The sequence below is a fragment of the Janibacter cremeus genome, assembly GCF_013409205.1.
Taxonomy (GTDB): domain Bacteria; phylum Actinomycetota; class Actinomycetes; order Actinomycetales; family Dermatophilaceae; genus Janibacter; species Janibacter cremeus.
In genome coordinates this window covers 798,945-912,297 of sequence record NZ_JACCAE010000001.1, presented here as the reverse complement: position 1 = coordinate 912,297, position 113,353 = coordinate 798,945, and the positions used below count along the sequence as shown (strand labels likewise).

Here is a 113,353-nt window from a genome sequence, read left to right as displayed (position 1 = left end):
GACTTCACCTGGTTCAGGTCTACCTTTCCGCACAGCAAGGGCACTCGACCTCACACCGACGCGATCTTCATGGGACGAGCCGAGCGTGAACAGCTCTTCACCGCCTGGACCCCGATGGGCGACATCGACCGTAGACAAGGAGGTCTGCTGATCCTCGAGGGGTCTCACCGGCACCCTGGGCTCCGGCATGGATACTCCACGACGGACGTCGACGCGCACTGTGAGAACCGGCCCGAACAACCCGATTGGTGGGCCCGCAACCGGCAAACCAACGGTGACGATGTCGCGATCGGGCCAGACATCAACACCATCCAGGAAATGGTCGGAGGCCGGTGGCTCACCACCGACTACGCAGCAGGCGACGTCCTTATCTTCAGCATCTTTACCGTCCACGGCAGCCTAGACAACCAATCGGACCATATTCGGCTCAGCTCGGACAGTCGCTACCAGCCTGCCAGCAAGCCCGCCGATGCACGGTGGGTCGGTGACAACCCTCCCGGCCACGGAGATGGTGGAAAACGAGGTCTGATCTGCTGACGGTGACCTCAGTCTGGGGAGAAGACCGCTCGCGTCACGGATAGGGGTGTGCTGATCACCCATCCGGATGGCTAGTCCAAGAGGTCCTGGCGGGAGGAGCGACGCCGACGGGAGTTGTTTCGAATTTCTCCGCGGCGAGGGGGTGGGGGCGGCGCGCTGAAACGCAGGTTGAGTGAGTTATTTGATCACGTCGAGAGCATGGGCGAACGTAGCGTGCTTGTCCATGTAGACGTGGGCTATCCGCGTGAACCGCAACCAGAATGTTGGGGGCCGACCCACCCTCACGCTGAAGTCGTTCCTATCTGTGGCAGCCGACTTCGCGCTGTCCGATAGGTCACATTATCTCTACTAGGGAGCAAGGGATGGCATCGCTTATCGCCTCAGCCTACGAAATCGTCAGCGATTGGGCCGATCTCTCGGCCGTGCCGGGCGCATCCGATAGTTTTGCCCACCATGGGCTAGCATTCACGCACTCGGGAGATTTGCTGGCATTCCACGCCGGCCAATTGGTCACGTTTGATCAGGATGGCTCTATACGCGACAGGGCGCATACTGATCTGACTGAAGGACACGGTTTGACGATTATCCAAGAGGGCGCCGATGAGCTTGTATGGGTGGCCGACCCTGGCTTCACAACCCAATGCGGTGCAGGCGCCGGCGATGGCGCGCCTCCTTCGGATTTTGGTCTGGGTCTCAACATCCAGCGAGGACCCGGCAGGGTGGTGCTGTTGACACTCGCAGGCGAGGTGGTCCGTGAGCTTGAACGGCCGCCAACCGCTGCCGTCGACCACCGAGGGCCTTTCGCCCCGTACGCTCCGACCAGCGTGGCCGTCAACGAGACTCGCTGGGGTGGGGATGGGCACATGTGGGTCGCGGATGGCTACGGGAGCAACGTCGTGCATCGATTCGACGCATCCGGACGTCATTTGTCAACCCTTGACGGCGTTGAGGGCGGTGGGCGCTTTGACTGCCCGCACGCAGTGTTCATCGACCGACGCCCAGGAAAGACCGTTGAATTGTATGTGGCAGATCGCGGAAATTCTCGTCTCGCCGTCTATGACCTCGAGGGTAGGTTCTTGCGGTTATCGGGCGAAGGCATTGTGAACTCTCCGAGCGGGTTCACGATATGGCAAGACTGCTTGGTAGTTGCCGAACTCTTCGCCCGGCTGACTGTTCTCGATGATAACGATCAATTGCTCGCTCATTTAGGTGCCGACTCCCAGGCAACGTCCCGAAAGGGGTGGCCCAATGCCTGGGATGATGACGGAGTAGCACGGCGGCCGGCGCGTATACCGCCCGGACTATTGAACTCGCCGCACGCCGTGGCAGTGAGTCCAGGCGGTGATCTTGTCGTCGCCGAGTGGATTATTGGCGGGCGATATACGAGGTTGCAGCCTTGCGGCGAGCGGAAGTGACGGCCCCCTTTTCTGGTTACCTGTTGCTCGGGCGACGACTAGGGATGCACGTTTATTGAAGATGCGAAAGAAGGCATTCATGCTGGGTAATAAGGCAGTCGCGTACAAGGGGTCGGGTGTCGTCGAGGTCATCGATATCGAGTATCCGACGTTTGAACTAAAGGAGGGGCCGGGAGTTAATCCGGCGAATGTGGGCCGGAAGGTTCCCCATGGGGTAATCCTGAAGACCGTAACGACGAACATCTGCGGGTCAGATCAACACATGGTTCGGGGGCGTACGGCGGCTCCGACGGGCCTGATCTTGGGCCATGAGATCACCGGCGAGGTCGTCGAGACTGGTCCTGACGTCGAGTTCATCAACGTGGGCGACATCGTCTCGGTCCCGTTTAACATCGCGTGTGGCCGATGCCGCAACTGCAAGGACGGCAAGACCGGCATCTGCCAGAACGTCAACCCGGATCGGCCGGGCAGCGCCTACGGCTATGTCGACATGGGCGGCTGGGTTGGAGGCCAGGCCCAATACGTTCTCGTCCCGTATGCGGACTGGAACGTTCTAAAGTTTCCCGACCGTGATCAGGCGCTCAACAAGATCTTGGACCTGACGATGCTGTCGGACATCTTCCCGACCGGGTTCCACGGCGCCCTCACTGCCGGAACGGCCGTTGGTTCTACGGTCTACGTCGCCGGCGCTGGGCCGGTCGGGCTGGCGACGGCGGTGTCCGCGCAACTGTTGGGCGCGGCAGTCGTAATTGTCGGTGACCTGAATGACGACCGCCTCGCCCAGGCGCGCAGCTTCGGCTGCGAGACGATCAACGTCGGCGAGGGGTCAGTCCCCGATCAGCTCGAGCAATTGCTCGGCGTACCCGAGGTCGACGCCGCGGTTGACGCCGTCGGCTTCGAGGCCCGCAGCCATGGCCACGGTGCGGGTGCCGGGGAGTCGCCCGCGACAGTGCTCAACTCGCTCATGGACGTGACAGGGGCCGGCGGTGCCATCGGTATACCTGGCCTCTATGTTACCGGCGATCCCGGCGCCGTCGACGACGCAGCCAAAGCCGGCACGCTGTCGCTATCCTTCGGGACGGGCTGGGCCAAGTCGCTGTCGTTCACAACCGGCCAATGCCCTGTCATGAAGTACAACCGCCAGCTAATGATGGCGATTCTTCACGACAAGGTGAATATCGCGGACGCTGTCAACGCCACCGCAATCTCTCTTGATGACGCACCTCGCGGCTACGCTGAGTTCGACGCCGGCGCAGCCACCAAGTATGTGCTGAGCCCCAACGACTACCTCGAACTGTGAAGGGCGCATCCTGGACCGGCCCGGCATGTCCGGAGACGCTGGTGTGTCCCGGGTTCTACGGCGTCGAAATTTGTGGATTCTGGTGTCTGACATCAGGAGGAACAGATGGGACGACAGGGCTACTCGGCGGAGTTCAGAGGCAAGGTCCTCGATCTGCGCGCGGAGGGTCGAAGCGTTGCCTCGGTGGCGCACGACCTCGATCTGAGTGATCAGACGATCTACAACTGGCGTCGTCAGGACCAGATCGACCGCGGACTTCAGCCGGGGCTCAGCACCACCGATCCCCAGCAAAGGAGCGATCCGCTGCATCGCAGCCCACTCCGTCTCATCCTGAGGTCGCTCCGCGACCATCCGCACCGCCCGAGCCTTCAACTCGACCGGGTACCTCTTCGTGGTGCAACCGCATCATCACTGTGGCATGAGAATCCAACAAATCTTGACTCCGTGGAAGCCGGTACACACCACTCTGATTGTGGGAGAGATGGAGTCATGCTAGGGAGCCGCGTGGGGCTGGTGCGCGCGCAGTGCCTTGCGAAGTGCCGCTGAGGGGTCGATCGCGACGACCTAAACCTGCTCGCGCCACGCTGGTGAGCGCTCGGTCAGCCAGGCGCAGTTGAGTCCCGCATAGTGGTGTAGCGCGGTGGCAGACTAGGTGCCCCTGAGGGCATAGGTGCGGCCACCGTGTGATCCTTCGAGTCAACCTTCTACCGAATCCTCGAACGGAGTCATCACGATGACCGCACCACACATTGTCGACCCTGCGGGCCTGCTGAGTGAAGCCCTGACCGAAGCAAGCCCGGATCTGATGCGTTCGCTGTTGCAGACGATGATCAACGCGCTGCTGTCCGCGGACGCCGACGCCGTCGTCGGCGCCGAGTACGGCCGCCCCACACCGGGCCGCTCGGCGCAGCGCAACGGGTACCGCCACCGCGACCTGGACACCCGCGTGGGGACCGTCGACGTCGCCATCCCGAAGCTGCGCACCGGCAGCTACTTCCCCGAGTGGCTGCTCGAGCGCCGCAAGCGGGCCGAGTCGGCGATGATCACCGTCGTCGCCGACTGCTACCTCGCCGGCGTCAGCACCCGCCGCATGGACAAGCTCGTCAAGACCCTCGGCATCAACTCCCTGTCCAAGTCGCAGGTCAGCAGGATGGCGGCCGACCTGGACCAGATCGTCGAGGACTTCCGCCACCGCCCCCTTGACGAGGCGGGACCGTTCACCTTCGTCGCCGCCGACGCGCTGACGATGAAGGTCCGCGAGGGCGGGCGCGTGGTCGCCACCTCGGTACTGCTCGCGACCGGGGTCAACGCCGACGGGCACCGCGAAGTCCTCGGACTGCGCGTGGCCACTTCCGAGACCGGGTCCGCATGGAACGAGTTCTTCGCCGACCTGACCGCCCGCGGCCTGACCGGGGTACGTCTGGTCACCTCCGACGCCCACCAAGGGTTGAAGGAAGCGATCGCGGCGAACCTGACCGGCGCCGCGTGGCAGCGATGCCGCACCCACTACTCCGCGAACCTGATGGACGTCACGCCCAAGTCGATGTGGCCGGCCGTCAAGGCGATGCTGCACAGTGTCTATGACCAGCCCGACGCACCCAGCGTGCAGGCCCAGTTCGACCGGCTCATCGAGTACGTCGACGAGAAGCTCCCACAGGTGGCCGAGCACCTCGCCGGCGCGCGGGAGGACATCCTCGCGTTCACAGCCTTCCCCAAGGACGTGTGGACCCAGATCTGGTCGAACAACCCCCAGGAGCGCCTCAACCGCGAGATCCGACGCCGGACCGACTCCGTTGGGATCTTCCCCAACCGCAACGCCATCGTGCGTCTGGTCGGAGCCGTCCTGGCCGAACAGACCGACGAATGGGCCGAAGGACGGCGCTACCTCGGCCTCGACGTCCTGGCCCGCTGCCGCGTCACTCTCATCACCACCACCGACCCCGAGATCGGAGCCGAAACCATGCCCGCCCTGACCGCCTAACCCCACCCCGAAGGATCACGCAGCGCTACACCACTACCGGGGACTTGACCCCAGGCGCCCACAGCGGTGGAGTCGCGACCGTCGACGATGCCGAGAACCTGCCCGGTGGCCAGATCGACCAGCGTGGTCATCCACGGCTCGTATCGACGCCAGGTGCCGGCTTGGTCTCGGAAGAAGCGCACCGAGCGGTAGCGGTGCTCATCCACGCCCAGCCGGGTGACGAGGACGTCGTCGACGCCGGGCAACACGAGCGTCGCCGCGCTCGTCAGGGCGGACTGGACCAGCCACCACGAGACCCGGTGGGCGCGGGCGACCTCCGCGGCGGCGCGACCGGAGTCGATCACCGCTGCCACGACCGTCTTCTTCAACCGTTGGGTCGAACGCGCGAACCGCGAACCTGCGTGGTGGCCTCGGCGAACGTGCTTCGCCCACAACGCGGCTCGAGACAGAACCAGCGCCGCTTGGCCCACACCACCTCCTCAGCGCCAGCGACCGGGATGTCCCGGACCCGCTGGCGACGACGGGAGTGGACCCTCGTCGCGATCACCCGCACTCGGGGCACCCAGCAGGGCCGGTCGAGACCACCGTCACCCGCCGACCACCCTCGGGCAGGTCGACGGCGTCGATGACGCGGTAGTCAGGCAGATTGAAGATCGTGCTCGCAGCATCACGCCGCGAGACCGTAGGCTCGCTCACAGTCTCGTGGTCCTCTGTACTTGGATGTATCGACAACACTCATCACCGCAGGGCCACGAGCTCCTACGCTGCTACGACGCGGGACTCCCTCTCACCACGAACCACGGAGAGCCGGATTTGGCGGGTGCGCGCGGCCTCGGGGCGACGGCGGTGCAGATTAGCTTTGAGGGCAGGCGAGGTGAGCCGGTGCCGATCCAATTCGTCTGTGTTCGCTTCACCTCTGCGGTCTGCGACGTTTCTGGATACGGTGTACGGTACTGTATGCACGATGTCCAGTGGGCAAGCTCTGGGCTGTTCTTCGATCCAATCCAATCACTGCCGGGGGTCACCATGGGCATACTAGACAAGATCGATGATCGCCCGATGAGCCTCAGCGATCGGGTCTACGCATCGGTGCGTAGTGCCATCGTGGCTAGTAAGTTTCCGGCTGGTCAGCGCCTGACTGAAGAGGGCCTGGCGAAGGAGCTCGGAGTCAGCAAGACTCCGGTTCGTGAGGCCATGCTGCGATTGGCCTACGTGGGCTTAGTCCAGTCTGGCGCCACTGGTGGCGGGCGAGTGATGACACCCACGCGTCAAGCTCTTTCTGATGCCTACGACGTGCGGGAGGGCCTGGAGGCTCAGGTTGCGCGTATCGCGGCGCTCAAGGGCGTACGATCCATGCTGGAGGAGACGCGTTCGTATGCGACATCGAGTAAAGAAGTTGCTGAGCGAGGCGACCGCGAGGGATTTCGACAAAATGATGAGCGTTTCCATATGTCCTTGTGCGAAGCAACCCAAAATGACGTACTCATGCGGCTTGTACGAGACTCTTACGACCTGACTAGTGCTTTGCGCGCGCGAGACGCGCCAGGGACTCCCTACTCCGTGGAATGCGCTGACCAGCACTTGGAGATCATGGACGCGGTAGATGCTGGCGATGACGTAGCTGCCGACGTTGCCATGCGAACCCACCTAAGCAAGGTGCGTCAGCGCATGATGGACGCCTATGATAGGCACGGGATCAACTAGCCGACAGACTGACCTAAAGAGTCAGTCCATCGGGGGTTGAACCGCACTGAGTTTCCCGGAGGGCTGGTTGTTTACACGGCCGCCAGGATGGGGGTCGTGGTCTTAGCCTGCCGGTGATGCGGTTCGAACTCAATTGGTGGCAGGTGGTCGATCGAGGAGTGGAGGCGCTGGGTGTCGTACCAGTGCACCCAGGAGGCGAGCTGCCACTCGACACAACGCAGCTGGACTGACCGGGACGGTCTTGTGGACATAGTACGTGGACGGCGCGATCGAGATGCCGTGCTCGGAGAGCACGGCACAGATCGGCTCGACGCCGAATCGCTCCCGGTAGGAGTCGATGTAGGCCACGATCACTTGAGTCGGCGGTCGAGCTCCGCCTGAGCGAAGAACGCCGATGCGATCTTGAGAATCTCGTTGGCCCGCCGCAGCTCAGCATTCTCCCGGCGCAACGTCTTGACCTCCTCCGACTCGCCCGCCCGGGCCGGCGCAGCAGCCCGAGAGCCTTCGGTCCGCTCGGCTGTCTTGGTCCAGTTGTGCAACGTTGCCGCGTTCACCCCCAGCAGGTCCCGACGTGCCGATGAGTGTGCCAGTCTGAAGTGGCCCCACTTGGGGGCGTAGTGATGGCTTGATTTGGCTCCACCCTCGACCCGACCAGACCCGTAGGTTCCGTACTTGTCCGCCAAGACGAGTACGAGAGGCCATGGGGTTGAAGGAGAGATCGAGAGTGGAGCAGTTCGAACGTATCCGACGAGACGCCCGCGATGAAGGCATGTCGATTCGCGCGCTCGCCGCCAAACACAAGGTCCACCGACGCACCGTGCGCGCGGCGTTAGCGGACGCGGTCCCACCCACCAGGAAGGTCCCCGAGCGGGCGGCGCCGGTACTGGGCACGCACGAGGCCACGGTCCGTCGCTGGTTGACCCAGGATCTGGATGTCGCCTGCCATGAGCATGGGACCGCTCTGAGCGGTTTTCTGCCAGGTTCATGGGACCACCCGGCGCGCCTTGCCGGTGGGTCCTCGGTCGCCTCGTTGGTTGCTCGCGTCATGTCAGTGGACGCGGAGGTCGTCAGCGGTGGGATTCAGGGAGGTCAGCGTGGTTGAGGTACGAGAGGTGCTACGGGCCTGGCTCGAGGGAGCCGGTCTGCACAAGGTCGCCGAGCGGGCAGGGGTGGACCGCAAGACCGCGCGCCGGTACGTCGCCGCGGCCGAAGCCGCCGGGCTGGCCCGCGAGGCGGGCGTCGAGGCGGTCACCGACGCGCTTGTCGGTGCGGTCGTTGATGCGGTGCGCCCGGTCCGCCCGGATGGGGGGTTGACCACGACGGACATGACCAGCATCCAACCGAGACTCGCAGCCCGACCGCACACCCCGGAATCTTCGCGGACCCATGGTGCGCCCCGAAGGCGGCGCCGAACTGCTCACCTGTGAAGAGCCGCCAATACGCTTGATGTATACAGAATACAGTGTATGTTTAGGCCCATCCATGATATGCAGGAATCTGCTGTCGAAGTAATAGGAGTGACATAGCGATGAGTGCCACCGGTGTTCCCATTATAGATTTGTCCCCGTTCGAAGGCCCAGACGCGGAGGAGAGTCGAAATGTGGAACTAGCAGTAAAGGAGGCCTGCGAGAATATTGGGTTCTTGGTTGTGACTGGACATGGGGTGCCTGACGATGTGATTTTGCGCATGCGCCAAGTCTCCACCGCCTTCTTCGACTTGCCCGAGAGGCTGAAGCGGCAGTCCGTCTCCGAGCCGGGGCAAACTATGGGGTGGGTGCCGTCGCAAAAGGAAAGTCTTGCCGCAACTCGGGAGGAAGATACTCCGCCGGACCTCAAGGAGAGTTTTGACATCCGTCGCCCCGATGCACCTGAGGATGAGTACTACAACTCGGGAATGGGGCAATACTTCTTCCGGCCAATGGTATGGCCAAAAGATCCGGACGAATTCCGCGAAACGTGGACCGAGTATTACCATGAGATGGAAAGGTTGGCGCAACGGGTGATGCGTCTTTTTGCAGGGGCCCTCAATCTTCCCCATGATTTCTTTGCCGATAAGCTCGACCGCAGCGTCGATTACCTTCGCTGCGTCAATTATCCTGCACAAGATGAAGAGCCGCTTCCCGGTCAATTGCGCGCCGGCGCACATACCGACTACGGAACTTTGACTCTCCTAATGACTGATGACGCGCCGGGCGGTCTGCAAGTACAGGCGCCCACTGGCGAGTGGGTCGACGCACCGAATGTCCCGAATGCGTATGTGATCAACATTGGCGACATGATGTCGAAGTGGACAGATGGTCGTTGGGTATCCACCGTGCACCGAGTGGTAAACCCAAACGACTCGGTGCGGGGCTCCTCGCGCCGCTTGTCGATTCCCTTCTTTCAAAACCCGAACTACGATGCTCTGATTGCGCCCATTTCACCTCATGATGGAACAAATCAGAAGCCGCAGGAAGTATTCATGGCTGGAGAATGGCTAATGGCTAAGCAGAACAAATCGCGGGTCAAATGAGTATGGAGCTAGATCCAAGGTAGAGACTTGACGCACTAACTACCTCACGAGGTGTAGCAGTGGTGGAAGCTAGGTGGAGCCGAAGTCGGGGGGGGGGGGCAATGGTCTTGCAGAACGCCTACCCACTTGCTGTCCTGGCACTGCGCGGTGAAGTCCCGTCGGACCAGATCCGGGAACTTCGGCGTCGTCCTGTCCTGGACGGTCAAACCGTTGCGACGCTTGACCGTTCGCACGACCAGGCACTGGCGGCGTATCGAATCCGCGACGGTCTTCTCGCTGACCGTCCACCCGCCATCGTTGTTGGGTCACGACCCAGATCGACTGCCATCCGGATTGCCCGCTCCCGAAGCTCCTCGGGGTACTTTCTTGGTGCTGCCATGACCCTCATCCTTCCGTGGAATGAGAGCTCCATCAGACCTGGAACGCGACAGAGAGCCCTCTCCGGCGATGCGGCCGTATTCAATGGCATGAATTCGTGACCGGGGCACAACAGCTGCACAACATAGGGCGGCGTCGTGCCTACGTCATCTGGGCGACTGCGCTCGCCGTCTACGTGCTCGCGGTCTTCCACCGCACCTCCCTTGGGGTCGCCGGGCTCCTCGCGGCCGAGCGCTTCGACATCAGCGGCAGCCAGCTGGCGACCTTCACCGTGCTCCAACTCGCGGTGTACGCGGGGATGCAGATCCCGGTCGGTGTGCTGCTCGACCGCTTCGGGTCCAAGGCGCTGATCATCAGCGGGCTCGTGGCGATGACCGCGGGACAGCTGTGGTTCGCCACGGCGGACAGCTTCGCGATGGGCCTGGGTGCTCGAGCCCTGATCGGTGCCGGCGACGCGATGGTCTTCACCTCCGTGTTGCGCCTGATCGCCTTGTGGTTCCTCGTGCGCCAAGCGCCGGTCATCACCCAGCTCACCGGGATGGTCGGGCAGATGGGTGCCGTCGCCGCGGCCATCCCGCTCAGCGCCGCCCTGCACGCCTGGGGCTGGACGATGACCTACGCGACGGCCGGCTTCCTCGGCGTCGTGGGCATCCTCGGGATCTTCCTCGTCGCCAAGGACTCGCCCTACGAGCGCGGCGCCGTCGAGAAGATCAAGATCCGCGCCCTGCGCGACAGTCTCGGTCAGGTGTGGCGTGATCCGGGAACCCGACTCGGGTTCTCCGTGCACTTCACCACGCAGTTCGCCCCGACCGTCTTCGCGCTGCTCTGGGGGTTCCCTTTCCTCGTCGCGGGGCAGGGTCTGACGCCGGGGCAGGCCTCGGCGCTGCTGACGTGGATGACCTTCGTTGCGCTCTTCGCCGGGCCGACGATCGGCCGCTGGACCGGCCGTCACCCCTACTACCGCTCGCTGATGGCCCTGGTGCTCGTCGGTGCCATCTCGCTGGTCTGGGCGATCGTGCTCGCGTTGCCGACCCAGTCGCCGCTGTGGCTGCTGATCGTCCTCGTCTCGGTCACCGCGGTCGGTGGTCCGGGGTCTTTGATCGCCTTCGACTTGGCCCGTAGCTTCCACCGCAGCGAGCGCTACGGGCGGGCGTCCGGGATGGTCAACATGGGCGGCTTCGTCGCGTCGTTGACGACGATGGCCCTCGTGGGGATCATCCTCGACCAGATCGCGCCGGGCGGACCGCAGACCTACACGCTGGACAACTTCCGGATCGCGATGAGCTCGCAGTTCCTGCTGTGGGGTTTCGGCGCGTGGATGATCTGGCGCTACCACCAACGCTCACTAGACCTCGTAGCCGAGTCCCCGGGAGCGATGGACGCGCTGCGCAGGGGATACACCCTTCTCCCGGGGATCTCCCGCGACCCCGACGAAGGCTGAGCCACGAGTCAGTTCACTGCAATGGTTGCGCCCGCAACCCCGAATATGGCTTCTGCAGACATTCCCCAAGCACTCCGGGTAGGGAGGTGTCCCACCGAGACCCTGTGCGTCAGGTGGAAGCCGTCTCCGTTTCCACGTTGTTGATGATCGTCTTTGTCCGCTAGTTTACTCGCTCCCTGTGTGATCCAGGTCATCGCCGATAGGCCGCACACCCAACGATGACGCCTACGTGGTTCGTCTCACACCACCACCCTCCAGCCAGCGTCCCCGCTCAGAAGTACTCGACCGTAGATCGAAGCGTCCATGGTTTTCTTCCGTGATCAGGGCGAAATCGAAGCGATCGATCTCGCATGCGAGATCGACGTCGTCACTGCTGACCCCTGGGCGGCACGCGGCGATGTCTTCTCGCAGCGCGTGTGCCGCGGCCGACCCACGAACTCGTTCGACGCTGTCGGTTGGCAACCCGGTTCCCTTGGTCTGTGCGTGGATGAGATCGGCGCAGGCGAGGTCTTCATCGGCTGTTCCCTGGTTGCCCGTTACTACATAGATGACGCGCTTAGAGCCGCTGGCCCGTATGGCTCGTGCCGTGGCAGATGCATTGGCAAGGCTCGCGCACAGAATGAGGGGGGCATGGCGGGCAGCGTGTACTCCGACGGTCCCGTTGCTGGTGACTTGCACGACGGGCCTCCCTTGGAGAGGGAATCTTCGGGCTTGACCAGGAGAGTTACCCATGTCGAACCCCTCAGACAACTCGCCATCGGTGATCGCCACCGCGCCGGCCCCCAACTCTGCTTTGAGGCGAAGCGCACCTATGCGTGTAGGACTCAGCGATAAGCCTGCCGGCCGTCGACTTAGCACCCACGCTGAGGTTGTGAAAGCCCGCAGCACATCGATGACAACAACCGGATCGTTGAGTAGGGGTGGCACGTCTTGCACGCCGACATAGAGTGACTTCACACCCACATCCTTACATTGGCCTTGCCTTGACCCCGTTTCTTGGTCACCGGGTTATGCGGCTTGATGCCGCGTGCTGGTTGCAGTGTTGCAGTTCGAAGCTGACGGGACTGATCTGTCGCGGCACAGCTCCGTGCCACGATCGGTTAACCGCGTGCTGGCACGAGCCAGTGCCTCGGCCGAGTCGGGGACGGAGAGCAAGGTGCGGCTGTACTTCCAGCTGCGCAACATCCCGGTCCGGGCCCAGGTCGAGATCCCCGGGGTCGGCCGCGTGGACCTGCTGGTCGGCCGGCGCTGGATCATCGAGCTCGACAGCCGGGCCCACCACACGGGTGAGTCCGGGTACGAGTACGACCGCCACCGGGACGGGGGTGCCCTCGAGCTGGGTTACTTCACGACGCGGCTGACGTACAGGATGGTCTTCGGCCAGTGGGGAGCGACCCAGACCCGGCTGGCGCAGATCACCGCGTCCCGGCAGCATCTCGTCGCCCCGGAACGCTGGATCCGCAGTCGTCGGGCGTGATCACCGTGCACGAGAGGGACTCCTAGCACACAACAGACGGAAAGTTTGGGGTGTCGGTTGCCCAGAGTCCCTCGTGAGCGCAGGATGCGTCACCCATCGTGGGTGATGCCCTCGACGCGGGTCTCCTCCTACCGTGAATGGGTCACTCATCACGGGTGACCACGAGATCTGGGGGTAGCCATGCAGGACACGGGCGACATGACGCAACCAACCCGGGACAGTCGCACGTCCGGGGATCAACCGAGTGCCTGGGCCACCGGATGGACGGTTTTCGCCGGGACGATCCTCGCCCTCACCGGGATCTTCCAGATCATCGCCGGCATCGTGGCGGTTGCCAGTGACGAGCTCTACGTCGTGACGAACGACTGGATCTTCAAGTTCGACGTGACGACATGGGGATGGATCCACCTCGTCCTGGGTGTGGTGCTGCTGCTGTCGGGCATAGGTATCTTCACCGGGAATGTCGTGGCCCGCTCCGTCGGCGTGTTCATCGCCGGCCTCAGTGCGATCGCGGCCTTCATGTGGCTGCCGTACTACCCGTTGTGGGGGATCGTCATCATCGCCCTCGACGTGGCAGTCATCTGGGCCCTGACGACTCAGGGCCGCGAGTCCGCCGGGCGGGTACGCGCCTGACCGTGGCGCGGCCGGGCACACCAAGCGGTGTGGCCCGGCCGCATCAAGGCACGTCTCCGGCCGCGTCGAGGCCCGGGCCGCGCGAGGTACCGCGTCGAGGCACGTCAGTGACCAGGACCGGTCACGACCTTCCGGCGCTCGGACGCGTGGGCGCTGCCCTTCTTGTCCAGCGTGCCGCACGCCTGGTCGATGTCACGGGCGAGCGTGTCGACGTGCTCGCGACTCATCGTCTCCTTGACGAGGGCTCGCATGATCGTCACCTCGTGTGCGTCGGGCGGCAGGGTGTAGGCCGGAACCATCCAGCCGCGCTCGGCCGACAGCTGCCAGGCGATGTCGAACTCGTCGTAGCCGGGATCCCCGGCAAGGCGGAACGCGACCAGCGGCAGCTGCTCCTCGTCCTCACCGATGATCTCGAACCGTCCCATCGCCTTCAGCTGCTCGGCCAGCGCCTGCGCATTCGTCTGCATGTTCGTCATGACGTACCGGTACCCGGCGCGGCCGTACCGCACGAGGTTGTAGTACTGGGCCAGGAGCATGGCCGACCCGGTGGAGAAGTTCAGCGTGAAGGTCTCGTCGGTCTTGCCCAGGTAGTTCTCGGTGAAGACGAGGTCCTGCGCCAGGTCGGCCCGCTCACGGAAGATCAGCCATCCGATGCCCGGATAGACCAGCCCGAACTTGTGGCCGGAGACGTTGATCGAGCGCACCTGCTCCAGTCGGAAGTCCCACGCGGAGTCCGGGTAGAGGAAGGGCCACACGAATCCGCCACTCGCGGCGTCGACGTGCAGTGGGATGTCCAGACCGCGCTCGGACTTCACCCTGACCAGCAGGTCGTTGATGCCGGTGATGTCGTCCTTGTGGCCGGTGAAGGTCGTCCCGAGCACGGCAGCGACCCCGATGGTGTTCTCGTCGAGGTGGGGCTCCACGTCCTCCGGCCCGATGGTGTACTTGCCGGGCTGAAGGGGAACGATGCGTGGTTCGACGTCGAAGTAGCGGCAGAACTTCTCCCAGACGACGTGGACATCGCCACCGAAGACGAGGTTGGGCGCCTGCGGCGAGTCGCGGTCCAGGCCCCGACGCTGCCGCCAGTTCCACTTCAGCGACATCGCCCCGAGCATGATCGCCTCGGAGGAGCCCTGCGTGCGTGCGCCGGTCGTCGGGCCCGGCGCATGGAAGAGGTCGGCGAGCATGCGGATGCAGCGCTGCTCGATCTCCGCGGTGCGGGGGTACTCGGCGTGGTCGATGAAGTTGCGGTGGAGGTTGGTGGCGATCAGCCGCTGTGCCTCGGGTTCCATCCACGTGGTGACGAAGGTGGCGAGGTTCCGGGCGGGGTCGCCCTCCAGCGCGAGGTCCTGACTGACCAGACGCATCGCGTCCAGGGCTGACATGCCGGACGCGGGGAAGGTCCGGCTGGGCACCTCCCTGGTGGCGAATCGATTGCCGAAGAGGTCCGAGTCGGCGTGCGATGACCGGGTGTGCTCGTCCATGTGCTTTCCCTGTCCGCTCGACGGCGCCGGCGTTGGCTCGCTCGACGCGCCCGGGTAGCGCTTCCGCGTGCGCGAGGGGTCCGGGGTGGTCCGAGCCTGTCACCGGCAGGAGTCGGTGGCATCACCTGATCCGGGTGAGAAGCCGGACGTCGAGCGTGGCGCGCTCCCGCCTGCGCTGGGCGAGAGTCAGGCGTCGGGCTGCAACCGCGCCAGCACCTCGTCGTGCAGCAGCCCGTTGGTGGCGACGGCATTGCCACCCCAGGGCCCGCGCTCGCCGGCCAAGGACGTGAAGCGCCCACCGGCCTCCTCGACGATCGTGACGAGGGCGGCCATGTCGTACAGCTCGAGCTCGGGCTCGGCAGCCATGTCGACCGCTCCCTCGGCGACGAGCATGTAGGACCAGAAGTCGCCGTACGCCCGCGTGCGCCACAGGTCGGAGGTGAGGTTGAGGAAGGAGCGGCCGCGGCCCCCTTCTCGCCACCCCTCGAGCGAGCTGTAGGAGAGCGAGGCGTCGCCGAGCCGCGAGACCTTGGACACCGAGATCGAGCGGGCCTGTGCGAGTGACCGCCCGGTCCAGGCGCCGGCCCCCTGCGCGGCCCACCAGCGGCGGCCGAGTGCGGGAGCGGCGACGAGCCCCATGACGCACTCGTCGCCGTCGACGAGGCCGATCAGCGTGGCCCAGACGGGGACGCCGCGGACGTAGTTCTTCGTGCCGTCGATCGGGTCGATGATCCAGCGCCGGTCGCCGGACCCGGTGGTACCGAACTCCTCACCGACGACCGCATCCCGCCCGCGCGAGCGCGCGAGCTGGGAGCGGATGGTCTCCTCGCAGGCCCGATCGGCGTCGCTGACCGGGGTCAGGTCCGGCTTGGACTCGACGACGAGATCATCGGCCCGGAACCGCGCCATCGTGATCTGCTCGACCCGGTCGGCGAGGACATGGGCCAGTTGGAGGTCGTCGGCGTAGGGGCTCGCGGGCATCTCGTCAACGTACCCGAGCGGGCCGCACCCGCGTGGACCGTGTCGCGGCGCAGCCGATCAGGAGTCCTCGCCGGAGCGCGCCCGCAGCAGCCGGCGAAGGGAGTCCAGCCGCTGCTCCCCGCCCGGTCCGGCGTGTCCTTCGGCCACCCAGGCATCGAGTGCGCAGTCGTCCTCGTCGTGGCTGCAGCCCCGCGGGCAGCCGGCATCGGCGCCCGCCCACAGCTCGGGGAAGTGCCGGATGATCGTCTCCGCCTCGACGTGCGCGAGCCCGAAGGAGCGGATGCCGGGTGTGTCGATGATCCAGCCCGCCACGTCCGGGTCCCCCTCGAGCAGCGGCTCCTGCGGATCCACGGCGAGCAGCGGCTCCTGCGGATCCACGGCGGGCAGGCGTAGGGCGAGAGCACTGGTGGAGGTGTGGCGGCCGCGGCCGGTGACGTCGTTGACGAGGCCGGTGGCCCGATGGGCAGCGGGCACGAGCGCGTTGACGAGGGTGGACTTGCCGACGCCGGAGTGCCCGACGAGCACGGAGACTCGCCCGGCGAGGCGCTCGCGCAGGTGCGCCAGACCCGTGCTCCCGGGCACCAGCACCGAGGTGACGACGTGCGGCACGTCCAGCGGCGCGTACTGCGCCAGGAAGTCATGCGCCGATGCGAGGTCGGCCTTCGTCAGCACGAGCAGCGGGTCCATGCCGGCGTCGTACGCGGCAACGAGGCACCGGTCGATGAGTCGGGGCCTCGGCTGCGGGTCGGCGAGCGCCGCGACGACGACGAGCTGGTCGGCGTTGGCGACGATGACCCGCTCGACCGGGTCGGTGTCGTCGGCGGTGCGCCGCAGCACGGTCTCGCGCTCCTGGACGCGCACGATCCGGGCGAGGGTGTCGCGTTGCCCGGAGGTGTCACCGACCATGCCGACCCGGTCGCCGACGACGATCGGGGTGCGGCCGAGCTCGCGGGCACGCATGGCGGTGACGACGCGCTCGGGGGTACCCGGCACGAGTGTCGTCCAGCGTCCCCGGTCGACGGCGGTGACGCGACCGATGATCGCGTCCTCGTGCTTGGGGCGTTCCTTGGTGCGTGGTCGCGAGCCCCGGCGGTTCGGGCGCACCCGGACGTCGGACTCGTCCCACTGGCGCGCCGAGCGACCCATCAGGGGGCCGACGTCCCGATCATGGACTCCCAGAGTCCGACGAAGTCGGGCACCGTCTTCGCCACCGTCCCCGGGTCCTCGATGACGGTGCCGGGCGCGGCGACCGACATGACGGCGCCGGCCATGACCATGCGGTGGTCGGCATAGGTGTGGAACGTCGCCGGGCGCAGCGGTTGCGGGTCGATCCGCAGCCCGTCCTCGCGCTCGGTCACCTCGACGCCCAGCGCGCCCAGTTCCCGCGACAGGGCGGCGATCCGGTCGGTCTCGTGGCCGCGGATGTGCCCGACCCCCCGGATGATCGAGGGCCCGTCGGCGCAGCCCGCGAGGGCGGCGACGACCGGCGTCAGCTCGGCGGCGTCGCTGAGGTCGATGTCGACGCCGTGCGGGCTGCCGTCACCGATCACGGTGAGCGTGTGCGCGTCCAGCCGGACCTCGGCGCCCATCTGGTCGAGCACGTCGCGGATGCGGTCCCCGGCCTGGGTGGTGTGCTGCGGCCAGTCCGGCACGACGACCGTCCCTCCCGCGACGACCGCAGCGGCGAGGAAGGGCGCCGCGTTGGACAGGTCCGGCTCGACCGTGACGTCCAGCGGCAGCAGCTCGCCCGGCTCGACGCGCCAGGTGTGCGGCTCGCAGTCGTCGACCTCGGCGCCGGCATCGCGCAGCGTCTCGACGGTCATCTCGATGTGCGGGAGTGAGGGGAGCTGCTCGCCCTCGTGCACGACGGTGATCCCCTCCTCGAAGCGGGACCCGGCCAGCAGCAGGGCGGAGACGAACTGCGAGGACGCCGACGCGTCGACCACGACTCTCCCGCCACCGACCGAGCCTCCTCCGGTCACGACGAAGGGGAGGGTGCCGGTTCCGCCGTCGTCGACGTCGACCCCGAGGTCCCGGAGCGCATCGATGGTCGCGGCCATGGGCCGCACCCGGGCGTGCTCGTCGCCGTCGAAGGTCACGGGGGAATCGGCGAGCGCCGCCACCGGCGGCAGGAAGCGCATCACGGTCCCGGCGAGGCCGCAGTCGATCGCCCGGCCACCACGCAGGGTGGCGGGGGTGACCAGCCAGTCGGGGGAGGCCAGCGCGTTCGCCGAGGAGGTGGCGTCGTCGACTCCGGCGCCGAGCTGGCGCAGCGCCTGCGCCATCAGCTCGGTGTCACGGGAGCGAAGGGGGCGGCGCAGCCGGGAGGTCCCGCTCGCCAGGGCGGCCAGGACGAGGTATCGGTTGGTCAGGGACTTGCTCCCCGGCAGCGTCACGGTCGCATCGAGCGGTCCGGACGCCGCCGGGGGATGCCAATCTGGGCTGGTCATTCGGTCAGTGCGCCGCGTTCTTCGCCTGGAGGGCCGCCATCTTCGCCTCGCGGCGGGCGGTGTTCTTGGCCTGCTTGGCGCGGTAGGTCAGACCGGGCTTGCCCTCGGTGTCGGCGGCGGCGAGGAGCAGACCGCCCAGGAGGGAGAGGTTCTTGAAGAACTGGACCTGCTCGCCCTGCTTCTTCTGCGGGTCGGTCTCGGCCCACCACTGGTGCGTCAGCGTCGTCGGGATGATCGAGCCGAGCAGGACCAGCGAGCCCAGGCGGGGGGCCTTGCCCGTCGCGACGAGCACGCCGCCGCCGACCATCGCGGCGCCGTTGACGCGCACGAGGAGCTCGGAGTCCTCGGGCAGGCCGAGGGGGGCGGCCAGCTTCTTGATCACCGGCTCCGCGGCGTCCTTGTGCGCGGTGGCGTAGCGCAGGGCGTTGATGCCACCGAAGATGAAGATGCTCGAGAGCAGGGGGCGGGCGATTCGACGAACGATCATGGTGCGGTTCTCCTTGTCGTCGCAGGGCGGCCGGTCGGTTTCCGGCGCACCGATTCTCCTCCTACCGTATGTCCTCCGGCCCGCTGATCTCCTCCTGCCGGCCCGGCATGTGGTCAGTGCATGGTCGTTGCGGCGTCGACGAGCTCCGCGGCCCGACCGCTGAGCCGGGTCGGGCCCGCCCACACTGCGCGCAGGTGCCGGCGAAGATCCAGGTCGACGGGCACCGCGAGCAGCGTCCCCGCCCGGAGCGCGTCGTCGACGGCGAGTCGGCTCAGGACGGTCTGGCCGGTGCCGGCCTGCACGGCCAGGCGCACTGCGGCGATGCTCGAGAGCACCTGGGAGGTGCGAGCAGGGGCCCCGAGGGCCTCCTCGAGGGTGACCCGGGTGCCGGACCCGGCCTCCCGCGTGATCAGGGGAAGGGAGCGCAGCTCCTGCGCGGACAACGCACCTGCGTGCTCGGCCAGGTGGTGTTCGGGGGCGACGACGAGGACGAGCTCGTCGGTGGCGACGATCTGCGAGTGCAGGCCCGGTGGGGCCTCCGGCCCCTCGATGAAACCGACGGAGGCCGACCCGCTGCGCACGTCGTCGACGACGGCTGCGGTGTTGGCAACCCGAAGATCCAGGGCGACGCCGGGTCGGCGCCGGTTGAGCTCGGCCAGCCAGCGGGGCAGGACGTGCTCGGCGATGGTCTGGCTGGCGGAGACCATGAGCACCGGTCCGCCGGAGTCCGTCAGCCCGGCCGTGCCGTCCACCAGCGCACGGGCGGAGTCCACGACGGCGCGGGCCCACTCGAGGGCCAGCATCCCCTCGACGGTCAGCTTCGACCCGGTGGTGGACCGGGTGACGAGGGTGACGCCGAGACCGCGCTCCAGGCGGGAGAGGGAACGGCTCGCGTTGGGCTGGGCCATGCCGACGGCGCGGGCTCCCGCGCCGAGGCTGCCGTGGTCCGCCACCGCGACGAAGAGCTCGATTGCGGACATCTCGGGCCACGAGGTCATATCCCGAGGATATCCCTCCATGCCGGATCGTGGGCTACCCGATGCGCTCGGGACACGACACCGTGGAGGCATGACCACTTCCACCACATCGACCGTGCGCACCACCGTGCCGTCATCGGTTCTGCCCGGACTCGCCCTCTGCCTCGCCGCAGCAGTCGTGTCCGCCCTCGTCGGACGCATCCACCCCGTGCTGTCCCCGCTGCTCGTCGCCATCCTGCTCGGAGTGGCCCTCGCGGCCGTGCGGCCGCTGCCGGCCCCCCTTCGTCCGGGTCTGGACCTGTCCGGCCGCACGCTGCTGCGTGCGGGGATCGTGCTGCTGGGACTGCAGCTGTCGCTGCGCGGGATCGCCGCCCTCGGAGTCGGGACGGTCGCGTTGGTGCTGCTCGTGGTAGCCAGTGGCATCGCCGTCACGCTCACCGTCGGTCGGCTGCTCGGGCTGACCTGGTCGCAGCGGATGCTCATCGCGTGCGGCTTCTCCATCTGCGGGGCCGCGGCCGTCGCGGCGGCGAAGGACGTGGTCGACTCCGAGGACGAGGAGGTGGCCACCGGCATCGCGCTCGTCGTGGTCTTCGGCACCGCGATGATCGGCATCATCCCCCTCGCCGTCCTCGGGCTCGGCCTCGGCGACGAGGCCGCCGGCCTGTGGGCGGGAGCATCCATCCACGAGGTCGCCCAGGTGGTCGCCGCCGGCGGCATCATCAGCGGTGCCACGCTGAGCATCGCCGTCGTGGTCAAGCTCGCCCGCGTCCTCATGCTCGCCCCGGTCATGGCCTTCATCGGCTGGCAGCAGCGGGCCCGCGCCACCGGGTCGGGCGGTACCCAGCCGCCTCTGGTGCCGCCCTTCGTCATCGGCTTCATCGTCATGGTGCTCATCGGCACCTGGGTGCCGCTGCCCGGTGGTGTGACGGACGTGGCCTCGATGGTCCAGACCGTGCTGCTCGCCGCGGCGATGTTCGCTCTCGGGTGCGGGGTGCGCTTCGCGGACCTGCGCAAGGCGGGGTCCCGACCGGTCCTCCTCGCGGCCGTGGCCACCGTCTGGGTCTCGCTCGTCGGCCTCGGCGGTGCCCTCCTGCTGGGCTGAGTCCTACGCTGGGAGGGTGTGCGGACGATATGCGGCCACGGCAGATCCGGGTGACCTCATCGAGGAGTTCGAGATCGATGCCGACTTCACGGATGAGCCCACCCGCTCGCTGCTGAAGTCCCCCCAGGACCCGCCGCCGGCCACCCCGGACCACAACATGGCGCCGACGAAGCAGGCGCCCGTCATCCTCACCCGCGCGCCGAAGGGGGAGCCGGCGGCCCCCCCTTCGAGGCTCGGGCCCGGGGGCCCTCGCACCTCAGGGCACCGCCTTCGCCAGCTGCGGTTGCTGACCTGGGGCCTCGTGCCGTCCTGGGCCAGGGAGACCAAGGTGGGGCTGCGGATGACCAATGCCCGCGCGGAGACCGTGCTGGAGAAGTCCTCCTTCGCCCGGGCGGCGGCCGTGCGGCGCTGCCTCGTCCCGGCCGCCGGCTGGTACGAGTGGCAGGTCTCCCCGGTCGCCGAGGACAGCAAGGGCAAACCGCGCAAGCAGCCCTTCTTCATCCACCGGGGTGATGGGGACCTGCTGGCCTTCGCGGGGCTTTACGAGTTCTGGCGGGACCGCGCGGTGGCCGACGACGACCCGGCGGCGTGGCTGGTCAGCTTCACGATCATCACCACCGCGGCGGACCCGGGCATGGACCGCATCCACGACCGCCAGCCGCTGGTCCTCGAGCGCGGCGACCACGAGCGCTGGCTCGACCCGGACCTGACTGATCCTGCGGGCATTGCGGACCTGCTGGACTTCCGGCAGTCGGGACGCTTTGCCGCCCACCCGATCTCGACGGCGGTCAATGCCACGCGCAACAACGGACCGGGGTTGCTCGAGCCGCTGCCGCGGGGCGAGCTGGTCGGCGTCGTCGACCCGGAGACCGGCGAGGTGATCAACGGTGATTGAGGTGCGAGGCGAGACGGATGCGGTGAGCCACGATGGTTGAGGTGCGAGGCGAGACGGATGCGGTGAGCCACGATGGTTGAGGTGCGAGGCGAGACGGATGCGGTGAGCCACGATGGTTGAGGTGCGAGGCGAGACGAATGCGGTGAGCCACGATGGTTGAGGTGCGAGCGAGACGAATGCGGTGAGCCACGATGGTTGAGGAGCGAGGGACGAGCCTCGAAACCACCACCGAGCAGGGCCCGGCCCGGGTCCACCTCCACGAGGCGAGGGGTGAGCCCAACGGTTCCCTGCTCCTGACCCACGGCGCCGGTGGCGGGGTCGGGGCGAAAGACCTCGCCGCGATCGCGACCGAGCTGCCACGGGCGGGCTGGACCGTCGCGCTGGTCGAGATGCCCTGGCGGGTGGCCGGCAAGAAGGTCGCGCCGATGCCGCCGAAGCTCGACGCCGCGTGGCGCGAGATCGTCGCCGCCGTGCGTTGCGAGCTGCCTGGGCGGCTGGTCATGGGGGGGCGCAGCGCCGGTGCGCGGGTGGCCTGCCGGCTGGCGGAGGAGCTCGGGGTGGACGGCGTGCTGTGCCTGTCCTTCCCGCTGCTCCCGGCCGGCAAGCCCCCGCAGAAGTCCCGGATCGGCGAGCTGGTCCTGCCGGTGTACGCAGGTCTGCCGGTGCACGTCGTGCAGGGGAAGCGCGATCCCTTCGGCGGGCCCGGCCACGTGCGTCGTGCGCTCGCGGGCGAGGGCGTCGAGATCGACGGCGAGCGCGTACGCGTCGACGAGGCTCCCGGGAGGCACGCCTTCACCGATGGCGCGGCGGTGGCCGCCCTCGTCTGCGGCCACGCTGGCTCACCCCCGGCTGGCTGAGGTGCGAAGGCCCTCTGGGGCCTGAGCCTCGAAGCCACGTCGTTTCGAGGCTTGTCGCAGAGCTCCGCGCACCTCAACGAGCGGGAGGGTTGGCGCGGTCTGACCGCCCCAGAGCGAGGATGATCGCGAGGACCTCGTCCGGGTCGGCCAGACGCTCGCCGAAGAGATCGCGCACCTGGTTCATCCGGTAGCGCACCGTCTGCGGGTGCACGTGCAGCGTCTCGGCGACGAGCTCGCGCCGGCCCTGCAGCAGCAGCCATGCGCGCAGCGTCTCGGCGAGCCGGTCGGCAGTCCCCTCGGCCAGGTCGTCGAAGGGGGCCAGCGCCGCCTCGCGCAGGTCGGCCAGAGCCGTGGGGTCGGCGTGCAGGACGAGCTCGGGCAGCACCTCGTCGGTGTCGAGCGGGACATCGTCGGCGGCCAGCGGCAGGGCCCGGATGGTCCGGTCGTAGGACTGTCCGGCGAGCTGCCAGGGGCGGGCGGGGCCCAGGACGGCCGGGCGCCCGCCCAGGACCTCGTGCAGGTGCGCGCGGGCGCGGCCCCCCGCGTCGGGCACGAGCAGCACGGCGTGGCCGGTGACGGGGTGCTCCTCGCGCTGGGGCAGGTCCTCGGACAGGGTGAGCGTCCTCGGGTCGAGGACCGCGGCGGTGGCGGCCAGGCGCTCGGCGGGGACGAGGACGGCGGTGAGCGTGCGCGGTGGGGTCCAGGTGGCCGCGGCCGCTGCGGCGTCGAGCTCGGCGTCCCCGGCGTCGGTGAGCAGGGCGCGAGTCAGACGGTCGAGGTGGACGATGCGGGCGCGCTCGACGCTCGTGGTCTGGCTGTTGTGCCCGGCGACGGAGGCGGCGGACAGCTCGTCGATGTAGGTGAAGACCAGCTCGGCGAAGCGTCCCAGCGTCGCCGCGTCCACCCCGGCGGCGATGGCCTCGACGGACAGCTCACGCCACGCGGCGCCGGCCCCGACGCGGTAGGCGGACAGCAGGGCCTCGACGGGGCGGCCGGCGCGCGCCTCGGCCTGGCCCAGGTCGCGGGCCGCGGCGACGCCGACGCCGACCCGCGCGCCGGAGCGGGGCGCCGACTGGGCTGCGAGCGAGACGAAGCTCTCCAGGGAGACCTGCACGGCCTTCTCGATGATGCGGCCCATCCGGCCCTGGAAGGGAACGTCATAGGCCGGTACCTCGCGCATGACCTCGGCGACGACGAGCTTGGCCACCCGCGGCAGCTGCCGGCGAAGGGCGGTGACCGTCGCCTCGTCGAGGGCGAGCGCCGCGGCACGTTGCGCGGTCCGGCGGCCGTCGCGCGGACGGGCGCTGATCCCGTCCGTGCGCCCCGGTGTCGGCTCTCGTGACGATTCGTCCGCCATCTCATCACCCCTGTTGTCTCCAGTGAACAAATACTTCGATCAAATCCTACCCACTCAGGACAGCGGGCGTGGGTAGTTGAGCCGGGAGGATGGATACATGACCACGACTCTCACCCGAGCCCGCGACACCGCGGCGCGCTTTGCGCGTGGCCTGGCCACGCCGGTCATCCCCGAGGACTACCTCGACCTCTTCGCCCCCCTTCGCTCCGGCTCCGACCTGCGGGGGCGCATCGTCGCGATCACCCCGGAGACCGCGGATGCCGCCACCATCACCATCCGCCCCGGCAGGGACTGGCAGGGCCACGCGCCCGGCCAGTACATCCGCCTGGGCGTCGACGTCGACGGTGTGCGCTGCTGGCGGGCCTACTCCCTGACCTCGGACACGAGTGCGCGCGACGGACTGATCTCGATCACCGTCAAGGCGATGCCCGACGGCGTCGTCTCGCGCCACCTGGTCCACCACACCAGTCCGGGCACGCTGATCCAGCTGGACCAGGCGACCGGTGACTTCATGCTGCCGCAGTCGGTCCCGGCCAAGGTCCTCTTCCTCACCGGCGGATCGGGCATCACCCCGGTGATGGGGATGCTGCGCAACCACGACTTCGACGGGCTGGACGTCGTCCACGCGCACTCTGCGCCGACGGTCGATGACGTGATCTTCGCCCGTGAGCTGGCCGACCCGGCTCCCGGCGTGCGCGTCCTGCTGCGCCACACCGACGAGGAGGGGATGTTCACCCCCGACCAGCTCGACGAGCACGTGCCGGACTGGCGCGAGCGCGAGACCTGGATCTGCGGACCCACCCCGATGCTCGACGCCTTCGAGGAGCACTACGCGGCACACGACCGCAGCGAGATGCTGCACGTGGAGCGCTTCCGTCCCGCGATCATCGAGGTCGGCGAAGGGGGCACCGCCTCCCTGCTCGTCGGGCCGGACACCACGTCGCTGGAGCTGGACGGTGGCACCACGATCCTCGACGCGGCGGAGGACGCCGGCGTCCTCATGCCGAGCGGGTGCCGGATGGGCATCTGCTTCGGCTGCGTCCTGCCCATGACCGACGGAGCCGTGCGCGACCTGCGCAACGGCGATCTGACCACGACCACCCCCGATGACCCGCCGGTGAAGGTGCAGACCTGCATCTCGGCGGTCGCCGGCACCTGCACCATCGAGACCCAGGAGAAGTGATGACTGCGACCCTCGAGCGCCCCACCACTGCACGCACGACCGACGCCCGGATCACCGGCGGCTCGTCGGAGATCATCCACACCGACGTCACGATGACGCCGTCCCCGATCGAGCACCTGACCCCGCAGCAGATCGAGCAGCTCGGCCGCGAGCTCGACGAGATCCGCGCCGAGACGATGGACTCGCTGGGGGAGAAGGACGCCCAGTACATCCGTCGGGTGATCGCTGCCCAGCGCTACCTCGAGATCGGTGGCCGCGCGGCCCTGTTCTTCTCGGGCAACCCGATCGCCTGGGTGGCCGGTACCGCCGCGCTGAGCGCGTCGAAGATCCTGGACAACATGGAGGTCGGGCACAACATCATCCACGGCCAGTGGGACTGGATGCGTGACCCGAAGATCCACTCCTCGACGTGGGAGTGGGACAACGTCACCCCGGCGGACCACTGGAAGAACAGCCACAACAAGGTGCACCACACCTACACCAACGTCGTCGGCCACGACAACGACCTCGGCTACGGGATCATGCGCGTCGACGACGCCCAGAAGTGGTTCCCGGGCTACCTCATCCAGCCGGTCACCCAGTTCATCAACGCGACCCTCTTCGAGTACGGCATCGCCGCCTACGACCTCGAGCTGGGCAAGCACTGGGCGACCCGCCACGACAACCCGGAGTGGATGGCCGAGGCGAAGAAGGTCGTCAACAAGATCAAGAAGCAGGCCGGCAAGGACTACCTTCTCTTCCCGCTGCTGTCCGGGCCGAACTTCCTGACCACCCTCGGCGCGAACGTCGTCGCCAACCTCGTGCGCAACTACTGGACGCACTCGGTGATCATGTGCGGTCACTTCCCGGCCGGGGTGAAGACCTTCGCCAAGAACTCGATCGAGGGGGAGACGCGCGGCGAGTGGTACCTGCGCCAGATGCTCGGCTCGGCGAACATCACCGGCTCGACGGCGATGCACATCGCGACCGGTCACCTCAGCTACCAGATCGAGCACCACCTCTTCCCCGACATGCCCAGCCGCCGTTACCCGGAGATCGCCCCGAAGATCGAGGCACTCTTCGACAAGTACGGCCTGGAGTACGTCACCGGCCCGCTGCACAAGCAGGTCGGCTCGGCGTGGAGCGAGATCATCCGCCTGTCGCTGCCCAACGACACGTCGCTGCGCCAGACCATCGGCATCCTGCGGACGAAGGGCATGAAGGGCCTGCGGGCCCGTGCGCGCCAGACGCGCCACGTCTACGCGCGCTGAGCGATACCTGCGCTGATTGAGGCGTGAGGAACGAGCCTCGAAGCCACCCCCCCACGCTGATTGAGTTGCGAGGAACGAGCCTCGAAGCCCCCCCGCGCTGGCTGAGGTGCGAGGAACGAGCCTCGAAGCCTCCCCCCACGCTGATTGAGGCGTGAGGAGCGCCAGCGACGAGCCTCGAAATCACAGCCTCGCGCTGGTTGAGGTGCGGGGAACGAGCCTCGCGCTGGTTGAGGTGCGGGGAACGAGCCTCGCGCTGGCTGAGGTGCGGGGAACGAGCCTCGAAGCCACCCCCCACGCTGGCTGAGGTGCGAGGAACGAGCCTCGAAGCCACGGGCAGACCGACCGATCGAGTGCAGGGCCGCGCAGGGGGTGGCCCTGCGCTCAATCGGCGCTGTCGTACCCTTGCGGGTTCTCCGACTGCCAGCGCCAGGTGTCGGCGCACATCTGCTCGATCGTGCGCTGGGCGCGCCAGCCGAGCTCTGCCTCGGCGCGGGAGGGGTCGGCATAGCAGACCGCCAGGTCACCCGGGCGGCGCGCAGCGATCTCGTACGGAAGGGGGCGTCCGCTCGCGGTCTCGAAGGCCGCCACCATGTCGAGCACGGACGACCCTCGGCCGGTGCCGAGGTTCCACGCTCGCACTCGGACGTCCGGGTGCGTCTTGAGGTGCTCGAGGGCTGCCACGTGGCCGGCGGCGAGGTCCTCGACGTGGATGTAGTCGCGCAGAGCGGTCCCGTCGGGGGTGTCGTAGTCGTCCCCGAAGACCTGCAGCTTCTCGCGTCGGCCGACGGCGACCTGGGCGATGAAGGGCATGAGGTTGTTGGGGATGCCCTGGGGGTCCTCGCCGATGGTGCCCGACGCGTGGGCGCCGACGGGGTTGAAGTAGCGCAGGAGCGCGACGTGCAGGTTCTCGTCGGCCCGCGCGGCGTCGGTGAGGATCTGCTCCTGCATGACCTTGGTCCACCCGTAGGGGTTGGTCGACGAGGTCGGCAGCTCCTCGTGCATCGGGACCTCGGTCGTCTCGCCGTAGACGGTCGCGGAGGAGGAGAAGACGATGGTCCTGACGCCGTGGCGCTTCATCGCCCGAAGCAGCGCGAAGGTGGTGCCCAGATTGTTGTCGTAGTACTCCACCGGGATCTCGCTCGACTCGCCAACTGCCTTCAGTCCGGCGAAGTGGATCACCGCGTCGAAGGTGCGCTCGGCGAAGAGCAGCGAGAGCTTGTCCTCGTCCCGCACGTCGAAGGAGTGCGTCTCGATGGGTGTGCCCGTGAGCGCCTCGATGCGGGGGAGAGCCTTGGGGCTGGAGTTGACGAAGCTGTCGACGATGACGACGTCGTGGCCGGCGGCGACGAGCTGGACGACGGTGTGGGAGCCGATGTAGCCGGCTCCACCGGTGACGAGTACGCGCATGGCACTACCCTAATCGGCGCATGCTGGTTGAGGTGTGAGTCCGCCCAAGTCGGCGCATGCTGGGTGAGGTGTGAGTCCGCCCGAAGTCGGCGCATGCTGGTTGAGGTGTGAGTCCGCCCAGCGGGCGAGCCTCGAAACCTGCTCCTCAGCCCTCGCTGATGCGCCGCACCTGGGTGACCTCGGCCCATGAGCCGTCGTCGCAGATGGTCGTGATGCGCTGCATGATCGTCGTGCGCAGCTGGGCCGGGGCGCTCTCCTGGGAGCAGGATCGTCGGATGATCTGCTTGATGATCTGCTCCCGCTCGTGCTCCTCGAGGCATGGGGCGCACTCGGTGAGGTGGCGGGCGACCTCGCGGGCCTCCTCGGTGGTCATCTCGCCATCGAGGTACTCGCTCATCCGGTAGAGCGCCTGCGAGCAGTCCACGTGCTCGTCCTGGCTCATGACTGGTTCTCCTTCGCGGCGGCGACCCCGCGGTCGGCGGCGTAGTCGGTGAGCTTCTCGCGCAGCTGACGACGTCCTCGGTGCAGGCGCGACATGACGGTTCCGATCGGAGTGCCCATGATCTCGGCGATCTCCTTGTAGGCGAATCCCTCGACGTCGGCCAGGTAGACCGCCATCCGGAAGTCGTCCGGCAGGTCCTGCAGTGCCTGCTTGACCTGGCTGTCCGGCATCCGGTCCAAGGCCTCGACCTCGGCGGAGCGCAGTCCCTTGGACGTGTGCTGCTCGGCCTTGTGCAGCTGGTAGTCCTCGACCTCGGGGTTGTCCGACTGCTTCGGCTCGCGCTGCTTCTTGCGGTAGGTGTTGATGTAGGTGTTGGTCAGGATCCGGTACATCCACGCCTTGAGGTTGGTCCCCGGGCGGTACTGGTGGAAGGCGGCGAAGGCCTTCGCGTAGGTCTCCTGGACCAAGTCGTCGGCGTCCGTCGGGTTGCGCGTGGTGCGCAGCGCGGCGGAGTAGAGCTGGTCGAGCAGCGGCATGGCCTCGCGCTCGAAGCGCGCACGGCGCTGCTCGGTGGTCTCGGTCTCGACGTCAGCGGCGGCATCGGCCTGGGCCTGTGCCTCCAGCTCGTCGGTCGTGGGGTCGGTCATCGCACTCCACCCTAGCGGGGTGGCGGTGCGCTCTCCGGCGTGCAGCACGAGCACGTCCTGCTCCTGTCCCTCGTGGTTGTCTCAAGATGGTCAACAGGGACCGCGCCGCCCTCATTCCCAGCGACCCACCCGCGGGTGCTGCCCGCCACCCGGTGATTGAGGTGCGAAGGCCGCTCGCGGCCGTAGCCTCGAAATCGGCTTCGGGGTTCGTCGCTGGGCTCCTCACGCCTCAGCTGGCGTGTGGTTTTGGTGATTGAGGTGTGGAGGCCGCTCGCGGCCGTAGCCCACCCGGTGATTGAGGTGCGGAGGCCGCCCGCGGCCGTAGCCTCGAAATCACCTCTCCGAGTCTGCGAACCCCTTGCCTCCTCGGCGTCGCGCCAAGCCTGGCAACGCCGCGAAGTCCCCCCGGATCAACGCTTCTCTCTTGGCGCGGGACCACCCCTGGATCCGCTTTTCCAGCGCGTAGGCCTCGGTGACGAGCTCGGTCTCGTGTGCCCAGACGAGTTCCACCGGCATGCGGGTGCTGGTGTAGCGCGAGCCGTGGCCGGACCCATGTTGATGCATCCGATGCTGGAGGTTTCGGGTGCTGCCGACGTAGTAGCTGCCATCACCGCAGCGGAGGATGTACACGTGTGCCATCCGGCCAGCACAGCAGGTTCGGCAAAAGGCGAAGGGGAGCTGTCCACAGGTCTGTGCCCAGCCTGGGCTTCGAGGTTCGTCGCAGGGGCTCCTCACACCTCAGCCAGCGTGTGGCTTCGGTGATTGAGGTGTGAAGGCCGCTCGCGGCCGCGGCCTCGAAATCGGCTTCGAGGTTCATCGCAGGGCTCCTCACGCCTCAGCCAGCGTGTGGCTTCGGTGATTGAGGTGTGAAGGCCGCTCGCGGCCGCGGCCTCGAAATCGGCTTCGAGGTTCGTCGCAGGGCTCCTCACGCCTCAGCCAGCGTGTGGTTGCTCCTGGAGAGTGCGCTGCCGGGGTGGAGTGGACAGAGGAAGGGGCGGTATCCGTCATCCGGACACCGCCCCTTCGTTGCCTGGGAAATGACCTCAGGCGTTCGGCTTCTTGCCGTGGTTCGCGTTCTTCTTCTTGCGGTCACGACGCTTGCGAGCGCGCTTGCTCAAGGTGACTCCTCCGGGTCGGGGGCCCACCGATCGGCGGGCTGTGGCCAGGTGCCCATTCTGGCACGTCGACAAAATGATCGCCTCATCTCGCCCTGCACTACCACTATTACTGGCATCATGTCCCACATGAAGACGAAGATGATGCTCGCCGCTGCTGCCCTTGCGCTTTCCCTCGGCGGCCTCATTGGTGGTGTCAGCGCCACCGGTAACGTCGACTGGGTCAAGTCCAATCTCAACGTGGACTGGGTCGCCACGACCCTCAACGTCGACTGGGTCGCGACCGACCTCAACGTCGACTGGGTCGCAGGCACGGACAACGTCGACTGGGTCTGACCCGCGGGCCGCAACCGCGTGAGGCTCGACTGAAGCCGGGTCGCCGGTCGACCGAGGCGCCTCGGTCGACCGTGATTTACGTTGTCATTGTCGCGACAGTGGCATTGGCAGCGCTTCTGTGGGCAGGCTGGTTCTTCAGCGGCCCCCAGCCGACGACGTGGGTGGTCGCTCTCCTTGTCGTGGCCTTCATCGCCTCGAAAGGGCGACCGCAAGCCATCGGCCCGATGCAGTTTTCCGTCTCGGCCATGGTGCAGCTTGCCGCCATCCCCCTCATCGGGGCTGTCGGCGCCAGCCTGGTCTCGCTCGTCCCAGCCATCACCGAAGGCACACCTGCGGTGAAGCGAGTCTTCAACGCGGCCCAGCGGGTGCTGCTCGTGCTGGCCGGTTCGCTGGCGTACTACTGGGCCGGTGGGATCGCGTTGCGGCCAGGTCTCGTGCACGTCGACCTCGTCACGCTCGCCTTCGCGATGGCCCTTGCCACCGTGGCGGCTGGTCTGATGAACACGGCCCTGCTTGCTGGTGCTCTGCAACAGGACTCAGGTGGGTCCCTCATCTTCAATATTCGGGACACGGTGCCGCGGGTCCTCAGCTCCTATCCCACGTCGTTCGTCGCCGCCTACATCTTGGTGGTCCTGTGGTCGCCGGCCCGTCTGGGGTGGATCTCGGCGCTGTTCTTCCTTCCCTCGATAGTCGTCATCCAGTGGAGCCTGCGGCAACTGGCGGGGGAGTGGGCGACCCGTCACGAGTTGCTGGCTCCCTTCGTCACGGCCCTCGACGTGCGCCAGCCGGGTGCGGCCGAGTCCGGCCGTCTGGCTGCTGGCGCGGCGAGCGCGATCGCGGCCGGCGTTGGCGGCCGGCCCCCGTTCGTCGACAAGGTGGCCGTGTCTGCGCGCCTGCGTGACGTGGGCATGCTGGCGCTCGAAGGCAAACCAGCGGCGATCGTCCGTCGCGACCTTGCGGTGACCTCGGCTTCAGTGTTGGGCAAAGTCGGCTTCCTTGCCAGTCCGTTGGTGTACGTCGCCGGTCACCACGAGCGCATCGACGGCCACGGGTGGCCGAATGGCCTCGTCGGGGAGCAGATCCCCCTCGGCAGCCGTGTCCTCGCGGTCGCCGACGTCTGGAGCGATGCGGTCATGGCCGGACACAGCGCCGAGGAGGCCGTCCGGCTCTGCGAGTCCTCGATGGGCTCGTCCTTGGATGAGGTGTGCGTCAACGCTCTGCGGCGCGCCCATGGGCGTGGGCAACTACCGGCGGTGACCGACGGATGAACCGACTGCACGTGCCACCCGGGCTGATCCTCTTCACCCTCACCATCCTCGTCGGGACCTTGGCGGCGTTCCGCGGAGAGTTGACCGAGTCGGCGCTGACCCCCTTCGTCGTCATCGCGATCGCCGCGATCATCATTGGCGAGCAGCTGCCGATCCGCCTCGCCCAGCGGGTACTGACGCCGCTGACCACGGCCCCGGCCCTCGGTCTGATCCTCGCTCCGCTGATGTTCGGCGGCCAGGTTCCCAGCGCTGCCTCGGTCCTGGCGATCATCTGGTTGAGCATGCTTTTTGGCGCCCTGATCCGCCGGCTGCGGGGGAAGTCGGTGGTCGAGGGGTCGCTCGGCGCCCGCTTCCTCGGGATGGCCCTGACCGCCGTCCTCGCGCGCAACATCGGCATCGGTGACACCACGCTGATCGAGTGGGCCTACGAGGACGGCACGCGGCGAGCGGTCGCGGCCTTCGCCCTGTTCGCGGTGGCGGCCGTTGGGGGCCTCTTCGAGACCGTCCTGGAGAAGGCCGTCATCTGGCTCGACGAGGGCGGCACGCTCATGGGGATGGTGACCGACGAGATGCGTCCGCTCGCCGGGGTCGCGGCAGCCACCGCGTCCGCAGGCCCTCTCATCGCGGTGGCGCAACCGGTCCTGGACTGGGTGGCCATTCCGCTTCTGCTCCTCCCCGTGCTGATGATGTACCTCGCGGTCCAGTGGGTGCAGGACAGTCGCCGCGACCTCGAGGAGTCGGTCGCTGCCCTGTCGCGGTTGCCGGAGGTCAGTGGCTTCTCCCGGACCGGGCACGGCCGCCGGGTGGCCGATGTCGCCGTGCGGATCGCGAATGTGATGGGTGTCGAACCGGAGATGTGCCACCGCATCGAGCGCACTGCTCTGCTGCACGACCTCGGGCACCTGGGTCTGCGGGAGCCGCTCCCCGGAGGCCGGACACTCCACGCCTCATCGCGCACGCAGGCCCGGATCGCCGAGACTGCGGTCCGCATCGTCGGGAGCGCGTCGATGTTCGAGGAGCTGCTGCCGCTGCTGGACCAGGTGCGCACGCCCTTCCGCCAGTCACGTGAGCTCGGTGAGCACATCCCGCTCGAGTCGCGCATCGTGCGCGTCGCGAATGCCTGGGACGACATCACCGAGGGTGCGCGCTCGCCCCGGGCCCGCCAGGTGGCCCTGGAGCGTCTGCACCTCGGGCTGGGCTACGAGTACGACCCGGACGTCGTCGCGGCACTCGAGCAGGTCTTCGTCGACGAGGGAGTGCTGGTGGTCTGAGGTGGTTTCGAGGCTCGTTCCTCGCTCCTCAACCAGCGGGGGTTTCCCAGGCTCGTTCCTCGCTCCTCAACCAGCGGGGGTTTCCCAGGCTCGTTCCTCGCTCCTCAACCAGCGGGGGTTTCGAGGCTCGTTCCTCGCTCCTCAACCAGCGGGGTTTTCCAGGCTCGTTCCTCGCTCCTCAACCAGCGGGGGTTTCGAGGCTCGTTCCTCGCTCCTCAACCAGCGGGGGAGGCACGACGAAGGGGGCCCACCGCACCGTGTGCAGCGAGCCCCCTTCGATTGGGAACGAGCAGGTCAGCCCTGCTTGGTCTCCCAGAAGATCTTGTCGATCTCGGCGATCTTGGCCAGCAGCTCGTCGGCCTTGGCCTCGTCGAACTCGCCCTTGGTGCCGGAGGCGCCCGCGAGCTTGGTGGCCTCGTTGACCAGGACGTGCAGCTGCGGGTACTTCTCGAAGTGCGGCGGCTTGAAGTAGTCCGTCCACAGCACCCACAGGTGGTGCTTGACCAGCTCCGCGCGCTGCTCCTTGATCATGATCGCGCGCGTGCGGAAGTCCGGGTCGTCGCTCTCGTTGGCCTTCTTGATGATCATCTTGACCGACTCGGCCTCGATGCGAGCCTGAGCGGGGTCGTAGACACCGCAGGGGAGGTCGCAGTGGGCGCTGACCTCGGTGATCTGGAAGATGTCGCGAAGACGCATTGGGTGCCTTCCTCTCGTGGTCGGGTGCAGCCGCCCGTCGTACGAGCGGCGTTGTCCTCAACCTACTCGGCGATCCACCGAAGGTCACGTGAAGGGAACTCTCCTGCAAGGGATTCGCAACAACACCCTGGCGAGGACCGCCGAATGCGGCAGGGAGCCGACCAGCCAGGAGTCCACCCCCGCGCTCGGGTTGTCCCGCTCGACCCACCAGCGCTGCGGGTCCGAGGGGTCGACGCCCGTGACGCGCTTGATCGAGGTCGGCCGCGGGGCGCCGTGCTCGTCGTGGGGGAGGCGCACGATCGCCAGCGAGCCCACCCGCGCCGAAGCGCCCCAGAGCACCAGCAGCAGGTCGCCCTCGTGCAACGTCGGCTCCATCGAGGTGCCGACGACGCGGGCCAGTCCGGGACGGATCATGGGCGGCATCGTCGCACGAGCGTCGGCCGACAACGGTCCCTGAGGTGCGACGAAGGAGCCTCGAAGGGACTTCGGCGAGGGAGTGCAAAGCTGCTCGGAGCGTGTGGGAAGATCAGTGTCGGCTCACCAGCCGCCCGCCGTGACCACACCCGGCCGCCCAGGGCGTCCCAAGATCCTTTTCGATTTCTCCGAGGTTTGTCTGCCGTGTCTGCGTCCGAGCCCACCACCACCCATGACCTCACTGCTGCGCAGTTCGTCGCCCACGAGGGCGGCAAGGTCGAGGTACGGGCGACGAAGCCGCTTGCGGGGCAGGAGGATCTCTCCCTCCTCTACACCCCGGGTGTCGCCGACGTCTGCCTCGCGATCGAGGAGGACCCCTCCCTCTCGCGCCGCTTCACCGCCCGCAACAACACCGTCGCCGTCATCACCGACGGCACCGCGGTGCTCGGGCTGGGTGACATCGGCCCGCTCGCGGCGATGCCGGTGATGGAGGGCAAGGCCGTCCTCTTCAAGCACTTCGCCGGGGTCGACGCCATCCCGGTGTGCCTGGAGTCCGGGTCGGTCGACGAGCTCTTCGAGACGATCGTGCGGATCGCGCCCAGCTACGGCGGCATCAACCTCGAGGACATCTCCGCACCGCGTTGCTTCGACCTGGAGCGCCGGCTGCGCGAGCGCCTGGAGATCCCCGTCTTCCACGACGACCAGCACGGCACGGCCATCGTCGTGCTCGCCGGTCTGATCAACGCCTGCCGCGTCGTCGACCGCCCCATCGGCTCGCTGCGCGTCGTCGTCGGAGGTGCCGGCGCAGCCGGCGTCGCCGTGACCCAGCTGCTGCAGCTCGCCGGCGTGACGGACGTCGTCGTGTGCGACTCACGCGGGATCATCGGCAAGCACCGCAACGACCTGATTGCGCACAAGGAGATGCTCGCCGCGACGACGAACGTCCCCGGCAGGACCGGCACGATGGCCGACGCCCTGAAGGGCGCGGATGTCTACATCGGTGTCTCGGGTGGCAACATCCCCGAGGAGCAGGTCGCCTCGATGGCCGACGGTCCGATGATCTTCGCGCTGGCCAACCCCACGCCCGAGGTCCACCCGGACATCGCGCACAAGTACGCCTCGGTCGTGGCGACGGGCCGCAGCGACTACCCGAACCAGATCAACAACGTGCTCGCCTTCCCCGGGATCTTCCGCGGAGCCCTGGACGCCGGGGGAGTGCAGATCAGCGAGGAGATGAAGCTCGCTGCCGCGCGCGCCATCGCCGACCTCGTCGCGGAGCCCACGGCCGAGTGCATCGTCCCCCCGGTCTTCCAGGAGGGCGTCGCCGAGGCGGTCGCCGCGGCAGTGGCGGCCCACGCCGGCTGACCTCGCTCAGACGGTGGTTGAGGCGCGAGGAGCGCCACGAACCCGCTTCTTGAGGTGCGACGAAGGAGCCTCGAAGCCACGTCCTCGAAAGCACACCCCGGCCCCAAGGAGGCCCCCCTTCGGTTCAGGGCGAAGGGGGGTCGTCTTGGGGCCGGGGCGTCGCCTCGTCCGGTGACGACGCCACCGCAGGCCAGGGGCCTGGTCACGTCGTGCCGCTTGCCCCCGGGCGCTCGGCGATGGTCAGCATGAGCAGCTCGGCTCGCACGGTCGAGTCCTCAAGGTCGTTGGCCACGAGGTCCTTGATCCGTTGCATGCGGCCGCTCACGGTCTGGGGGTGGACGCCAAGCGTCCGCGCGATCCCGGGGCGGTGACCCCACTGCAGCAGCCATTCCCGCAGCGTGCCCACCAGGAGTGAGCGCTGGTCGTCAGGAAGCTCGTCGAGGTCCAGGAAGTACTTGCGGTGCAGCGCGTCGACCACGACGTCATCGACGGGTCCTGCCAGTCGCAGGATGAGGTCATCGGCGAAGACCGGCCCCTCGTCGTTCGCTGCGAGGGCCGATGTGCGCTGGGCCAGGTCGAGGGATTCCCGGACATCGGTCAGTGGGACGGCTGGGCCGACGACGCAGGGATGCCCGGTGAGTGTCCGGTGCAGGGTCGTGGCCAACGTCCCTGGCTGCACGGGATGCATGAGCAGGACGTCGTCGTCATCGCGGTGGTACCGACCGACGACGATGTCGGACTCGCTGCTGATCCGTTTGGCTGTCTCGGCCGAGGTGAGGATTGCGCAGACCAGGGCATCCTCGGGCCAGCCGGCCGCGGCAGCCTGCTCGACGGCGCGGGCCCGTCCGTGGATGAGCGCACCGCCGAGGCTCTCGGCCAGTGCGCCCCCGTCCACGGGATGTCCCGCGGTCAGCGCGTACCCATGGCTCAGCGCCTCGACGGCGTACTCTCCGGCAGCGATGACTCGGGAGAGCAGCTCGAGCAGGGCATCCGGGTCATCGGTGAGGCCGTCCGCGATCGCCGCGCGATGCACGTGGGCCTGGATCCTGCGTGTGATGAGGCGAGCTGCTGCGGCGGCGGTGTCGAAGGGCACGCCCCCTCGAGCCGACTCGTGGCCCCCGTTCTCGAAGATGCTGTCCGCCGCGCGGATGCCCTCGAGGTCGTTCGTCGCCACATGGACCAGGAAGACCCGGACGACATCGACGAAATCCGCCGGCCACTGATGTTCGATCGGCAGCGGTCGCAGCCCGAGCTCGGTGGTGACTTCCCGGAGCATCTCGGGCGCGATGCGCTCGACGTCGCCGTCGTAGCGCAACAACAGACGCCGGGCGATCCCGTTCGTCGTGCGGTCCTTGGTCAACAACCGGCTACCCCTCTCGCCACCGCGTGCCCACCGCTCGCGGATCGTCCCCACCAGCACGCAGACGCTCGAGATGCGGATGCAGTCACGTCGTGCTATGGCGCTGTCACTCTAGGCGAAGGCGGGAGTGAGGTTCCCGGGGGCACCATTCCCGAGGTGGATCCGATGGGTCCTGACCGACACATTCGTTGCAGTTAAGGAGCGCCTCGCATCATGTCTGACTTCTCTTCGTCGATGTCCCGCCGCACCGTGGCGAAGGGGGTCGCGTGGTCCGTCCCTGCCGTGAGCATCGCCGCTGCCGCGCCGTCGCTGGCCGCCAGCAACGAGCCGGACCCGCCAGAGGCCACGACGACCCAGATCACCGTCGACCAGGGACGTACCGCCGGCCAGTGGGGTCTGGTCAAGGTCACCGGACGAGCGGGCGACTCGCGACCGGTCGATGGAGCGATCCCCGCTGGAACCACCTTCACGCTGACCCCGTCAGACGGGGCCACCATCGAGATCGACCCGGCGGACCAGACCGGCATTGCCTCCATCTCCGGCCCTGACGCAGCGGGCATCTACACGGTGGTCCCGACCGACGGGGTGGTCGTCGCATCGCTGTACGCGACGATCGATGTCCCGGGCAGCATCACGGTGCATGTCCTCGGTTCCGCTCCGGGAGGCCCGTCCGCGGGCACCTGGGTCTGACAGCTCGTAGGGGCTACGCCATTGGCCGGGAGACGCGGGTGCCGTGGACCCGTGTCCTCGCGGTCGTGGCGTGCCGTCGCTGCGGGCGGAAAGGGGAGCTCACCCGCCCCGGGCGTGTGAGGAGAGGGATTGATGGAGCTAGGGGACTACCTGCGCATCCTGCGGTGGCACTGGCGCGCCGTGGTGATCTCGGTCGTCGTCAGCGTGCTGGCCGTCGGGGTCTATGACCTGACGCGTCCGAAGGTGTACTCGGCCAGCGCGTCGGGCTTCGTCACGACCGGCTCGGCGACGAGCCCGGCCGAGGCGTCGATCAATGACTCGTTGGCCAAGTCGCGCGTCGCCTCCTACGTCGATGTCGCCACGAGCCGCGGTACCGCGGAGGCCGCCAAGGAGGCCTCCGGCAGTTCTGCGACCGTGCCGTCACTCATCGGCCGGGTCCAGGTGACCCAGCCGCCGGAGACGGTCCTCATCCGCGTCACTGCCGATGGACCCACGCCGCAGGAGGCCACTGACCTGGCGAATGCGTGGATCACTGCTCTCGCGGGCGAGGTCGAGGAGATCGAGGGCAAGGGGGGTCTGAAGGTCATGCCGCAGGACTCTGCGGTCCTGCCGTCGTCTCCGACCTCACCCAATCCGCAGCGCGACCTGCCCTTGGCGCTCATCGTCGGTCTGCTCATCGGCTTCGGGATCGCCGTGGTGCGCAACCAGCTGGACCGGCGCATCCGTACTCCCGATGACCTGAAGGGCTTCGGCCTCTCGGCGATGGCAACGGTCCCGGCGAGCAAGGCGCTGGCCCGCAGTTCCGGTGGCCTCATCCCGGCCCTGGCTGGTGGGACCACCCGTGTCGGGGATCCGTCGGCCAGCGAGGCCCTGCGCAAGCTGCGCACCAACCTGCGTTACATGGATGTCGACGACCCCCCGAAGGTCGTTGTCGTCTCCAGCCCCAACGAGGGGGACGGGAAGTCGACGATCGCGGTCAACCTCGCCTACGCGATGGCGGCCTCCGGTGAGCCGACGACGATCGTCGACGCCGACCTGCGCCGCCCGGTCATCAGCAGCGGCATCGGCGTGGTCGAGGGCGCGGGACTCACGGACGTGCTCATCGGTGAAGCGACCCTTGCCGATGTGCTCCAGGAGGCACCGGGCGAGCCCAATCTGCAGGTGCTGGCCGCGGGGAACATCCCGCCCAACCCGAGCGAGATCCTGGGTTCCCGAGCGATGGAGCGGGTTCTGGCGGAGCTGTCCCAGTACGGACCAGTCATCATCGACGCACCCCCGTTGCTGCCGGTGACCGATGGTGCTGTGCTGAGCACTCACGCCGATGGGGTCATCCTCGTCGTCACGGCGGGCAAGACCCTTGACACCCATGTCGAGCGAGTGACCGAGAGTCTGACCGAGGTCAACGGCCGGATCCTCGGTGTGGTGGTCAACCAGGTCTCGCGCCGGGAGAGCTCCGCCTACTACGGAGGCGCGACCAACTACTACGGGGCATCCGACCGCAGCGCTGCCACGTGACCCTCGGGTCCCCAATGAGGCCGGGGCGTCGGCAGTGGCCTGACCAGCGAGCGGTTCTCGGGCAGCTACCGCCGCCAGGTCACCTTCGGGGACGACATCGACCCCGACCGGATCACGGCGCACTATGACACCGGGGTGCTGACGGTGACCCTGCCGCTGGACCGGCGCACTGCCCCGTCAGGGGGTGCGGGGTCACCAGATGCCGTTCTCCGAGGTGTCGCTGCCCCCGGAGGTGCCATTGCCGATGGTCTTGGAGCTCACCGTCTCGCCGACGGGCCAGTCGATGCCCATCCCGGTCGTCCTGCTGCCGGAGGCGTACAGCGTGTAGTTGGCAGTGAGGTTCGCCTGTACCTGGGCGTAGTAGTGCTCCTGGCACTCCATGACCTGGGTGGTGTCGACGATGTCGTGCAGGGCGGGGAAGTCGTCGCCCGTGAGGACGTCGTTGACGCCGAAGGAGGTCATGACGGCCTCCGCGTGGACCTGCTTGCCCGGTGTCACGCCGCCACCGGGGCCGAGGGCGAGGTACATGTCGCACTCGCTGCCCGCGCTGGTGACGACGGGCAGGTCCGTGGTGATGGTCCATGTGAACGTCAGCATGCCGTTGGTCCACTCGCCCTTGTCGACGGTGCCCCAACCGCGCGTGCCGAACGAGGTCACCCACCGGGTCTGCGCGGGGTCGGCCGTGTGGAGGGTCAGCGTGATGATGATCGGGTTCTCCGGGCTCGCCAAGACGGGGGCGGTGCCGAGGTTCTTGAGATTCACGTAGACCCGCTGGGCCGTGCCGTCCAGGGCTGCGGCCAGCTGGTAGAAGTTCAGCTGCAGCTGGGCGCTCTTGGTCTTGGCCAGCGTGATGGCGTTGTCGATCTCCTGCTGGCCTTCCGCTGAACATCCCACGTCGGAGGCTGCCAGTCGGGGTGCGGCCGCGGCGATGGTCACGGCTGGGGCCAACCACGCCACCCCCTTGGCGACGGAGCGCCGGCTGGGACTCGGTGCGGTGTTCGTGGCGTGGGGCAAGGTGTCTCCTGGGTCTACGGGTGTAGTTTCGGCATGGCCGTGCGAAACGTAGCAAGACTCCTTACTGTTTCCTTACTTTTGTGGTGGGCCTCACGCAATGCAGCCGACGCGACAGGTGTGTACCCCTCGCTGAGGGCCGGGGCGCGTCCCGCTCGATGTGGTCCCTATGCTGCGGTCATGACGATCGCCGACGGTGACCAGCGGTGGCGCACGCCGGAAGGCATCGCCTGGGTCGCGGGGGAGGGCCGGGTCGCCCTCATCGACACCCGCGCCGTGGAGCCCTTGCCGCTGCTCGTCCATGAGCCAGTGGCCAGCCTGTGGCCGACGCTCGCGGATGGCCCGGCGACGATCGAGCAGCTGCGAGTGGCGGCCGACGAGGTCGTCGAGGACGACTCCGCGGGTTTCGTGCGCGCCGCCTTGGAGATGCTGCAGGACGCCTCACTCGTGATGCAGGTGGAGCCCGAGTGACCGACTCTCTGACCCTCGCAGAGGCTGTGCCGTTGGGCACCGTGTACCTGCAGCGACTCCTCGACGAGGCCGGCGTGCGCTCGCTCGTGATCAAGGGGCCCGCCTTCGTGGCGCTAGGGGTCCGTGCCGAGCGACGCAGCAACGACATCGACATGATCGTCCATCCCGACGACCGCGCCAGCGCCACCGAAGCTCTCGCGAGTGTGGGGTGGGCGATCATCTCGCACTGGTTCCCGCCGGCCCTGGACGACGTCATCTACTCGACGACCTTCCATCACCCGCACTACCCGGTCACCCTCGATCTGCATCACCGATTTACGGGCATGCTCGCTCCACCGGCTGTGACGTTCGAGGTGATGTGGACGAGGCGCGGAGTGGTGGAGCTGGCCCACCACCCGGTGGAGACCGTGTGTCGTGAGCATGCCGTGGTCGTCGAGGCGCTCAACTCGATGAAGATGATCGAGCCACAGCGCTGGCGAGCCGCGGTCGAGCGAGTGGCGACGCTCGCCGACGAGGGGGACCTGCTGGCCATACTGAGCGCGGTGGAAGAGCTCGGCGCCCGGCACACGGCGTCACCGCTCATCACGGCCTTGGGTGGGCCCGCGCCGACGGGACCGACGCCGGCGGGCTACGACCACTGGGTGCGACGTGGCGCCCGGAACAGCGGCAGGGGGCTGGTGGTCGACATCATCCGTCGTGCCCCGCAGCACATCCCCAGGGTCGTCTGGGAGCAGTTGACCCTCGATCCGACGGTGGCTCGCTTCTGGGCGGATACGCACCGGGTGGTCTACCGCAGCCGTTGGCAGATTCTCTGGCTGCGGATGCGACGCGCAGCGCGTCGCTGAGTCAGCCCCGGTTGACCGCGCGGATCCCCTCGAGGACCGTCTCGGCGACCTCGGGCCGGCAGACGACGAGGTCCGGCAGGTAGGGGTTCTCGTTGTTGTAGACCAGCCTTGATCCGTCGATGCGGCTGGTGTGCAGACCGTGGGCGCTGGCGACGGCGACCGGTGCGGCGGAGTCCCACTCGTACTGCCCGCCGGCGTGGACGTAGGCATCGGTCTGACCCTCGAGGACGGACATCGCCTTCACCCCGGCCGAGCCCATCTCGACGAGCTCGGCCCCGAGGTGGTCGGCCAGGAGGGTGACGAACTCCGGCGGACGGCTGCGGCTGACGGCGAGGCGAAGGGGGGCACCCGTCGTGCCGGCTGCGGGGGCGTTGTCGGCGCTGGAGTAGGTGACGTCCTTCGCGGGGCGACCCACGGCTCCCGCGACGAGCTGGCCGTCCTGCCACAGGGCGACGTGCACGGCCCAGTCGTCGCGCCCCGCCTCGCTGAACTCACGGGTGCCGTCGAGCGGGTCGACGATCCACACGCGTGCGGCCGTGAGCCGGGCGTGGTCGTCGGCGCCCTCCTCGGAGAGCACGGCGTCCTGGGGTCGAGCCTTCGCCAGCTCGGCCATCAGGAAGTCGTGGGCGACTTGGTCGCCGATGTCCTTCAGCTCCTTGGGGTCGATGCCGGCGTGCTGATCACGGGTGCGCAGGAGCAGGTCGCCGGCTGCGGTCGCCAGCTCGGCGGCGAGGGTGTGGTCGTCAGTCATGGTGGCTTCCTTGTCGTTGCTTGTAGCGGTTCGCGGCGGCCTGCAGGCCTTCTTCTCGGGTGTTGGGGAAGGGAGGAAGCCCGTGGCCCTTGCGGACCAGTCCCCACACGATGGGCCCGAGGACGAGCAACGTCGCGCCGGCGATCCCGACCCATACCGGGGGCAGGCCAAGCATGCCCAGTCCGGTCAGCGAGAGCACGATGGCGATGCCGCGGCGCACGACGTTCTGCTGGACCCAGGAGGCTAGGCGGGCGCCGAGGTAGGTGCCGGGCGCGCCGCCGATGATCAGCGGCAGCAGGATGGACCAATCGACGCCCTCGTAGAGCACGTGGCCGACCGCTGCGGCCAGCACGAGCGGGATGGCCTGGACGAGGTCGGTACCGACCAACTTGTTCGGCGCCAAACGCGGATAGAGCATGAGCAGGGCGACCATGATCAGCGAGCCGGACCCGACGCTGGTCAGGCCGACGAGCAGGCCGCCGAGGGCGCCGATGACGATCGTGGGGACGACCCGCAGTTTGGGGGTGTCCTCGTGGTGGGTGGTGCCACCCTCGCTGGCGACCTGGATGTTGTGGCGCATGTTCAGCAGGGTGCGCAGCACGTACGTGCCTGCAGCCAGGAGCAGCGCAACGCCGATAGCGGCCTTGACGAAGGCCTGCTGCTCTTCGGGCGAGCCGACTTGGTTGATCAGCCACCCCCCGGCGGCGGCGGTCGGGACGGAGCCCACGATCAGGAGCCCGGCCAGCCTGAGGTCGGGTGCGCCGTGCTTCAGGTGGGCGGCGGCTCCGACCGACTTGTTGACGGCGGCGGCGACGAGGTCGTTGGCCACGGCGACCGTCGGGGGGATGCCCAGGAAGATCAGGGCAGGGGTCATCAGGGCGCCACCGCCCATGCCGGTCAGGCCGATGACGATCCCGACGCCGAAGGCGACCAGAAGCAGGGAGGTGACATCCCACATCAGATGCTCCACTCCGGCTGGGAGCCGTCGGCGAGATGGCCGCGCTCTCGCAGCAGGTCCAGTACACGGTCCCGGGCCTGCTCGACGCTGATCGACGACGTGTCGAGATCGAGCTCGGCGTCCGCGGGCGCCTCGTAGGGCGCGTTGACGCCGGTGAAGTCGGTGATCTCCCCTGCCATGGCCTTGGCGTACAGGCCCTTGCGGTCGCGTCGGGCGCACTCCTCGACGGGGGTGCTGACGTGGACCAGGACGAAGTCGCCGCCGCGGTCGGTGGCCATCGCACGCACGGCCTTGCGGGTGGAGTCGTAGGGCGCGATGGGGGAGCAGATCGCGGCGCCACCGTGGTAGGCGATCTCGGCAGCGACCCACCCGATGCGGCGGATGTTGGTCTCGCGGTCCTCGGGGGAGAAGGTGAGGCCCGCCGAGAGGTGGCGCCGCACGACGTCGCCGTCGAGGATGGAGACGGGACGGCCGTCCTCCTCGAGGATCGCCTCGCGGACGGCTCGGGCCACGGTGGACTTGCCGGAGCCGGACAGCCCGGTGAAGAAGAGCACCAGTCCTCCCGAGTCGCCGGCACCGTGCATCGTCTGGCTGCCGGGTAGGCCGGTGGTGTGGGCGCCGAGCCAGGCGAGCTTGCCGGGCGCGTACGCGGAGACCACTTCGTCCTGCAACGCAGGGTCCGTGGCCGCGATCTTCGGGTCGAGGGGCACGGCAACGACGCCAGCGTCCGTCAGACTCTTGGCCACCTCGAGGCTGCGACGCAGCAGGGTCACTCCCCGGGTGTAGGGCGACATCGTCGGACCGGACAGGACGAGCAGCAGGATGGGTCGGCCGTCGGCGAGGGAGCGGATCTCGGCGGTGTCGGTGCGGTTGAGTCGTCGGTCGACGACCACAGTCAGCGCGTCAGCGTCCACCGTCGAGCGCACCTGGGCGGGGGAGAGGTAGAGGCGCTCGTAGGGCCGGGGGGAGCCGTTGCCCAACCACTCAGGGGTCCCGGTGGCGCCGCTGCTGCCGATCTGCTCGGCCGGGAACCGGGCAATGGGGACGCCCTCCGGGTCCACGACCTCCAGTCCGTGACGCTGCGCCGCATCCCGCACCTCGTCGGCGATGGGCAGCGTGGGGTCGGTCGGTGCACAGGCGCCGACCCGCAGCCGCTCGAGAGCGTCGAGCTGGGCGAAGGGGGGGCAGTGCTGGTGGGCGCGGGCAGGTGCGGTCACGCGTTGCATTCTGACAGGTGCAGCGGTCCTCGCCCCGGCAACGCGCTGTGACACCACCCGCACCGCTAGCGTGCAGGGCGAGTTGTGGCGGGTATGGTTGGCGCGATTCATGTCCCCTGCCGTGAGAGAGACGATGTCCACGCATGCCGACTACCGGCTGAGTCATCTGGACCAGCTCGAGGCCGAGTCCATCCACATCTTCCGTGAGGTCGCGGCGGAGTTCGAGAAGCCGGTGCTGATGTTCTCCGGCGGCAAGGACTCCATCGTGATGCTGCGGCTGGCGGAGAAGGCGTTCTACCCGGCGCGGGTGCCCTTCCCGGTCCTCCAGGTCGCCACGGGGTATGACTTCCCCGAGGTGCTGGCCACGCGTGACCGCTGGGTCGAGAAGCTGGGGGTGCGTCTGCACGAGGCATCCGTTGAGCAGGCCATCGCTGATGGGATCGTCGTCGACGACGGCAAGACCCCGCGCAACCGCCTGCAGATCGGCACCCTGCTGCACGCGATCGAGTCAGAAGGCTATACCGCTGCTTTTGGCGGTGGTCGTCGCGACGAGGAGAAGGCCCGGGCGAAGGAGCGAGTCTTCTCCCACCGGGATGACTTCGGTCAGTGGGACCCGAAGAACCAGCGCCCGGAACTGTGGTCGCTGTACAACGGTCGGCTCCACGAGGGGGAGCACATGCGCGTCTTCCCGTTGAGCAACTGGACCGAGCTGGACATCTGGCACTACATCGCCCGCGAGGAGATCGACATCCCCTCGATCTACTACGCGCACCAGCGCACGGTCTTCGAGCGGGGCGGGATGCTCTTCACCGAGAGCGAGTACAACCCCTGCCGCGAGGGCGAGACCGTCACCGAGCGCACGGTGCGCTTCCGCACCGTCGGCGACTTGACCCTGACCGGGTGCCTGGAGTCGCAGGCCGACACCGTGGAGAAGGTCATCGAGGAGGTCGCTGCCTCCCGGGTGACCGAGCGTGGCGCCACCCGTGGTGATGACAAGTTCTCCGAGGCCGCGATGGAAGACCGCAAGAAGCTGGGGTATTTCTGATGGAAGACCGTATGGACATGCTCCGCCTGGCCACGGCCGGGTCCGTCGACGACGGCAAGTCGACGCTGATCGGTCGGCTGCTGCTGGACAGCAAGTCGATCTTCGAGGACCAGATGGAGTCCGTCGAGAAGACCAGCCAAGACAAGGGCTACGACTACACCGACTTGGCCCTGCTGACCGACGGGCTGCGCTCGGAGCGAGAGCAGGGCATCACCATCGATGTGGCCTACCGCTACTTCGCGACCCCGAAGCGCAAATTCATCATCGCCGACACCCCCGGCCACGTGCAGTACACCCGCAACATGGTCACCGGCGCCTCGACCTCGGACCTCGGCCTGGTGCTCGTCGACGCACGGCACGGCCTGACCGAGCAGTCGCGCCGGCACGCGGTGCTGCTGTCGCTGCTGCGCGTGCCGCACCTCGTGCTCGCGGTGAACAAGATGGACCTCGTTGACTACTCCGAGGAGGTCTTCGCCAAGATCCACGAGGAGTTCACCGCCTTCGCAGGGAAGCTAAACATCCCGGACCTGGCGATCATCCCGATCTCGGCGCTGCAGGGCGACAACGTGGTCAACCGCAGCGAGAACATGCCGTGGTACCAGGGCACGAGTCTGCTCCACCACTTGGAAAACGTGCACATCGCCTCCGACCGCGACATGCGCGACGTCCGCTTCCCCGTGCAGTACGTCATCCGCCCCAAGTCCGACAAGTTCCACGACTACAGGGGCTACGCCGGTCAGGTCGCCGGTGGCGTGCTGAAGCCGGGTGACGAGGTTGTCGTACTCCCGAGTGGCATGACGTCCACGATCGAGGCAATCGATCTGCACGAGGAGTCTCTGGACGAGGCGTACCCGCCGATGTCGGTGACCGTGCGCCTGAAGGACGACCTCGACGTCAGCCGGGGCGACATGATCGCCCGAGTGAACAACCAGCCCGCGCCGGTCCAGGACATCGACGCAATGATCTGCTGGATGTCGCCGAGTCCGATGAAGCCTCGCCAGAAGCTGGCCATCAAACACACCACGAAGACCGCACGCGCGATCATCAAGGACGTGCAGTACCGCCTCGACGTGAATTCCCTGCACCGCGACCCCGACGCGGGCGAACTCATGCTGAACGAGATCGGACGGGTGAAGCTCCGTGCGGCTCAACCCTTGCTGGCCGACCCCTACGAGCAGAACCGCACCACCGGTTCGTTCATCCTCATTGACGAAGCCACCGGCGTCACCGTCGGCGCAGGCATGATCAACGGTTGATCGCCTCGCGCACTGCGTGATCTGATGACCCACACGGATGAGGTGGACCGCCATATCTGAATGCTGGGTCCTTCCGCTGTTGCGTAGAGGCGGGGATAGCGAGCAGGAGACCCGGCCAGATCGATTTGGTGTTTCGTTCACCGTCGGCTGGGCAGCTCATCGGTCAAGGTGCCCGACTGAGTTGAGCACTTGCTCGAGTCACGCAGGCTCGGAGGATCGTTAACAGTTCTCCAAGGCACAGGCCCACGAGTTGGCAAGGTGGATGGAACAGGTGCCGAAACCCCTGTCAGGCAAGCCATCCTCTTCAGGCACTCGACCATTGTCGACGTCATCCCGGTTGCTGATCCCCGGCAGCATCAGGTCGATCACGTTGATGCTGCAGCGCCCCAAATTCTCTGTCGCCAGGCTGCGGCGCGGGGAAGCGTATTAAGCGCAACCGAAAGCGCCGCCGACCGCTACACCCTCCTCTGTGAGTAGCCGGTCAAACTCTGATGGAAGTCCTTCAAGGGCCGCTCCTTCAATCACCTATCGAATCGAGTGCCATCTGCTTCCTGAAAAGCTTCTTCAAGAATCGACTCTGATCGCCACGGATGTCGCCGCTAGTCACGCCAAATCCATCGAACCTAGGAGTTCATGCGAGCTCATGTGCGTAGGGGACCGAGCGTGCACGGTTCATCAGTTGCGCACCCTGGGCCCAACAAAGTCCGCACTTTGAGCGAGCAGGCCAGTGCGTGGGGTATCCTAGCGCGTATGGATGCGAACTCGACACAAACGGCAGCATTCATTATCGGCACCCTTGCCACTGTGGTCGCAGTACGGGTGGGCTTACGCAGGACGTTGCCTGGTGACCTTTTCCATCCTCTAGTGTTCCCGACATTGTATGTCTCGGTCGCTTGCTTGGGCCCAGCAGCATGGCTCTATTTTCGTAATGATTCACTGGGCTATATAAACAGTTCACAGCTGGGCACACGTTATCCCGTCCTCATGACCGTCGCCGTTCTCGGATTCATTTTCGGATCCGCTATTCGCTTCCAGCCCCCCAAGAACTTTCAACGTCACCAAGGACGAGGCCTAGCCGTCGACTCACGGACGCTGATCACCGTGGGCCGAATAGCGATTCTCCTACCTCTCGCCATGGCCGTCTTGGACCTTTCCAACGGTCTCGTGTTAACACGAGGACAGGATCAGGCAACGTACACCGTATCTGACTCAATCGGTGTTGCCGCGTTCCTCCTAACACCTGCAGCGTTGACACTAATCCTCGTCGGCCGAACTAAGCTGGAGCGCCGATCACTTCTTTCCTTGTGGGATTGGACCGTCGTTGCCACCTTGGTGACCGCACTTGCCTTGTCGGGTCGCAGGGGAGCGGCCTTGAGCGCTTTCTTGCTGATTCTCATGCTGATGGCTTATCGCAAGAAAGCGAAATTGCGGATTGTCATAGGCTTGGGGGCCGTGCTGGCATTCGCCCACTCCGTGGTACAGTATCGCATCGAAGCGGTGGGTGGAACCGTAAAACTCTCGCCGGCTGAGGTGCTTTTGCGAGACTTGGGGTCGGTGGTATTTACGACTGGCACGACTGACTCAATCCTCTCTGAATCGGACGACTATCGACACGGCGCAAGCCTGTTGGCAGCGGCGATTCGGCTCATCCCCAGCCCGGTAGCCATTCGCCTTATAGGCCCTCCTAGTAACACAGGTGCATTGCAATTTCGCGATCTTCTAAGTGGCACGAGGGCGGATCAAGGTTACGGCTACTCCATCCCTGCTGAGGGGGTTCTGAATTTTGGTGTGCTGGGACTATTTACGTTGTGCCTTGGCTGCGGAGCGCTACTAGCTTGGCTATACGCGCGTTTCGACTTGACTGGGAACCATGCAATAAATTGGATCTACTTGACAGCCATTGCCACACTCCCCTTCGCTTGGCGTTCAGACGCGCTCGGTGCGGTCAAGGGCGTCTTGTATCCGCTAGTCATAATGGCTGTGGTAGCAACTGTCGCTCGCGCGAGTATGCAGCGCGATGCGCCGTCAACGCCACTAGCGTGGCAACGCTAAGTTGAAGAGCCGTTAATGGCCGTGGGAGATTGCGCGTGCTAGCGCAAGAATATGCTTCATATGAAATATCTTAACGGTCCCTTCGCAGTGGCGGTTCGTTTCCGAGCCAAGCATTGTGACATACTGGCGCAGCCAATCGGTCAGGAGAAGAGTGATGACTATAAATCCAGGGGGGGGCAGCCGTGCCCAGCTCGCAGCCTTCGAAATCAGAGCGGTACAGCTCGGCGTACTCGACCGCGTGCTCGAGTGGTGCGAAGTTCGGGACTTGACCTGTTATGCGGCGTACGGAACCCTGCTCGGGGCGCGAAGGCACTCCGGGTATATTCCTTGGGATGATGATATCGACATCATGATTCCTCGGTCACACTACGAATTGCTTCGAAATGTACCGAAAGTTGGTGAGCTTGTGGTCGGTGGGCATCGAGGCGATAAGGATTGGCCCTACTCCAATGTCAAGGTGTACGATCCCAGCACTCTAATCACTGGGGATGGGCCGTTTGACGCCGAGGTTGGAGTGGGTATTGATGTATTTCCCGTCGACGAGCCATTTATTGGCGCCATCGGTGTACTCCAGAGCGCTTGTATCCGTGCTTTAGTCGCCCTGCTGGCACTCCAGGCGCTAATGCCACGACCGGGACGCAGCGCCCCCGCACGCCTTGCTGCCGCCATTCTTCCACCCGTTGCCGCGTTGCTGCCGCGAACCCGACTTCTTAGGGCGCTCGATGCTGTCGCGTCGCGACGTGGCAATGCGGGCCGCTTGGGGGTTGTGGTGGGCTCGTATCAATGGACTGTGCCTGCTACATCACTGGGGTCAGGGGCAACGATGAGTTTTGAAAATCGGCTACTTCCTGTACCAGAGGAGGCAGATATAGTACTCACCGCTCTCTACGGACGTAACTTCATGACGCCCCCGCCCTTGGGGCAGCAACACAGCCACCACACGTTCACCGCGTTTCGACAGAACGCGACCACCTCGAGGGAATCACTATGAAAACGTCCGGTCCAATGCGGTTGGTCCAGAATTCGGTGCAGTGGCGCCTTCGCCGGATGAGCGCAAAGCACAAAGCCCGAGTAAAGGGGGTGCAGGACCTTGGCAAGCGCCTTGCCGATAGTGCCCTGCAGGCGCCTCAATCAGAGCGCAGCAATGTCGACTCCATAAGTGAAGAGTACGTCTTGGCCCGCCATTTAACAGACGTTGATTACCTTCCCTTAAAATTCTTCGACCAAGGAGATAATTATGGCGATTTGCTGTCCCCCTGGCTGCTCGCGCGCATGTCGGGCAAACCAGTGCGCTTTGCGGCGAAGGGCCGGCCGCATTTCGTCATGATTGGATCGATCGTCAGTGAGGCGTCGGCCTCCTCCGAGGTGTGGGGATCGGGTTCGTACGGAACGGAACGGCGAGGAGTGTTTGCTCAAAAAGCAAAGTACCATGCAGTCCGTGGTCCAATCACTCGATCGAGACTTCTTAACGTCGGAATTGACTGCCCTCGAGTTTACGGCGACCCTGCCCTCTTGATGCCGTATTACTTCAGCCCAACGGTTACAAAGAGATATCGTGTTGGAATTGTCATTCGACACACCGAAGATCGTTGGCGATGGCTGTCTCTTGGACCCGACGTCAAGGTCATCGACCTCAGGACCACGGACGTTGAGCGAACGACCAAGGAAATGCTTGAATGTGAAGCCCTCGCCTCGTCTTCACTTCATGGCCTTGTTATTGCTGACGCTTATAGGATTCCAAGTGCTTGGATCGAATCGGATAGCGCTAGTGGCGGCAGCCGCCCCTTCGGAGGCGAGTTTAAGTTTTATGACTACTTCGCGTCGGTCGACAAACTCCGACATGCGCAAAGCTTCGAACTACCTAAGGGGAAGCTAACTGCGGATGATCTCTTTTCGAAACTAACGTTTGATGATCGACCAATATCCTTTGATGCGCGCAGGCTGCTCGATAGCTGCCCTTTCCTTGAGCGGAGGTAGGGGGCCCACGCGTACCCGGCCGGGTGGCGCCATCAGGCTTGTTGTTACCGATGAAAGGGCCCTATCCAGTGGTGCGCGACGAAGGTCGGTCCCAGGCGCGCCTAGCGTGGTCGGTGATCGATCAGGGATTGTCGAGTGGGAGTAATTTCGTCCTCGTTTTTCTTCTTGCGAGAGGAAGTTCTCCGCTCGATTTCGGCCTTCTGATGATTGGCTATTCAGTTATTACTGTGGCCATGGTGGTTTCCCGGAACGCCTTTGGGGGTGTGCTTGGACTGGATCTGCCCCATTTCAATAGGGGTCGGGCGCGGGAGCTCGTCTCGCGCTCTGCGGCGTCAGTTCTGGTTATGTCGCTTGTTTTCGGCGCCGTACTGGCTTCCTACTCTTTCCTGGCTCTCGACCTTCATTCAGGAGGGATGGCTCTACTTGTATTGGCCCTCGCTTTGCCTGTTGTACTACTTCAGGATCTGCAACGGTTCTGGTCGGTGGCTGTCGGCAGGCCGAAGCACGCTGCTGTTGCGGACTCACTTTGGTTTGGGATCGCGCTCCTCGGCCTAGCTCTCCCAGTCATAGGGGTGCTTGATTCATCTGCCGTGCTTGGGTCGGCGATGTGGGTTCTGGGGGCTCTGCTGAGTGGTCTCTTGTTGGCATCGATGGGTTATGGGTCGCGACCGCGTTTTGGGGGGACTGTCGCTTGGCTTCGTGCGGATGGAAGACGCGTTCATCTTGCTTCCGAATCGGGCCTAGCTGCGGTTTCGCCTCTCTTGAACAGTTCAGTCGTGGCCGCCCTTGCCGGCGCGCCGGTTGTAGCCGCGATTCGTGGATCTGGTGTGCTTTTCGGTCCGCTGAATCTGATCGCTGCGACCATCCCCCTGGCGGTGGTTCCAGAGGCGATACGTATGGGTAAGCGGCGCGGTAAACAAATGTTCCGCCTCCTCGCGCTAGGTTTGGTGGCACTCGCGACCATTTGGGGATTTACCCTGTTCTTGCTGCCCGGCACGGTCGGCGTGTTCCTGCTGGGGGAGTCGTGGCCCCTTGTGCAGTCCATCGTCCTCATCACGGCTTTGGAGTATGCTGGCTTAGGCCTATGGGCTGTAGCTCGTTCGAGGCTTCGCGTCCAAGGACGATTGCAAGTGGCCGTTCGACTTCGGTTGGTGTACTCGCTCTCGGTCCTCTTGGCCCCCATTCTCGCTGTTAGTGTTTGGGGGACCAGTACAGCGGTCGCGTCTTCTTTAGCGATTGTTGCGATTGTGCTGGCTGGGGCATGTTGGCACTTGGCGAGGGACTAGGGCCGAAAGTTCTGAGCAATTATGTCGAGATACCGCTCAGTGCGGGCTTTAGCGCTTGGCCAGTTTTCGACAATCTTGTGACCTGAGGCGATGCGTCTTGCGGTAATTTCTGGCTGTGTGACAAGTCCTGAGAGGGCGCGGGCTATGTCGTTTGGGTCTAGCGGGTCGCAGTACCCGGCGGCGTCGCCAGCGATCTCGTGAACGAATTCGCGATCTGACGCTATGAGGGGGCTGCCACTGGACATGGCCTCCAGGGGAGTGATCGAAAAGCTCTCGTTGAGGCTCACGAAGACTGTGGCGTCACACGCTTTGTAGAGTGATGGCATCTGAGCGACCCTCAGAGGGCCAACTGTGGTGCTTATTGATTGAGTCATTGGATCTAAGGCGGCGAACTCGGAATCGGTCAGGGTAAGGAGTAGCTGGATCGACAATCCGTAGTTCTCCGAAAGAGCTTTGGCGGCTCTCCCCATAATCTGAATATTCTTATGGGGATATAGTCTGGACGGGTAGCAGAGTCGAATTGAATTCGAGGCGGATGGTGGGGAGAGGATCTGATCGAGGTGTTGGATGGCTTCGCCATGAACTTCTTGAAATACCCCGTTTAGAACATTTGGTACGACGTAGATGCGCGCTTCGTCGATACCCCATCGGGTTGCCAGATTATGCGCGACATGATTTGCCTCTACGACCAAGGAGTCGGCGTGTTTGAATCTTCTCCTCGAAATGTTTCTCCTAATTTTACCTCGAATTTTCTGGTGGACTGTTTCGGGTGATGTTGTTTCGGGCGTGAGGCTCGTGCCGTCGGCAAATCCGACGATTGTTGTGCGAGCTCTTCTTGGGCCGTAGTCGGGGCCGAATAGTGTGAACGAGGTATCGAAATATGCTTCTCTTCGTCCTCTGAGGAGCCGTGATAATGGGCGGCCATCGACCGTTTTTACGTGTAGCGAACCGAGGTCTCGCGTTGTGTTGGCAAGTACAGGCTCCGATAACTCGAAACATGCGCCCCCAAGCCAGGGCCACCGCTGTCGCCCCTCGAGGGACAACGCGAATGCGGCGACCTCGTCCATGAGTGATGCGGCAACTTGCAGGGCGCCACCGGTCTTTAGGTTGCTCAGGTCAAAGAGGACTTTGGGTCCGGGAGAAGTTTCTGGAATCGGCACTGTCATGGACGGATACCGGCCCAACTATGGTGTCGACGGACAGTTGAGAGCATGAACTTCACCGTGCGCTCGCTTGTATTGTCGATGCGGTAGTCGTCCGGCGTAAGGTGGCTGCCGCCGTCGCGGGTGTATCCGGAGTCCATGGAGACCCGGACCGCGGCCAAGACGTCGTCACGATTCAGGCCCGTCATCATGATTCCCCCGGTGTCGAGGGCCTCGGGCCGCTCTATCGAGTCGCGCAGGGTGATCGCCGGGAAGCCGAGGAGGGATGACTCCTCGGCGATGGTGCCGGAGTCGCTGAGGCAGCATGCGGCGGACAGTTGCAGCTTGTTGTAGTCGTGGAAGCCCAGGGGCTCGCTGAAGATCACGCCCTCGGGCTCCGACCAGTCGGGCAGCGCTTCGAGCCGCTTGCGGGTACGTGGATGGGTGGACACGAAGACGGGCAGCCCGAACTTCTCGTGTACCGCGGTCAGGCAGTCTACGAGCAGGCGCAGGCGCTCGGGGGAGTCCACGTTCTCCTCGCGGTGGGCGCTGACGAGGAAGTACTCCCCTTCCTGCAGACCCTTGTCCTCGAGGACGGTGGAGGCGTCGATCTCGGAACGGTAGGCCTCGAGTACCTCGTGCATGGGAGAGCCAGTCTTGAGGATCCGGCGAGGGTGGAGTCCCTCAGCCAGGAGGTTGCGGCGCGCGTGCTCGGTGTAGACGAGGTTGAAGTCGGCGACGTGGTCGACGAGGCGTCGGTTCGTCTCCTCCGGCACGTTGAGGTCGAAGCACCGGTTGCCGGCTTCCATGTGGTAAGTCGGCACCTTCATCCGGCGGGCCATAACGGCTGCGATGCACGAGTTGGTGTCGCCGAGTACGAGCATGGCATCGGGCTGCTCCTCGTGGATGACGCCCTCGACGGCAATGAGCGTCCCGCCGAGGACGGCGCCCAGCGAGGAGGTGTCCACTCCAAGCATGTGGTCCGGCTTGCGGATGCCGAGGTCGTCGAAGAAGACCTGGTTGAGCTCATAGTCGTAATTCTGCCCTGTGTGCACGAGCACGTGCTCGATGCCCTCGGTTGCTTCCAGCCGATGCAGGACGCGCGAGAGACGAATGAGTTCAGGCCGGGTGCCTACGACGGTCATGACCTTCATGGACGCTGCTCCTGCTGACGGACGGGCTCGGGGAAGGTGTCGGGATCCTCGGGCCGGAACAGCTCGTGGCTCCAGAATTGGGTGAAGAGCGTCTCATCGCCGGTGTTGGTGATGTTGTGCACCCACCCCACGGGCATGTCAACGGCCACTGGAGCATCGCCATCGGCGTCGAAGGTGATCACCTCGTCGGTGAACATCTTGCGCAGCTCCATGGTCGCCTTGCCACGCATGACAGCAAAGCGCTCGATCTTGCTGAGGTGATAATGTTCGCCACGCGTCACGCCCGGGACGGTCGTGGAGAAGGACGTCTGCCCTTCCCCACCGCGGCACCGGACCGTCTCGACGAACGACCCTCGTGCGTCGGAATGCGGCATGAGTTGGAGTGGATAGTGCTTGGGGAAGAGAGCTGCCCGATAGGTGTTGAACAGGTCGACGCGAAACTTCGTCGACAGGTCGGGCATCTCGCCCGTGGGGACGTACGTCGCGTGGAACTCCTGGAGCAGGTCCCACACTTCCTGGACGCCGTGCTCCTCGGCCTCGGGCGTGAGCGTCCCACTGGTCGTGATGAGACCGCCGATCAGCGATGCAGCCGCGTCTTGGGCGTGCAGCAGGCCGACCTGATTGTCCTTGATCGAGGGGCTCTCCTCGACAACGGTGGCATGGACGAAGGTGGCAACGAAGGAGTTGTACTTCGGGCGTCCGTGCTCACCGAAGATGTTGGGTAGCCGCACGTCGACGAAGTGACCACTCACGGAGGAGACGGCGCCGTGGAGGATGTGCGCGGCGCGGTCCTTGCCGGTGCCGTAGGGCGTGCCGTTGCCCGCCTGGATCGAGTTGGCGTAGACGACGCGGAGGGGCGCCCCCTTCGCCGTGATGGCCTTCGCCAGATCCTCGGCCAACCTCGCGTTGCCCGCCGGCACCTCTTCCTCGCTGTCTGCGCGGTTGACCCCGGCGATGTGTATCACGGCGTCGGCGCCGCGGACGAGCGCGGGGAGGTTGGGCCATTCCGCTCGTCCGACCGGAACGATCTCGTGGTCCGTCCGAGCGGTCAGGCGAAGCCGGGTGTGCCACCCGAGGAAGCCGGACGCTCCGGTGATGACAACCTTCATGCGGTACCCGCCACGATCTGCATCTCGGGAAGAGCCGCGATGAGGGCCTTGGTCTCCTCGACGCCCATCTGCTCGGTGTTGTCGGAGTCGAAGTCGTCGGCCTGGGCCGCCTTGCCCTCGCCCTCCTCGACGTACTTTGAGTAGTCGAGGCTGCGAGCGTCGAGAGGAACGCGAAAATAGTCGCCCTGGTCGGTGGCCTTGAGCATCTCCTCCGGGGAGAGGAGCGTCTCGTACATCTTCTCCCCATGTCTGATGCCGATCGTGCGGATGTCAGGCTCCACACCCATGAGTTCCGCCACCGCGCGGGCCAGCGTGTCGACGGTGCAGGCCGGGGCCTTCTTGACGAAGAGGTCACCGGGCTCCGCATGGAAGAAGGCGTGCTTGACCAAGTCGACCGACTCCTCGAGGGACATGAGGAACCGGGTCATCTTCGGCTCGGTGACCGTCAGCGGCTTGCCCTCACGGATCTGGCGGACGAAGAGTGGGATGACCGAGCCGCGCGAGTACATGACATTGCCGTAGCGGGTGACCGACACGGTGGTCGGGGAGTCGGGGGTGTTGCGGGCGAAGGCTTGTGTTGTCTTCTCCATGAGCGCCTTGCTCATCCCCATGGCATTAATGGGGTAGACGGCCTTGTCCGTGCTCAGGCAGACAACCGAGCGCACGCCGTGTGCGTGGGCTGACTCAATGACGTTCTGACTGCCGACGACATTGGTCTTGACCGCCTGATCCGGGAAGAACTCGCAACTCGGCACCTGCTTCAGTGCGGCCGCATGGAAGACGAAGTCGGCGCTGGCCATCGCACTGTCGACACTGTGACGATCGCGCACATCACCAATGAAGAACCGCACCCGGTGGTCAGCGAGCTGCTGGCGCATCTCGTCCTGCTTCGCCTCGTCGCGGCTGAGGACGCGGACCTGCCTGACGCCGTCGTCCAGGAGGTGTTGGACCATCGTCTTGCCGAAGGAGCCGGTGCCTCCCGTTATGGTCACGGTCGCGCCGTTGAAATCGTGATCAGTAATCACGCATCCTCCAAGTCCATGTTCGTCGCGATAGTCATTCTTCCCCATCCTCCGGTTCCCACTGGCGGCTTCCAGCCGATATCGGTTAACCAGCTGTGGGCTTGTTCTTGTCCGAGCCAGAGCACCTCCAGACGCCGCGCTTGTCCCGCGAGTCCCGTTGAGCATCGACACGCATTCTGGGCTGCGGCGACGACTAGTTGTGCTGCAGCTCGGGGCACCACGTGTGGCGGCTTGCTTCCGAGCGCGGTGAGTAAGCCGCTCGTAGTGATCCCCTCGGCGGGGTGATGGACCACGCGAGGAACAACGCCGGAGTACAACGCAAGAGTAACGGCGGCATCAGCGACGTTCTCGAGCAGGGCTTGAGGCGCGTTGTCAGTACCGGGAGAGGCGACCGATCTGAGAGGGCTGGATGCGAGTCGGGCGACCGCACAGGTGACTGCTCGACCACGCGCGTGCACCCCTGGTGGCCGGTACACGCAGACGTTGTCCCCAACTGCCAACACAGCCTGCTCGCCCATCACTTTTGATCGAGAGTATGCCGAAAATGGCTGATACTCGAGCGTGGAGTCGAGCCCGGGGCGCCGTCCTTGTACCGCGGCGCTGGAGATGTGGACCAAGCGGACGCCCAGCCTGTTGCATGCTCGGGCGAGTAGTCCCGGAAGTAGACCATTTGCGCCGTCCAGGTGTTCAATTCCACCGGCGAGGGAATCTGCTACCCCGGCGGCATTGATGACAGCGGTGCATGGGGCGATTTCTGCGGCGACGGCATCAACTTCCTGCTCAGTGGGTGCAGGAGCGCCGACGGTCCCTGAAATTCTCGGGGCCCTGACCGACTTCGCCACGACGCCACGAGTTCGTAGACGTTCAACAACAGCATCGCCGACGAAGCCAGTCGCGCCGACGACTGCGACGCCGCTCACTTGCCGCGCCTCTGAGCGGCGGCAACTAGCAGTTCTTCGAGTCGGTCAGCGATGAGTTGCTCGGAGAAGTTGTGCAGGTAGTGGTTTCTGGCGGCACCGCCGAGGGCGTTTCGCTCAGCCTGCGGCATGGCATGCAGTTCACGAATCGCGTGGGCCAGCAAATCAGCGTCCCCGGGTGGCGCCGTGCGTCCCGCCCCACTCTGGCTGATGACTCGCGCGGCATCCCCCGCGACGGCTCCGATGATAGGCCGACCCGCAGCGAGGTTAGCCTGCAGTTTGCTAGGGAGAGTGCTCCGGTACAGGGGAACGTCCTTGAGTGTCACCACCTGAGCATCGCCAAGAGCGAGGATCTGCGACATCTGTGAGAATGGTTGGGGTGGGACGAAGCGGACATTGTCCAGCTCCTTTTCATCGACAGTTGCCCGTAGGGAACTCTCCATGACGCCTGAGCCGACGAATGCGATCTGCAGGTCGGTAAGGTCTCGCACGCGCTCCGCGGCGGAGACGAGGTGTTCAAGGTTCTGCATCTCGCCAAGATTGCCTGCGTACATCACTGTAAAAGAGCGGTTCAGGCCGAGGTCAGCAGCCAATTGAGGGTCGCGGGGCACTGGCCGGAAAGACGCTTCTTCGGCCCAATTGGGCACAAAATGGAGTTTGGCCCGCGGAATGCCTCGCTCAGCGATGAGGTCGATCATACTCGAAGAGGTGACCGCAATCGAGGTAGCTCGCCCATACACTTTGTCACAGAAGGTATGGAGGATTCGCTCGAGATATCTTCCTTGACTTTCATCGACGAATCCACTAGCGGTGACTGTCTGGGGCCACAGGTCCTGAATCTGAGCAACGAAGGGGGTTTTGCGCATCACTTGGGTGGTGAGAGCAGGAATTGCAGCCGTCGCCGGTGTCGAGTACACAAAATTCACGTCGGTACCTTTGAGGACGGCCAGTGCGCCGATGGCCCCAGAAGTTGCGAAACTGGTGTAGTTGAGCATTCGATGTGCTGCATGTGCGTCGTGACTGGGGTAGATCGGGAATCTGTGAACGGTGACTCCGCGAATTTGCTCGCGCTGGTACGCCTTCAAGGAATACTCAGGGAAAACGCGACCTTCTGGGTATATCGGGAATCCGGTCACAACCTGGACGTCATGTCCTCGCTCCGCGAGCGCTCGGGCGATCGTGCCCGGACCCGCTGCAGCACCGCCTTCTGGGTCGTACCAGTGACTAATGAATCCTATCCTCATTCGTCCAACTCAGTTTCATCAGCGTTTGCCAGATTCAGCTTGGAGAAGCGGCGGTGTATGTGCGGAGCTGCGAGGTAACCCGCACTGACAGCGATCACAGTTGTCACTGCATAGCGGGTTCGCAAGCGGTGGGCACTCGCGATTCCTGCCGCACAGATTGCGTGGAAGAGAGCAACGGATATCTGGTTGAGACCAGCATCGACGAGTTGTTGATACACATGGTCGCGATGTGCCACGCCAAGAGGCTGATCCGTTCTATACCTGTGGGCTAGGGCTTGTGCGGCGTCGAGGCCATAGAGAAGGAGGGGCGCGGCTGCCTGCTGTCGTTCCGGAAGGCTTGGACGCGACAGCACTCCCGCAGCAAAGGCTCCACCCAGGGCGTAACTGCCGACATCACCCAGGAAGAGCCGGGCCCGCGGCGCGTTGTGGGGCAGGAAGCCTGTGCTACCTCCGGCCACCAACGCGCCGATGATCGAGAGGTCGCTGCCCGTTCGGCTCAACGTTAGCGCGTTCACACCCCAGACCAGCCCGGTAAGACTGGAGATGCCATTGATGCCGTCCATGAAGTTCGTGACGTTGACGATGCCGGCGGTCGCGACGCCGCTGAGGACGCGGTCCCACCCCGTACCTCCAAGGGTCGCTCCTGCCGCGAGTTGCCCGGCCAAGCGAGCTGGGGCAGGGAGGTGGCCTGTCGCGTCGTCAGCCAAGCCGAGTGCCCCAAGTGCACCGATGGCTAGGCACGCCGAAGGTGAGGGGCGGCTTTTCGTCACCGCGCCAGCAGCGATGACGCCCAGAGCGGGCGCTATGCCTCCTCCGCGGGGCACCGGCACCTGATGGGACGATCGCTGATTCGGGATGTCCACCACCTGTGCCCGCAAGAGCGCGCGCCTGAGGGGGACCGCGACGATGGACGTCAGGATCGCAGCCGCAAATGAGAGCTTGAGTTGGCCTGCATTCACTGCGCGACCGCCGCAGTGATCGCCGAGACATCCTTCATCCACTCGGCAGACTCCGCGGCGGAATCGTGGCGCACGGTGGCGACGGCATCGCTGTCGATCGAAGGGACGTCGACGCTGTTGACAAGCGCGTGGGCTGTTGCCTGGATGTCTTCGCCGGGGGTGAAGAGTTCCTCCGACATCTTCTCCCCGGGGCGCAGGCCGGTGTAGACGATCTCGACCCCCTTCCGTCCCGAGAGGTCGATGAGGGTCGTGGCGACGTCCTGGATCTTCGCGGGCGAACCCATATCGAGGACCATGACCTCGCCGTCGTGACCGATGGCGGCCGCCTGGAGGACGAGCTGGCAGGCCTCGGGGATGAGCATGAAGTAGCGCTCGACGTCCGGGTGGGTGACGGTCACCGGGCCACCGCGCTCGATCTGGGCCGTGAAGGCGGTGATGACCGAGCCACGCGAACCGAGGACATTGCCGAAGCGCACGCTGACGTACGTGTTGTCGTCCTTGCCGGCGAAGTCGGCCGTGAGCCGCTCCGTGACGCGCTTGCTGTAGCCAAGGACGCAAGAAGGATTGGCGGCCTTGTCCGTCGAGACGTTGACGAAGGTGGACACCCCCACGTGGTGGGCCGCCCGGAGCACGTTGAGGCTGCCCAGGACGTTGGTCTTCCACGCCTCCTCGGGGTACATCTCCAGCAGGGGCAGGTGCTTCAGGGCAGCTGCGTGGAAGACGACGTCGGGGCGGTGGTGCTCGAAGACTTCGACCATCCGGTCGGCGTCACGGATGTTGGCCAGGACGACGTCGTCGGACTCGAAGAGTCCCTGCCCCGTCACGGACAGCTGGGTGCCGTGCAACGCCGACTCGTCGCGATCGAGCATCACGAGCTTTGTCGGTCCGAACTTGCTGATCTGGCGGCACAACTCGGAGCCAATCGACCCGCCGGCACCGGTGACGAGGACGGTGCGCCCGGAGATCGTGTCGGCGATGGCCGAGGCGTCGAGCTCGATCGGGCGACGCCCGAGGAAGTCGGCCAGGTCGAGGCTGCGCAAGTCACTCGTGGCGGACTTGTCCAACAACTCACTCGCGCGCGGCAGGATGAGGGTGTCGAGCCCGGCCTCCGTCGCGCCCTCGCGCAGGCGCCGCACCAAGACTGGTGCCGCGCTCGGGACGGCGATCGCGAGCGTCGTGGCGTCGTGCTGCGCCGCCACCGTGGTCAGGTCGGTCGAGCTGCCCAGGACCCGTACGCCGTCGATGCGCATGCGTCGTTTGCTGCGGTCATCATCGAGCAGTCCCACGGGTGTCATCCGCGCTGCCGGGTCCCGCACCAGTGCGCGGACCAGCTGGCGACCCCCTTCGCCCGCCCCGAAGACGAGGACGCGCTGCTCCGCCCGGGATGCGGGAGCGATCTGCGAGCGAGCGGTACGCAGGACGAACCTGGCCCCGAACATCCCGATGAGCGCAATCGCGCCTGCGGTCACGGGCAAGGACCGCGGGCCGAGGTCCCACGGCCCGAGCACGGTGACGGTCTGCAGGAGCAGCGCCCACAGGGCGACGGTGCGCGTGAGGTCGATGATCTCCTCGTAGGAACCCCGCAGGTGGCCCACCGCATACGGACCGAACAACCCGCCGAGCACGAGGTGGGTCGCTATGGCGATCAGCGCGAGCTGACCGATCGGGGCAGCGAAAGTGCTCGTCGGGTCAAAGTCGTACCGCAACCACGCGGCGAGGAACACGGCGATGGTGAGGACGAGCAGATCGACGGTCGCCCACAACCACCGGCCGGCTCGTTGCGCCGCCGAAGGTCGTGAACTACGCGTAGACACCGATGACCTTGTCGTCCTTGCAGCGCAACACGCGTGCGTCGTCCTCCCTGTGGAAATCATGGCGAGAGCGCCTGACCGGGCAGGCGCTCCACTCACGAAATCTATCAGCCTGAAGGAAGTCGCCCACCGCGGGTCGACAGGCGGAGGTCGTACCGAACGGTAGTGCTGTCTACACTGTCGCGAGGCGCCGCGGCCCGCGACGCCACCTGCGTGCGGACACGGAGGCGGACATGAGGGGAAAGGGATCTGGTGACGCTCGAGGACCTGTGGAGGTTGACCCGTCGACAGGCCGTGGTCATCAGTGTCTGTGCCCTCGTGGGCCTGCTGCTCGGCTTCGCATGGATGGCCCTGCAGCCCAAGGAGTACACCGCCACCGCGGGGGGCTACGTCACGGCCGGCGGTGGCCAGAGCATCGGGGAGTCCTACTCGGCCCAGACACTGGCCCAGCAGAAGGCGCAGGCCTACGTCACACTCTTCACCAATCGACGCGTCGCCAAGGGCGTCATCGAGGAGCTCGACCTCGACTCCACACCCCAGGAGCTGGTCACGCGCATCTCCGCCACGGTCCCGCCGGACGGCGTGACCATCAACGTCACGGCGACGGGTTCCACCCCGGAGGCGGCCCGAGACGTCGCCGACACCATCGTCACCGTGGCCGCCGCCGAGGCGAAGCGCATGGAGGAGGCCGGGCCCTCGCGGAGTGCTGTCGGGCCGGATGGCGAGACGCAGCAGGTCGAGTCGCAGGCGCAGGTGCTCATCGCGCCCAACGAGTCGGCCATCCTGCCGACCTCGCCCTCGTCGCCGGATCCGCTGCGGGTGCTGCCCATCGGCGTGCTCCTCGGCCTGCTCGTCGGGTACGGGATCGCTGCCGTCCGGTACTACAACGACACCAAGGTCCGTCGCACCGAGGACGTCGAGGAGGTCACCGAGGCCGGTGTCATGGGCATCCTGCCGCTGAGCGAGGACCTGGGGTCGGAGCGTGGCGATGTCGGGCGGGCCAAGTCGTTCCACGAGCGGGAGGCGCTGCGCAAGCTGCGTACGAACCTGCGCTTCGTCGACGTCGACCACCAACCGCGCTCCATCGTCATCACCAGCGCGAAGCAGGGTGAGGGCAAGTCCACCGTCGCCGCGAACCTGGCCGCGGTACTCGCCGAGGCGGGGGAGCCGGTGGTGCTCGTGGACGCGGACCTGCGTCGCTCGGCCGTGGCCCGAGCCTTCGAGCTCGATGGCAGTGTCGGTCTGTCGCAGGTGCTGGCCGGGACCGCGACACTGACCGACTCCCTCCAGCCGAGCGCCACCCCCGGCCTGGAGATCCTCGCCGCCGGTGCCGTGCCGCCCAACCCCTCCGAGCTGCTCGGCTCGCAGCGGATGCACCACCTCATCGAGGAGCTCGCACAACGGTACTTCGTGATCCTCGACGCGCCGCCACTGCTGCCGGTCACCGACGCGGCGCTCCTGACCCGCAGCGCCGACGGAGCGGTCCTCGTGGTCGCCTCCGGGAAGACGCACAAGGAGGAGCTGCAGCAAGCGGTACGCACCCTGCGGGCCGTCGAGGGCAAAGTCCTCGGCACGATCCTCAACATGGTCTCGACGCGCAAGGTCGACCGGATCCGGTACGGCGACGTCGAGTACGGCTACTCGAACTCCTACACCAACGACTATGCCTACGAGGCCAAGGACACGGTGGGGGTCGGCGCAGTCAGCCGCCGCGACATCAAGGCCCGGCGCAGCCGGGGATCAACCTCGGACTGAGCGCGGCTCAGCGCGCGCCCGTCAGGCGCTTCGGCCGTGACTGCTTGCGTGCCGATCGCGAGGTCGGGTGATGCTCGGGGGAGTAGTAGCCGTAGTAGCCCGAGCCGTAGCCGCCCGAGGAGGCGTGCCCGACCCGGTTGAGGACGAGCCCCAGGAGGGTGTTGTCCACGGCGCCGAGGGACTCGAGTGTCGACTCCAGCTGCTCCTTGCGCACGATCGTCGTACCGACGAGCAGGATGACCCCGTCGACCTTCGTGCTGAGCACCACCGCGTCCGTGACCGGTAGGACCGGGGGCGTGTCGATGAGCACGTAGTCGTAGCGCACGGAGAGCTGTGCCAGCACGTGACTCATCGGGTCGGAGGCGAGCAGCTCGCTCGGGTTGGGCGGGATCGCCCCGGCGCCGATGACGTCCAGACGATCGGCGCCGTAGGGCTGGAGGACGTCGTCGATCTCCGCTCGCTCGATGAGCACATCGGTCAGGCCGGCCGACCCCTCGAGCCCGAGGTACTCCAGCAGCCGGGGGCGGCGCAGGTCCGCCTCGACCAGGCACACCCGCGAGCCGGACTGGGCCAGGGTGAGCGCGAGGTTGGCGATCGTCGTCGACTTGCCCTCGCCGGGGATGGAGGAGGTGATGAGCATGGTGCGCGGGTGGTTCGCCGCGTCGACGAACATCAGGTTCGTACGCACCGCGCGGAAGGCCTCGGAGCGTGGCGACGACGGGTCCGACTGGACGATGAGCGGCTCCTTGCCGGCCCGAGGGTCAAAGTGCACGGCGCCGATGATCGGCTGCTCGGTGACCTCCTCGACGTCGTCGTCGGTGCGCACCGTGGTGTCCAGCAGGTGCCGCAGCATGGCCAGACCGAGACCAAGCAAGAGACCGAGGACCAGCCCGAGGGCGAGGTTGCGCGCCGGGACCGGACTGGTCGGCGTCGAGTTGGTCGACGCCGGCTCGACGAGGGTCACCTTGATCTGGGAACCCTTCTTCTCGCCCTCCGGTGACTCCACCTCGGAGATCACCGTGGGGAAGGTCTCGCCGATGGCGGTGGCGATGTCCTGCGCGTGGCCGGGGTCGGAGTCCGTGACGGAGACCTCGAGCAGCACGGTGTCCGGAGGAGTGGTGACGGTGATCTGCTCGGCGAGGTCCTTGGTCGGGGTGTCCTCACCGAGCTCGTCGAGCACCGGACCCAGAGCGCGCGGGGTCGTCAGCAGCTGGGCGTAGGACTTCACCCGCTGCTGGGTGAAGGTGCTGCCCTGCTGGAGAGCCGAGGTGTCGTCCGACCCCGAGACCGAGACGAAGAACTGCGTGCTGGAGGTGTACTGCTTCGTCTGCAGGGCTGTCCATCCCGCGGCCAGGCCGACCACCACCAAGGTGGTGATGACAATTGTGATCCAGCGCTTGCGCACGATCTTCAGGTAGTCCTGCAGCTCCACGAGCTTGGTGCCTCTCGATCAGGGGTAGTCACACGGCAGACGCGAGTGTTTCACAGCGGTGGCGATGCGGCACGATGTGCCCATGAGCGTGCGCATCCTGACCGTCTGCACCGGCAACATCTGTCGATCGCCGTATGCCCACTTCGCGCTGCAACATGGGCTTGACGCCGTGCGGCCCGGCACATTCGAGGTGTCCAGCGCCGGAACCCGCGCGATGACCGGCAACCCGGTCGACCCGGGCAGCGCCAGCATCCTGCAGGACAACGGCGTGGTCCACGACGACTTCGCGGCCCGCCAGATCACCGAGCGGATGCTCGACGAGATCGACATCGTCCTCCCGCTCGAGGTCGCCCACCGCAAGATCGTGCTGTCGTACTCCCCGCGCCACCTCAAGCGTGCCTTCACCCTGAAGGAGCTCGCCCGGCTGCTCGACTCCGCCGACGCCCGCGAGCCGTGGACCCAGCGGCTCGCTGGCCTGGCGACGCCCGAGGAGCGGTGGGCAGCGCTCCCTTCGCACCTGGCGCGTGAGCGGGGGCTGAGCCGGGTCGAGGAGGGGGCCGACGACATCGCCGATCCCTACCGGCGACCGCAGGAGGTTTTCGATCGGATGGCAGCCGAAGTCGATGCCGCGGTGGAGCGGATCGTGGCGTTCGAGGCGCAGTTCTAACCGAGCAGATCGAGAAAGTACGCGCCGTAGCCACTCTTGACGAGCGGCTCGGCGATCGCGCGCAGGTGGGCGTCGTCGATGAAGCCCATCCGCCAGGCGACCTCCTCCGGACAGCCGATCTTCAGGCCCTGCCGGCTCTCGAGGGTGCGCACATAGTTGCTCGCGTCGTTGAGGGAGCCGAACGTCCCGGTGTCCAGCCACGCGGTACCGCGGGGGAGGACCTCGACGTGCAGTCGGCCCTCGTCGAGGTAGCCGCGGTTGAGGTCGGTGATCTCCAGCTCACCGCGCGCTGAGGGGCGCAGCGCCCGGGCGCGCTCGACGACCGTGTCGTCGTAGAAGTACAGCCCGGGGACCGCGAAGCGGCTGCGCGGGTTAGCCGGCTTCTCCTCCAGGGAGGTGGCCCTCCCTTCGCCGTCGAAGTCGACCACGCCGTACGCGGTGGGATCGGCGACCTGGTAGCCGAAGATCGCCGCTCCGTCGATGTCGTGGAAGTGGCGCAGCTGGGTGCCCAGCCCCGGCCCGTAGAAGATGTTGTCACCGAGGACGAGGGCCGCCGGACCGCCCTCGAGGTGCTCCTCGCCGATGAGGAAGGCCTGCGCCAACCCGTCGGGGGAGGGCTGCTGTGCGAAGGAGATCGACATCCCCAACCGGCTCCCGTCCCCGAGGAGGCGCTCGAACTGGGGCGCATCCTGCGGCGTGGTGATGACCAGGACGTCCCGGATGCCCGCGAGCATCAGCGTGCTCAGCGGGTAGTAGATCATCGGCTTGTCGTACACCGGGACGAGCTGCTTGGAGACGCCGAGCGTGATCGGGTGCAGCCTGGTCCCGGTCCCCCCGGCGAGGATGATGCCGCGCATCCCCGCACAGTAGCCCGCGCCGATAGTGTGCGGCCATGGCTGGATCCCCCGATCGTCGTTCGTCGGCGCTGACGCTCCCCCTGGTCCTCGTACTCGTGGTGGTGGTCACCGGGCTGTGGGCCTACGTCTTCATGGACGACGGGCAGTCCAACCGCTCGGCCCAAGCGGCCAGCACGTCCGCAGCGGGCTCGAGCTCGTCCGCGAGCGCGGCCTCCTCGTCCGCCAGCCCGTCCAGCAGCTCGGCCACCTCGCAGGAGGAGAACGCGAGCATGGACGCGGCGCGTGAGGCCTTCGCCGAGGACGGCTCCCAGGTGCTCGTGCTCGGCGACGGCACCGGTGACGGGTGGGACGAGTGGGCCTTCCTGTGGGCGCAGGAGCAGAGCCTGCCGGGCGCCATGTGGATGACCGAGACCGAGAACGGGTACAGCGGCTCGAGCGAGAGCACCCGGCTGTGGTCCGGGGGGATGCCCGAGACGACCGCGGACTACCCGGTCGAGCACTGGGACGCGATCTGGCCCGAGACCGACCCGGACCTGGTGCTGCTGAACTACGGGCACTTCTACTCCGATGCCGACGCCGCGACGCAGTCGATGGAGGTACTGCGTCAGGCCATCGCCCATCACGCTTCCGAGACGCCGATCGTCGTCATCCTGCAGAACCCGCAGGCCGATGACGAGAACGCGTCCGTGCGCGAGGCGATCGGCTCGTGGGCGCGGGAGGCGGGCCTGCCGACGATCGACGTCGCGGCCGCGTTCGAGCAGTCCGACCAGGCGCCGGCCGACCTGCGGCTGGACGAGTTGCAACCCTCGCAGGCTGGCTCGCAGCTGTGGGCGGAGACGGTGGGGGAGGCGCTGGCCGGCTGAGGCGCCGGAGCGTCGGTGACCACTACTAGGCTCCCGCTATGGAGCCGACCATCGAGCACACACCCATCCCGGGGCTGCTCGTCGTGCGCTCGCCCGTCCACCGCGACGACCGCGGCTGGTTCACCGAGGCGTGGCAGCGGGAGAAGCTGACTGCGCTCGGGGTGCCGGACTTCGGCCCGGTGCAGCACAACGTCGCCCACAACGCCGCGCGCGGCTCCACCCGCGGTATCCACGCCGAGCCGTGGGACAAGCTCGTCACCGTCGTGCACGGGGAGGTCTTCGGCGCGTGGGTCGACCTGCGCGAGGGGGAGGGGTTCGGGCGGACGTTCACGGTGCAGCTCGAGCCGGGGGTGGCGGTCTTCGTCCCCCGCGGCGTCGGCAACTCCTATCAGGCGCTCGCCGACGAGACCATCTACTCCTACCTGGTCAACGCGCACTGGCGCCCCGCCCTGGCCTACCCCGCGCTCGCACTCGAGGACCCGAGCGCCGCCATCGACTGGCCGATCCCGTTGTCGCAGGCGCAGGTCTCGGACAAGGACCGGGCGAACCCGAGGCTGGCGGAGGTCACCCCCTTCGCCCGGCGCCGGCCGCTGATCCTCGGCGGGAGCGGGCAGATCGGCTCGGCCCTGCGCGCGCTGCTGCCGCACGCCCTCGCCCCGGGCCGCGACGAGCTCGACCTGGCCGACCCGGACGCCGTCGCCGCCCTCGACCTCACCGACCACGACCTGGTCATCAACGCCGCCGCGATGACGGGTGTCGACGCCGCCGAGAGTGACGACGGCCGCCGCCTCGCCTGGCGCCTCAACGCCCACCTGCCCGCGCAGCTCGCCCGCCTGGCCACGGCCGCCGGCGCCACCCTCGTGCACTACTCCAGCGACTACGTCTTCGACGGCCGGGCAGAGGTGCACGACGAGGACGAGGCCTTCGCGCCGCTCGGGATCTACGGGCAGAGCAAGGCGGCCGGGGACCTCGCCGTGGCGCTCGCCCCGCGCCACTACCTGCTGCGCACCTCGTGGGTGGTCGGGGACGGGCCCAACTTCGTGCGCACCATGGCCCGCCTCGCCGACGAAGGGGGTGCCCCCGCCGTCGTCGACGACCAGCACGGGCGGTTGGCGCTCGCCCCGCAGATCGCGGAGGCGACCATGCACCTGGTGGGTGGCTCCGCTCCCTTCGGCACCTACAACGTGAGTCAGTCCGGGGAGTCGCTGACCTGGGCGGACATCGCCCGGGAGGTCTTTGCGCTGCGTGGACGCGCGCGGGAGGACGTGAGCGGGATCAGCACGCACGAGTACGGGGCCCCGGCGCCCCGGCCGCGGCACAGCACGCTGTCGCTGGAGCGGTTGCGGGGGACGGGGTTCGAGCCACTCGACCAGCTCGAGGCGTTGCGGGAGTATGTGGCTTCGAGGCTCGCGCCCGGAGGCGCTCACACCTCAGCCACCGTTGGTCGAGGCGTGCGGAGCGCCAGCGACCAGCCTCGAGACCAGCCCGGAGGCGCTCACACCTCAGCCACCGTTGGTCGAGGCGTGAGGAGCGCCAGCGACGAGCCTCGAGACGCGCCCGGAGGCGCTCACACCTCAGCCACCGTTGGTCGAGGCGTGAGGAGCGCCAGCGACGAGCCTCGAGACCAGCCCGGAGGCGCTCACACCTCAGCCACCGTTGGTCGAGGCGTGAGGAGCGCCAGCGACGAGCCTCGAGACCAGAAGGGGATGTGAGCATGCGGGTACTCGTCACCGGGGGAGCCGGGTTCATCGGAAGCAACTTCGTGCACCGGACGCTCGCGACGCGGGACGCGGAGGTGACGGTGCTCGACGCGCTGACCTACGCGGGGTCGCTGTCCTCGCTGGACGGGGTGCGCGACGCGGTGCGCTTCGTCGAGGGCGACGTCGCTGACGCGGCGCTCGTGGACTCGCTGGTCGCGCACGCGGACCTCGTGGTGCACTTCGCCGCCGAGTCGCACAACGACAACTCGCTCGCCTCGCCGGGAGCCTTCGTGCAGACCAACGTCGTGGGGACCTACGAGCTGCTCGAGGCGGTGCGTCGGCACGGGGTGCGCTACCACCACATCTCCACCGACGAGGTCTACGGCGACCTCGCACTGGATTCACCGGAGCGGTTCACCGAGGCCACGCCGTACAACCCGTCCAGTCCGTACTCCTCGACGAAGGGGGCGTCGGACCTGCTCGTGCGGGCGTGGGTGCGTTCCTTCGGGATCGAGGCGACGATCTCCAACTGCTCCAACAACTACGGCCCGCGCCAGCACGTGGAGAAGTTCATCCCGCGCCAGATCACCGAGATCCTCGACGGGCGCCGCCCGCGGCTCTACGGCGACGGGCTCAACGTGCGCGACTGGATCCACGTCGACGACCACAACGACGCGGTGTGGGCGATCATCGACCGCGGCGTGATGGGGGAGACCTACCTCATTGGCGCCGACGGCGAGGTGGACAACGTGACGGTGGTGCGCTCGGTCCTTGCGGCGATGGGGCGCTCGCCGGATGACTTCGAGCACGTGCCTGATCGGGCGGGGCACGACCGGCGCTATGCGATCGACTGGTCCCGGCTGCGCGACGAGCTCGGGTGGCAGCCGCGCTACTGGGACTTCCGGTCGGGGCTGGCGGCGACGATCGACTGGTACCGCGACAACGAGGCCTGGTGGCGGCCGATGAAGGCGGCCACCGAGGCGAAGTACGCGCGGACGGGGCAGTAGCCGCCGGTCGTAGCCGCCGCTGCCGCCCGCCGCTGCCGCCGGTTGAGGTAATCCCGTGGGCTCGAACGCGCGCGATTACCTCAACTCAGCGGTGGTGGGTCCGGTCGTCAGGGCTGCTCGCGCACGTCGACGAGCGCGGCATGGCCCCACCGGTCGACGCGGATCTCGGCGTAGGCGCCATCGGTCAGCTCGCGCTCCATCGCCAGCGCCTCGTCCTGCGGCAGGAACCAGCTCTCGATGCCGCAGCGCACGTCCCACGAGTGGTCGTCACAGGCGAGGTACGGCGTGTCCGAGGGGCGCTCGCGCAGCCACTGATCGGCCACCTGGACGTCGCCGTCCTGGCGCAGGGTGATGTACACCGGACCGGACTCACCGTCGTCCAGCGCGCCCAGACCACTGTCATCGGCCGAGTTGTCCTCCTCCTGCGGGGGGCGCAGGTCGGGGTAGTCCAGGCTGACGTAGGCACCACGGTAGGGATCGATCGGGTCCAGCGGCGCGACCCGCACGACGTAGCTCTCGCCGAGCAGCCGTGCCGACAGCTGGGGAGCGACCGCGACGCCCACGAGGACCAGCTGGACGACCGCGATGACCACCACGGTGAGGATGCGCTTCATCGCTGCACTCCCTCGTCGCAGCCCTCGCCGGTGGCAGGGTCGAGCGTCGCGGCCACGCGGCGGCGTGCCCGCTCGACGAGCAGCCCGGTCCCGAGGAAGACGATGCCCAGCACCACGAAGAGCAGTGCTCCCGTGACGATCGGTGCGAAGACCGCGAAGCTCTGGAAGGTGGTGAAGGCCACGAGTGCTGCCATCGCGATCCAGCTGAGGGCCCGGTGCTCACGCAGGACGTCCAGCGCGAGAAGGGCGACCGCCAGACCGACGTAGGCCGCGACACCGAGCGCGGCGTGCGCCCACTGGTCGAGCCCGACATCGTTGGTGTCGGTCCCGGTGTCCCACAGGGCGAGCAGGACGGCCGCCGCGAGGACGGTGAGTGCTCCGACCGGCTCGATCCAGGCGTGGTCGGGACGGCGCACGGCCAGGGCTGCCGCAGCGATCCCGAGAACGACGGCGGCGATGAGCTCGAGGAGCAACCACAGCGACCAGTCCAGCCCGTCGTAGATGCCGGGGACGGCCGCGACGAAGAGGGCGGCCAGCGCGAGTACCGCTGCCGTCAGGCGCCACCACCATGCGAAGGACCGGACCCAGCCGTCGCAGAGCACCGCGAGCGAGGCGGCGACGGCGGCGCCCGCGCCGAGCGAGATGACCGCCGCCATCGCGGTGCCCTCGGTCCACAGGGGCTGCCAGATCCACCACTGGACGCCCGTCCCCAGACCGACGAGGAAAGGCATCACCGATCGCGTCAGGTGCGCGTGCAGCATGGCGCCCAGTGACCACAACCCGACGAGTGCCGGCTCGTAGGCCGGCACCTGCAGCGACTGCGCGGCCTGCATGATCACGGCGCCGAAGCCGAGCGCCGCGAGCAGCCGGATCGCGCCGACGAGGGGAGCGGAGGTGCGGCGCGCGGCGAGTACCTCGCTGCCGACGAGGAAGGCGAGCCACAGGGCCACGACGGTGGCGAAGCGGCCTGTCGGGCTCAGGTCCTCGAGGTTGGCCGCGACCAGCCAGATGAGGCCGACGCCGACGAAGGCACCGCCGAGCAGGAGCATGATGCGCCCGAGCACCGACGAGGCGGAGCCCGAGCGGGGCGTGTAGCCACCGGTGATCGTCTCCGCCTGGGTGGCGTCGATGACACCCCGGGCCTGCCATTCGGCAACCTCGGCGCGCAACCAGGCGAACTGCTGCCTGCTGACCTCACGCGGTGCGCTCGCGTCCACGGTGGTGTTCATGGGCTCATCATGGCCGTCCGCCGGGGGAATGCCCATGAGTACGGTGACCCACCCCCTTCGCCTGGTCAGAGCAGGCCGAGCTCCGAGACGAGGAAGAGCGCACCGAAGCCGATGAGGAAAGCCAGGCCGAGGTAGACCAGCGCCCGGATGCCGGTGGAGAGCCGGCGCTCGCTGCGGATGATCGAGAAGTTCAGCCACGCGAAGACGGGGGCGGTGAGGAAGGCACTGATCATCGCGAAGCGCAGCATCGTGCCCAGCTCCGCGCTCATCCACACCACGATCGCCAGACCGATCCCAGTGATTCCGGTGATCCACACGTCCTTGTGGCGGCGGGTCATCTCGTCCTGGCCGCGCAGCAGCCGCAGCGACTCCGCGCAGGCCCGGCCGTATCCGTCGACGACGGAGATCACCGTGCCGAACATGACGGCGAAGGCGATGACCGCCATGATCGGCGTCGCCCACGTGCCGATCGCGTCCCCGTACATCGACATCAGTTGCGGGATGTAGGCCCCACCGGCCAGCTCGACCTCCTCGCCGCTGCCGTACTGGACGAAGACGCCGAGCCCGACGAAGAAGACCGCGAGGACCGTCGAGACGATGTAGCCGGTGTTGAAGTCGAAGAGGACGTCGCGTGGATGGACCGCGCGGTCCTCGGCCTTTGCCTTGACCCACAGCGAGTTGAGCGCGCTGATCTCGATCGGCGCCGGCATCCATCCGACGAGCGCGACGAGGAAGGGCAGGGTCGCCAGGTTCCACGGGGAGGGCTCGACGAAGTCCGGTTGGCGCACCGCGCCGTGGCTGGCAGCCATGACCACGGCAACGACCGTGGAGAGGGCCAGGACGCTCAGGATGACCTTCGTGACTCCATCCAGCGCCTTGTAGTGGCCACCGACGAGCAGCAGCCAGGTGATGAGCATCAGGCCGCCGGCCAGGAGCGGGACGCCGATGCCCCACGACGCGGGCACGAGGTAGGACAGGATGACCGTGCACAGCAGCGCGACCCCCGCCGTCGAGACCACCGAGGACAGCGCCGCGAGGATGAAGAACACCCACAGGTAGACCCGGCCACGGCGGGCGTACCCCTCGACGAGACTGTGCCCGGTCTCGGCGGTGTACTGGGGACCGAAGCGGAAGAAGGGGTACTTCAGAAGGTTGGCCAGCAGGATCAGGCCGACGAGCTGCCAGCCGAAGAGCGCACCCGCCTGGGTGGAGGAGATCAGGTGCGAGGCACCGATCGCCGCCGAGGCGGCGAGGAGCCCGGGACCCAGGGCCGCCCACCGGCTGCGCCAGGCCGATCGTGCTGCGACGTGACTCTCCCGGGTGTCGGTCATGCGCGGCACGCTAACAGTGGTCGGCAGCGCACACATCCGCTGGCCCATGAGGCAGGCTGCGCGCCACGGGTGGAGGTATCGACGCGTGCTGGAGCTGACGCGGATACCTCCACCCGAGCGGCGGTTCTCCCCAAGGGAGAACGACGCATGTCCTTCGTCCACAGGCACCCACGGGTGCGCCCGCCGTGGCTCGGCCGCCGCCACGCTGGACGCCATGCCAGTCCGTGAAACCGCCATCGAGCGGCACCGCCGCGTCGTCGCCGCGTCCCGGGAGACCGGGTTCGTGCTGGACCGTCGACGTCTCCACGAGCTCGGTGTCAGTCGACACCAGGCTGCGGCGCAGGTGGCGGCGGGACGCTGGGTCAGGTTGGGGAACCAGACATTCGGCATGCGCGATGGACCATTGGGCGGGTGCGCGCAGTGGTGGCGCGCGGTGTGGGAGACCGGCCATCGGATCGCGCTCGTCGATGGGGCCTCAGCCCTCCTGGCAGCCGGGCTGAAGGGCTGGACGGAAGATGTCGTGCACGTGTCGGTGCTCCACCGGCACTCGATCGTTCCCATCGACGGGGTGAAGATCCACAAGGTGGCGCGACGGGTCGAGGACGAGGCCATCGGCGCAGGGGTGCCGCGCACGACACCGGCGGTCGCGGCGATCCGAGCGGCGCACTGGGCCGTCAGTGACCGACAGGCGGCGACGATCCTCGCGATGCCGGTCCAGCAGCGCCTGACGACGGCGAAGCAACTGATGCAGACGGTCGAGGTCGTCAGGGGCCGGACCCGGCGGGCGCTGATCCGCCAGATCGTGACGGACATCGCCGACGGGGCACAGTCACTCGGCGAGCTGGATTTCGCGGCAGCGTGCCGTCGACGCGGACTACCGGTCCCGAGCCGACAGGTCCTGCACCACGGTCCGCGCGGTCGGGTGTATCTCGACGTCTACTTCGACGACTACGGGTTCGCGGTCGAGATCGACGGGGCCGGCCATCTGTGGGGGCTCGCGCAGATGGACGACAACCTGCGCGAGAACCAACTCGTCATTGATGGAGACCGGGTCCTGCGCATCACCCTCATCGGCCTGCGACTCAACGAGGAGACGGTCATGGACCAGGTGGCCGCCGCCCTTCGCTCGGACTGGGCCCAGGACACCTATGCCCGTCGGCGCCGCTGACTCACGCCGCCGCCGGTCGGTAGAGGTGCCGCCGCCGGTGGGTAGAGGTAACTACGCGCATCCGGACGCGCCGGAATACCTCAACCGAGCGTGGGAGGAGCACCGCCGCTGGTGGATCGAGGTAACGACGCGTGCCTGGACCCGCCGGAATACCTCAACCCAGCGGCAGGGGCCCAGCGTCAAGGGGATCCAGCGCGAAGGGGAGCCAGCACCAAGGACCCAGCGCGAAGGGGGTTCCCTGACTCAGGCGAGCCAGTCGCCCCAACCGTGGTGGAGGACCAACCAGGCGATGAGGCCGTAGCCCGCCTGGCCCGGGTGCACACCGTCGATGGAGGCGGCGATGTCCGCCTCCCACTGGTCGTGGCCGACGAGGGGGGTGAAGGTGTCGACGAAGGGCACGCCGCGGCGGTCGCAGACATCGCGCTGGGCGTCGACGAGCTGACGAAGGGCGTCGTTGGTGTCCGCATCGGCCGTGGGCGGGGGACCGACGACGAAGGTCCCGACGCCCTGGCTGGCGGCCTCGTCCAGCACGTTGGCCAGGTTGAGGCGGTGCCGGGCGATCGAGGTGCCCGCGGCGACGTCGGCGTGGCCGACCTGCACCACGAGGCGACGCTCGGTGGAGTCCTGGAAGCGCAGGGTGCCTTCGGACTGCCACCGCTGGGACACCCCGCCGGAGGTCTCGCCGCGCAGGCCGAGGTTGTAGTGGGCCAGCACGGCGTCACCGAGGGTGGTGCGGGCGAGGACGCGCCCGGTCCAGCCCAGCGCCTTCTCGTCACCGATCCCGGCGACGAAGGAGTCGCCGATGAAGACCAACGAGACGTCCCGTCGCCCCTCCTCGGGAGAGAAGCTCGCGCTGGGGTTGAACTCGTTGCCGGCTGCGTCCGTCATCGGGGTGCCGCTCACGTCGGGGGTGCTCCTGGGGGTGGTGGTGCGTTCAGGTACAGCGCAGACGTTACTCGTCGTCGAGCTCGTCGTCGTCGAGGCGTGCCAGCCAGGAGGCAAGTCGATCGACGGGAGTCTCGAATTCGGGGTTGAGATCGACGAAGTGGCGCAGCTGGTCACTCACCCACTCGAGAGTGACCAGCTCCTCACCACGCCGATCCGCGAGCTCCTCGATGCCGCGGTCGGTGAAGTACATGTCAGCGGTCGAAGGCTTCGCGCAGGATCTCCGCCTGCTCGCTCTTGTGCTTCTTGGCCGTGCCGGCTGCCGGAGAGGCGCTCGCCGTGCGGGCGATGACCCGCAGCGGACGCTCCTCGCCGTGCTCGGCCATGTCTCCGGGGAGGTTCAGCGCCAGGAACGGCCAACCGCCCATGTTCTCGGGCTCCTCCTGCACGACGACGATCTCGGCCTTCGGGTACTTCGCCAGCTCACGAGCCAGCTCCGCGCCCGGCAGCGGGTAGAAGCGCTCGAGCCGCAGGATCGCGGTCTGCTCGTCCTTGCGCTCGGCCCGCTCGTCCTCGAGGTCGTAGACGACCTTGCCGGAGGCGATGATCACGCGGGTGACCTGGTCACCGTTCGGCTCGGCCGCATCGGGCAGGACCGGGCGGAAGCCGCCGCTGGTGAAGTCCTCCGGGCTGCTCGCCGCGGCACGCAGCCGCAGCATCGACTTCGGGGTGAAGACGATCAGCGGGCGGCGCGGGCGCTGGTAGGCCTGACGGCGCAGCAGATGGAAGTAGCTCGCCGGCGTCGACGGGAAGGCGACCGTCATGTTGTCCTCGGCGCACATCTGCAGGAAGCGCTCGATGCGTGCGGAGGAGTGGTCCGGTCCCTGGCCCTCGTAGCCGTGGGGCAGCAGGAGGACGACCGAGGAGTTCTGGCCCCACTTCTGCTCCGAGGAGGAGATGAACTCGTCGATGATCGTCGAGGCACCGTTGGCGAAGTCACCGAACTGGGCCTCCCACAGCACCAGGGCGTCGGGACGCTCGACGGAGTAGCCGTACTCGAAGCCCATCGCGGCGTACTCCGACAGCAGCGAGTCGTAGATCCAGAAGCGGGCCTGGCCGTGGCCGAGGTAGTTCAGCGGCGTCCACTCCTCGGCGGTGAGCTTGTCGATCAGGACCGCGTGGCGCTGCACGAAGGTGCCGCGGCGCGTGTCCTGGCCGGTCAGACGAACCGGGGTGCCGTCCATGAGCAGGGAGCCCAGCGCGAGCATCTCGCCGGTGCCCCAGTCGATGCCGCCCTCGGTGACCGAGGCGGCCCGCTTCTCCATGGCCTTCTGCAGCTTGTTGTGGATCGTGAAGTCCTCCGGCGGCGAGATGAACATGCCACCGATGTGCTTCAGGTCGCTCATCTCCACGCCGGTCTGGGCGGCGGAGCGCTTCGTGTCGTCACTCCTCTGCGCGGCCGGACGCTCCAGGCCCGCGTTGTCCGAGGCCTCGGGGTCGCTCGGGGAGTCGGGGGAGTCCTGCAGGGCCTCCTTGGACTCCTTGAAGACCCGCTCGAGCTGGGCCTGGTAGTCGCGCATCGCGGCGTCGGCCTCATCGGGGGTGATGTCGTTGCGACCGATCAGCGCCTCCGTGTACAGCTTGCGCACCGAACGCTTGTTCTCGATGAGCTTGTACATCAGCGGCTGGGTCATCGACGGGTCGTCGCCCTCGTTGTGACCGCGACGGCGGTAGCACACGACGTCGATGACGACGTCCTTGTGGAACTTCTGCCGGAACTCGAAGGCGAGCTCGGCGACCCGCACGCAGGCCTCCGGGTCGTCGCCGTTGACGTGGAAGATCGGCGCCTGGATCATCCGCGCGACGTCGGTGGAGTACCACGACGAGCGGCTGGCCGAGGGGGCGGTGGTGAAGCCGACCTGGTTGTTGACGATCACGTGGATGGTGCCGCCGGTGCGGTAGCCGCGCAGCTGGCTCTGCTGGAGCGTCTCCGCGACGACCCCCTGTCCGGCGAAGGCCGCGTCACCGTGCATGAGGATCGGCAGCACCGGGAAGTCCTCGCCGGCGTGGTTGAGCCGGTCCTGCTTGGCGCGCGCGATGCCTTCGAGCACCGGGTTGACGGCCTCGAGGTGGCTCGGGTTGGCGGCGAGGTAGACCTTGGTCGTGGAGCCGTCCTCGCCGGTGAACTCGCCCGCGGTCCCCAAGTGGTACTTCACGTCGCCGGAGCCCTGCACGGACTTCGGGTCGAGCTTGCCCTCGAACTCGCGGAAGATCTGCGCGTACGACTTGCCGGCGAGGTTCGCCAGCACGTTCAGCCGACCGCGGTGCGGCATGCCGATGCAGACCTCGTCCATGCCTTCCTCCGCGGAGCGGGACATGATGCGGTCGAGGACCGCGATGACGGCCTCGCCGCCCTCGAGGGAGAAGCGCTTCTGCCCGACGAACTTCGTCTGCAGGAAGGTCTCGAATGCCTCAGCGGCGTTGAGGCGGCGCAGGATGCGCAGCTGCTCGTCGCTCGTGGACTTCTTGTAGCCGACCTCGACGCGCTCCTGCATCCAGGCGCGCTGTCCGGGGTCCTGGATGTGCATGTACTCCACGCCGGTGGTGCGGCAGTACGAGTCACGCAGCACGCCAAGGATCTTGCGCAGCTTCAGGAAGGGCTCGCCGCCGAAGCCGCCGGTGGCGAAGTGTCGCTCGAGATCCCACAGCGTCAGGCCGTGGCTGGTGATGTCGAGGTCCTCGTGGCGACGCTGCTTGTACTCAAGCGGGTCGATGTCGGCCATGAGGTGACCGCGGACCCGGTAGGAGTGGATCAGCTCCTGCACGCGAGCGACCTTGTTGATGTCGTCGTCATGCGTGGCCGAGATGTCCGGTGCCCAGCGCACGGGCTCGTACGGGATGCGCAGGCTCTCGAAGATCTCGTCGTAGAAGCCGTCCGCGCCGAGCAGGTACTCGTGCATCAGGCGCAGGAACTCACCCGACTGCGCACCCTGGATGACGCGGTGGTCGTAGGTGGAGGTGATCGTCAGCAGCTTGGAGACCGCGTTGCGGTTGATGGTCTCGGCGCTCGCGCCCTGCCACTCGGCCGGGTAGTCGAGGGCGCCGACGCCGATGATGGCGCTCTGGCCCTTCATCAGCCGCGGGATGGAGTGCACGGTGCCGATGCCGCCGGGGTTGGTCAGCGAGATGGTCGTGCCGGAGAAGTCGTCGAGGGTCAGCTTGCCGCCCCGGGCCTTCTTGACGACCTCCTCGTAGGCGCGCCAGAAGTCGGTGAAGTCCATCTTGTCCGCGGGCTTGATCGCGGGGACCATCAGCTGGCGGGTGCCATCGCTCTTCTCCAGGTCGATGGCGATGCCCAGGCCGATGTGGCCCGGCTGCACGACCACCGGCTTGCCCTTCTCGTCCGTGTCGTAGTGCACGTTCATCGAGGGGATGCGGGAGATGGCCTTGACCATCGCGTAGCCGATGAGGTGGGTGAAGGAGACCTTGCCACCACGGCTGCGCTTGAGGTGGTTGTTGATGACGATGCGGTTGTCGATGAGCAGCTTCGCCGGGACGGCGCGCACACTCGTCGCGACAGGGACCTCGATGGACTCCTCCATGTTGGTCACCACGCGGGCGGCGACACCGCGAAGGGGGGTTCGCTCCTCCTGCGGCCCGCCCGCCGAGTCGTGCTTGGCCTTTGTCTGCTCGGCCTGCTTGGGCTCTGCCTTCTTCGGCTCAGCCTTGGGCTCGGCCTTCTTCGGCGCAGCCTTGGCTTCGGTCTCCTGCGAGTCAGCCTTGGGCTCGGCCTTCTTGGACTCGTCCTTCTTCGGCTCAGCCTTCTTCGGCTCAGCCTTCTTCGGCTCAGCCGTCGCCGACTGGTCGGCGGACGTCGAGGCGGCGGGGGTGGACCCCTTCGCCGACGTGCCATTGCCGCTGCCGTCCTGGTCGGGCTCGTAGTTCTCGAAGAACTCCCACCACGCCTCGTCGACGTTGTTGCGGTCCTGCTTGAACTGCTCGTACAGCTCGTCGACCAGCCATTCGTTGGGGCCGAAGTCGTTCAGGGACACGGAGCCATCCTGGGGGTCAGGCACGGCGCATACGCCTCTTTCATCACAGTCGCGAACCGGGGCCCGAAGTCACCGCGGACCCCTACTGGGGATCAAGCCTAACGTGAGCAACGCCATGCGCGGGCGGGCGGCCACAGTGTGTCGCCCTCGATCGTTGAGATGCGCAGGCCGTCCCGCCGCCGGAGCCTCGAAACGACGTTGCGGAGGTGGTGGCTTCGAGGTTCGTCGCAGAGCTCCTCGCACCTCAACCACCGAGGATCGGTCAGCTGATGTCCGCCCGCACCGTGCGCCACGAGCCGATGCCGGCGAGCAGCGCGGCGTACCCGATGAGCACGAGAGCACCGCCCCACCACTCCAGCTGGGTGCCGCCCCCGTTGGGGCCGCCGGTGACGCCGCTGACCATCGCCTGGGTCGCCGCCGACGGCAGGAACTGGGCGACGTCCTGGCCCCAGTCCCAGAAGGTGAGTGCCACGCCGGCCAGCGGCTCGACGATCCACGCCACGCCGATGGCGATGAGCAGGGCGGCGACCTGGTTGGGGATGAGGATGCCGGCGCCCAGGCCGATCAGTGCCCACAGGCCCAGCACGAGCAGGCTCAGGGCCAGCGTGCGGGCGACCCCGGCGGCCGGGAAGACCTCGGCGCCGCGGGCACTGAGCACGAGGGCACCCACGCCCACGGACCCCAGGAGCGAGATCACGCCGTACATGGCGCCGATGGCGAGCAGGGAGATGACCTTCGCTCCCATGACTGTGGCCCGCCGGGGCACCCCGAGGAAGGTGGAGGTGATCGTCTTGTGCCGGTACTCGCTACCGATCTGCATGACACCGACGGCCAGCGTGAGCAGGTAGGCCACGCTCAGCCCGGCGGTGTAGACGGAGTTGGCAACCTGCTCGGGGCTGCCCGCCATCTGCTGCTCGGGGGGAACGCCCGACTGGTCCATCGTCATCAGGAAGCCGAAGAGCCCCGCGAAGAGCGCGCTGACGAGGAAGACGGCGATGGCCATGCCCCACCACATGCGGGTGGTGAAGTACTTGCGGAACTCGGATCGGATCGCACCCAGCATCAGTCGTCCTTGCCTTCCTGGCCGGCGGTCGCGACGGGTGTCATCGGTTCGGCGCGGGTACCGCCGGACTCCACGGCCGAGCCAAGGTTGCGGTTGGTGCCCTCGGTGAGGGAGAAGAAGAGCTGCTCGAGGTCCGCGGCCAGGGGCCGCAGCTCGTGGACCGGGACCCCGGCGCGCAGCGCGACGTCGCCGATGAGGCGCAGGTCGTCGGTGTCGACGACGATCTCGCCGTCCTGTCCCGGCGTCGCGGTCACGTCGGCGACGCGCAGCGCCCCCAGGAGGGTGTCGGTGTCGGTCGTGCGCACCAGGCAGCTGGCCGCTCCGCGCAGGTCACCGACCGATCCCTCCCGCACGAGTCGGCCATTGCTGATGATGACGACCTCGTCGACGGTCTGCTCCACCTCCTGCAGCAGGTGGCTGGAGATGAGGACCGTGCGTCCCTCGCCCGCGAGGTGGCGCAGGAAGCCGCGCAGCCACCGGATGCCCTCGGGGTCGAGACCGTTGGCCGGCTCATCGAGGACGAGCAGGCGCGGGTCGCCGAGCAGCGCGGCCGCCAGGCCCAGACGCTGGCGCATCCCCATGCTGTAGCCGCCGGCGCGCTTGCGGGCGGCGGCCGCGATGCCGGTCAGCTCGAGCAGCTCGTCGACCCGGGAGTCGGGGACACCCGCAGGTGCCGCGAGGACGCGCAGGTGGTTGCGACCGGTGCGGCCGGGGTGGAAGTTGGTCGCCTCGAGCGCGGAACCGACGTGGGTGATCGGCTGGTCGAGGTCGAGGTAGTCCTGGCCATCGATCGTGGCGGAGCCGGAGGTGGGGTGGACCAGCCCGAGCAGCATCCGCAGGCTGGTGGTCTTGCCGGCGCCGTTCGGGCCGAGGAATCCGGTGATCCGGCCCGGCTCGACGGTGAAGCTGAGGTCGTCGACCGCGGTGAAGTCGCCGAATTTCTTGGTCAGGTTGCGTACTTCGACGCGCGCGCCGCTCACTGTCATGGTCGTGCATCCCCTGTCGCTGTGATTTCCGGGACCCATGCAACCACCCGATGGCGTCCGCGCCCAACCGACATACCGAAGGGGGCGGGTCGGGGCGTGCGCACACCGTGCACCCGGGAGCCGTCGTCGTCCCGCCGCGCAACGGGATCACCGTAGAATCCCCGCATCATGACCATCGGTCTACTCCTGCTCGCCCTCGTCCTGACACTGGGCACCGCACTCTTCGTCGCCGCCGAGTTCTCCCTCGTCGCCCTCGACCGCCCGGCCGTCCAGCGGGCCGTCGACGACGGTGACGCCCGCGCACGGCCGGTACTCGGCTCCCTTCGCCGGCTGTCGACGCTGCTGTCCGCCTGCCAGGTCGGGATCACCGTCACCACGCTGGCCCTGGGTTACATCGCCAACCCGGCCATCGGTGCGCTCATCTCACCCGGGCTGGAGGCGGCGGGGTTGCCGCCGGGTGCAGCGGTGGGGACGGCGGGCGGTATCGCGCTGCTGGTCGCCACGCTCTTCTCGATGATCCTCGGCGAGATGGTCCCCAAGACGCTCGCCGTCTCCGCCCCGCTCGGGACCGCCAAGGTCGTCGCCGTGCCGATGCGGGTCGTCGGCGTGATCTTCAAGCCCGCGATCATCGTGCTCAACGGCTCGGCCAACTGGGTGCTGCACCGCATGGGCATCGAGCCGCAGGAGGAGCTGTCCGCCGCACGCAGCCCCGTCGAGCTCGCGTCCCTGGTGCGCACCTCCGTCGAGGCGGGCACCCTCGACTCCGGCACCGGCCGGCTCGTCGCGCGTTCGCTCGGATTCGGCGAGCAGACGGCCGCCGACGTGATGACCCCGCGCAACCGGGCCAGCGCCATCGATCGCACGGCCACGGCCGAGGAGCTGGTGGCGCTCGCCCGGCGGACGGGCCACTCGCGCTTCCCCGTGACCGCCGGCGACGACTGGGACGACATCGACGGAGTGGTCCACGTCAAGAAGGCCATCGCCGTCCCCCACGAGCGCCGCGACGGCGTCCCCGTCTCCGCGCTGATGATCGACGCCGTCGTCGTCCCGGAGACGCTGCGCCTGGACCCGCTGCTGTTGCAGCTGCGCGGAGCCGGCCTGCAGATGGGAGTCGTCGTCGACGAGTACGCCGGGACCGCCGGCCTGGTCACGCTCGAGGACCTCGTCGAGGAGATCGTCGGTGAGGTCCACGACGAGCACGACCTCGCCCAGACCACCGGCCGGTTGCTCGCCGAAGGCGTGTGGACCGTCCCGGGACTGTGGCGCCCCGACGAGGCGCACGACCGCATCGGTGCCCCGGTCCCCGACGGCGCGGCGTACGAGACCGTCGGCGGCTGGGTCATGGCCGAGCTCGGCCGGGTCCCGCAGGTCGACGACGTCGTGCGGATCGACGGCTGGGAGGTGACCGTGGTCGACATGGACAACCACCGGGTGGACCGGCTGCGGTTCGTCCGGCACGCCCCGGCGCAGGACGAAGGGGGTGAGTCGCAGTGACAGCGATCGTCGCCACCATCGCGTTGTTGCTGGGCAATGCCTTCTTCGTCGGCGCGGAGTTCGCCGCGATGGCGGCCCGCCGCAGCCAGCTCGAGCCGCTGGCCGACGAGGGCAACAAGCGCGCTGCCGTGGCCGTCGACGCCATGCAGCACACCGGCGTCCTGCTCGCGACCTGCCAGCTGGGCATCACCATCTGCTCGGTGCTCCTCGGTGCGGTCTCGGAGGCGGCGCTGCACCACGCGCTGCACCCGGTGATGGAGGGCATCGGCGTACCCGATGCCTTCACCGGTACCGCCTCGCTCGTGCTGGCGATCCTCGTCGTGGTCTACCTGCACGTCGTCGTCGGCGAGATGGTCCCCAAGAACATCGCGATCGCCGGGCCGGAGCGCTCCGCGATGATCCTCGTGCCACCGCTGATGTGGGTCATGAAGGTCACCAAGCCGGTCATCCTCGCGATGGACTGGGTGTCCAAGGCCTTCGTCAGGGCGATGGGGATCGACCCCAAGGACGAGGTGGGCGCCGCCTTCACCGCCGAGGAGGTCCAGCACATCGTCACCGAGTCCCACAAGGAGGGGCTCGTCGAGGCGGAGAAGTTCGGACTCGTCGGTGCCGCGCTGGAGTTCTCCGACAAGGATGCCGCCGACGTCGCCGTGACCCTCGGGCAGTTGATCACCGTGGACCCCGGCGCCACGCCGGATGACATCGAGCGGCTCGTGGCCAGGCACGGCTTCTCGCGCTACCCGGTCACCGGGGCCGGGGGAGACCTCAGCGGCTACCTGCACCTGAAGGACGTGCTCTACGCCGACGAGGAGCAGCGCAGCCAGCCCGTGCCCGCGAAGCGCCTGCGCCGCATGGCCACCGTCCTTCCCGCTGACGAGGTCGAGGACGTGCTGCGCACCATGCAGCGCACCGGCACCCACGTGGCCCGCGTCATCGGTGATGGTGGCGCCGTCAGCGGTGTGGTCTTCCTCGAGGACGTCATCGAGGAGCTCGTGGGTGAGGTGAGCGACTCCACCCAGCGCGGCGTGCGCTGAGGGGCCGGGTCAGGCGAGGGGGCTCAGGCCGCCCCCCGAGTGGTCGGCGTTCCAGGACGTCGCCGTGACCCGCGCGGAGTAGTCACAGTCGAGGAGGGTCGTGGAGGAAGCGTCGTTGGGATCCCCCTCGTACCACCGGACGCGGTACGGCACGGTGTAGGCCTCGAGGCGGCGGTTCTCGTCCCACCCGGAGCTGAAGGACGAGAAATCGACGAGGACCCGTAGGTCCGACCCGGCAGATAGCGGTGCAGGGGTGCCCGTGTAGGTGTAGATGGAGCCGCCGTGCAAGTCGCCGTTCTGGTCCGCGGCCAGCAACGACCCCGTCGGCTGCCACTGGAAGTGGGTGGCGCCTGCCGGGGCGTTGGTCATGGGGGTGAGGGTGCCGAACCGCAGGTCCACGCGAGAGCCGCTGCCCTCGGGGGTGACGACGAACTCGGGAGTGGCGGCAGGGTCGACCACGGTCCAGCCGGGGGCCGCGGGGCACTGGAGGGTCGGGGACGCGGCCAAGGTCGGCGCGGCGGCGGCGACGCTCAGTGCCGGGACGGTCCACGCTGCGCCCTTGGCGACAGTGCGACGAGAGGGGGAGGGGGGACTGGCTGTCATGAGGCTGCTCCTGACCGTGGCGCGACGCGGTGTGGGGCGACCCACACCGGATGGTTGCTCGCACCCTTGCAGTTCCCCGCGGCCGCGTCCATGGCCACACGTGACAGGAAATGCAACATGCTCATCACAAAGTGACATCCCTCGCTGTCTCGAGCATCGCGAGATGGGACTGACCCCTTCGCGCCCTGGTCGTCGACAGGCAGCGACGACGCTGGTACGCAAGGGTGCTGGTGAGGCGGGTGGGGCTGGCCGTACAGTGGAGTGATCCGGATCATACCGTCCGGTCAACGTCCACTCAGGGAGGAAAACGTGGCGACCGAAAGGGCTGTGAGGCCCAAACACGTCAAGGACGGGTTCTCGTCCCGCAGGGTCTTCATCTTCGCGGCCATCGGGTCCGCCGTCGGTCTGGGAAACATCTGGCGTTTCCCCTACGTCGCCTACGAGGGAGGTGGGGGTGCCTTCCTCGTCCCGTACCTGGTGGCGCTGGTCCTCGCGGGCATCCCGTTGCTGTACTTCCTGTACTCGATCGGGCACCGCAACCGCGGGTCGGCGCCGCTGTCGCTGCGTCGCTTCTCGAAGGGAGCGGAGTGGATCGGCTGGTGGATGGTCCTGGTCGCCGTGGTGATCGGCGTCTACTACGCCGCGATCATCGCCTGGGCGATCAAGTACACCTTCCTCTCCTTCAACCTCGGTTGGGGGGACGATCCGGCGACGTACCTCAACAGTGACTTCCTGCAGGTGGCCGAGAACGCCGGGCCCTCGATGGACTACGTCCCACAGGTGCTGCTGCTGATGATCGTCGTGTGGGTCGTCACCATCGGTGTGCTGGGCATGGGCATCCAGCAGGGCATCGGACGTACCGCGGTGGTCTTCATCCCGGTGCTGCTGATCGCCTTCGCGCTGCTGGTGATCTACTCGCTCACCCTGGACGGGGCCGGCAGCGGACTCAATGCCTTCTTCTCCCCGGACTGGGGGGCACTGAAGGACAGCAGCGTGTGGATCTCGGCCGTGGGGCAGATCTTCTTCAGCCTCTCCATCGGCTTCGGCATCATGATCACCTACGCCAGCTACGTGAAGCCGAGGACCGACATGACCGGCTCCGGCGCGGTCGTGGCCTTCTCCAACTCCGGGTTCGAGCTGCTCGCCGGCATCGGTGTCTTCGCGACGCTGGGGTTCATCGCGCAGTCGAGCGGCCAGGCGATCGGTGACGTCGTCGCCAGCGGGATCGGTCTGGCCTTCGTCGCCTTCCCGACGATCATGAACGAGGCCCCGGGAGGCGCGTTGATCGGCGTGCTCTTCTTCGGCTCCCTCGTGCTCGCCGGCCTGACCTCGCTCATCTCGATCGTCGAGGTCATCATCGGCGCGGTCCGCGACAAGGCCGGTATCTCCCGTCGGGCGGCCACCTACATCGTGGGCATCCCGATGGCGGTCGTCAGCATCGGCGTCTTCTCCACCACCGGTGGGCTGTACGTGCTGGACACGATGGATGCATTCGTCAACTCCTTCGGCATCGTCGGAGCCTCGCTGATCGTGATGCTGGCGCTGTCGTGGGTCTTCCGCAAGCTGCCGACGATGGCTGCCCACATGAATGTGCACGGCTCGATCAAGCTGCTGGGCTGGTGGAAGGCGCTCGTGGCCGTGGTCATCCCGGTGGCCCTGGCAGTGATGCTGTTCCAGGAGTTCCAGGACAAGATCGAGACGCCCTACGGGGACTACCCGGCCAGCCTCGTCAACACCTTCGGCTGGGGCATGGCGGCGGCACTGCCGATCATCGCCATCATCCTCTCCCTCCTGCCGTGGCGTGGTGTCACGTCGGTGGAGGACCCGGGTGACCTGTACGCCGAGCACGCGCTGGCCGACGGAGGTGAGCAGGCATGACCACAGGGGCCATCATCATGATGATCGTCGCGATGCTGATCATCTGGGGCGGACTCGCCGCCGCCATCGCGAATCTGATGGCGCGCGGAGACGTCGACCCGGACGACGTGCGCACCGCCGAGATGCACCGGGATCTCTGACTCCCGACTCCCATCGGCGCAGGGCCGTCCCACCAGGGGGCGGCCCTGCGCCGTGTCCCGGCAGGCCTTCGGGGCGGGTGGACCCCGGCGGCCCCCTTCGCCACTGTCGCAGAGTCGACGATCGCGATAGCGTGAAGAAGGACACACTCGTTCACCTTGGGGGGAACCATGAGCATCGAGATCCAGCAACCGCAGCCGCATGACATCGTCGGCGACACCGTGATGGTCGCCGGCACCGCCGGAGGGGCCTTCGAGGCGAACTTCAACTACCGCGTCACCGAGGGGCACGACGAGGTCACGGGCTTCTTCATGGCGGGTGACGGAGTCGGCGGGCACGGCCAGTTCCAGATCACGGTCGATGTGTCGGCCGCCGCATTCACCCTGCACACCGCCTTCGTCGAGGTCTTCCACGTCTCGGCGAAGGACGGGTCCGAGCTCGACACCCAGGTGGTGCCGATCATCCTCGGTGGGTTGATCGTCCCCGGGTACGACACCTACCTCGAGCACGTCGTCAGCTCGGGGGAGACGCTGTGGAGCATCGCCCAGACGCACTACGGCAGCGGCAGTCGGTACCACCGGCTGGTGCACGCCAATCCCGGCATCGCCAACCCCAACCTGATCCGGGCGGGCGACGTGGTCCGGGTGCCCCGGGCTCTGTGATTCGTGGCCGACCACGACGACCCGGCAGGACGAAGGGCCGCGATCCACTCGGACCGCGGCCCTTCGTCATGGGCGCTGGGGGCTCTGCAGGAGTTCCTCCGGGTTCGCAGGAGTATGAAACTCTTGCGAACCAGGGGTTTATCGGGTGACCCGATAAACCCGTGACGGATGTGGCGCCCCCGGCAGGATTCGAACCTGCGGCCCCTGGTACCGGAAACCAGTGCTCTATCCCCTGAGCTACGGAGGCAAATGTGATGTGCCGGACGAGATTAACACCAGCGCCTGCCGTCCCGAGAATCGATCCGCCGATACGGGGGCGGCGGGTGCGGACCTAGACTGAGCGACCGTGACCCCCGAAGAGCTCTCTGCAGCGATCCGCGCCGCCCTCTCCGCCACCGTCGAAGCCGGTGATCTGACCGTCGACGCCCCTGCCGAGATCCGGGTGGAGCGACCGAAGCAGAAGGAGCACGGCGACTGGACGAGCAACATCGCCCTCCAGCTCGCCAAGCCGGCGGGGATGAAGCCGCGCGACGTGGCCACCCTCGTCGCCGACCGCCTGCGCGAGGCCGACGGCATCGCCTCAGTCGACATCGCCGGCCCCGGGTTCATCAACATCACCCTCGACGCCGCCTCCGCGGGCGAGCTCGCGCGCTCGATCGTGCAGGCCGGTGCCGCCTACGGCCGCAACGAGGCGATGGTCGGGCACACGATGAACATCGAGTTCATCTCCGCGAACCCGACCGGACCCCTGCACATCGGGCACACCCGCTGGGCCGCGCTGGGTGACTCCATGCGCCGCCTGCTGATCGCCTCCGGCGCCGACGTCACGGCGGAGTACTACATCAACGACGCGGGCGCGCAGATGGACACCTTCGGCGCCTCCGTCCTGGCCAGCGCGAAGGGGGAGCCCACCCCCGAGGGCGGCTACCCCGGGGCGTACGTCGACGACCTGGCGGCCACCGCCCTTCGCCTGCGTCCCGACCTGCCCGAGCTGCCGCACGACGAGGCCCTGGCGACCGCCCGCCGGCTCGGGTACGAGACCCAGCTGGACGACATCCGCAGCACACTGACCGACTTCGGCGTGGAGTTCGACGTGTGGTTCTCCGAGAAGACCCTGCACGAGGGCGGCGCGGTCGAGGCCGCGATCGTCCGCCTGCGCGAGCAGGGTCACGTCGACGATCGTGACGGGGCGGTCTGGCTGCGCACCACCGACTTCGGCGACGACAAGGACCGAGTCATGGTCCGCTCCGACGGGGTGCCGACGTACTTCGCCGCCGACGCCGCGTACTACCTGGACAAGAAGGACCGCGGCTTCCCGGAGAAGATCTACCTCCTGGGTGCCGACCACCACGGCTACGTCAGCCGGCTGAAGGCGATCGCCGCCTGCGCGGGCGACGACCCCGAGCACAACATCGAGATCCGCATCGGCCAGCTGGTCAACCTCGGCGGTGCCAAGCTGTCCAAGCGCGCCGGCAACATCATCGAGCTGCGCGACCTGATCTCCTGGATCGGTACCGACGCCGTGCGCTACTCGCTGGCGCGCTACCCCGCGGACTCGCCGCTGAACCTCGACGGTGAGGAGCTGCGCAAGCAGACCAACGACAACCCGGTCTTCTACGTGCAGTACGCCCACGCCCGCACCTTCAACGTCGCGCGCTTGGCCGCCCAGGACGGCATCGACCGCGACGCCGGCTTCGACCCGAGCCTGCTGTCCGACCCGACCGAGGCGGCCCTGCTGGCCGCCCTGGGTGACTTCCCGCGGGTCGTCGCCTTCGCCGCGCAGCTGCGCGAGCCGCACCGCGTCGCCCGCTACCTCGAGGGGCTGGCCGGCCACCTGCACAAGTGGTACGACACCAATCGCATCCGGCCACGTCGCGACGAGGAGATCACCGACACGCACCGCACGCGCCTGTGGCTCAACGACGCCACCCGCCAGGTGCTGGCCAACGGGCTCGACCTGCTCGGCGTCTCGGCGCCCGAGCGGATGTGAGGCGGCCGTGGCGACGAACATGAGGGCCCACGAGGCCGGGACCCTGCACGCCGACGGCTACGGCATCACGCCCAACTGGCTCCCGGAGCCGGAGGACCTGTCCGAGCTCATGCCGCAGCTGTGGGCGCGCAACACCTCCCGCGACGCCAGTGGCGCGCTGACCGTCGCCGGGGTGTCGGTCACCGACATCGCGCGCGAGTTCGGCACTGCCGCATACGTGCTCGACGAGGACGACTTCCGCAGCCGCGCCCGTGACTTCCGCGACGACTTCGCCGCAGGCTTCGCCTCGCTCGGCGGGGCCGACGTCTACTACGCCGGCAAGGCCTTCCTCTGCACGGCCGTCGCCCGCTGGATCAAGGAGGAGGGCCTGCATCTCGACACCTGCTCCGGCGGCGAGATGGCCGTCGCGCAGCGGGTCGCCTTCCCGCCCGAGCGCATCGCCCTGCACGGCAACAACAAGTCGCGTGCCGAGCTGCGTCAGGCGATCGAGTGGGGCGTCGGACGGATCATCGTCGACTCCTTCGCCGAGATCGACCGCGTCGCCGAGATCGCTGCCGACCTGGGTGTCGTCGCCCGCGTCATGGTCCGCGTGACCGTCGGCGTCGAGGCGCACACCCACGAGTTCATCGCCACCGCCCATGAGGACCAGAAGTTCGGCTTCTCCCTGGCCAACGGTTTCGCGCGCCAGGCGGTCGACCGGGTCGTGGCGAAGGGGGAATCCCTCCACCTGCTCGGTCTGCACAGCCACATCGGCAGCCAGATCTTCGACACCTCCGGCTTCGAGATCGCGGCCCGCCGCCTGATCGAGCTGCACACCGAGATCGCCGACGAGCACGGCATCCACATGGCGGAGATGGATCTCGGTGGTGGGTACGGCATCGCCTACACCTCCGAGCACGACCCGCTGACCCCGCGCCAGCTCGGCGAGCAGATGGGCAGCCTCGTCGAGCGCGAGCTCAAGGTCTTCCAGGAGGAGCACCCGCAGGCGCCGACGCCGCGGATCTCCATCGAGCCGGGTCGCGCGATCGCCGGTCCGAGCGCCTTCACGCTCTACGAGATCGGCACCATCAAGGACGTCGAGGTCACCGCCGACCTGACCCGCACCTACGTCAGCGTCGACGGCGGCATGAGCGACAACGTGCGTACCGCCCTCTACGGCGCGGACTACTCCTGCGCCCTCGCCTCGCGCACCTCGCAGGCGGAGCAGCGTCTGGTGCGCGTCGTCGGTCGCCACTGCGAGAGCGGTGACATCGTCGTGATGGACGAGTACCTGCCCGAGGACATCACCGCCGGGGACCTGATCGCGGTGCCCGGCACCGGGGCCTACTGCCGCTCGTTGTCCAACCAGTACAACCACACCCCGAGGCCCCCGGTCATCGCGGTCCGGGACGGTGTCGCGAGAGTCATCGTCCGCCGCGAGACGATCGAGGACCTGCTCGCCCTCGACGTCGACGACAGCCCGCCCATCCCGTCCCAGGAGGTCCGATGACCACGCCCGCCGCCCCCCTTCGCGTCGCCCTCCTCGGCGGTGGCACCGTCGGTGGCTCCGTCACCCGGATGCTGCTCGAGCAGGCCGACGACCTCGAGCAGCGCATCGGGCGCCGCCTGGAGATCGTGGGCATCGCCGTGCGGCGGGCCGGGCGAGACCGCTCCGACCTGGGCGTCGACCCGAGCCTGTTCACCACCGACGCCCAGGAGTTGGTCACCCGCGCCGACATCGTCGTCGAGCTCATCGGCGGCATCGAGCCCGCCCGCGGGCTGATCCTGCGCGCGATGGAGCACGGCGCCTCGGTCGTCACCGCCAACAAGGCGCTCCTGGCCGAGGACGGCGCGAGCCTGCACACGGCCGCCGCCGAGCACGGTGTCGACCTGTACTACGAGGCCTCGGTCGCCGGCGCGATCCCGATCCTGCGCCCGATCCGCGACTCGCTGGCCGGTGACTCGATCAACCGCGTCATCGGCATCGTCAACGGCACGACCAACTTCGTCCTCGACGCCATGGACACCACGGGTGCCGGGCTCTTCGAGACCGTCGAGCGCGCCCAGGCGCTCGGCTACGCCGAGGCCGACCCGACCGCGGACGTCGAGGGCTTCGACGCGGCGGCCAAGGCCGCCATCCTCTCCTCGCTCGCCTTCCACTCGCGCGTGTCCACCGAGGACGTGCACCGCGAGGGCATCACCGGCGTGGGCGCCCGCGACATCCAGGCCGCGCAGGACATGGGGTGCACCGTCAAGCTGCTCGCGATCTGCGAGAAGGTCGCCACGGCCGACGGCACCGGCATCTCCGCCCGCGTGCACCCGGCGATGATCCCGCTGACCCACCCGCTGGCGTCGGTGCGCGAGGCCTACAACGCCGTCTTCGTCGAGGCCGAGGGCGCCGGCGACCTGATGTTCTACGGCCAGGGCGCCGGGGGAGACCCGACCGCCAGCGCCGTCCTCGGTGACCTGGTCGCCGTCGCGCGCACCCGGGTCACCGGGGGCCGCGGTCCGGGGGCGAGCAGCTACGCCAACCTGCCCGTGCTGTCGATGGGGCAGGCGGTCACGCGCTACCACGTCAGCCTCGACGTCGAGGACCGCTCCGGCGTGCTCGCGGCCGTGGCCACGAAGTTCTCCGAGCACGACGTCTCGATCGAGACCGTGCGCCAGCAGGTCGTCACCGACGACGACGGCGCCCCGCGGGCCACGCTGATCATCGTCACCCACGCGGCCACCGATGCCGCGCTCTCTGCGACGGTCGACGAGCTCGCCCAGCTCGACGCGGTCAACGAGGTCACCTCCGTCATGCGTGTGGAAGGAAGCTGACCATGGCCCACCAGTGGCGCGGCGTCATCACCGAGTACGCCGACCGGTTGCCGATGCTGGCGGGTGCGCCGGCGGTCACCCTGCGCGAAGGGGGCACCCCGCTGATCCCGGCCGAGTACCTCTCGCAGCTGGTCGGCGCGCAGGTGCACGTGAAGTACGAGGGCCTCAACCCCACCGGCTCCTTCAAGGACCGCGGCATGACGGCCGCGATGTCGATGGCGGCGGCGAAGGGAGCCAAGGCCGTCATCTGTGCCTCCACCGGCAACACCTCGGCCTCGGCAGCGGCCTACGCCACCAAGGCGGGGATGACCTGTGCGGTCCTGGTGCCCGAGGGCAAGATCGCGATGGGCAAGCTCTCCCAGGCGATCGCGCACGGCGCGACCCTGCTGCAGGTCGACGGCAACTTCGACCACTGCCTCGAGGTCGCTCGCAAGCTCGCCGAGAGCTACCCGGTCGAGTTGGTCAACTCGGTCAACCCGGCGCGCATCGAGGGGCAGAAGACCGCCTCCTTCGAGATCGTCGACGCGCTCGGTGACGCCCCGGACATCCACTGCCTGCCGGTCGGCAACGCCGGCAACATCACCGCGTACTGGCGCGGTTACCGCGAGTACGCGACCGCCACCGAGGGTGTCTCGGGCACGTTGGATCCCGTGTCGACGCAGACCCCGCAGATGTGGGGCTTCCAGGCCGCCGGCTCCGCCCCGCTGGTCCTGGGCCACCCGGTCGACGAGCCGGACACCATCGCGACCGCGATCCGCATCGGCAACCCCGCCTCGTGGGCGCAGGCCGAGCAGGCCCGCGACGACTCCGGTGGCTCGATCACCTCGGTGACCGACGAGGAGATCCTCGACGCGCACCGCATCCTGTCCGCTCGCGAGGGGATCTTCGTCGAGCCGGCCTCGGCCGCCTCGGTGGCCGGCCTGCTCAAGGCGCATGCGGCCGGGCTCGTGCCCGAGGGCGCGAGGATCGTCTGCACCGTCACCGGCCACGGGCTGAAGGACCCGCAGTGGGCGCTGAAGAACGCCGACGGGTCGGACGTCACCCCGGTCCGGGTCGCCGCCGAGGCCTACGCGGTCGCCAGCGAGCTCGGTCTGCAGGGCTGAGACGTGGTCATCCCCGTCGGCACGAGCGTCACCCTGCGGGTGCCCGCCTCCAGTGCCAACCTCGGGCCCGGCTTCGACTGCCTGGGGCTGGCGCTCGGCGTGTGGGACGAGGCGAGCATCACCGTCACCGACGGTCCCGACCCGGTCATCGAGGTCACGGGCTCCGGCGCCGACACGGTGCCCCGCGACGCGAGCCACCTCGTCCACCGCACGATGGTCACGGCCTTCGAGCACCTCGGGGTCGAGGTGCCCGCGGGAGTGCACCTCAGCTCCCGCAACGCCGTCCCGCACGGTCGTGGACTCGGCTCCTCAGCGACGGCGATCGTCATGGGTGTCGCTGCGGCACAGTCGCTCGCCTCGCTCGGTGCCGGCGGCGACGGGGAGCTCGATCTGGACACCATCAACACGATCGCCTGTGCGCTCGAGGGGCACCCCGACAACGCCTCGGCCAGTGTCTTCGGCGGTGCGACGCTCTCGACCACCGACGCCGGTCAGCCGCTGCCGACGACCCGGACCGTCCCCCTTCGTCTCCACCCACGGATCATCCCCGTCGTGCTCGTGCCGCACACGCAGCTGAGCACGCACACCGCCCGCTCGGTGCTGCCCGACGTCGTGCCGCTCGTGACCGCCGCCGCCAACTCCGCGCGCGTGGGGCTGCTCGTCCACGCCCTGACGAGCGACCCGAGCCTGCTCATCGCCGGCACGACCGACCTGCTCCACCAGGAGTCACGCCGCCCGAGCTACGCCGCGAGCATGGCGCTCGTCGACGCCCTGCGCGCCGGGGGCCTCGCCGCGACGATCTCCGGCGCCGGCCCGTCCGTGCTCGCACTGACGACGAGCGAGCGCGTCGACGAGGTCACCGCCATCGCCGCGTCCGGCGACACGAGCTGGCAGGTGCTCACCCCCGGTGTCCCCGACCGCGGCGTCCACCTCGTCAGCTGACTCGCTCGCCTCCCTACATCGGGTGGAGGTGAAGCCGAGCGGATGGGCGCACGGCTGGACCTCGACCGCATCCGTGCGAAGGGGGGCGGGCCCGGGTGCGGGGGTCCGGCGGGTAGCAGTGATACATTGGAACTGCTTCACCGAACCCGATGCATCGGCGACCCAGTCGAGGGCATGTGCGGTCAGGAGCATTTCCCCTACGTGAGCGTCTGAGCCCCATGGGTTGTGACGCACGGTCGAGGGGTTCTCATCAGATATCCCGCTCTTGACGGGATTCATCAGGCCTGCCACTCAGCGGGCACGACGAGGGAAAGGGTCCTTCGTGACCGAAACCACCACCGGCGAGAACACCGCACCGGAGACCGAGAAGCCGCGTCGTTCCGGGGCACTGAGCGCGATGCGCCTCGCCCAGCTGCAGCAGCTTGCGTCGAGCATGGGCATCTCCGGCACCGCCAAGATGCGCAAGAGCGACCTCATCGCCGCCATCCGTGAGCAGCAGTCCGGCTCGTCCGCGCCGTCCACAGCGCCGGCCCGCACTCCGGAGAAGAAGACCGACGCGGCCCCCGCGGAGAAGGCACCGGCCGAGGCCGCCCCACAGCAGGCCCCCGAGCGCTCCGGCAACGAGCAGCAGAAGGAGTCCTCTACCGGCGACCAGTCCGCGAAGGACACCTCCGGCTCCGGCCAGGACTCGCGCTCCGACCGTGACCAGGACCGTGGCGGCCGCAACCGTGGCCGTGGCGACCAGGGCGGCAACGACCAGAGCGACGGCGGCAACCGTGACGGTGGCCGCAACAATGACGGCAACCGTGATGGTGGCCGCAACAATGACGGCAACCGCAACGACGGTGGTCGCAACCGTGGCAACGACGGCAACCGCGATGACGGTGGCAACCGTGACGGCGGCAACCGCAACCGCGGCACCGACCAGAACGACGGTGGCAACCGCAACGACGGCGGCAACCGTCAGCGAGGCAACGACCAGGGCGGTGGCCAGCACGAGGGCGGCCGCAACCAGGGCAACCGCAACAACAACCAGGGCGGCAACCGCAACCAGAGCGACGACGACCGTGGCGGCCGCCGTCGCAACCGCAACCGCAACCGAAACAAGCGTCGTGGCGGCGGCCAGCAGTTCGACGAGGTGGACCTGCAGGTCCACGAGGACGACGTGCTCGTCCCGGTCGCGGGCATCCTCGACGTCCTGGACAACTACGGCTTCGTGCGCACCTCCGGCTACCTGCCGGGCCCGGACGACGTCTACGTCCCGATGGGCATGGTCAAGCGCAACGGCCTGCGCAAGGGTGACGCGGTCACTGGTCAGGTCAAGGCTCCGCGTGACGGTGACGAGGCGAACCTGCCGACCGTCGGCACCAAGGGCAACCGCGGTAAGTACAACCCCTTGGTTACGCTCGAGACGGTCAACGGCCTCGCCACGGACGACGCGAGGCGCCGGGTCGACTTCGGCAAGCTGACGCCGCTATACCCGCAGGAGCGTCTGCGCCTGGAGACCGAGCCGGGCATCCTGACCACCCGGATGATCGATCTCGTCGCCCCCATCGGCAAGGGCCAGCGTGGCCTCATCGTCGCCCCGGCCAAGGCCGGCAAGACGATGGTCATGCAGGCCTTGGCCAACTCCATCACGACGAACAACCCCGAGTGCCACCTGATGGTCGTCCTCGTCGACGAGCGTCCCGAGGAGGTCACCGACATGCAGCGCGCGGTCAAGGGCGAGGTCATCTCCTCGACCTTCGACCGTCCGGCCGACGACCACACCACGGTCGCCGAGCTGGCCATCGAGCGTGCCAAGCGTCTCGTCGAGATGGGCCACGACGTCGTCGTGCTCCTCGACTCGATCACCAAGCTCGGTCGTGCCTACAACCTCTCCGCCCCGGCGAGTGGGCGCATCCTCTCCGGAGGTGTCGACTCCGCTGCGCTGTACCCGCCGAAGAAGTTCTTCGGCGCGGCGCGCAACATCGAGAACGGCGGCTCCCTGACGATCCTCGCCACCGCGCTCGTCGAGACCGGCTCGCGCATGGACGAGGTGATCTTCGAGGAGTTCAAGGGCACCGGCAACATGGAGGTCAAGCTCGACCGTGGCTTGGCCAACCGCCGCATCTTCCCGGCCATCGACGTCAACGCCTCCAGCACCCGTCGCGAGGAGATCCTCCTCGCGCCGGAGGAGTTGAAGATCATGTGGAAGCTGCGTCGCGTCCTCGCGGCCCTCGACACCCAGCAGGGCGTCGAGCTGCTCCTGGACCGGCTGCGCAAGACCAAGACGAACTACGAGTTCCTCACCCAGGTCGCGCAGACCAGCTCCGGCAAGCTCGGCGACGAGGACGAGTCGGCGTAGGGCCACCCACCCCCTTCGCTCGCGTGGCCGTCACCCTCCGGGGTGGCGGCCACGTGTCGTCCCGGCCTCTGGGCGGCGAAGGGGTGGAGTCAGTCCTCCCCGTCCGCGGGCCGGTCCAGGTGCAGACGCATCTCGGGGAAGGTGACGTCGGCGAACCCGAACTTCTCGTACATCGCGCGACCCTCCTGGGTGGCGTTGATCGAGACCACGCCCACCTCGGTCTCCTCGCGGAACCAGTCGAGCAGTGCCTCGACGGTCGTCCGGGTGAACCCGAGGCGACGGTGTCGGGGGAAGGTCGCGACGTTGGAGATCCGGCCACCGTCGTGCGAGCCGGAGGGGGAGGGCATGAGGTCGACGACCTGGCCCATCGCGCACGAGACGACGGTTCCGTTGGCTTCGGCCACCATGATGCGCAGGCGCGGGTCGGACAGGTGCAGCTGGATCCAGCGGGACGCGTCCTGCTGCCACGTGGTCTCGAGGACCTCGTCGGAGGAGACGCCCATGGCCTCGAACATCAGCGCGCGCAGGGCGATGATCGTCGCGACGTCGTCCTGGACGGCGGGGCGGATGACGGAGCCCTCGACGGGGCCCGGGACCGGCTCCCTTCGCCGGTCCCGTCCGGGACGTCGGGGGATGCGGGAGGTGCGAGCCATGTCCCCATCCTGCCGCACCTCCAGGGGCTCCGCCCCCGGATGCCCCACGTCCAGGGGCTCCGCCCCCGGATGCCCCCGAGACCGTCCTGGCGGGAATGTGTCACGCCCGGACGATGTTTTGTGGGGTGTGTCAGGGATCTGGCACAATGCAACGTCGGTCCGGTTCACGACGAGCGGCACCAAGGCCGCAGCTGGACGGTCCCAACGAGGGGCCCAGCGTCGACCCGGATACACCGAAGAACTTGAGGAGCACCACGTGCAGAAGGACATCCACCCCGCGTACGAGGCGACCACCGTCACGTGCACCTGCGGCAACACCTTCACCACCCGCAGCACCAAGGCCGACCACGAGATCCGTGCCGAGGTGTGCAGCAACTGCCACCCGTTCTACACCGGCAAGCAGAAGATCATGGACACCGGTGGTCGCGTGGCCCGCTTCCAGAAGCGTTACGGCCAGAAGACCGAGGCCAAGTAGCTTCCACGATGCGCCGGTCAGCCCGCTCGGGCTGGCCGGCGCATCTGTGTTTCCACCCGTCCACCGCACACCGGAGGCCCACTCGTGCTCGATTCCGTCGAGGCCCTGCTCACCGAGCACGCCGAGCTGGAGGCCGCCCTGGCCGACCCGGCCGTCATCGGTGACCCGGACCGTTTGCGTGAGGTCAACCAGCGCTATGCGCACCTGACCCCGATCGTCACCGCCAAGCACGCCCACGAGGAGGCCCTCGGCGACCTCGAGGCCGCCCGTGAGCTCGCGGGGGAGGACCCCTCCTTCGCCGAGGAGGTCCCGGCGTTGCAGGAGGCCGCGGACGAGGCCGAAGGCCGGCTGCGTCGCCTGCTGATCCCACGTGACCCCGACGACGACAACGACGTGATCCTGGAGATCAAGGCGGGCGAAGGGGGAGCGGAGTCGGCTCTCTTCGCCGGTGACCTGCTGCGCATGTACCTGCGGCACGCGGAGAAGCGCGGCTGGAGCACCCAGATCCTCGACTCGACCGAGTCCGACCTCGGCGGTTACAAGGACGTGCGCGTGGCGGTCTCCGCCAAGGGCACGCCCGCGCCCGGCGAGGCCCCGTGGGCCCGTCTGAAGTACGAGGGGGGCGTCCACCGCGTCCAGCGCGTACCCGTCACCGAGAGCCAGGGCCGCATCCACACCTCGGCCGCGGGCGTGTGGGTCATGCCCGACATCGGAGAAACAGCCGAGGTCCACATCGGTCCGAACGACCTGAAGATCGACGTCTACCGCTCCTCCGGGCCCGGCGGGCAGTCGGTCAACACCACCGACTCCGCCGTGCGGATCACCCACCTGCCGACCGGGACCGTCGTCTCCTGCCAGAACGAGAAGTCCCAGCTGCAGAACAAGGAGTCGGCCCTGCGCGTGCTGCGTGCCCGCCTGCACCAGATGGCGATGGACGAGGCCGCCGCCGAGGCCGCCGAGGCCCGTGCCTCGCAGGTGCGCACCGTCGACCGCTCGGAGCGCATCCGCACCTACAACTTCCCCGAGAACCGGATCAACGACCACCGCACCGGCTACAAGGCCCACCACCTCGACACCGTTCTGGACGGCGACCTCGACGCGGTCGTCGACTCCGCGGTCGAGGCCGACGAGGCCGCCCGACTGGCTGCGCTCGCCGGGGACGAGGGGTGACCTCCCTGCGGGCGGAGGTGGATCACGCGATCGCCGCCCTCACGCACGCCGATGTCCCCTCCCCGCGGGCGGACGCGATGCTGTTGGCCGCCCACGCGATCGGGGCCGACCGCTCCGAGATCGAGCGCCGCATGCTGCTCGGTGGTGACGTCGAGCCGGACCAGCTCCGTCGGCTGCGTGCGCTCGTGGCCGAGCGCGCCGCCCGGGTGCCCCTGCAGCACCTCACCGGCACCGCCCCCTTCCGCCGTCTGGAGCTGCAGGTCGGGCCGGGGGTCTTCGTGCCCCGCCCGGAGACCGAGGCCGTCGCCGAGCTCGCCGTCACCGAGCTGATCGCGATGGCCGGATCGCACGGGACCGACACGCCGACCGTCGTGGACCTGTGCACCGGCTCGGGAGCGCTCGCGCTCGCGGTCGCCGACGAGGTGCCGGGCGTGCGAGTGACGGCCGTCGAGGTCGACGACCTCGCCCTGGCCTGGGCCGCGCGCAACATCGAGGTCACCGCTCTGCCCGTCGAGCTCGTCGCCGCCGACGCCGGCACCCCGGCCGCGGACGTGCCGGGGCTGGTCGGGCTCGTCGGCCGCGTCGACGTCGTCGTGAGCAACCCGCCCTACATCCCGGTGGGGATGGTGCCGCTCGAGCCGGAGGTCGCCGAGCACGACCCGTCGGTGGCCCTCTACGGGGGGAGCGAGGACGGCCTGGCGATCCCGCTCGCCGTCGCCGCCACCGCCGCGACCCTGTTGCGCCCCGGCGGGCTGCTGGTGATGGAGCACGCCGACTCCCAGGGAGAGTCGCTCCCGCGGGCTCTGCGGGCCACCGGCGCCTGGGTCGACGTGGTCGACCACCCCGACCTGTCCGGTCGGCCCCGCGCCACGGTGGCTCGCCGGGCAGGGTGACACTTCCCGGCGACGGGGGCCCACCACGCACGAACCCCGCTGCGTGCGCAGCGGGGTTCGCGGAGGATTCGCGGTGGTCGGCGACCACCGGGCAGTGACTCAGAGGATGAACATCAACAGCGCGATGATCAGCAGCACTCCGACGATCGTCCAGATCAAGCTCGAACCACGCATGTGTTCCTCCTTCAGTCACGGCACGGTTGCCGATTGCGCCCCAACCTACCCACGGGTCGGCCAGTACATGCGTGTATTGCGCCGGGCAATGTCCGGGGCGATCCGCAGCGGGTCATAAGGTGGTGGCCATGAGCCCCGTCGTCGATGCCACCACCGACCGCGAAGGGAGCATCGAGGCCTGCGTCGATGCCGTCCGCCGTGGCGAGGTCGTGGTCATCCCCACCGACACCGTGTACGGGATCGGCGCCGACGCGTTCGACCCGGCAGCCGTCAACGACGTCCTCGAGGCGAAGGGGAGGGGCCGGGACATGCCCCCGCCCGTCCTCGTGCCCGACGCCCGCACCATCGACGGTCTCGCCCGCGACGTGCCGGACGCGGCCCGCCGGCTCGTCGAGTCACTGTGGCCCGGCCCGCTGACGCTCGTGCTGTGGGCCCAGCCCTCCCTCCACTGGGACCTCGGCGAGACCGCCGGCACCGTCGCCCTGCGCATGCCGGACGACGAGGTCGCCCTGGCCGTCCTGCGCGAGACCGGCCCACTGGCCGTGACCAGCGCCAACCGCACCGGCGAGTCGGCCGCGACGAGTGTCACCGACGCCGCCGTCCAGCTCGGGCCGAGCGTCGCCGTCTACGTCGACGGGGGTCCTCGTGCCACCCTCGCGCCGTCGACGATCCTCGACTGCACCGGTGACCACCCGCGGGTGCTGCGCGAGGGCGCGATCGACCGCGCCCGGCTCGAGGAGGTCCTCGGGGCCGACTTCGACACGGCGCCGGACGCCCCCTTCGCTCCCGAGGAGCAGGAGGGCGAGGCCGACACGGAGGCTGGCGAGACCACCGACGCGGCCCCGGCCGAAGAGTGGAACAATCCCCAGCAAGCAGATCCGGTCGAACGGGCCCAGCCCGCGACTGGGACCACCACCGACACGCCCAGCCACACGGAGGCCAGCGATGACCGATGACACCTTCTACGGATCCGACTTCGGCGCGCTGCGCGCCTTCGACCCCGAGATCGCCGGTGTGCTCACCAGCGAGCTGGACCGGATCCGGGGCGGTCTGCAGCTCATCGCCAGCGAGAACATCTCCTCCCCGGAGGTGCTGACCTCCCTCGGCTCGACGCTGAGCAACAAGTACGCCGAGGGCTACCCCGGTCGTCGGTACTACGGTGGCTGCTCCGAGGTCGACAAGGCCGAGGAGCTGGCGATCGAGCGCTGCACGAGCCTGCTGGGTGCCGAGCACGCCAACGTCCAGGCCCACTCCGGCGCCAGCGCCAACCAGGCGGTCTACGGCGCCTTTCTCGCCCCGGGCGAGAAGATCCTGGCGATGTCGCTGCCGCACGGTGGCCACCTGACCCACGGCACCAAGGTCTCCTTCTCCGGCAAGTGGTTCGACGCCGTCCACTACGGCGTCCACCCCGAGAGCGAGGACGTCGACTACGACGAGATGGAGCGCCTGGCCTTCGAGCACCGTCCCAAGGTGATCTGCTCGGGTGGCTCGGCGATCCCGCGCCTGATCGACTTCGAGCGCATCCGCGCGATCTGCGACGAGGTCGGCGCGATCATGTGGGTCGACGCGGCGCACTTCATCGGTCTCGTCGCCGGCCAGGCCATCCCGAGCCCGGTGCCCTACGCCGACGTGGTCACCTTCACCACCCACAAGGTGCTGCGCGGGCCCCGCTCCGGCGCGCTGGTGTGCAAGGAGGAGCACGCCAAGGCGCTGGACAAGGCGATCTTCCCGATGATGCAGGGCGGCCCGCAGATGCACACCATCGCGGCGAAGGCGGTCAACTTCAAGGAGTGCGCCACCCCCGAGTACGCGACGTACGCGACGAACGTCATCGCGAACGCCAAGGTGCTCGCCGACGAGCTCGGCCAGCGCGGCATCCGCCCGACGACCGGCGGCACCGACACCCACCTGGCACTGCTGGACCTGCAGGGCGTGGAGGTGAGCGGCAAGGACGCCGAGGCCCGCTGCGACGCCGCCGGCATCACGCTGAACAAGAACGCGATCCCCAACGACCCGCAGAAGCCCTCGATCGCCTCCGGTGTGCGCGTCGGCACGCCGTGCGTGACGACGCAGGGGATGGGCACCGACGAGATGGTCACCATCGCCGAGCTGATCCACACTGCCGTGACGAAGGGGGACGCCGACCCCGAGCACGAGGTCTCCCGTCAGGTGCGCGGCACCGTCACCGACCTCGTGACGCAGTTCCCGGCGTACCCGCGCTGATCCGCCGGGTCCACAGCGCAGGCGGAGGCAGCAGGTGAGGGAGTACGCCTTCGTCTTCCTCATCGCGCTGTCGACGACCTACGTCCTCGTCCCGCTGATGCGCACGTTCGCTGTGCGCGTGGGTGCCTTCACCGAGGTGCGCGAGCGTGACGTCAACGTCGCGCCGGTCCCGCGGCTTGGGGGCGTGGCGATGTTCCTCGGCTATGCCGCGGCGACGCTCGTCGCGTGGCGGATGCCCTTCCTCAGCCAGGTCTTCGAGTCCGCGGAGCTCGTCGGCGTCCTCGCCGGAGCGGGCGTCGTCTGCCTGGTCGGGGCGATCGACGACGTGTACGAGCTGGACGCGCTGACCAAGCTCGGCGGGCAGCTCGTCGCGGCGACGATCATCGCCTTCGCCGGGGTGCAGTTCTTCTCCCTGCCGCTCGGGGTCGTCACGGTGCTGCCGGCGCCACTGCTGGTGATCCTGACGATCTTCGTCGTCGTGCTGTGCATCAATGCGGTGAACTTCATCGACGGGCTCGACGGGCTCGCCGCCGGGCTGGTGGCGATCGCGGCCGGCTCCTTCTTCATCTACAGCTACGTGATCACCGCCGGCATCAGTCCGCCCAACGTCTTCTCCTCCGCGACCTTCGTCGCCGCGGCGCTGGCCGGGAGCTGCATGGGCTTCCTGCCGCACAACATCTTCCCGGCGAAGCTGTTCATGGGGGACTCCGGGGCGCTGACCCTGGGCCTGCTCTTCGCGGCGGCGACGATCCTCAACGTCGGCCACATCTCGCCTGCGGACGTCAGCACCAACCGGGCCACCGCGACGATCCTGCCGCTGCTCATCCCGGTCTCGATCATCATGCTGCCGTTGCTCGACGTCGCCTGGGCCGTGGTGCGGCGCACCGCTCGCGGCCAGCGCCCGTGGCAGCCGGACAGCCAGCACCTGCACCACCGGATGCTGCAGATCGGCCACGGCCACCGGCGTGCGGTGCTCCTGCTGTGGCTGTGGGCGGCCGTCGTGGCGATGGGTGCGGTCAGCTTCGTCTTCCTGCCGCCCGGCGTCGCAGCCGCCGGGGGAGTGGTGATGGTCCTGGTCGCGACGGCCCTGACGGCGTGGCTGCCGCGCTTCTCCCGGCCGGGTCACCGGCCCAAGAAATTCGACCGCGCCGGCCGGCGACTCGATTTCTGACGCGTCGATTGGGCCGCTCCGCGGCGCTTGTGTAAACTTTCACAAGCACCTTCCAGTACCCTTGGTGCGTCCCCCGCAGAGCACCCCTGCTCCCGTCCCGAAGTGAGCCGATGACGACGCCACCCCGCCGCACTCCCGTGCAGGGCATGCGCCGTGGCGTCCTCGCCTGCGGCCTGTTCGGGACCCTCGCCCTCACGGTGGTGGGGGCCTTGGCGAAGGGGTCGGATGGCGCCCTGAGTGCGCTGGCCGGAGCCCTGCTCGCCTTCGTCGTCATCCTCGTCGGCCTGCTGGCCATCACGGTCATCGTTGATGGGGACCCCGCGGTCTCGATGGCCGGTGCCGGTGTTGTCTACCTGGGCCAGCTCATCCTCCTCGTCGGCGCCCTGTTGGCGCTGCACGGCGCCAGCTGGCTCGACGGCGAGATCACCGCCTTCTCCGCGGTCGTTGCCACCGTCCTGCTGCAGGCAGGACAGGTGACCGGCTACGTCCGTTCGCGCCACGTGATCTACCCGCAGGCGGGCCGCGCATGAGCGCCCCGGCCAGCCGCCCCGACAGGCTGCGTCTGATCACCAAGAAGCAGGCTGACCCGTCGACCACTGCATCCCGGTACGCCGTCGACCCGACCCGACCGAACCCGATCGTCGCGGCCGATGCCATGGGGTCGACCGTCCTCGCACACCTGATCACCGGCCCGGTTCTCTTCGGAGGAGCCGGCTGGCTGTTGGACCGCTGGATGGGGGGCACCGTCTTCGTGGCCGTCGGCATCATCCTCGGTATGGCGCTGTCGCTCTACATCATTTGGCTCCGATACGGTACGTCCCAGGCACCCACGACCGAGCACCCTGATGGGTCGACGCGCGCTGCCGCGCCACACAACGAGGAGATTCAGTGACCTTGACTGCGCTCGCGCCAACGCTGGCGGCTGCCGGAGGCGGGGAGAGCTACCAGGCCCCCACTCCGGAGATCTTCTGGCAACCCCTCTTCGAGGTGGGCGGCCTGACCATCACCAACCAGATGGCCTGGGCCGCGATCATCACCGCGGTGCTGTCCTTCGTCATGATCGCGCTCAGCAAGCGTGCGGCGGTCGTACCGGGTAAGGGTCAGTGGCTCTTCGAGGGCTTCTACAACTTCCCGCGCAACTCCATCGCGCGCGACATGATCGGTACCAAGGAGTTCCGCCGGTTCGTGCCGCTGCTGTTCACGCTGTTCACGATGGTGCTCTTCTTCAACCTCGCCGGGTCCTTCTTCCTGACGATGAACCCGGTGACCGGCAAGGTCGCCTTCCCGATCGCCCTGACGATCGTCGTCTACGTCGTCTACCACTGGGTGGGCATCCAGCGCATGGGACTCGGCGGCTACTTCAAGCACATGATTCCGCCCGGCCTGCCCGCGTGGATCGTTCCCTTCGTCTTCCTCCTCGAGCTGGTGACCTACCTGGTCACGAGGCCGCTGACGCTCGCCCTGCGACTCTTCGGCAACATGTTCGCTGGACACATGGTGATCTACCTGTTCGTCACGGGCGCCTTCTTCTTCCTGCTGCACGGTGACGGCGTGCTCCTGCGACTGCTCTCCCTGCCGACCTTCGTGATGGCCGGCGTCATGGTCCTCTTCGAGATCCTGGTCCAGTTCCTGCAGGCCTTCGTCTTCGCACTCCTGGCAGCCAGCTACATCGCCGGCGCCGTCGCCGAGGAGCACATTCCCGACGCCGTCGCCGCGAAGCACTGAGCCACGGTCCGCGGACCGCACGACCCACAACTTCATAACCCGCACACACACCAGACATCCCCGCGAGATGCACTCGCGGTGGATCAGAAGAAACACGAAAGAGGAATCTCACATGGACGGCTCCCTCAACCTCATCGGTTACGGCCTCTCCGCCATCGGTCCGGCCATCGCCGTCGGGCTGATCTTCGCCGCGTACATCAACGGTGTGGCCCGTCAGCCCGAGTCGCGCAACCTGCTGCAGCCGATCGCCATCCTCGGCTTCGCCCTTGCTGAGGCGCTCGCCATCTTCGGTCTGGTGCTCGCCTTCGTCCTCTGATTCGCCGGTAACGGCATCAGTCAAACCGGCACCAGCCACTAGGAGTACCCGTGCACATCACCGCAACCGCCTCGTCGGTAGTGGGGCTCGCCATGGCGGAAGAGGGCAGCATGCCTCTGATCCCGCACTGGGAAGAGCTCGTCTTCGGGCTGATCATGTTCGCGATCCTCTACTGGGTCGTCGCGAAGAAGGTCGTCCCGAACATCGAGCAGGCCTACGCCGAGCGTCACGCCGCGATCGAGGGTGGCATCGCCCAGGCGGAGAACGCCCAGGCCGAGGCCGAGGCCGCCAAGGCCCACTACGAGTCGCAGCTCGCCGAGGCCCGTGCCGAGGCCGCCACCATCCGTGAGGACGCCCGCGCCGAGGGCGCTGCCATCGTCGCGGAGATGCGCGGTCAGGCCCAGGACGAGGCCACCCGGATCACCGAGTCGGCGCACAAGCAGATCGAGGCGGAGCGCCAGCAGGCGTCCATCTCGCTGCGCGGTGAGGTGGGTCGCCTCTCGACCGATCTGGCCGGCCGCATCGTCGGACACGAGCTGCAGGACTCCTCGAGCCGCCAGAGCCTCATCGACGGCTTCCTGACCGACCTGGAGACGGGCAAGGTCCAGCCGGAGCGCGTCACGACAGGTAGTGACGCCTGATGCGAGGTTCCTCCCGCGCTGCCGTCATCGAGGGTCGTCCGGCCTTCGAGTCGGCGCTGACGTCCGGTGACCCGGCCGTCGTGGCGGACGAGCTCTTCGCCGTGGTCGGGTTGCTCGACGACAACCCGACCCTGCGTCGCGGTGTCGCCGACCCCTCGCGCGAGGGCACGGACAAGTCGGGTCTGGTGACCCAGCTGCTCGCCGGAAAGATCTCCGAGGACACCATCGGTGCCGTCGCGAGCCTCGCCGCCCAGCGGTGGGCGTCCGAACGGGACCTCACCGACACGCTCGAGCGCTTCGCCGTCGAGGCCACGCTCAAGGGTGCCGAGGACAACCGCGCGATCGACCAGGTCGAGGACGAGCTCTTCCGCTTCGAGCGGGTCGTCGCCGGCAACCCCGAGCTGCGTGATGCGCTCGGCAACCGTCAGGGTGACCGGGCAGGCAAGGCCGAGCTGGTGAGCACGCTCCTGGCGGACAAGGTCAGGCCGGAGACGCTGCGTCTCGCGCGACAGGCCGTGCTGGCCCCGCGTGGTCGCCGTTTCGCCCGGGTCGTCGAGGAGTACCTCGAGATCGCGGCCGAGCGTCGCCAGCAGTACACCGCAGTCGTCATGACCGCGGTCGACCTCACCGACGCACAGCGCACCCGGCTCTCGGACGCTCTGCAGCAGATCTACGGCAAGGCGGTCCAGCTGCACGTCGTCCACGACGAGGACGTGATCGGCGGGATTCGTGTCCAGATCGGCGACGAGGTCGTCGACGGCACCGTCCTGCACCGCCTCCACGAGGCACAGCGACACCTGGCCGGCTGAGGCTCGAGTCCATATCCACCATGCAGACCACCCACTCGGCCCCCACCACGGCCGGCAACGAGGAGAAGACAACATGACGGAGCTTTCGATCCGTCCGGAGGAGATCCGGGACGCCCTGGACGGCTACGTGCAGTCCTACAACCCGGGCGCGGCCTCCCGCGAAGAGGTTGGCCGCATCACCGACACCGGTGACGGCATCGCCCACATCGAGGGCCTGCCCTCGGCCATGACGAACGAGCTGCTCGAGTTCGAGGACGGCACGCTCGGCCTCGCGCTCAACCTCGACGTCCACGAGATCGGCGTCGTCGTGCTCGGCGACTACTCGAAGCTGGAGGAGGGCCAGGAGGTCAAGCGCACCGGCGAGGTCCTCTCGGTCCCGATCGGTGACAACTTCCTCGGCCGCGTCATCAACCCGCTGGGCCAGCCGATCGACGGCCTCGGCGAGATCGTCTCCGAGGGGCGTCGCGCGCTCGAGCTGCAGGCTCCGAGCGTCGTCGAGCGCAAGTCGGTCCACGAGCCGCTGCAGTCGGGCATCAAGGCCATCGACGCCATGATCCCGGTCGGTCGCGGCCAGCGTCAGCTGATCATCGGTGACCGCCAGACCGGCAAGACCACGGTCGCGGTCGACACGATCATCAACCAGAAGCAGGCCTGGGAGACCGGCGACCCGGACAAGCAGGTGCGCTGCATCTACGTCGCCATCGGTCAGAAGGGCTCGACGATCGCCTCGGTCAAGGGCTCCCTCGAGGAGGCCGGCGCGATGGAGTACACGACCATCGTCGCGGCTCCCGCGTCCGACGCCGCCGGCTTCAAGTACCTGGCGCCGTTCACCGGCTCCGCCATCGGTCAGCACTGGATGTACCAGGGCAAGCACGTCCTGATCGTCTTCGACGACCTGAGCAAGCAGGCCGAGGCCTACCGCTCGATGTCGCTGCTGCTGCGCCGCCCCCCGGGCCGCGAGGCCTACCCGGGTGACGTCTTCTACCTGCACTCGCGTCTGCTGGAGCGCTGCGCGAAGCTCTCCGACGAGATGGGTGCCGGCTCGATGACCGGTCTGCCGATCATCGAGACGAAGGCGGGTGACGTCTCGGCGTACATCCCGACCAACGTCATCTCGATCACCGACGGTCAGATCTACCTGCAGGCCGACCTGTTCAACTCGGACGTCCGTCCTGCGATCGACGTGGGTGTCTCGGTCTCCCGGGTCGGCGGTGACGCGCAGATCAAGCCGATGAAGAAGGTCGCCGGTCGTCTCAAGCTCGACCTGGCCCAGTTCCGCTCCCTCGAGGCCTTCGCGATGTTCGCCTCCGACCTCGACCCGGCCAGCAAGCAGCAGCTGGCCCGAGGAGCCCGTCTCGTCGAGCTGCTCAAGCAGCGCCAGGCCGACCCCTTCCCGGTCGAGGACCAGGTCGTCTCGGTCTGGGCCGGTACCACCGGTCGCCTCGACGACGTCGCGGTCACCGACATCTCGCGCTTCGAGTCCGAGTGGATCGACTACATGCACCGCAACGAGCAGGGTCTGCTCGACGCGCTGCGTGAGCGCGGCGACTGGGAGGACTCGACTCAGCAGGCGCTGGCCACGGCCTTCGACGCCTTCCGTCCGACCTTTGTCGCGTCCGACGCGGACGAGGTGCCGGTCGGCAGCGCCGAGGAGGACGGCGACGACGCGCTGGACTCCTCGCAGGAGCAGATCGTCAAGCAGAAGCGCTGATGTCCTGCGCCGGGTGCCCTCGGGCGCCCGGCCGGGGCACCTCGCAGCCCTTGGTCGGCCGTCGGCCGACTTCTCGACCACGAACCACCAGAGAGGCGGAAACGCATGGGAGCGCAGATCCGGGAGTACCGGCAGCGCATCCGGTCCGTCAGTGCGACCAAGAAGATCACGCGCGCCATGGAGCTCATGGCAGCGGCGCGGGTCGTCAAGGCACAGCAGGCCGTGCGTGAGTCCACGCCGTATGCGCGTGCCCTGACCCGGGCGGCGTCGGCGGTGGCCACCTACTCCGACGAGGACCATCCCCTGACCACGGAGCGTGAGGACGTCACGCGTGCCGCGCTCGTCGTCGTCGCGGCGGACCGTGGCCTGGCCGGCGGGTACAACGCCCACGTCCTCAAGGAGAGCGAGCGCGTGGCTGCGCGGTTGCGTGAGGAGGGCAAGGAGGTCGTGCCCTACCTCGTCGGTCGGCGCGCGGTCTCGTTCTACTCGTTCCGCAAGCGCGACTTCGCGGCCGAGTGGACCGGGTTCACCGAGAAGCCGAAGTTCGAGAACGCCCGAGAGATCGGCGAGCGGCTCGTCGCGGACTTCAACGCCGACACCGACGAAGGGGGAGTGGACGAGGTCCACATCGTCTCCACCCGCTTCGTGTCGATGGTCGGCCAGGACCCGGAGGCCGTCCGACTGCTGCCGCTGGAGGTCGTCGAGGGCGTCGAGGAGCCGGAGGGTGATGAGATCTACCCGCTCTACGACTTCGAGCCCAACGCCGAGGAGCTGCTCGACACGCTGCTGCCGCGCTACGTCAACGCACGCATCTTCAACGCCCTCCTGCACGCGGCCGCCTCCGAGCTCGCGGCGCGTCAGCGCGCCATGAAGTCGGCGACCGACAACGCCGAGGAGCTCATCAAGAAGTACACCCGGCTGGCCAACCAGGCCCGCCAGGCCGAGATCACCCAGGAGATCTCCGAGATCGTCGGCGGCGCCACCGCCCTGGCCGAGTCCAAGTGAGAAGGTAGAGAGAAACCCCATGACTGCCACCGTCACCGAAGAGAACACCACCACCGCTGGTGGGGTCGGGCGCATCTCCCGCGTCATCGGCCCGGTCGTCGACGTCGAGTTCAGCGTCGACACCATGCCCGAGCAGTTCAACCTGCTGACCACCGAGGTCGTCACCGACGGCGAAGCCCACACGATCAACCTCGAGGTCGCCCACCACATCGGCGACAACATGGTTCGGGCGATCTCGCTGCAGCCCACCGACGGACTCGTCCGCGGCTCCCAGGTGCAGGACACCGGCGGTCCGATCACCGTGCCCGTCGGTGATGTCACGCTCGGCAAGGTCTTCAACACCACCGGTGCCTGCCTCAACCTCGAGGAGGGCGAGACCCTCGAGGTCTCCGAGCGCTGGGGGATCCACCGCCAGGCCCCGCCCTTCGACCAGCTCGAGTCGAAGACCACCATGTTCGAGACCGGCATCAAGGTCATCGACCTGCTCACCCCGTACGTCCAGGGTGGAAAGATCGGCCTCTTCGGTGGAGCCGGTGTCGGCAAGACCGTCCTCATCCAGGAGATGATCGCCCGCGTCGCGCGCGACCATGGCGGTGTCTCCGTCTTCGCCGGGGTCGGCGAGCGCACCCGTGAGGGCAACGACCTCATGGTCGAGATGGAGGAGGCCGGGGTCCTCGGCCAGACCGCACTGGTCTTCGGCCAGATGGATGAGCCGCCGGGCACGCGTCTGCGCGTGGCCCTGTCCGCCCTGACGATGGCGGAGTACTTCCGCGACGTGCAGAAGCAGGACGTGCTGCTCTTCATCGACAACATCTTCCGCTTCACCCAGGCGGGCCAGGAGGTCTCGACCCTGCTGGGTCGCATGCCCTCCGCCGTGGGGTACCAGCCGACTCTCGCCGACGAGATGGGCACGCTCCAGGAGCGGATCACCTCCACCCGTGGTCACTCGATCACCTCGATGCAGGCGATCTACGTGCCGGCCGATGACTACACGGACCCGGCCCCGGCGACGACCTTCGCCCACCTCGACGCGACGACCGAGCTCTCCCGCGAGATCGCCTCGCAGGGTATCTACCCGGCCGTTGACCCGCTGACCTCCACCAGCCGGATCCTCGACCGTCGGTACATCAGCGAGGATCACTACAGCACCGCGGTCCGCGTGAAGTCGATCCTCCAGCGCAACAAGGAGCTGCAGGACATCATCGCGATCCTGGGTATCGACGAGCTGTCCGAGGAGGACAAGGTCCTCGTCGGTCGTGCGCGTCGCATCGAGCGGTTCCTCTCGCAGAACACCTACGTCGCCAAGCAGTTCACCGGTCTCGAGGGTTCGACGGTTCCGCTCGCGGACACCATCGAGGCCTTCACGAAGATCAGCGACGGCGAGTACGACCACGTCGGTGAGCAGGCCTTCTTCATGTGCGGTGGCCTCGACGACGTCGAGCGCCAGTGGGCGGAGATCCAGAAGAACACCTGATCCGCCATCGACACCGCAGCCGCCCCCCTTCGCCCGACGGAAGGGGGGCGGCTGCGTGCGTTGCCGGAGAGACCTACACTGGCCGACATGAGGACAGCCGGGGTCGAGCGCGTGGCAGTGCCGCGATGACGGCCACCACCAGTCAGGGGCCGGTCCGGCTCGCCCGGGGGACCCGCAGCGAGCGAGTCGTCGTGCTCATCATCGCCGCCGTCAGTCTGGTCGGCATGGTCATCGCGCGACTGTGGCCCCTGACCTCGGTCGACTCCGGCCAGCCGACGTGCCTGCTGAGGATCTTCACCGGACTGCCCTGCCCGGGCTGTGGCATGACCCGGGCCTGGGTGCACGTCGCGCACGGTGATCTGCTCACGGCCTTCGAGTACAACCTCTTCGGACCGATCGGCATGGCCGTCGCGGCGGGGATCATCGTCTACGTCGGGGTCGCGCTCGTGCGACGCCGCCCGCCGGAGCGCATCCTCACGCTCGTCGACCCCAAGATCCTGCTCGGGCTGATCGCCGTGTGGATGGCCTACTCCGTCGTCCGGATGGTCAGCCTCGGGGCGGGCCAGGACTACTTCGCACTCGTGGTCTCCTGACCGGTGACCATCGATCGCCCCCACTCGGGCTACCATGGACGTGTACTCACCCCGATCTCGAAGGACCCCCAGTGAGCTCCCTGAACGTCGAACTCGTTGCCGCAGACCGCAAGGTCTGGTCCGGAGAGGCCAGCATCGTGCGAGCCCGCACCACTGAGGGCGAAATCGGTGTCATGCCGGGCCACACCCCGATGCTCGGTGTCCTCGTCGAGGGGGACGTGCTGATCTCCTCCCCAGAGGGGGAGCAGACCGCCTCCATCGACGGTGGCTTCTTCTCCGTCGACCACGACACCGTGACGATCGTCGCGGAGACCGTTCAGGTCCCGGCCAAGGCCTGACCCAGCTGATGTCAGCCCTGCAAGTCGTGGAGATCCTCCTCCTTGCAGGGTGCCTGCTCCTCGCGCTGTGGCTGGTCGTGCTGTGGTTGCGCCGACGTGCGCTGGCCGCCCACGAGCCCGTGTGTCCCTGCGCCATCCAGCTGCCCGGGTCGCCTCGTTGGCGGCTCGGGTTGCTGCGTATGGGGGCGCACCATCTCGACTGGTTCAGCGTGGGTGGCCTGACGACGTCCCCCGCGATGTCGTGGGCGCGTGAAGGACTGGAGATCTCCACCCCCGCACCGGAGTCCGTCTCGCTCCCGGGGCTGGACGCTGCGGTCGCGGTGACCCTGACCCGCGGGGACGACCACCTGGTCGACCTCGCCGTCGAGCCGAAGATCTATCCGGCGGTGCGCTCCTGGCTGGAGTCCGCCCCGCCCGGCCACAACGCAAACGTCACCTGACGTCGGAAGGCTTCGCCCCCCGGATGCCCCCGCACGTGCCCGCAGGTCTGGTTCGAGGTAATCCTGCGCGTCCGTACGCGCGGGGATACCTCGAACCAGCCGGGATGCGGCATCAGGTGGCGGGGTCCCCCTTCGCCCTGCCCCGACGCTGCGGTGCCTCCTCGCGGCCGCCGCCGGGCTGCCACAGCACGTCCCCGCCGATCGAGAGGTTGGCGATGCGGGCGAGGATGAAGAGCAGGTCCGACAGGCGGTTGAGGTAGGTCGTCGTCAGCGGGCTCACGCCGCCGATCCCACGCTCGCCGGCCATCTGCGTGCCGTACTCCTCGCGCGCAGCCCAGGCCGAGCGCTCGGCCCTGCGGACCACGGTCGTCGCGTGGTGCAGGTGGGCCGATGCCGCGGTGCCGCCGGGGAGGATGAAGGAGCGCAGCGGCTCCACCTGCTCGAGGTAGAGGTCGCAGTCGGCCTCGAGCTCGTCGACCCACACCTGCTTCACGCGCAGCGGCGGGTACTTCGGCTCCTCCAGCAGCGGGGTCGACAGGTCGGCACCCAGGTCGAAGAGGTCGTTCTGTACCCGGGTGAGGGTCGCGACGACCTCCTCGGGCAGCTCTCCGGTCGCGATGGCCACCCCGATGACCGAGTTGGCCTCGTTCGAGTCGGCGTAGGCCTGCAGGCGCGAGTCCGTCTTCCTCGTGCGGCTGAAGTCCCCGAGCGCGGTCGTGCCCTCATCGCCGGTGCGGGTGTAGATCTTCGTCAGATTGACCATGCCGTCATCGTCGCAGGTGCCCTCGCTGACCGCGCGGAGGCTGCGACTTGACCATTTGCAGGGAGTTGTGTAACCGCATCGTGACTGCAGGGTGCAACCGAATCGGTGCGGCGCGCGTCACACTGGCTGACAACGGTTTCAGCAGGGGAAAGCAGGTGACCGTCATGAGCGCACTGACTGCGCTGGCGCCAGTGGGTGGCGAGGGAACCACCCGCGTCCGGGTGGGCGTGCCCTTCGACATCAGGCACAGTGCCGACCTGCGTCAGGAGTTCGTCGCCGTGCTGCGCGGCGGCGGAGGTCTGGTTCTCGTGGACATCTCGGAGTCGACGGTCATCGACCAGACGGGCTTCGCCACCCTGGTCGGGGCGCACGCCCGTGCCGCCCGGGCGGGCCGGCGACTGCGCTTCACCGGTGCCGACGAGCGCACCACCCGACTGCTGCGCCGTGCCGGGCTGACCCGACTCCTCCACGGCGTGGAGCAGGTGCGCCCGCCCCGCCGGGACACCGCCGTCAGCTGAGCCGCGCCATTGGCTGGGTGGAGGTCGACGCGCGGACGATTCCTCGGCGAGTTGGCGTCCACCCGCGAGCAGCCACTGCGGCGACTGTGGCGACCTTCACCGCGGACGACCCTGTGACGTCGGGCCGCGCGAGGGTACCTTGCCACCATGGCCGAGAGCACCGATTCCCCCACCCCCGCCGCCGAGGCGACGCGTCCCGCGCGTGACCGTCCTTGGGTGATGCGCACCTACGCCGGGCACTCCAGTGCCGCGGCGTCCAACGAGCTGTACCGCCGCAACCTGGCCAAGGGCCAGACCGGCCTCTCGGTTGCCTTCGACCTGCCGACGCAGACCGGATACGACCCCGACCACGTGCTCAGCCGCGGTGAGGTCGGCAAGGTCGGCGTGCCGATCAGCCACATCGGCGACATGCGCAAGCTCTTCGACCAGATCCCGCTCGGCGAGATGAACACGTCGATGACGATCAACGCCGTCGCGATGTACCTGCTGGCGATGTACCAGGTCG

At 67.7% G+C, this 113,353-nt stretch carries 109 protein-coding genes, 1 tRNA gene, 3 pseudogenes and 1 other annotated feature (2 of these 114 only partly in view); of the genes and pseudogenes, 68 read left to right on the top strand and 45 right to left on the bottom strand.

Annotation, left to right across the window (positions count from 1 at the left end):
* The 5 genes from BJY20_RS04160 to BJY20_RS04140 form a co-directional block, all read left to right on the top strand.
* A protein-coding gene (locus BJY20_RS04160) for a phytanoyl-CoA dioxygenase family protein (protein WP_185990377.1) crosses the window boundary here: on the top strand, positions 1-537 show its 3' portion. Its footprint begins 456 nt before the window's first position; only the last 537 of its 993 coding nucleotides appear in the window; its start codon lies beyond the left edge, outside the window; its stop codon occupies positions 535-537.
* A gap of 362 nt (positions 538-899) precedes the next feature.
* Entirely contained in the window at positions 900-1,952 is a 1,053-nt protein-coding gene (locus tag BJY20_RS04155; protein ID WP_221935237.1) for an NHL repeat-containing protein, read from the top strand.
* 79 nt (positions 1,953-2,031) lie between these two features.
* On the top strand, positions 2,032-3,252 hold the full coding sequence (gene fdhA, locus BJY20_RS04150) for a formaldehyde dehydrogenase, glutathione-independent (RefSeq protein WP_185992446.1): 1,221 nt from the start codon (positions 2,032-2,034) through the stop codon (positions 3,250-3,252).
* Positions 3,253-3,357: 105 nt separating this feature from the next.
* Positions 3,358-3,798 (top strand): transposase, encoded by a 441-nt coding sequence (locus tag BJY20_RS16595; RefSeq protein ID WP_185990376.1) that lies wholly within the window; start codon positions 3,358-3,360, stop codon positions 3,796-3,798.
* Between the two features lie 187 nt (positions 3,799-3,985).
* Positions 3,986-5,233 carry an IS256 family transposase gene (locus BJY20_RS04140; protein WP_185990375.1) on the top strand — a complete coding sequence of 416 codons (1,248 nt, stop codon included), beginning with the start codon at positions 3,986-3,988 and terminating at the stop codon, positions 5,231-5,233.
* 50 nt (positions 5,234-5,283) lie between these two features.
* Here the strand turns inward: BJY20_RS04140 and BJY20_RS16590 are convergent.
* Positions 5,284-5,929 (bottom strand): annotated as a pseudogene (locus BJY20_RS16590) (transposase family protein); the annotation flags it as partial.
* A 261-nt stretch (positions 5,930-6,190) separates the two neighbouring features.
* Here BJY20_RS16590 and BJY20_RS04130 point away from each other — a divergent pair.
* Complete coding sequence (locus tag BJY20_RS04130; RefSeq protein ID WP_185990374.1) at positions 6,191-6,937, top strand: GntR family transcriptional regulator; 747 nt, start codon at positions 6,191-6,193, stop codon at positions 6,935-6,937.
* A gap of 71 nt (positions 6,938-7,008) precedes the next feature.
* Here the strand turns inward: BJY20_RS04130 and BJY20_RS16630 are convergent, their stop codons facing one another.
* Both BJY20_RS16630 and BJY20_RS15920 read right to left on the bottom strand, forming a co-directional pair.
* The gene (locus tag BJY20_RS16630; RefSeq protein WP_484496828.1) at positions 7,009-7,188 is read right to left on the bottom strand and encodes an integrase core domain-containing protein; all 180 of its coding nucleotides are present in this window, start codon (positions 7,186-7,188) and stop codon (positions 7,009-7,011) included.
* A pseudogene (locus tag BJY20_RS15920) lies at positions 7,151-7,482 on the bottom strand (transposase); the annotation flags it as partial. The pseudogene BJY20_RS15920 and the gene BJY20_RS16630, both read right to left, overlap by 38 nt.
* Positions 7,199-7,330, bottom strand: a sequence feature (AL1L pseudoknot). It overlaps the preceding pseudogene by 132 nt.
* 179 nt (positions 7,483-7,661) lie before the next feature.
* Between BJY20_RS15920 and BJY20_RS15915 the strand changes: the two are divergent.
* The 4 genes from BJY20_RS15915 to BJY20_RS04105 all read left to right on the top strand — a co-directional run bounded on the left by BJY20_RS15915 (position 7,662) and on the right by BJY20_RS04105 (position 11,268).
* Positions 7,662-8,039: a hypothetical protein gene (locus BJY20_RS15915; protein ID WP_246297098.1), complete on the top strand. Its 378-nt coding sequence runs from the start codon at positions 7,662-7,664 to the stop codon at positions 8,037-8,039.
* The gene (locus tag BJY20_RS15910) at positions 8,032-8,364 is read left to right on the top strand and encodes a hypothetical protein (RefSeq protein WP_246297097.1); all 333 of its coding nucleotides are present in this window, start codon (positions 8,032-8,034) and stop codon (positions 8,362-8,364) included. The genes BJY20_RS15915 and BJY20_RS15910 overlap by 8 nt, the downstream gene beginning before the upstream one ends.
* 101 nt (positions 8,365-8,465) lie before the next feature.
* Positions 8,466-9,449: an isopenicillin N synthase family dioxygenase gene (locus BJY20_RS04110; RefSeq protein ID WP_185990372.1), complete on the top strand. Its 984-nt coding sequence runs from the start codon at positions 8,466-8,468 to the stop codon at positions 9,447-9,449.
* Between the two features lie 475 nt (positions 9,450-9,924).
* Positions 9,925-11,268, top strand: coding sequence for an MFS transporter (locus tag BJY20_RS04105; RefSeq protein ID WP_185990371.1), 1,344 nt, complete (start codon positions 9,925-9,927; stop codon positions 11,266-11,268).
* A 225-nt stretch (positions 11,269-11,493) separates the two neighbouring features.
* Here BJY20_RS04105 and BJY20_RS04100 read toward each other — a convergent pair whose 3' ends face one another.
* Positions 11,494-12,195 carry a 2-phosphosulfolactate phosphatase gene (locus BJY20_RS04100; protein ID WP_343062951.1) on the bottom strand — a complete coding sequence of 234 codons (702 nt, stop codon included), beginning with the start codon at positions 12,193-12,195 and terminating at the stop codon, positions 11,494-11,496.
* A 181-nt stretch (positions 12,196-12,376) separates the two neighbouring features.
* Here BJY20_RS04100 and BJY20_RS04095 point away from each other — a divergent pair, with 181 nt between their 5' ends.
* Positions 12,377-12,745 (top strand): GxxExxY protein, encoded by a 369-nt coding sequence (locus BJY20_RS04095; RefSeq protein ID WP_185990369.1) that lies wholly within the window; start codon positions 12,377-12,379, stop codon positions 12,743-12,745.
* Positions 12,746-12,943: 198 nt separating this feature from the next.
* Positions 12,944-13,378, top strand: a complete 435-nt coding sequence (locus BJY20_RS04090; RefSeq protein ID WP_185990368.1) for a DUF7144 family membrane protein — start codon at positions 12,944-12,946, stop codon at positions 13,376-13,378.
* Positions 13,379-13,482: 104 nt separating this feature from the next.
* Here BJY20_RS04090 and gad read toward each other — a convergent pair whose 3' ends face one another.
* The 6 genes from gad to BJY20_RS04060 form a co-directional block, all read right to left on the bottom strand.
* Complete coding sequence (gene gad / locus BJY20_RS04085; RefSeq protein WP_185990367.1) at positions 13,483-14,862, bottom strand: glutamate decarboxylase; 1,380 nt, start codon at positions 14,860-14,862, stop codon at positions 13,483-13,485.
* Positions 14,863-15,048: 186 nt separating this feature from the next.
* Positions 15,049-15,843 (bottom strand): histidinol-phosphatase, encoded by a 795-nt coding sequence (hisN, locus tag BJY20_RS04080; protein WP_185990366.1) that lies wholly within the window; start codon positions 15,841-15,843, stop codon positions 15,049-15,051.
* A 57-nt stretch (positions 15,844-15,900) separates the two neighbouring features.
* On the bottom strand, positions 15,901-16,989 hold the full coding sequence (rsgA, locus tag BJY20_RS04075) for a ribosome small subunit-dependent GTPase A (RefSeq protein ID WP_185990365.1): 1,089 nt from the start codon (positions 16,987-16,989) through the stop codon (positions 15,901-15,903).
* Positions 16,989-18,293 (bottom strand): 3-phosphoshikimate 1-carboxyvinyltransferase, encoded by a 1,305-nt coding sequence (aroA, locus tag BJY20_RS04070; protein ID WP_185990364.1) that lies wholly within the window; start codon positions 18,291-18,293, stop codon positions 16,989-16,991. The genes rsgA and aroA overlap by 1 nt, the downstream gene beginning before the upstream one ends.
* Positions 18,294-18,297: 4 nt before the next feature.
* Positions 18,298-18,780, bottom strand: coding sequence for a DoxX family protein (locus BJY20_RS04065; protein WP_185990363.1), 483 nt, complete (start codon positions 18,778-18,780; stop codon positions 18,298-18,300).
* A gap of 113 nt (positions 18,781-18,893) precedes the next feature.
* Complete coding sequence (locus tag BJY20_RS04060) at positions 18,894-19,778, bottom strand: LysR family transcriptional regulator (protein WP_185990362.1); 885 nt, start codon at positions 19,776-19,778, stop codon at positions 18,894-18,896.
* Between the two features lie 70 nt (positions 19,779-19,848).
* On the opposite strand from BJY20_RS04060, the gene BJY20_RS04055 reads away from it, so the two are divergent.
* The 3 genes from BJY20_RS04055 to BJY20_RS04045 all read left to right on the top strand — a co-directional run bounded on the left by BJY20_RS04055 (position 19,849) and on the right by BJY20_RS04045 (position 22,611).
* A complete protein-coding gene (locus BJY20_RS04055; RefSeq protein WP_185990361.1) occupies positions 19,849-20,859 on the top strand; it encodes a YeiH family protein in 1,011 nt (336 codons plus the stop codon).
* 16 nt (positions 20,860-20,875) lie between these two features.
* Positions 20,876-21,754 (top strand): SOS response-associated peptidase family protein, encoded by an 879-nt coding sequence (locus BJY20_RS04050; RefSeq protein WP_185990360.1) that lies wholly within the window; start codon positions 20,876-20,878, stop codon positions 21,752-21,754.
* Positions 21,755-21,945: 191 nt separating this feature from the next.
* Entirely contained in the window at positions 21,946-22,611 is a 666-nt protein-coding gene (locus tag BJY20_RS04045; protein WP_185990359.1) for an alpha/beta hydrolase family protein, read from the top strand.
* Between the two features lie 73 nt (positions 22,612-22,684).
* Here the strand turns inward: BJY20_RS04045 and BJY20_RS04040 are convergent, their stop codons facing one another.
* A complete protein-coding gene (locus BJY20_RS04040; protein WP_185990358.1) occupies positions 22,685-23,968 on the bottom strand; it encodes a PucR-like N-terminal domain-containing protein in 1,284 nt (427 codons plus the stop codon).
* A gap of 97 nt (positions 23,969-24,065) precedes the next feature.
* Between BJY20_RS04040 and BJY20_RS04035 the strand changes: the two genes are divergently transcribed.
* Together BJY20_RS04035 and BJY20_RS04030 are read left to right on the top strand one after the other, a co-directional pair.
* Positions 24,066-25,151, top strand: coding sequence for a ferredoxin reductase (locus BJY20_RS04035; RefSeq protein ID WP_185990357.1), 1,086 nt, complete (start codon positions 24,066-24,068; stop codon positions 25,149-25,151).
* Positions 25,151-26,401, top strand: coding sequence for a fatty acid desaturase family protein (locus tag BJY20_RS04030; RefSeq protein WP_185990356.1), 1,251 nt, complete (start codon positions 25,151-25,153; stop codon positions 26,399-26,401). The genes BJY20_RS04035 and BJY20_RS04030 overlap by 1 nt, the downstream gene beginning before the upstream one ends.
* 381 nt (positions 26,402-26,782) lie before the next feature.
* On the opposite strand, the gene galE is transcribed toward BJY20_RS04030, so the two are convergent.
* From galE to BJY20_RS16585, 5 genes are all read right to left on the bottom strand, one after another.
* A complete protein-coding gene (gene galE, locus BJY20_RS04025; protein WP_185990355.1) occupies positions 26,783-27,808 on the bottom strand; it encodes a UDP-glucose 4-epimerase GalE in 1,026 nt (341 codons plus the stop codon).
* A gap of 145 nt (positions 27,809-27,953) precedes the next feature.
* Complete coding sequence (gene rsrA / locus BJY20_RS04020; RefSeq protein WP_185990354.1) at positions 27,954-28,250, bottom strand: mycothiol system anti-sigma-R factor; 297 nt, start codon at positions 28,248-28,250, stop codon at positions 27,954-27,956.
* Complete coding sequence (locus BJY20_RS04015; protein ID WP_246297096.1) at positions 28,247-28,897, bottom strand: sigma-70 family RNA polymerase sigma factor; 651 nt, start codon at positions 28,895-28,897, stop codon at positions 28,247-28,249. The genes rsrA and BJY20_RS04015 overlap by 4 nt, the downstream gene beginning before the upstream one ends.
* A gap of 333 nt (positions 28,898-29,230) precedes the next feature.
* Positions 29,231-29,536, bottom strand: a complete 306-nt coding sequence (locus BJY20_RS04010) for a GIY-YIG nuclease family protein (protein ID WP_185990353.1) — start codon at positions 29,534-29,536, stop codon at positions 29,231-29,233.
* A gap of 404 nt (positions 29,537-29,940) precedes the next feature.
* Positions 29,941-30,015 (bottom strand): 50S ribosomal protein bL37, encoded by a 75-nt coding sequence (locus BJY20_RS16585; protein WP_422389016.1) that lies wholly within the window; start codon positions 30,013-30,015, stop codon positions 29,941-29,943.
* 126 nt (positions 30,016-30,141) lie between these two features.
* Here BJY20_RS16585 and BJY20_RS04005 point away from each other — a divergent pair, with 126 nt between their 5' ends.
* The 3 genes from BJY20_RS04005 to BJY20_RS03995 all read left to right on the top strand — a co-directional run bounded on the left by BJY20_RS04005 (position 30,142) and on the right by BJY20_RS03995 (position 32,887).
* Entirely contained in the window at positions 30,142-30,348 is a 207-nt protein-coding gene (locus tag BJY20_RS04005) for a hypothetical protein (RefSeq protein WP_185990352.1), read from the top strand.
* Between the two features lie 179 nt (positions 30,349-30,527).
* Positions 30,528-31,616, top strand: a complete 1,089-nt coding sequence (locus tag BJY20_RS16385) for an HD domain-containing phosphohydrolase (protein WP_185990351.1) — start codon at positions 30,528-30,530, stop codon at positions 31,614-31,616.
* A complete protein-coding gene (locus BJY20_RS03995; protein ID WP_185990350.1) occupies positions 31,613-32,887 on the top strand; it encodes an HD domain-containing phosphohydrolase in 1,275 nt (424 codons plus the stop codon). Before BJY20_RS16385 ends, BJY20_RS03995 begins: the two co-directional genes overlap by 4 nt.
* Positions 32,888-33,181: 294 nt before the next feature.
* Here the strand turns inward: BJY20_RS03995 and sodN are convergent, their stop codons facing one another.
* Positions 33,182-33,583 (bottom strand): superoxide dismutase, Ni, encoded by a 402-nt coding sequence (gene sodN / locus BJY20_RS03990; protein ID WP_185990349.1) that lies wholly within the window; start codon positions 33,581-33,583, stop codon positions 33,182-33,184.
* A gap of 84 nt (positions 33,584-33,667) precedes the next feature.
* Positions 33,668-33,997, bottom strand: a complete 330-nt coding sequence (locus tag BJY20_RS03985; RefSeq protein WP_185990348.1) for a S26 family signal peptidase — start codon at positions 33,995-33,997, stop codon at positions 33,668-33,670.
* 204 nt (positions 33,998-34,201) lie between these two features.
* Here BJY20_RS03985 and BJY20_RS03980 point away from each other — a divergent pair, with 204 nt between their 5' ends.
* On the top strand, positions 34,202-35,362 hold the full coding sequence (locus tag BJY20_RS03980) for a malic enzyme-like NAD(P)-binding protein (protein WP_185990347.1): 1,161 nt from the start codon (positions 34,202-34,204) through the stop codon (positions 35,360-35,362).
* A 202-nt stretch (positions 35,363-35,564) separates the two neighbouring features.
* Here the strand turns inward: BJY20_RS03980 and BJY20_RS16380 are convergent, their stop codons facing one another.
* Positions 35,565-36,776, bottom strand: a complete 1,212-nt coding sequence (locus BJY20_RS16380; RefSeq protein WP_185990346.1) for a helix-turn-helix domain-containing protein — start codon at positions 36,774-36,776, stop codon at positions 35,565-35,567.
* 159 nt (positions 36,777-36,935) lie between these two features.
* Between BJY20_RS16380 and BJY20_RS03970 the strand changes: the two genes are divergently transcribed.
* The 3 genes and pseudogenes from BJY20_RS03970 to BJY20_RS16270 form a co-directional block, all read left to right on the top strand.
* Positions 36,936-37,412, top strand: a complete 477-nt coding sequence (locus BJY20_RS03970; RefSeq protein WP_185990345.1) for a hypothetical protein — start codon at positions 36,936-36,938, stop codon at positions 37,410-37,412.
* Between the two features lie 132 nt (positions 37,413-37,544).
* Positions 37,545-38,927, top strand: a complete 1,383-nt coding sequence (locus BJY20_RS03965; RefSeq protein WP_185990344.1) for a tyrosine-protein kinase domain-containing protein — start codon at positions 37,545-37,547, stop codon at positions 38,925-38,927.
* 39 nt (positions 38,928-38,966) lie between these two features.
* A pseudogene (locus BJY20_RS16270) lies at positions 38,967-39,083 on the top strand (Hsp20/alpha crystallin family protein); the annotation flags it as partial.
* Between the two features lie 36 nt (positions 39,084-39,119).
* Here BJY20_RS16270 and BJY20_RS15890 read toward each other — a convergent pair.
* A complete protein-coding gene (locus tag BJY20_RS15890; protein WP_246297095.1) occupies positions 39,120-39,941 on the bottom strand; it encodes a hypothetical protein in 822 nt (273 codons plus the stop codon).
* Positions 39,942-40,118: 177 nt separating this feature from the next.
* Between BJY20_RS15890 and BJY20_RS03955 the strand changes: the two genes are divergently transcribed.
* Both BJY20_RS03955 and BJY20_RS03950 read left to right on the top strand, forming a co-directional pair.
* Entirely contained in the window at positions 40,119-40,409 is a 291-nt protein-coding gene (locus BJY20_RS03955) for a hypothetical protein (protein WP_185990343.1), read from the top strand.
* Entirely contained in the window at positions 40,406-41,254 is an 849-nt protein-coding gene (locus tag BJY20_RS03950) for a nucleotidyltransferase family protein (RefSeq protein WP_185990342.1), read from the top strand. The genes BJY20_RS03955 and BJY20_RS03950 overlap by 4 nt, the downstream gene beginning before the upstream one ends.
* A gap of 1 nt (position 41,255) precedes the next feature.
* On the opposite strand, the gene BJY20_RS03945 is transcribed toward BJY20_RS03950, so the two are convergent.
* The 3 genes from BJY20_RS03945 to cysC are packed head-to-tail and all read right to left on the bottom strand — an operon-like array spanning position 41,256 to position 44,180.
* On the bottom strand, positions 41,256-42,005 hold the full coding sequence (locus tag BJY20_RS03945; protein ID WP_185990341.1) for a 3'(2'),5'-bisphosphate nucleotidase CysQ: 750 nt from the start codon (positions 42,003-42,005) through the stop codon (positions 41,256-41,258).
* The gene (locus tag BJY20_RS03940) at positions 41,998-42,963 is read right to left on the bottom strand and encodes a sulfite exporter TauE/SafE family protein (protein WP_185990340.1); all 966 of its coding nucleotides are present in this window, start codon (positions 42,961-42,963) and stop codon (positions 41,998-42,000) included. The genes BJY20_RS03945 and BJY20_RS03940 overlap by 8 nt, the downstream gene beginning before the upstream one ends.
* On the bottom strand, positions 42,963-44,180 hold the full coding sequence (gene cysC / locus BJY20_RS16375) for an adenylyl-sulfate kinase (protein WP_221935235.1): 1,218 nt from the start codon (positions 44,178-44,180) through the stop codon (positions 42,963-42,965). Before cysC ends, BJY20_RS03940 begins: the two co-directional genes overlap by 1 nt.
* A 133-nt stretch (positions 44,181-44,313) precedes the next feature.
* Between cysC and cysD the strand changes: the two genes are divergently transcribed.
* From cysD to BJY20_RS03910, 5 genes are all read left to right on the top strand, one after another.
* Entirely contained in the window at positions 44,314-45,225 is a 912-nt protein-coding gene (gene cysD, locus BJY20_RS03930) for a sulfate adenylyltransferase subunit CysD (protein ID WP_185990338.1), read from the top strand.
* A gap of 11 nt (positions 45,226-45,236) precedes the next feature.
* On the top strand, positions 45,237-46,481 hold the full coding sequence (locus BJY20_RS03925) for a sulfate adenylyltransferase subunit 1 (RefSeq protein ID WP_185990337.1): 1,245 nt from the start codon (positions 45,237-45,239) through the stop codon (positions 46,479-46,481).
* A gap of 633 nt (positions 46,482-47,114) precedes the next feature.
* Positions 47,115-48,533 carry an O-antigen polysaccharide polymerase Wzy gene (wzy, locus tag BJY20_RS16580; protein ID WP_425484119.1) on the top strand — a complete coding sequence of 473 codons (1,419 nt, stop codon included), beginning with the start codon at positions 47,115-47,117 and terminating at the stop codon, positions 48,531-48,533.
* Positions 48,534-48,687: 154 nt separating this feature from the next.
* Positions 48,688-49,524 (top strand): LicD family protein, encoded by an 837-nt coding sequence (locus BJY20_RS16575; protein ID WP_185990335.1) that lies wholly within the window; start codon positions 48,688-48,690, stop codon positions 49,522-49,524.
* Between the two features lie 56 nt (positions 49,525-49,580).
* The gene (locus BJY20_RS03910; protein WP_185990334.1) at positions 49,581-50,510 is read left to right on the top strand and encodes a polysaccharide pyruvyl transferase family protein; all 930 of its coding nucleotides are present in this window, start codon (positions 49,581-49,583) and stop codon (positions 50,508-50,510) included.
* A 1,282-nt stretch (positions 50,511-51,792) separates the two neighbouring features.
* Here the strand turns inward: BJY20_RS03910 and BJY20_RS03905 are convergent.
* The 8 genes from BJY20_RS03905 to BJY20_RS03870 form a co-directional block, all read right to left on the bottom strand.
* A complete protein-coding gene (locus BJY20_RS03905) occupies positions 51,793-52,863 on the bottom strand; it encodes a glycosyltransferase (protein ID WP_185990333.1) in 1,071 nt (356 codons plus the stop codon).
* A 95-nt stretch (positions 52,864-52,958) separates the two neighbouring features.
* Entirely contained in the window at positions 52,959-54,092 is a 1,134-nt protein-coding gene (gene wecB, locus BJY20_RS03900; RefSeq protein WP_185990332.1) for a non-hydrolyzing UDP-N-acetylglucosamine 2-epimerase, read from the bottom strand.
* On the bottom strand, positions 54,089-55,201 hold the full coding sequence (locus tag BJY20_RS03895) for a polysaccharide biosynthesis C-terminal domain-containing protein (RefSeq protein ID WP_185990331.1): 1,113 nt from the start codon (positions 55,199-55,201) through the stop codon (positions 54,089-54,091). The genes wecB and BJY20_RS03895 overlap by 4 nt, the downstream gene beginning before the upstream one ends.
* Entirely contained in the window at positions 55,198-56,193 is a 996-nt protein-coding gene (locus tag BJY20_RS03890; RefSeq protein WP_425484118.1) for an SDR family NAD(P)-dependent oxidoreductase, read from the bottom strand. Before BJY20_RS03890 ends, BJY20_RS03895 begins: the two co-directional genes overlap by 4 nt.
* 29 nt (positions 56,194-56,222) lie before the next feature.
* Entirely contained in the window at positions 56,223-57,143 is a 921-nt protein-coding gene (locus tag BJY20_RS16570) for an NAD-dependent epimerase/dehydratase family protein (RefSeq protein ID WP_185990329.1), read from the bottom strand.
* A complete protein-coding gene (locus BJY20_RS03880; protein WP_185990328.1) occupies positions 57,140-58,384 on the bottom strand; it encodes a glycosyltransferase family 4 protein in 1,245 nt (414 codons plus the stop codon). The genes BJY20_RS16570 and BJY20_RS03880 overlap by 4 nt, the downstream gene beginning before the upstream one ends.
* A complete protein-coding gene (locus BJY20_RS03875; RefSeq protein ID WP_425484174.1) occupies positions 58,381-59,154 on the bottom strand; it encodes an MraY family glycosyltransferase in 774 nt (257 codons plus the stop codon). The genes BJY20_RS03880 and BJY20_RS03875 overlap by 4 nt, the downstream gene beginning before the upstream one ends.
* Before the next feature lie 185 nt (positions 59,155-59,339).
* The gene (locus BJY20_RS03870) at positions 59,340-61,106 is read right to left on the bottom strand and encodes a polysaccharide biosynthesis protein (protein ID WP_246297094.1); all 1,767 of its coding nucleotides are present in this window, start codon (positions 61,104-61,106) and stop codon (positions 59,340-59,342) included.
* A gap of 300 nt (positions 61,107-61,406) precedes the next feature.
* Here BJY20_RS03870 and BJY20_RS16265 point away from each other — a divergent pair, with 300 nt between their 5' ends.
* The gene (locus BJY20_RS16265; protein ID WP_185990325.1) at positions 61,407-62,909 is read left to right on the top strand and encodes a polysaccharide biosynthesis tyrosine autokinase; all 1,503 of its coding nucleotides are present in this window, start codon (positions 61,407-61,409) and stop codon (positions 62,907-62,909) included.
* 7 nt (positions 62,910-62,916) lie between these two features.
* On the opposite strand, the gene BJY20_RS03860 is transcribed toward BJY20_RS16265, so the two are convergent.
* A complete protein-coding gene (locus tag BJY20_RS03860; RefSeq protein ID WP_185990324.1) occupies positions 62,917-64,341 on the bottom strand; it encodes a polysaccharide biosynthesis tyrosine autokinase in 1,425 nt (474 codons plus the stop codon).
* Positions 64,342-64,423: 82 nt separating this feature from the next.
* Between BJY20_RS03860 and BJY20_RS03855 the strand changes: the two genes are divergently transcribed.
* A complete protein-coding gene (locus BJY20_RS03855) occupies positions 64,424-65,008 on the top strand; it encodes an arsenate reductase/protein-tyrosine-phosphatase family protein (protein ID WP_185990323.1) in 585 nt (194 codons plus the stop codon).
* Here BJY20_RS03855 and rfbA read toward each other — a convergent pair.
* Positions 65,005-65,865 carry a glucose-1-phosphate thymidylyltransferase RfbA gene (rfbA, locus tag BJY20_RS03850; protein WP_185990322.1) on the bottom strand — a complete coding sequence of 287 codons (861 nt, stop codon included), beginning with the start codon at positions 65,863-65,865 and terminating at the stop codon, positions 65,005-65,007. The genes BJY20_RS03855 and rfbA overlap by 4 nt on opposite strands.
* Positions 65,866-65,900: 35 nt before the next feature.
* On the opposite strand from rfbA, the gene BJY20_RS03845 reads away from it, so the two are divergent.
* The 3 genes from BJY20_RS03845 to rfbB are packed head-to-tail and all read left to right on the top strand — an operon-like array spanning position 65,901 to position 69,435.
* Complete coding sequence (locus BJY20_RS03845; RefSeq protein ID WP_185990321.1) at positions 65,901-66,728, top strand: SGNH/GDSL hydrolase family protein; 828 nt, start codon at positions 65,901-65,903, stop codon at positions 66,726-66,728.
* 38 nt (positions 66,729-66,766) lie between these two features.
* Positions 66,767-68,440: a sugar nucleotide-binding protein gene (locus BJY20_RS03840; RefSeq protein WP_185990320.1), complete on the top strand. Its 1,674-nt coding sequence runs from the start codon at positions 66,767-66,769 to the stop codon at positions 68,438-68,440.
* 2 nt (positions 68,441-68,442) lie between these two features.
* Positions 68,443-69,435: a dTDP-glucose 4,6-dehydratase gene (rfbB, locus tag BJY20_RS03835; protein ID WP_185992443.1), complete on the top strand. Its 993-nt coding sequence runs from the start codon at positions 68,443-68,445 to the stop codon at positions 69,433-69,435.
* Positions 69,436-69,542: 107 nt separating this feature from the next.
* Here the strand turns inward: rfbB and BJY20_RS03830 are convergent, their stop codons facing one another.
* The 3 genes from BJY20_RS03830 to BJY20_RS03820 form a co-directional block, all read right to left on the bottom strand.
* Positions 69,543-70,049 (bottom strand): GDYXXLXY domain-containing protein, encoded by a 507-nt coding sequence (locus BJY20_RS03830; protein ID WP_185990319.1) that lies wholly within the window; start codon positions 70,047-70,049, stop codon positions 69,543-69,545.
* Positions 70,046-71,278, bottom strand: a complete 1,233-nt coding sequence (locus BJY20_RS03825) for a DUF2157 domain-containing protein (protein WP_185990318.1) — start codon at positions 71,276-71,278, stop codon at positions 70,046-70,048. Before BJY20_RS03825 ends, BJY20_RS03830 begins: the two co-directional genes overlap by 4 nt.
* A gap of 65 nt (positions 71,279-71,343) precedes the next feature.
* Positions 71,344-72,609, bottom strand: coding sequence for an NRAMP family divalent metal transporter (locus tag BJY20_RS03820; RefSeq protein WP_185990317.1), 1,266 nt, complete (start codon positions 72,607-72,609; stop codon positions 71,344-71,346).
* Between the two features lie 214 nt (positions 72,610-72,823).
* Between BJY20_RS03820 and BJY20_RS03815 the strand changes: the two genes are divergently transcribed.
* Entirely contained in the window at positions 72,824-73,777 is a 954-nt protein-coding gene (locus BJY20_RS03815; RefSeq protein WP_185990316.1) for a PDDEXK family nuclease, read from the top strand.
* A gap of 243 nt (positions 73,778-74,020) precedes the next feature.
* Here the strand turns inward: BJY20_RS03815 and BJY20_RS03810 are convergent, their stop codons facing one another.
* From BJY20_RS03810 to BJY20_RS03790, 5 genes are all read right to left on the bottom strand, one after another.
* Positions 74,021-74,680 (bottom strand): GDSL-type esterase/lipase family protein, encoded by a 660-nt coding sequence (locus tag BJY20_RS03810; protein ID WP_343062769.1) that lies wholly within the window; start codon positions 74,678-74,680, stop codon positions 74,021-74,023.
* A gap of 49 nt (positions 74,681-74,729) precedes the next feature.
* Positions 74,730-74,915 carry a DUF6104 family protein gene (locus BJY20_RS03805; RefSeq protein WP_185990315.1) on the bottom strand — a complete coding sequence of 62 codons (186 nt, stop codon included), beginning with the start codon at positions 74,913-74,915 and terminating at the stop codon, positions 74,730-74,732.
* A 1-nt stretch (position 74,916) separates the two neighbouring features.
* Positions 74,917-78,714 carry a multifunctional oxoglutarate decarboxylase/oxoglutarate dehydrogenase thiamine pyrophosphate-binding subunit/dihydrolipoyllysine-residue succinyltransferase subunit gene (locus tag BJY20_RS03800; RefSeq protein ID WP_343062768.1) on the bottom strand — a complete coding sequence of 1,266 codons (3,798 nt, stop codon included), beginning with the start codon at positions 78,712-78,714 and terminating at the stop codon, positions 74,917-74,919.
* 262 nt (positions 78,715-78,976) lie between these two features.
* Positions 78,977-79,777 carry an ABC transporter permease gene (locus tag BJY20_RS03795; protein ID WP_185990313.1) on the bottom strand — a complete coding sequence of 267 codons (801 nt, stop codon included), beginning with the start codon at positions 79,775-79,777 and terminating at the stop codon, positions 78,977-78,979.
* Positions 79,777-80,763, bottom strand: coding sequence for an ABC transporter ATP-binding protein (locus BJY20_RS03790; RefSeq protein WP_185990312.1), 987 nt, complete (start codon positions 80,761-80,763; stop codon positions 79,777-79,779). Before BJY20_RS03790 ends, BJY20_RS03795 begins: the two co-directional genes overlap by 1 nt.
* A gap of 168 nt (positions 80,764-80,931) precedes the next feature.
* Here BJY20_RS03790 and BJY20_RS03785 point away from each other — a divergent pair, with 168 nt between their 5' ends.
* Both BJY20_RS03785 and BJY20_RS03780 read left to right on the top strand, forming a co-directional pair.
* The gene (locus tag BJY20_RS03785) at positions 80,932-82,257 is read left to right on the top strand and encodes a hemolysin family protein (protein ID WP_185990311.1); all 1,326 of its coding nucleotides are present in this window, start codon (positions 80,932-80,934) and stop codon (positions 82,255-82,257) included.
* Positions 82,254-83,291, top strand: a complete 1,038-nt coding sequence (locus BJY20_RS03780) for a CNNM domain-containing protein (protein WP_185990310.1) — start codon at positions 82,254-82,256, stop codon at positions 83,289-83,291. Before BJY20_RS03785 ends, BJY20_RS03780 begins: the two co-directional genes overlap by 4 nt.
* Before the next feature lie 9 nt (positions 83,292-83,300).
* On the opposite strand, the gene BJY20_RS03775 is transcribed toward BJY20_RS03780, so the two are convergent.
* On the bottom strand, positions 83,301-83,894 hold the full coding sequence (locus BJY20_RS03775; protein ID WP_185990309.1) for a hypothetical protein: 594 nt from the start codon (positions 83,892-83,894) through the stop codon (positions 83,301-83,303).
* A 327-nt stretch (positions 83,895-84,221) separates the two neighbouring features.
* On the opposite strand from BJY20_RS03775, the gene BJY20_RS03770 reads away from it, so the two are divergent.
* The 3 genes from BJY20_RS03770 (at position 84,222) to BJY20_RS03760 (ending at position 86,572) form a co-directional block, all read left to right on the top strand.
* Positions 84,222-85,772 (top strand): sodium-dependent transporter, encoded by a 1,551-nt coding sequence (locus BJY20_RS03770; protein WP_343062766.1) that lies wholly within the window; start codon positions 84,222-84,224, stop codon positions 85,770-85,772.
* Positions 85,769-85,912 carry a methionine/alanine import family NSS transporter small subunit gene (locus tag BJY20_RS03765; RefSeq protein ID WP_185990307.1) on the top strand — a complete coding sequence of 48 codons (144 nt, stop codon included), beginning with the start codon at positions 85,769-85,771 and terminating at the stop codon, positions 85,910-85,912. Before BJY20_RS03770 ends, BJY20_RS03765 begins: the two co-directional genes overlap by 4 nt.
* A 168-nt stretch (positions 85,913-86,080) precedes the next feature.
* Positions 86,081-86,572 carry a Gmad2 immunoglobulin-like domain-containing protein gene (locus BJY20_RS03760; protein WP_185990306.1) on the top strand — a complete coding sequence of 164 codons (492 nt, stop codon included), beginning with the start codon at positions 86,081-86,083 and terminating at the stop codon, positions 86,570-86,572.
* A 171-nt stretch (positions 86,573-86,743) separates the two neighbouring features.
* Here the strand turns inward: BJY20_RS03760 and BJY20_RS03755 are convergent.
* Positions 86,744-86,819 (bottom strand) — tRNA-Arg (locus BJY20_RS03755).
* 99 nt (positions 86,820-86,918) lie between these two features.
* Between BJY20_RS03755 and argS the strand changes: the two genes are divergently transcribed.
* The 6 genes from argS to rho all read left to right on the top strand — a co-directional run bounded on the left by argS (position 86,919) and on the right by rho (position 95,756).
* Positions 86,919-88,562, top strand: coding sequence for an arginine--tRNA ligase (argS, locus tag BJY20_RS03750; protein WP_185990305.1), 1,644 nt, complete (start codon positions 86,919-86,921; stop codon positions 88,560-88,562).
* 19 nt (positions 88,563-88,581) lie between these two features.
* Entirely contained in the window at positions 88,582-90,051 is a 1,470-nt protein-coding gene (gene lysA / locus BJY20_RS03745; RefSeq protein WP_185992441.1) for a diaminopimelate decarboxylase, read from the top strand.
* The gene (locus BJY20_RS03740) at positions 90,048-91,364 is read left to right on the top strand and encodes a homoserine dehydrogenase (protein WP_185990304.1); all 1,317 of its coding nucleotides are present in this window, start codon (positions 90,048-90,050) and stop codon (positions 91,362-91,364) included. The genes lysA and BJY20_RS03740 overlap by 4 nt, the downstream gene beginning before the upstream one ends.
* Positions 91,365-91,366: 2 nt before the next feature.
* Positions 91,367-92,467, top strand: coding sequence for a threonine synthase (gene thrC / locus BJY20_RS03735; protein ID WP_185990303.1), 1,101 nt, complete (start codon positions 91,367-91,369; stop codon positions 92,465-92,467).
* Positions 92,468-92,470: 3 nt separating this feature from the next.
* Positions 92,471-93,409, top strand: coding sequence for a homoserine kinase (thrB, locus tag BJY20_RS03730; protein ID WP_185990302.1), 939 nt, complete (start codon positions 92,471-92,473; stop codon positions 93,407-93,409).
* 397 nt (positions 93,410-93,806) lie between these two features.
* A complete protein-coding gene (rho, locus tag BJY20_RS03725; RefSeq protein WP_221935452.1) occupies positions 93,807-95,756 on the top strand; it encodes a transcription termination factor Rho in 1,950 nt (649 codons plus the stop codon).
* An 89-nt stretch (positions 95,757-95,845) separates the two neighbouring features.
* Here rho and BJY20_RS03720 read toward each other — a convergent pair whose 3' ends face one another.
* Positions 95,846-96,409, bottom strand: coding sequence for a GNAT family N-acetyltransferase (locus BJY20_RS03720; RefSeq protein ID WP_185990300.1), 564 nt, complete (start codon positions 96,407-96,409; stop codon positions 95,846-95,848).
* A 256-nt stretch (positions 96,410-96,665) separates the two neighbouring features.
* Here BJY20_RS03720 and rpmE point away from each other — a divergent pair, with 256 nt between their 5' ends.
* From rpmE to BJY20_RS03630, 18 genes are all read left to right on the top strand, one after another.
* Positions 96,666-96,884 (top strand): 50S ribosomal protein L31, encoded by a 219-nt coding sequence (gene rpmE / locus BJY20_RS03715; RefSeq protein ID WP_185990299.1) that lies wholly within the window; start codon positions 96,666-96,668, stop codon positions 96,882-96,884.
* A gap of 84 nt (positions 96,885-96,968) precedes the next feature.
* Positions 96,969-98,054, top strand: a complete 1,086-nt coding sequence (gene prfA / locus BJY20_RS03710) for a peptide chain release factor 1 (RefSeq protein ID WP_185990298.1) — start codon at positions 96,969-96,971, stop codon at positions 98,052-98,054.
* Positions 98,051-98,947, top strand: a complete 897-nt coding sequence (gene prmC / locus BJY20_RS03705) for a peptide chain release factor N(5)-glutamine methyltransferase (RefSeq protein ID WP_185990297.1) — start codon at positions 98,051-98,053, stop codon at positions 98,945-98,947. The genes prfA and prmC overlap by 4 nt, the downstream gene beginning before the upstream one ends.
* 302 nt (positions 98,948-99,249) lie before the next feature.
* Positions 99,250-100,077, top strand: coding sequence for an L-threonylcarbamoyladenylate synthase (locus tag BJY20_RS03700; RefSeq protein ID WP_185990296.1), 828 nt, complete (start codon positions 99,250-99,252; stop codon positions 100,075-100,077).
* Complete coding sequence (locus BJY20_RS03695; RefSeq protein ID WP_185990295.1) at positions 100,067-101,344, top strand: serine hydroxymethyltransferase; 1,278 nt, start codon at positions 100,067-100,069, stop codon at positions 101,342-101,344. Before BJY20_RS03700 ends, BJY20_RS03695 begins: the two co-directional genes overlap by 11 nt.
* A gap of 34 nt (positions 101,345-101,378) precedes the next feature.
* Positions 101,379-102,515: an MraY family glycosyltransferase gene (locus BJY20_RS03690; RefSeq protein ID WP_185990294.1), complete on the top strand. Its 1,137-nt coding sequence runs from the start codon at positions 101,379-101,381 to the stop codon at positions 102,513-102,515.
* Between the two features lie 110 nt (positions 102,516-102,625).
* A complete protein-coding gene (locus tag BJY20_RS03685; RefSeq protein ID WP_185990293.1) occupies positions 102,626-103,045 on the top strand; it encodes a hypothetical protein in 420 nt (139 codons plus the stop codon).
* Complete coding sequence (locus BJY20_RS03680) at positions 103,042-103,407, top strand: AtpZ/AtpI family protein (protein ID WP_185990292.1); 366 nt, start codon at positions 103,042-103,044, stop codon at positions 103,405-103,407. Before BJY20_RS03685 ends, BJY20_RS03680 begins: the two co-directional genes overlap by 4 nt.
* Positions 103,404-104,240, top strand: a complete 837-nt coding sequence (gene atpB / locus BJY20_RS03675; RefSeq protein ID WP_343062764.1) for a F0F1 ATP synthase subunit A — start codon at positions 103,404-103,406, stop codon at positions 104,238-104,240. The genes BJY20_RS03680 and atpB overlap by 4 nt, the downstream gene beginning before the upstream one ends.
* Positions 104,241-104,352: 112 nt before the next feature.
* Positions 104,353-104,556, top strand: coding sequence for an ATP synthase F0 subunit C (locus BJY20_RS03670; RefSeq protein ID WP_185990291.1), 204 nt, complete (start codon positions 104,353-104,355; stop codon positions 104,554-104,556).
* A 50-nt stretch (positions 104,557-104,606) separates the two neighbouring features.
* On the top strand, positions 104,607-105,197 hold the full coding sequence (locus tag BJY20_RS03665) for a F0F1 ATP synthase subunit B (protein ID WP_343062763.1): 591 nt from the start codon (positions 104,607-104,609) through the stop codon (positions 105,195-105,197).
* Positions 105,197-106,006: a F0F1 ATP synthase subunit delta gene (locus BJY20_RS03660; protein WP_185990290.1), complete on the top strand. Its 810-nt coding sequence runs from the start codon at positions 105,197-105,199 to the stop codon at positions 106,004-106,006. Before BJY20_RS03665 ends, BJY20_RS03660 begins: the two co-directional genes overlap by 1 nt.
* Positions 106,007-106,079: 73 nt before the next feature.
* Entirely contained in the window at positions 106,080-107,717 is a 1,638-nt protein-coding gene (gene atpA, locus BJY20_RS03655) for a F0F1 ATP synthase subunit alpha (protein ID WP_185990289.1), read from the top strand.
* Positions 107,718-107,822: 105 nt separating this feature from the next.
* Positions 107,823-108,722, top strand: coding sequence for a F0F1 ATP synthase subunit gamma (locus BJY20_RS03650; RefSeq protein ID WP_185990288.1), 900 nt, complete (start codon positions 107,823-107,825; stop codon positions 108,720-108,722).
* Between the two features lie 19 nt (positions 108,723-108,741).
* Complete coding sequence (gene atpD, locus BJY20_RS03645; RefSeq protein WP_185990287.1) at positions 108,742-110,196, top strand: F0F1 ATP synthase subunit beta; 1,455 nt, start codon at positions 108,742-108,744, stop codon at positions 110,194-110,196.
* 125 nt (positions 110,197-110,321) lie between these two features.
* Positions 110,322-110,789 (top strand): DUF2752 domain-containing protein, encoded by a 468-nt coding sequence (locus BJY20_RS03640; protein WP_221935233.1) that lies wholly within the window; start codon positions 110,322-110,324, stop codon positions 110,787-110,789.
* Between the two features lie 71 nt (positions 110,790-110,860).
* Positions 110,861-111,127 carry a F0F1 ATP synthase subunit epsilon gene (locus tag BJY20_RS03635; protein ID WP_185990286.1) on the top strand — a complete coding sequence of 89 codons (267 nt, stop codon included), beginning with the start codon at positions 110,861-110,863 and terminating at the stop codon, positions 111,125-111,127.
* Between the two features lie 8 nt (positions 111,128-111,135).
* The gene (locus BJY20_RS03630; RefSeq protein WP_185990285.1) at positions 111,136-111,567 is read left to right on the top strand and encodes a DUF2550 family protein; all 432 of its coding nucleotides are present in this window, start codon (positions 111,136-111,138) and stop codon (positions 111,565-111,567) included.
* Between the two features lie 112 nt (positions 111,568-111,679).
* Here the strand turns inward: BJY20_RS03630 and BJY20_RS03625 are convergent, their stop codons facing one another.
* The gene (locus tag BJY20_RS03625; RefSeq protein WP_185990284.1) at positions 111,680-112,330 is read right to left on the bottom strand and encodes a cob(I)yrinic acid a,c-diamide adenosyltransferase; all 651 of its coding nucleotides are present in this window, start codon (positions 112,328-112,330) and stop codon (positions 111,680-111,682) included.
* A 164-nt stretch (positions 112,331-112,494) separates the two neighbouring features.
* Between BJY20_RS03625 and BJY20_RS03620 the strand changes: the two genes are divergently transcribed.
* Both BJY20_RS03620 and BJY20_RS03615 read left to right on the top strand, forming a co-directional pair.
* A complete protein-coding gene (locus tag BJY20_RS03620; RefSeq protein ID WP_185990283.1) occupies positions 112,495-112,848 on the top strand; it encodes an STAS domain-containing protein in 354 nt (117 codons plus the stop codon).
* Between the two features lie 219 nt (positions 112,849-113,067).
* On the top strand, positions 113,068-113,353 hold the beginning of the coding sequence (locus tag BJY20_RS03615; RefSeq protein ID WP_246297272.1) for a protein meaA. 1,730 nt of this gene lie beyond the right edge of the window; the window shows 286 of its 2,016 coding nt (coding positions 1-286); its start codon is at positions 113,068-113,070; its stop codon lies beyond the right edge, outside the window.

Coding starts and splice junctions, on each gene's coding strand:
- BJY20_RS04065 (WP_185990363.1), bottom strand. CDS start 18,780: ATGATCGTTCGTCGAATCGCCCGCCCCCTGCTCTCGAGCATCTTCATC.
- BJY20_RS03685 (WP_185990293.1), top strand. CDS start 102,626: ATGACGACGCCACCCCGCCGCACTCCCGTGCAGGGCATGCGCCGTGGC.
- BJY20_RS03640 (WP_221935233.1), top strand. CDS start 110,322: ATGACGGCCACCACCAGTCAGGGGCCGGTCCGGCTCGCCCGGGGGACC.
- BJY20_RS03805 (WP_185990315.1), bottom strand. CDS start 74,915: ATGTACTTCACCGACCGCGGCATCGAGGAGCTCGCGGATCGGCGTGGT.
- BJY20_RS03795 (WP_185990313.1), bottom strand. CDS start 79,777: ATGCTGGGTGCGATCCGATCCGAGTTCCGCAAGTACTTCACCACCCGC.
- lysA (WP_185992441.1), top strand. CDS start 88,582: ATGAGGGCCCACGAGGCCGGGACCCTGCACGCCGACGGCTACGGCATC.
- BJY20_RS04055 (WP_185990361.1), top strand. CDS start 19,849: ATGACCACTTCCACCACATCGACCGTGCGCACCACCGTGCCGTCATCG.
- BJY20_RS16630 (WP_484496828.1), bottom strand. CDS start 7,188: ATGTCCACAAGACCGTCCCGGTCAGTCCAGCTGCGTTGTGTCGAGTGG.
- BJY20_RS03855 (WP_185990323.1), top strand. CDS start 64,424: ATGAGCGTGCGCATCCTGACCGTCTGCACCGGCAACATCTGTCGATCG.
- BJY20_RS03985 (WP_185990348.1), bottom strand. CDS start 33,997: ATGATCCGTCCCGGACTGGCCCGCGTCGTCGGCACCTCGATGGAGCCG.
- BJY20_RS03760 (WP_185990306.1), top strand. CDS start 86,081: ATGAGCATCGAGATCCAGCAACCGCAGCCGCATGACATCGTCGGCGAC.
- galE (WP_185990355.1), bottom strand. CDS start 27,808: ATGCGCGTACTCGTCACCGGTGGAGCCGGCTACATCGGCTCCCACACC.
- BJY20_RS04130 (WP_185990374.1), top strand. CDS start 6,191: ATGCACGATGTCCAGTGGGCAAGCTCTGGGCTGTTCTTCGATCCAATC.
- BJY20_RS04035 (WP_185990357.1), top strand. CDS start 24,066: ATGACCACGACTCTCACCCGAGCCCGCGACACCGCGGCGCGCTTTGCG.
- BJY20_RS03650 (WP_185990288.1), top strand. CDS start 107,823: ATGGGAGCGCAGATCCGGGAGTACCGGCAGCGCATCCGGTCCGTCAGT.
- BJY20_RS03895 (WP_185990331.1), bottom strand. CDS start 55,201: ATGAAGGTTGTCATCACCGGAGCGTCCGGCTTCCTCGGGTGGCACACC.
- BJY20_RS03925 (WP_185990337.1), top strand. CDS start 45,237: ATGGACATGCTCCGCCTGGCCACGGCCGGGTCCGTCGACGACGGCAAG.
- BJY20_RS04090 (WP_185990368.1), top strand. CDS start 12,944: ATGACGCAACCAACCCGGGACAGTCGCACGTCCGGGGATCAACCGAGT.
- sodN (WP_185990349.1), bottom strand. CDS start 33,583: ATGCGTCTTCGCGACATCTTCCAGATCACCGAGGTCAGCGCCCACTGC.
- BJY20_RS04005 (WP_185990352.1), top strand. CDS start 30,142: ATGAAGACGAAGATGATGCTCGCCGCTGCTGCCCTTGCGCTTTCCCTC.
- BJY20_RS04040 (WP_185990358.1), bottom strand. CDS start 23,968: ATGGCGGACGAATCGTCACGAGAGCCGACACCGGGGCGCACGGACGGG.
- atpD (WP_185990287.1), top strand. CDS start 108,742: ATGACTGCCACCGTCACCGAAGAGAACACCACCACCGCTGGTGGGGTC.
- BJY20_RS03840 (WP_185990320.1), top strand. CDS start 66,767: ATGGAGCCGACCATCGAGCACACACCCATCCCGGGGCTGCTCGTCGTG.
- BJY20_RS03845 (WP_185990321.1), top strand. CDS start 65,901: ATGGCTGGATCCCCCGATCGTCGTTCGTCGGCGCTGACGCTCCCCCTG.
- BJY20_RS04155 (WP_221935237.1), top strand. CDS start 900: ATGGCATCGCTTATCGCCTCAGCCTACGAAATCGTCAGCGATTGGGCC.
- BJY20_RS03740 (WP_185990304.1), top strand. CDS start 90,048: ATGACCACGCCCGCCGCCCCCCTTCGCGTCGCCCTCCTCGGCGGTGGC.
- BJY20_RS03830 (WP_185990319.1), bottom strand. CDS start 70,049: ATGAAGCGCATCCTCACCGTGGTGGTCATCGCGGTCGTCCAGCTGGTC.
- BJY20_RS03995 (WP_185990350.1), top strand. CDS start 31,613: ATGAACCGACTGCACGTGCCACCCGGGCTGATCCTCTTCACCCTCACC.
- BJY20_RS03695 (WP_185990295.1), top strand. CDS start 100,067: ATGACCGATGACACCTTCTACGGATCCGACTTCGGCGCGCTGCGCGCC.
- rfbB (WP_185992443.1), top strand. CDS start 68,443: ATGCGGGTACTCGTCACCGGGGGAGCCGGGTTCATCGGAAGCAACTTC.
- BJY20_RS03700 (WP_185990296.1), top strand. CDS start 99,250: ATGAGCCCCGTCGTCGATGCCACCACCGACCGCGAAGGGAGCATCGAG.
- wzy (WP_425484119.1), top strand. CDS start 47,115: ATGCGAGCTCATGTGCGTAGGGGACCGAGCGTGCACGGTTCATCAGTT.
- rfbA (WP_185990322.1), bottom strand. CDS start 65,865: ATGCGCGGCATCATCCTCGCCGGGGGGACCGGGACCAGGCTGCACCCG.
- BJY20_RS04110 (WP_185990372.1), top strand. CDS start 8,466: ATGAGTGCCACCGGTGTTCCCATTATAGATTTGTCCCCGTTCGAAGGC.
- BJY20_RS03820 (WP_185990317.1), bottom strand. CDS start 72,609: ATGACCGACACCCGGGAGAGTCACGTCGCAGCACGATCGGCCTGGCGC.
- atpA (WP_185990289.1), top strand. CDS start 106,080: ATGACGGAGCTTTCGATCCGTCCGGAGGAGATCCGGGACGCCCTGGAC.
- BJY20_RS04045 (WP_185990359.1), top strand. CDS start 21,946: ATGGTTGAGGAGCGAGGGACGAGCCTCGAAACCACCACCGAGCAGGGC.
- BJY20_RS03625 (WP_185990284.1), bottom strand. CDS start 112,330: ATGGTCAATCTGACGAAGATCTACACCCGCACCGGCGATGAGGGCACG.
- BJY20_RS03940 (WP_185990340.1), bottom strand. CDS start 42,963: ATGTGGGATGTCACCTCCCTGCTTCTGGTCGCCTTCGGCGTCGGGATC.
- BJY20_RS03790 (WP_185990312.1), bottom strand. CDS start 80,763: ATGACAGTGAGCGGCGCGCGCGTCGAAGTACGCAACCTGACCAAGAAA.
- BJY20_RS03620 (WP_185990283.1), top strand. CDS start 112,495: ATGAGCGCACTGACTGCGCTGGCGCCAGTGGGTGGCGAGGGAACCACC.
- BJY20_RS04060 (WP_185990362.1), bottom strand. CDS start 19,778: ATGACCTCGTGGCCCGAGATGTCCGCAATCGAGCTCTTCGTCGCGGTG.
- BJY20_RS03785 (WP_185990311.1), top strand. CDS start 80,932: ATGACCATCGGTCTACTCCTGCTCGCCCTCGTCCTGACACTGGGCACC.
- BJY20_RS03945 (WP_185990341.1), bottom strand. CDS start 42,005: ATGACTGACGACCACACCCTCGCCGCCGAGCTGGCGACCGCAGCCGGC.
- BJY20_RS03880 (WP_185990328.1), bottom strand. CDS start 58,384: ATGAGGATAGGATTCATTAGTCACTGGTACGACCCAGAAGGCGGTGCT.
- gad (WP_185990367.1), bottom strand. CDS start 14,862: ATGGACGAGCACACCCGGTCATCGCACGCCGACTCGGACCTCTTCGGC.
- rsgA (WP_185990365.1), bottom strand. CDS start 16,989: ATGGGTCGCTCGGCGCGCCAGTGGGACGAGTCCGACGTCCGGGTGCGC.
- BJY20_RS04030 (WP_185990356.1), top strand. CDS start 25,151: ATGACTGCGACCCTCGAGCGCCCCACCACTGCACGCACGACCGACGCC.
- fdhA (WP_185992446.1), top strand. CDS start 2,032: ATGCTGGGTAATAAGGCAGTCGCGTACAAGGGGTCGGGTGTCGTCGAG.
- BJY20_RS16595 (WP_185990376.1), top strand. CDS start 3,358: ATGGGACGACAGGGCTACTCGGCGGAGTTCAGAGGCAAGGTCCTCGAT.
- BJY20_RS03660 (WP_185990290.1), top strand. CDS start 105,197: ATGCGAGGTTCCTCCCGCGCTGCCGTCATCGAGGGTCGTCCGGCCTTC.
- BJY20_RS03775 (WP_185990309.1), bottom strand. CDS start 83,894: ATGACAGCCAGTCCCCCCTCCCCCTCTCGTCGCACTGTCGCCAAGGGC.
- BJY20_RS03720 (WP_185990300.1), bottom strand. CDS start 96,409: ATGGCTCGCACCTCCCGCATCCCCCGACGTCCCGGACGGGACCGGCGA.
- BJY20_RS03910 (WP_185990334.1), top strand. CDS start 49,581: ATGAGCGCAAAGCACAAAGCCCGAGTAAAGGGGGTGCAGGACCTTGGC.
- BJY20_RS03905 (WP_185990333.1), bottom strand. CDS start 52,863: ATGGACGAGGTCGCCGCATTCGCGTTGTCCCTCGAGGGGCGACAGCGG.
- BJY20_RS03680 (WP_185990292.1), top strand. CDS start 103,042: ATGAGCGCCCCGGCCAGCCGCCCCGACAGGCTGCGTCTGATCACCAAG.
- hisN (WP_185990366.1), bottom strand. CDS start 15,843: ATGCCCGCGAGCCCCTACGCCGACGACCTCCAACTGGCCCATGTCCTC.
- aroA (WP_185990364.1), bottom strand. CDS start 18,293: ATGACCAGCCCAGATTGGCATCCCCCGGCGGCGTCCGGACCGCTCGAT.
- BJY20_RS03765 (WP_185990307.1), top strand. CDS start 85,769: ATGACCACAGGGGCCATCATCATGATGATCGTCGCGATGCTGATCATC.
- BJY20_RS03825 (WP_185990318.1), bottom strand. CDS start 71,278: ATGAACACCACCGTGGACGCGAGCGCACCGCGTGAGGTCAGCAGGCAG.
- BJY20_RS03965 (WP_185990344.1), top strand. CDS start 37,545: ATGGAGCTAGGGGACTACCTGCGCATCCTGCGGTGGCACTGGCGCGCC.
- wecB (WP_185990332.1), bottom strand. CDS start 54,092: ATGAAGGTCATGACCGTCGTAGGCACCCGGCCTGAACTCATTCGTCTC.
- BJY20_RS04140 (WP_185990375.1), top strand. CDS start 3,986: ATGACCGCACCACACATTGTCGACCCTGCGGGCCTGCTGAGTGAAGCC.
- BJY20_RS03955 (WP_185990343.1), top strand. CDS start 40,119: ATGACGATCGCCGACGGTGACCAGCGGTGGCGCACGCCGGAAGGCATC.
- rho (WP_221935452.1), top strand. CDS start 93,807: ATGCGCCTCGCCCAGCTGCAGCAGCTTGCGTCGAGCATGGGCATCTCC.
- rsrA (WP_185990354.1), bottom strand. CDS start 28,250: ATGAGCCAGGACGAGCACGTGGACTGCTCGCAGGCGCTCTACCGGATG.
- BJY20_RS04010 (WP_185990353.1), bottom strand. CDS start 29,536: ATGGCACACGTGTACATCCTCCGCTGCGGTGATGGCAGCTACTACGTC.
- BJY20_RS03670 (WP_185990291.1), top strand. CDS start 104,353: ATGGACGGCTCCCTCAACCTCATCGGTTACGGCCTCTCCGCCATCGGT.
- thrC (WP_185990303.1), top strand. CDS start 91,367: ATGGCCCACCAGTGGCGCGGCGTCATCACCGAGTACGCCGACCGGTTG.
- BJY20_RS03815 (WP_185990316.1), top strand. CDS start 72,824: ATGCCAGTCCGTGAAACCGCCATCGAGCGGCACCGCCGCGTCGTCGCC.
- BJY20_RS04015 (WP_246297096.1), bottom strand. CDS start 28,897: ATGACCGACCCCACGACCGACGAGCTGGAGGCACAGGCCCAGGCCGAT.
- BJY20_RS03970 (WP_185990345.1), top strand. CDS start 36,936: ATGTCTGACTTCTCTTCGTCGATGTCCCGCCGCACCGTGGCGAAGGGG.
- BJY20_RS16575 (WP_185990335.1), top strand. CDS start 48,688: ATGACTATAAATCCAGGGGGGGGCAGCCGTGCCCAGCTCGCAGCCTTC.
- cysD (WP_185990338.1), top strand. CDS start 44,314: ATGTCCACGCATGCCGACTACCGGCTGAGTCATCTGGACCAGCTCGAG.
- BJY20_RS03630 (WP_185990285.1), top strand. CDS start 111,136: ATGTCAGCCCTGCAAGTCGTGGAGATCCTCCTCCTTGCAGGGTGCCTG.